This window comes from Oscillibacter valericigenes, assembly GCF_016902445.1.
Classification (GTDB): Bacteria; Bacillota; Clostridia; order Oscillospirales; family Oscillospiraceae; genus Oscillibacter; species Oscillibacter avistercoris.
The window spans coordinates 111,027-202,806 of the sequence record NZ_JACSNX010000003.1; the positions used below are offsets into that span (position 1 = coordinate 111,027).

The 91,780-nt window shown below is 59.7% G+C and carries 81 protein-coding genes and 1 tRNA gene (1 of these 82 running past the window's edge); 49 read left to right on the plus strand and 33 right to left on the minus strand.

Translation table 11 applies throughout. From position 1 onward, the window contains the following. From H9X91_RS04105 to H9X91_RS04140, 8 genes are all read right to left on the minus strand, one after another. Positions 1–488, minus strand: partial view of a type I restriction endonuclease subunit R gene (locus H9X91_RS04105; protein WP_204802801.1) — the 5' end (the start) only. The gene continues 2,428 nt to the left of window position 1, outside the view; 488 of the gene's 2,916 nt are visible here — the first part of the coding sequence; its start codon is at positions 486–488; the stop codon falls past the left edge of the window. Between the two features lie 3 nt (positions 489–491). After that, entirely contained in the window at positions 492–1,625 is a 1,134-nt protein-coding gene (locus H9X91_RS04110; protein ID WP_204802803.1) for a restriction endonuclease subunit S, read from the minus strand. Between the two features lies 1 nt (position 1,626). Further along, positions 1,627–3,108, minus strand: a complete 1,482-nt coding sequence (locus H9X91_RS04115) for a type I restriction-modification system subunit M (protein ID WP_204802805.1) — start codon at positions 3,106–3,108, stop codon at positions 1,627–1,629. Next, complete coding sequence (locus tag H9X91_RS04120; RefSeq protein ID WP_204802807.1) at positions 3,101–5,518, minus strand: N-6 DNA methylase; 2,418 nt, start codon at positions 5,516–5,518, stop codon at positions 3,101–3,103. Before H9X91_RS04120 ends, H9X91_RS04115 begins: the two co-directional genes overlap by 8 nt. Before the next feature lie 12 nt (positions 5,519–5,530). Further along, positions 5,531–7,144, minus strand: coding sequence for a restriction endonuclease subunit S (locus tag H9X91_RS04125; RefSeq protein WP_204802809.1), 1,614 nt, complete (start codon positions 7,142–7,144; stop codon positions 5,531–5,533). A gap of 540 nt (positions 7,145–7,684) precedes the next feature. Further along, on the minus strand, positions 7,685–7,858 hold the full coding sequence (locus H9X91_RS04130; protein WP_204802811.1) for a hypothetical protein: 174 nt from the start codon (positions 7,856–7,858) through the stop codon (positions 7,685–7,687). Between the two features lie 319 nt (positions 7,859–8,177). After that, positions 8,178–8,576 carry a replication initiator protein A gene (locus H9X91_RS04135; protein WP_204802813.1) on the minus strand — a complete coding sequence of 133 codons (399 nt, stop codon included), beginning with the start codon at positions 8,574–8,576 and terminating at the stop codon, positions 8,178–8,180. Positions 8,577–8,692: 116 nt separating this feature from the next. After that, complete coding sequence (locus H9X91_RS04140) at positions 8,693–9,124, minus strand: cysteine-rich VLP domain-containing protein (RefSeq protein WP_204802815.1); 432 nt, start codon at positions 9,122–9,124, stop codon at positions 8,693–8,695. A 173-nt stretch (positions 9,125–9,297) separates the two neighbouring features. Between H9X91_RS04140 and H9X91_RS04145 the strand changes: the two genes are divergently transcribed. The 4 genes from H9X91_RS04145 (at position 9,298) to H9X91_RS04160 (ending at position 16,514) form a co-directional block, all read left to right on the plus strand. Beyond that, entirely contained in the window at positions 9,298–9,999 is a 702-nt protein-coding gene (locus H9X91_RS04145; protein ID WP_204802817.1) for a helix-turn-helix domain-containing protein, read from the plus strand. 53 nt (positions 10,000–10,052) lie between these two features. Continuing rightward, positions 10,053–14,288 carry a P-loop NTPase gene (locus H9X91_RS04150; RefSeq protein WP_204802819.1) on the plus strand — a complete coding sequence of 1,412 codons (4,236 nt, stop codon included), beginning with the start codon at positions 10,053–10,055 and terminating at the stop codon, positions 14,286–14,288. Between the two features lie 367 nt (positions 14,289–14,655). Beyond that, complete coding sequence (locus tag H9X91_RS04155) at positions 14,656–15,003, plus strand: helix-turn-helix domain-containing protein (RefSeq protein ID WP_338111942.1); 348 nt, start codon at positions 14,656–14,658, stop codon at positions 15,001–15,003. Next, positions 15,000–16,514: a recombinase family protein gene (locus tag H9X91_RS04160; RefSeq protein ID WP_204802823.1), complete on the plus strand. Its 1,515-nt coding sequence runs from the start codon at positions 15,000–15,002 to the stop codon at positions 16,512–16,514. Before H9X91_RS04155 ends, H9X91_RS04160 begins: the two co-directional genes overlap by 4 nt. Positions 16,515–16,918: 404 nt before the next feature. On the opposite strand, the gene H9X91_RS04165 is transcribed toward H9X91_RS04160, so the two are convergent. Beyond that, positions 16,919–18,700: an ABC-F family ATP-binding cassette domain-containing protein gene (locus H9X91_RS04165; RefSeq protein WP_204802825.1), complete on the minus strand. Its 1,782-nt coding sequence runs from the start codon at positions 18,698–18,700 to the stop codon at positions 16,919–16,921. Positions 18,701–18,826: 126 nt separating this feature from the next. Here H9X91_RS04165 and H9X91_RS04170 point away from each other — a divergent pair, with 126 nt between their 5' ends. The 3 genes from H9X91_RS04170 to H9X91_RS04180 all read left to right on the plus strand — a co-directional run bounded on the left by H9X91_RS04170 (position 18,827) and on the right by H9X91_RS04180 (position 20,700). Then, entirely contained in the window at positions 18,827–19,258 is a 432-nt protein-coding gene (locus tag H9X91_RS04170; protein WP_204802827.1) for a hypothetical protein, read from the plus strand. A 210-nt stretch (positions 19,259–19,468) separates the two neighbouring features. After that, entirely contained in the window at positions 19,469–20,422 is a 954-nt protein-coding gene (locus tag H9X91_RS04175) for an RluA family pseudouridine synthase (protein ID WP_204802829.1), read from the plus strand. After that, on the plus strand, positions 20,416–20,700 hold the full coding sequence (locus H9X91_RS04180) for a putative quinol monooxygenase (protein WP_204802831.1): 285 nt from the start codon (positions 20,416–20,418) through the stop codon (positions 20,698–20,700). Before H9X91_RS04175 ends, H9X91_RS04180 begins: the two co-directional genes overlap by 7 nt. 42 nt (positions 20,701–20,742) lie before the next feature. Here the strand turns inward: H9X91_RS04180 and H9X91_RS04185 are convergent, their stop codons facing one another. Next, complete coding sequence (locus H9X91_RS04185; RefSeq protein WP_243414415.1) at positions 20,743–21,408, minus strand: CatA-like O-acetyltransferase; 666 nt, start codon at positions 21,406–21,408, stop codon at positions 20,743–20,745. 190 nt (positions 21,409–21,598) lie between these two features. Here H9X91_RS04185 and H9X91_RS04190 point away from each other — a divergent pair, with 190 nt between their 5' ends. From H9X91_RS04190 to cysK, 8 genes are all read left to right on the plus strand, one after another. After that, complete coding sequence (locus H9X91_RS04190; RefSeq protein WP_204802833.1) at positions 21,599–22,288, plus strand: 3'-5' exonuclease; 690 nt, start codon at positions 21,599–21,601, stop codon at positions 22,286–22,288. Positions 22,289–22,481: 193 nt separating this feature from the next. Then, on the plus strand, positions 22,482–23,135 hold the full coding sequence (locus H9X91_RS14560) for a TetR family transcriptional regulator (RefSeq protein WP_204802835.1): 654 nt from the start codon (positions 22,482–22,484) through the stop codon (positions 23,133–23,135). Next, positions 23,125–24,768: an RND family efflux transporter gene (locus H9X91_RS04200; RefSeq protein WP_204802837.1), complete on the plus strand. Its 1,644-nt coding sequence runs from the start codon at positions 23,125–23,127 to the stop codon at positions 24,766–24,768. Before H9X91_RS14560 ends, H9X91_RS04200 begins: the two co-directional genes overlap by 11 nt. Positions 24,769–24,772: 4 nt before the next feature. After that, positions 24,773–25,516, plus strand: a complete 744-nt coding sequence (locus tag H9X91_RS04205; RefSeq protein WP_204802839.1) for an ABC transporter ATP-binding protein — start codon at positions 24,773–24,775, stop codon at positions 25,514–25,516. Continuing rightward, positions 25,513–26,736, plus strand: coding sequence for an ABC transporter permease (locus H9X91_RS04210; RefSeq protein ID WP_204802841.1), 1,224 nt, complete (start codon positions 25,513–25,515; stop codon positions 26,734–26,736). Before H9X91_RS04205 ends, H9X91_RS04210 begins: the two co-directional genes overlap by 4 nt. A gap of 132 nt (positions 26,737–26,868) precedes the next feature. After that, entirely contained in the window at positions 26,869–27,360 is a 492-nt protein-coding gene (locus H9X91_RS04215; RefSeq protein ID WP_295692408.1) for an RNA polymerase sigma factor, read from the plus strand. Continuing rightward, complete coding sequence (locus H9X91_RS14565) at positions 27,357–28,193, plus strand: DUF3298 domain-containing protein (protein ID WP_204802843.1); 837 nt, start codon at positions 27,357–27,359, stop codon at positions 28,191–28,193. Before H9X91_RS04215 ends, H9X91_RS14565 begins: the two co-directional genes overlap by 4 nt. Before the next feature lie 174 nt (positions 28,194–28,367). Then, positions 28,368–29,300 (plus strand): cysteine synthase A, encoded by a 933-nt coding sequence (gene cysK, locus H9X91_RS04225; protein ID WP_275552509.1) that lies wholly within the window; start codon positions 28,368–28,370, stop codon positions 29,298–29,300. A gap of 58 nt (positions 29,301–29,358) precedes the next feature. Here the strand turns inward: cysK and H9X91_RS04230 are convergent, their stop codons facing one another. Both H9X91_RS04230 and H9X91_RS04235 read right to left on the minus strand, forming a co-directional pair. Beyond that, entirely contained in the window at positions 29,359–30,153 is a 795-nt protein-coding gene (locus H9X91_RS04230) for a TIGR04255 family protein (protein WP_204802848.1), read from the minus strand. Positions 30,154–30,213: 60 nt separating this feature from the next. After that, positions 30,214–31,008: a cell wall hydrolase gene (locus H9X91_RS04235; protein ID WP_243414416.1), complete on the minus strand. Its 795-nt coding sequence runs from the start codon at positions 31,006–31,008 to the stop codon at positions 30,214–30,216. Positions 31,009–31,187: 179 nt separating this feature from the next. Between H9X91_RS04235 and H9X91_RS04240 the strand changes: the two genes are divergently transcribed. From H9X91_RS04240 to H9X91_RS04255, 4 genes are all read left to right on the plus strand, one after another. Next, a complete protein-coding gene (locus H9X91_RS04240; protein ID WP_204802852.1) occupies positions 31,188–31,544 on the plus strand; it encodes a PadR family transcriptional regulator in 357 nt (118 codons plus the stop codon). Next, positions 31,541–32,665: a DUF2812 domain-containing protein gene (locus H9X91_RS04245; RefSeq protein WP_204802854.1), complete on the plus strand. Its 1,125-nt coding sequence runs from the start codon at positions 31,541–31,543 to the stop codon at positions 32,663–32,665. The genes H9X91_RS04240 and H9X91_RS04245 overlap by 4 nt, the downstream gene beginning before the upstream one ends. A 21-nt stretch (positions 32,666–32,686) precedes the next feature. Next, on the plus strand, positions 32,687–33,820 hold the full coding sequence (locus tag H9X91_RS04250) for a DUF2812 domain-containing protein (RefSeq protein WP_204802856.1): 1,134 nt from the start codon (positions 32,687–32,689) through the stop codon (positions 33,818–33,820). Positions 33,821–33,888: 68 nt separating this feature from the next. Then, the gene (locus H9X91_RS04255; RefSeq protein ID WP_204802858.1) at positions 33,889–34,071 is read left to right on the plus strand and encodes a DUF6774 domain-containing protein; all 183 of its coding nucleotides are present in this window, start codon (positions 33,889–33,891) and stop codon (positions 34,069–34,071) included. A gap of 64 nt (positions 34,072–34,135) precedes the next feature. Here H9X91_RS04255 and H9X91_RS04260 read toward each other — a convergent pair whose 3' ends face one another. The 5 genes from H9X91_RS04260 to H9X91_RS04280 all read right to left on the minus strand — a co-directional run bounded on the left by H9X91_RS04260 (position 34,136) and on the right by H9X91_RS04280 (position 39,631). Continuing rightward, positions 34,136–34,387 (minus strand): glutaredoxin, encoded by a 252-nt coding sequence (locus tag H9X91_RS04260; RefSeq protein WP_204802860.1) that lies wholly within the window; start codon positions 34,385–34,387, stop codon positions 34,136–34,138. Between the two features lie 13 nt (positions 34,388–34,400). Continuing rightward, the gene (locus H9X91_RS04265; RefSeq protein WP_204802861.1) at positions 34,401–34,769 is read right to left on the minus strand and encodes a RidA family protein; all 369 of its coding nucleotides are present in this window, start codon (positions 34,767–34,769) and stop codon (positions 34,401–34,403) included. 58 nt (positions 34,770–34,827) lie between these two features. Beyond that, positions 34,828–36,090 (minus strand): dicarboxylate/amino acid:cation symporter, encoded by a 1,263-nt coding sequence (locus H9X91_RS04270; protein ID WP_204802863.1) that lies wholly within the window; start codon positions 36,088–36,090, stop codon positions 34,828–34,830. A 75-nt stretch (positions 36,091–36,165) separates the two neighbouring features. Continuing rightward, positions 36,166–37,335 (minus strand): MalY/PatB family protein, encoded by a 1,170-nt coding sequence (locus H9X91_RS04275; RefSeq protein WP_204802866.1) that lies wholly within the window; start codon positions 37,333–37,335, stop codon positions 36,166–36,168. A gap of 232 nt (positions 37,336–37,567) precedes the next feature. Beyond that, on the minus strand, positions 37,568–39,631 hold the full coding sequence (locus H9X91_RS04280) for a sigma-54 interaction domain-containing protein (RefSeq protein WP_204802868.1): 2,064 nt from the start codon (positions 39,629–39,631) through the stop codon (positions 37,568–37,570). A 188-nt stretch (positions 39,632–39,819) separates the two neighbouring features. On the opposite strand from H9X91_RS04280, the gene H9X91_RS04285 reads away from it, so the two are divergent. The 11 genes from H9X91_RS04285 (at position 39,820) to H9X91_RS04335 (ending at position 49,887) form a co-directional block, all read left to right on the plus strand. Next, positions 39,820–41,103, plus strand: a complete 1,284-nt coding sequence (locus H9X91_RS04285; RefSeq protein WP_204802870.1) for an L-cysteine desulfidase family protein — start codon at positions 39,820–39,822, stop codon at positions 41,101–41,103. A 220-nt stretch (positions 41,104–41,323) separates the two neighbouring features. Then, complete coding sequence (locus H9X91_RS04290; RefSeq protein ID WP_204802872.1) at positions 41,324–42,022, plus strand: response regulator transcription factor; 699 nt, start codon at positions 41,324–41,326, stop codon at positions 42,020–42,022. After that, entirely contained in the window at positions 42,019–44,040 is a 2,022-nt protein-coding gene (locus H9X91_RS04295) for a sensor histidine kinase (RefSeq protein ID WP_204802874.1), read from the plus strand. Before H9X91_RS04290 ends, H9X91_RS04295 begins: the two co-directional genes overlap by 4 nt. A gap of 148 nt (positions 44,041–44,188) precedes the next feature. Continuing rightward, positions 44,189–45,628, plus strand: coding sequence for an aminoacyl-histidine dipeptidase (locus tag H9X91_RS04300; protein WP_204802875.1), 1,440 nt, complete (start codon positions 44,189–44,191; stop codon positions 45,626–45,628). Positions 45,629–45,717: 89 nt separating this feature from the next. Further along, positions 45,718–46,149 (plus strand): PPC domain-containing DNA-binding protein, encoded by a 432-nt coding sequence (locus H9X91_RS04305; RefSeq protein ID WP_204802877.1) that lies wholly within the window; start codon positions 45,718–45,720, stop codon positions 46,147–46,149. Next, on the plus strand, positions 46,146–46,694 hold the full coding sequence (gene yfcE / locus H9X91_RS04310) for a phosphodiesterase (RefSeq protein ID WP_204802879.1): 549 nt from the start codon (positions 46,146–46,148) through the stop codon (positions 46,692–46,694). Before H9X91_RS04305 ends, yfcE begins: the two co-directional genes overlap by 4 nt. Before the next feature lie 16 nt (positions 46,695–46,710). After that, positions 46,711–47,394, plus strand: a complete 684-nt coding sequence (locus H9X91_RS04315; protein WP_204802881.1) for a DNA alkylation repair protein — start codon at positions 46,711–46,713, stop codon at positions 47,392–47,394. Between the two features lie 17 nt (positions 47,395–47,411). After that, positions 47,412–48,176, plus strand: coding sequence for a class B sortase (srtB, locus tag H9X91_RS04320; RefSeq protein WP_204802883.1), 765 nt, complete (start codon positions 47,412–47,414; stop codon positions 48,174–48,176). A 116-nt stretch (positions 48,177–48,292) separates the two neighbouring features. Beyond that, positions 48,293–48,368: transfer RNA gene (locus H9X91_RS04325), tRNA-Ala, on the plus strand. Between the two features lie 216 nt (positions 48,369–48,584). Then, complete coding sequence (locus tag H9X91_RS04330) at positions 48,585–49,469, plus strand: isocitrate lyase/PEP mutase family protein (protein WP_204802885.1); 885 nt, start codon at positions 48,585–48,587, stop codon at positions 49,467–49,469. 82 nt (positions 49,470–49,551) lie between these two features. Then, positions 49,552–49,887, plus strand: a complete 336-nt coding sequence (locus H9X91_RS04335; protein ID WP_204802887.1) for a winged helix-turn-helix transcriptional regulator — start codon at positions 49,552–49,554, stop codon at positions 49,885–49,887. Between the two features lie 60 nt (positions 49,888–49,947). Here H9X91_RS04335 and H9X91_RS04340 read toward each other — a convergent pair whose 3' ends face one another. After that, the gene (locus tag H9X91_RS04340) at positions 49,948–51,708 is read right to left on the minus strand and encodes a S8 family peptidase (protein WP_243414417.1); all 1,761 of its coding nucleotides are present in this window, start codon (positions 51,706–51,708) and stop codon (positions 49,948–49,950) included. A 255-nt stretch (positions 51,709–51,963) separates the two neighbouring features. Here H9X91_RS04340 and yaaA point away from each other — a divergent pair, with 255 nt between their 5' ends. Next, positions 51,964–52,710, plus strand: a complete 747-nt coding sequence (gene yaaA, locus H9X91_RS04345) for a peroxide stress protein YaaA (RefSeq protein ID WP_204802889.1) — start codon at positions 51,964–51,966, stop codon at positions 52,708–52,710. A gap of 240 nt (positions 52,711–52,950) precedes the next feature. Then, positions 52,951–54,348, plus strand: coding sequence for a hypothetical protein (locus tag H9X91_RS04350; RefSeq protein WP_204802891.1), 1,398 nt, complete (start codon positions 52,951–52,953; stop codon positions 54,346–54,348). Between the two features lie 122 nt (positions 54,349–54,470). Here the strand turns inward: H9X91_RS04350 and H9X91_RS04355 are convergent, their stop codons facing one another. Next, on the minus strand, positions 54,471–55,274 hold the full coding sequence (locus H9X91_RS04355; RefSeq protein ID WP_204802893.1) for a DeoR/GlpR family DNA-binding transcription regulator: 804 nt from the start codon (positions 55,272–55,274) through the stop codon (positions 54,471–54,473). A 306-nt stretch (positions 55,275–55,580) separates the two neighbouring features. On the opposite strand from H9X91_RS04355, the gene H9X91_RS04360 reads away from it, so the two are divergent. From H9X91_RS04360 to megL, 8 genes are all read left to right on the plus strand, one after another. Next, on the plus strand, positions 55,581–56,915 hold the full coding sequence (locus tag H9X91_RS04360; RefSeq protein ID WP_207752455.1) for a Na+/H+ antiporter NhaC family protein: 1,335 nt from the start codon (positions 55,581–55,583) through the stop codon (positions 56,913–56,915). 129 nt (positions 56,916–57,044) lie between these two features. Next, positions 57,045–58,250 carry an S-methyl-5-thioribose kinase gene (gene mtnK, locus H9X91_RS04365; RefSeq protein ID WP_204802895.1) on the plus strand — a complete coding sequence of 402 codons (1,206 nt, stop codon included), beginning with the start codon at positions 57,045–57,047 and terminating at the stop codon, positions 58,248–58,250. A gap of 16 nt (positions 58,251–58,266) precedes the next feature. Then, positions 58,267–59,319 carry an S-methyl-5-thioribose-1-phosphate isomerase gene (locus H9X91_RS04370; protein WP_204802897.1) on the plus strand — a complete coding sequence of 351 codons (1,053 nt, stop codon included), beginning with the start codon at positions 58,267–58,269 and terminating at the stop codon, positions 59,317–59,319. A gap of 20 nt (positions 59,320–59,339) precedes the next feature. Beyond that, positions 59,340–60,329 carry a 2-hydroxyacid dehydrogenase gene (locus H9X91_RS04375; RefSeq protein ID WP_204802899.1) on the plus strand — a complete coding sequence of 330 codons (990 nt, stop codon included), beginning with the start codon at positions 59,340–59,342 and terminating at the stop codon, positions 60,327–60,329. A 4-nt stretch (positions 60,330–60,333) separates the two neighbouring features. Then, positions 60,334–61,773 (plus strand): FGGY-family carbohydrate kinase, encoded by a 1,440-nt coding sequence (locus H9X91_RS04380; RefSeq protein WP_204802901.1) that lies wholly within the window; start codon positions 60,334–60,336, stop codon positions 61,771–61,773. 57 nt (positions 61,774–61,830) lie between these two features. Further along, on the plus strand, positions 61,831–62,496 hold the full coding sequence (locus H9X91_RS04385) for an L-fuculose-phosphate aldolase (protein ID WP_204802903.1): 666 nt from the start codon (positions 61,831–61,833) through the stop codon (positions 62,494–62,496). Positions 62,497–62,509: 13 nt separating this feature from the next. Further along, positions 62,510–63,691: an iron-containing alcohol dehydrogenase gene (locus H9X91_RS04390; protein WP_204802906.1), complete on the plus strand. Its 1,182-nt coding sequence runs from the start codon at positions 62,510–62,512 to the stop codon at positions 63,689–63,691. 54 nt (positions 63,692–63,745) lie between these two features. Beyond that, positions 63,746–64,942 (plus strand): methionine gamma-lyase, encoded by a 1,197-nt coding sequence (gene megL, locus H9X91_RS04395; RefSeq protein ID WP_204802908.1) that lies wholly within the window; start codon positions 63,746–63,748, stop codon positions 64,940–64,942. Positions 64,943–65,029: 87 nt separating this feature from the next. Here the strand turns inward: megL and H9X91_RS04400 are convergent, their stop codons facing one another. Beyond that, positions 65,030–65,362, minus strand: a complete 333-nt coding sequence (locus tag H9X91_RS04400) for a winged helix-turn-helix transcriptional regulator (protein WP_204802910.1) — start codon at positions 65,360–65,362, stop codon at positions 65,030–65,032. Between the two features lie 294 nt (positions 65,363–65,656). Between H9X91_RS04400 and H9X91_RS04405 the strand changes: the two genes are divergently transcribed. The 5 genes from H9X91_RS04405 (at position 65,657) to H9X91_RS04425 (ending at position 69,416) form a co-directional block, all read left to right on the plus strand. Next, positions 65,657–66,319, plus strand: coding sequence for a LysM peptidoglycan-binding domain-containing protein (locus H9X91_RS04405; protein ID WP_204802912.1), 663 nt, complete (start codon positions 65,657–65,659; stop codon positions 66,317–66,319). A gap of 114 nt (positions 66,320–66,433) precedes the next feature. Then, the gene (locus tag H9X91_RS04410) at positions 66,434–67,045 is read left to right on the plus strand and encodes a 4Fe-4S binding protein (RefSeq protein ID WP_204802914.1); all 612 of its coding nucleotides are present in this window, start codon (positions 66,434–66,436) and stop codon (positions 67,043–67,045) included. 6 nt (positions 67,046–67,051) lie between these two features. Next, positions 67,052–67,693 carry an ABC transporter permease gene (locus H9X91_RS04415; RefSeq protein ID WP_204802916.1) on the plus strand — a complete coding sequence of 214 codons (642 nt, stop codon included), beginning with the start codon at positions 67,052–67,054 and terminating at the stop codon, positions 67,691–67,693. Between the two features lie 3 nt (positions 67,694–67,696). Further along, positions 67,697–68,635, plus strand: coding sequence for a glycine betaine ABC transporter substrate-binding protein (locus tag H9X91_RS04420; RefSeq protein ID WP_204802918.1), 939 nt, complete (start codon positions 67,697–67,699; stop codon positions 68,633–68,635). A 1-nt stretch (position 68,636) separates the two neighbouring features. Further along, entirely contained in the window at positions 68,637–69,416 is a 780-nt protein-coding gene (locus H9X91_RS04425) for an ABC transporter ATP-binding protein (RefSeq protein WP_204802920.1), read from the plus strand. Positions 69,417–69,576: 160 nt separating this feature from the next. Here H9X91_RS04425 and H9X91_RS04430 read toward each other — a convergent pair whose 3' ends face one another. The 8 genes from H9X91_RS04430 to H9X91_RS04465 form a co-directional block, all read right to left on the minus strand. Continuing rightward, positions 69,577–70,323, minus strand: coding sequence for a hypothetical protein (locus H9X91_RS04430; protein WP_204802922.1), 747 nt, complete (start codon positions 70,321–70,323; stop codon positions 69,577–69,579). After that, complete coding sequence (locus tag H9X91_RS04435) at positions 70,316–72,499, minus strand: M1 aminopeptidase family protein (protein WP_204802924.1); 2,184 nt, start codon at positions 72,497–72,499, stop codon at positions 70,316–70,318. Before H9X91_RS04435 ends, H9X91_RS04430 begins: the two co-directional genes overlap by 8 nt. Then, positions 72,496–73,356 (minus strand): ATP-binding cassette domain-containing protein, encoded by an 861-nt coding sequence (locus tag H9X91_RS04440; protein WP_204802926.1) that lies wholly within the window; start codon positions 73,354–73,356, stop codon positions 72,496–72,498. Before H9X91_RS04440 ends, H9X91_RS04435 begins: the two co-directional genes overlap by 4 nt. Before the next feature lie 196 nt (positions 73,357–73,552). Further along, positions 73,553–74,083, minus strand: coding sequence for a VanZ family protein (locus H9X91_RS04445; protein WP_204802928.1), 531 nt, complete (start codon positions 74,081–74,083; stop codon positions 73,553–73,555). Between the two features lie 238 nt (positions 74,084–74,321). Then, the gene (locus tag H9X91_RS04450; protein WP_204802930.1) at positions 74,322–74,951 is read right to left on the minus strand and encodes an alpha/beta fold hydrolase; all 630 of its coding nucleotides are present in this window, start codon (positions 74,949–74,951) and stop codon (positions 74,322–74,324) included. Between the two features lie 31 nt (positions 74,952–74,982). After that, the gene (locus tag H9X91_RS04455) at positions 74,983–75,348 is read right to left on the minus strand and encodes a hypothetical protein (protein WP_204802932.1); all 366 of its coding nucleotides are present in this window, start codon (positions 75,346–75,348) and stop codon (positions 74,983–74,985) included. A gap of 68 nt (positions 75,349–75,416) precedes the next feature. Further along, entirely contained in the window at positions 75,417–76,904 is a 1,488-nt protein-coding gene (locus H9X91_RS04460) for an ATP-binding protein (RefSeq protein WP_204802935.1), read from the minus strand. Further along, positions 76,882–77,553 (minus strand): response regulator transcription factor, encoded by a 672-nt coding sequence (locus H9X91_RS04465; RefSeq protein ID WP_338111941.1) that lies wholly within the window; start codon positions 77,551–77,553, stop codon positions 76,882–76,884. Before H9X91_RS04465 ends, H9X91_RS04460 begins: the two co-directional genes overlap by 23 nt. 466 nt (positions 77,554–78,019) lie before the next feature. Between H9X91_RS04465 and H9X91_RS04470 the strand changes: the two genes are divergently transcribed. The 4 genes from H9X91_RS04470 to H9X91_RS04485 all read left to right on the plus strand — a co-directional run bounded on the left by H9X91_RS04470 (position 78,020) and on the right by H9X91_RS04485 (position 85,815). Further along, on the plus strand, positions 78,020–81,208 hold the full coding sequence (locus H9X91_RS04470; RefSeq protein ID WP_204802939.1) for an S-layer homology domain-containing protein: 3,189 nt from the start codon (positions 78,020–78,022) through the stop codon (positions 81,206–81,208). A gap of 232 nt (positions 81,209–81,440) precedes the next feature. Next, entirely contained in the window at positions 81,441–82,130 is a 690-nt protein-coding gene (locus tag H9X91_RS04475) for a TetR/AcrR family transcriptional regulator (protein WP_204802941.1), read from the plus strand. A gap of 108 nt (positions 82,131–82,238) precedes the next feature. Beyond that, a complete protein-coding gene (locus H9X91_RS04480; protein WP_204802943.1) occupies positions 82,239–83,999 on the plus strand; it encodes an ABC transporter ATP-binding protein in 1,761 nt (586 codons plus the stop codon). Positions 84,000–84,012: 13 nt separating this feature from the next. Beyond that, a complete protein-coding gene (locus tag H9X91_RS04485; RefSeq protein WP_243414418.1) occupies positions 84,013–85,815 on the plus strand; it encodes an ABC transporter ATP-binding protein in 1,803 nt (600 codons plus the stop codon). Between the two features lie 139 nt (positions 85,816–85,954). Here H9X91_RS04485 and H9X91_RS04490 read toward each other — a convergent pair whose 3' ends face one another. The 5 genes from H9X91_RS04490 to H9X91_RS04510 form a co-directional block, all read right to left on the minus strand. Then, complete coding sequence (locus H9X91_RS04490) at positions 85,955–87,025, minus strand: hypothetical protein (protein ID WP_204802945.1); 1,071 nt, start codon at positions 87,023–87,025, stop codon at positions 85,955–85,957. Further along, positions 87,004–87,639: a 5-bromo-4-chloroindolyl phosphate hydrolysis family protein gene (locus H9X91_RS04495; RefSeq protein ID WP_204802948.1), complete on the minus strand. Its 636-nt coding sequence runs from the start codon at positions 87,637–87,639 to the stop codon at positions 87,004–87,006. Before H9X91_RS04495 ends, H9X91_RS04490 begins: the two co-directional genes overlap by 22 nt. Then, the gene (locus H9X91_RS04500) at positions 87,639–89,237 is read right to left on the minus strand and encodes a VWA domain-containing protein (protein ID WP_204802949.1); all 1,599 of its coding nucleotides are present in this window, start codon (positions 89,235–89,237) and stop codon (positions 87,639–87,641) included. The genes H9X91_RS04495 and H9X91_RS04500 overlap by 1 nt, the downstream gene beginning before the upstream one ends. Positions 89,238–89,493: 256 nt before the next feature. Continuing rightward, a complete protein-coding gene (gene sepF, locus H9X91_RS04505; protein WP_204802951.1) occupies positions 89,494–89,862 on the minus strand; it encodes a cell division protein SepF in 369 nt (122 codons plus the stop codon). A 137-nt stretch (positions 89,863–89,999) separates the two neighbouring features. Further along, the coding region (locus tag H9X91_RS04510) for a leucine-rich repeat domain-containing protein (RefSeq protein WP_204802953.1) at positions 90,000–91,780 on the minus strand (1,781 nt) is incomplete at its 5' end.

Consider the following 91,780-nt stretch of genomic DNA (forward strand, 5'->3'; position numbering starts at 1 on the left):
CGCACCGGCGTTTTTAACTCACCGATGGCAAAGGGGAAACCGTTGACCAGCAGCACCAGGTCCAGCCGCTTGCCGCCCTTCTTTTTCGGGTACACCCACTGATTGGTGACCACATACTGGTTCTGGTCCAGTTTGCCGTTGACCTCGGTGCCGAACAGGTCAATGGAGACCTGCCGCCCGTTTTCGCCAAAGGGATAGGAGTTCTTCTCAAAGACCAGTTCCTTAAAGGCTTCGTTCTGAGTGACCAGATTCTGGGCGTTGGCGGACAGGAACAGAGTCCGCAGCCGGTAGATGACTTCGTCGGCGCGGGATTCATCCTGGGCGATCTCCGGGTTCAAGCGGATCAGGGCAGAGCGGACCATGGACTCCACCATGACGTCGCTCTCATCCCGGTCCAGTTCTTCGGCGGGAATGTACTCCCAGCCGTTTCTCTGTAAGGTGGTCAGGAGCATCTGCTCAGTCGTATTGCTCTCGTTAAAGTCAAGCATGATTTACTCCTTTCTCCCGGTTCCTAGGGCGTTTTCCAAGATGCAGCGATTTGTGGTTTGCAGGGATGTAATAGTGTTTTGGAGAGTGGATTTTGATTTGTCAGCCTGTTCGACAAAAAATTCAAATTTATGTTGCAAATCAATGGGTGCAACTTTTATAGGAAGACTATATAACTCTCTACTTTCAATGTTGTCAACCGTCATAGCTCTCGTCATGCTGAGTAATTTATTTTCATTTGACCGAATAGCCCAAGCAAGGTATTGGGAGGTAAATTCAGGTTTGGGGATAAATGCTTTCAAATCTTGGTTTATTACTACAGGATTAGATGCAATAGCAACAGGTAAACTGTTTTTGAGAATGCCACTACGTACTACAACGATTACTGTACCTTCTGGAACATATTTGGCAGTTGTATTTTTTAAAGCTTTTTCTGTGAGCCATAATGCTCCTGAGGAAACATATTCATCCTTTACATCACCAGATTTGATGAAAGGAATATTACCACCATAGTATTCATCGTGCTTCATTGATGGAGTAGATCCACCCTGTATAGAAGCACAACATTTTTCCAACGGAATATAATCGCCATCACTGACATTATCAAACATCTCAACAAACTGCGCCTGCACCAGGGCATCTGTCTGGGTAAGCAGATTCTGATAGGCCTGCAACGTGTCATTGATGGACCACAGCACCTCGGCCAGTTTCTTTTGTTTCTCCATGGACGGGAGCTCAAAAGTGTAGTTCTTGAGGTTATCCCATTTTACGCGGGGGGACAGGGAACCGGCCGATTTGCCCACAGCAAAATCAAACAGATTGTCGTTCTGGATGATAAAGGGAAGAAGCTCCGGCAACATGCAATCCTCTTTGGCACGAATTACCGTAATGTCCCCGGAGCAGATGCCGTCAAAGGGTGCCTGAGCAGCTTTTTTCAGATAGGCCCGCCTGCGCCCAAAGAGCATATCGCCCTTGCGGAACCGCTTGGTAAAGGTGTTGTCGGTATCCGTATCCCAGTTGGAAAGGGTAACTTCTCCCGGAGTGATATGCTCCAGCCCCACAATGGGCATACCAGTCTTATCACCCTTATACGTTTCGCGGCTCTCCACCGCCACATCTCCCAATTTTACCTGTGACATATCACTCACCTCCCAACAGCGTGTTCAGAGTGTTGTAATTTTCCCATAGTTCTGCCGAAGCGGCACACCAATCTTCATAGTGCTCCTGGGTCGTGCCAATCGAAACAGGTGCCGCTGTGGCAGCCGGGTCTTTCACATACAGCGGAATGCTGAGGGCAAACCCATTTTTTTCAATCTCCCGGATCGACACTTTCTTGGCAATGGTATCATCGGTCTGAAATTCCCTGTAGGCCTTCTCGATGGTTTCGATGTGGGACTGTTCCAGGAAACTTTCAGCGTTCTTCCGGGTTACTTCGTTGATCGCGTTGATGAACAGCACATGCCCCTTGTGGCTGTCCGGCTTTTTGGTCCGGCAGATGACGATACAGGCTTCCATAGGGGAGTTGTAAAAGAGGTTCGGCCCCAGACCGATGACACACTCCAGCAAATCGGAGCGCACCAGCTTTTCCCGCATGTCCTTCTCTTCATTGCGGAACAGTACCCCGTGGGGGAAGAGAATGGCGCACCGGCCGGTGTCATTTTTCATGCTTTTCAGAATGTGCTGGAAGAACGCATAGTCGGCACGGCCCTGAGGCGGAACGCCAAGAATGTTTCTTCCATACTGGTCCGCTTCAAAGGCTTTGCGGTTCCACTGGCTGATGGAATAAGGCGGATTGGCCAGCACCACATCAAACTGTTTCAGCCGGCCGCCCTCCACAAATGCCGGTGCCGCAAGGGTGTCTCCGTTGACGATGTGGAAGTCCTCAATACCGTGGAGGAACAGGTTCATCCGCCCGATGGAGCAGGTCAGCGCGTTGAACTCCTGGCCGTAGAGGGAGACATTACGCCATTCCTTTTGCTGTTCTTTGAGGTAGGCGATGGAAGAAACCAGCATGCCGGCGCTGCCGCAGGTGGGATCGTAGATGGATTCTCCCGGCTGGGGCTCCAGCAATTCTGCCATCAGGTGCACGACTGTCCGGTTGGTGTAGAATTCCTGGGCGGTGTGGCCGCTGTCGTCAGCAAACTTTTTGATGAGATATTCATAGCCTCGGCCAAGTTCGTCCTCCGGGCAGTTTGCCAGCGAAAGTGTCTGGGAACTGAAATGCTCCAGCAGGTCTTTCAGCAGACGATTGGGAAGCCGGCGCTTGTTGGTCCAGGTACCATCGCCAAAAATGCCGTGGAGCTTATCCGGATTGGCTTTTTCGATGGCCCGGAAGGCATCCTGGATTGCCTTGCCTACGTCCTGTGTGACATTACGCACAGAGTTCCAGTGGGCGTCTTTAGGGAGAACAAAGCTATGAGTTTCCTCCCAGCTGTCTGCTTCGGGCCCGTTTTCCTCGATTGCCTTTGCAGTCTCCTCCTCATACACGTCGTTGAGGCGCTTGAAGAACAGGAGAGGGAAGATGTACTGTTTGTAGGAACCGGCGTCGATGTGGTTGCGGAGAAGGACGGCCGACCCCCACAGGTAAGATTCCAGCTCTTCCTGGGTAATCTGCTTACTCATGGACATAACCTCCTTCAATCAGCAATTTTCGCATTTTGGTCTCCGCGGCGCGGACGGCCTCCAACGCGGCAAAGTAGTTCTGACGGACCACGGCGGGAGGAATGGTTTCCTGCTTCTTCCGCTCAATATAACGCTTTACACTCAGGTCGAAACCGTCATCTTCCACATCTTTCAGCGTAACGATTTTACACCGCTCGATCACATCCGTGTAGTTGTTGTACAGGTCATACAGCGTCTGGATGTTGTTCAGTGAGAGCTCGTTTTGCGCCCGTTTTGGGGTGTAAATTTCGGAGCCATCTATCAGGCAGATGCGTCCCTTGTGGGTGTGGCTCTTCTTGTTGTTCAAGTAGAGGATACAGGCCGATACACCGGTGCTGTAAAACACACCGCTGGCCAGAGTGATGACAGCCTCCAACTTGTCCGAAAGCACCAGCTGCTTGCGCATTTCGCCCTCTTTGCCAGAATGGAAAAGTACGCCTTGAGGCAGAACCACAGCACAGCGACCGTTTTTCGGGTCCATGGATTTGACCATGTGCTGAAGCCAGGCAAAGTCTGCGTTGGAGTCTGTGGGACAGCCCCACAGATTTCGTCCGTATTGATCAGACTCGAACTGAGCAGAGCCCCACTTGGCCATGCCGAAGGGAGGATTAGCAAGCACACAGTCAAAAGTTTTGATTCTGCCGCGGTCCAGGAACAGCGGATTGCGGAGGGTGTCTCCCTGCTTGACTTGAACATCTTTCGCGCCGTGGAGATACAAATTCATGCGGGCGATGGCCGAAGTGGACAGGTTGTTCTCCTGGCCGTAGATTCTGCCATATGCAAGGCGGTCGTTGTGCATGTGACGAATCGCTTCGATCAACATACCTCCGGTGCCGCAGGCAGGGTCATATACCGTCTCTCCGGGCTGCGGGTCAAGCAGATTGACCATCAGCTTCACAATGGTACGGGGCGTGTAAAACTCGCCAGCATTCTTCTTGGAAAGGTCTGCAAACTTTTTGATGAGGAATTCGTAGCTATCGCCCATAATGTCGGCGGAATAATCTTTGTTGCCGACCCGGATGCTGGACATGTGCTCGATCAGATTTTTGAGGCGCTCATCGGACAGCTTGTTCTTATCTGTCCAGGTGGCATCATCAAAGCTACTGAATACACCGGACAGGGTATCAGGATTTGCTTTCTCAATCCCGGTCATGGCATTTACGATGGCCTTACCGACATCCTTGGTTACCTTGCGGACGTCTTCCCAATGACAGCCATTGGGAATGACAAAGGAGTGCATTTCCTCAGCCTCTGCATATTCCACGTCGCCGCCGGAAAACGCCAGTGCATCTGCGTATTCCTCGTCATAAACATCCGAAATTCTCTTGAAGAAGAGAATGGGAGTCACATAGCTTTTATATTCGTCCTGGTTGATGGGACCGCGTAAGATGTTGCAGGCCTCAAACAAATGGTTGAACAGCTTCTTGCTTGTGGTTTCTTCTGCGTCGGCTTCGGTGGATTGTACATCTTCCTCTGCAGCCTGCACGGCATTTTCGATTAGGGTGGCACGGTCCTCCCCGGACACCTTTCGAGTCTCATCTCGCTTGACCGGAACAGAGACGTTCCGCGTATGTCTCTCCATCACAGGAGGGTATTTGTTCTCGAACTCTATCAGGATTTGAAGCAGTCGCTCATCCAGAAAGGTCAAAGCGTGTTTGCGAATGTCCGCTGGAATGCCATAGTAGGCCTCCGCAACACCGCCGCAGATAGCTGCCAAGGTATCACTGTCTCCGCCGATGGAAATGGCGTTCCGGATGGCATCTTCGAAACTGGTAGATTCAAAGAAGGCCATCAATGCCTGAGGAACCGTGTCTTGGCAGGTTTCATTGAAACGGTAAGTTGGCCTGATGCCGTCGAGCGTAAAGCTCAGCGGGTAGTAGTGCTGCTCGATATAATCCCGAATTTCCAAAATGCTGCTTCCGGTTCGAGCCATGTAAATGGCGACTGCGGTGGCCTCGGCACCTTTTAATCCCTCTGGATGGTTATGGGTCACCTCGGTCATTTTTCGGGAAAGCAACTTTGCCTCTTCCAGGCTACCAGCCGCAAAGCCAGCAGCGCTGACCCGCATGGCAGCTCCGTTTCCGAAGCTGTTGTAGGGGTGTGGATCATCTGAAAATACCCACTCGGAGAATGCTATACCATATCCGCAGTCTGGATAATTCCTGCCTATGGACTGCATGTACTCCACAGATTTTTGCGATAAGTTGCTATAATCCGGGGCGCTCTCCAGGATCGCCTTTGCCAAAGCCAGTGCCATGATGCTGTCATCGGTGACAAAGCACTTATAGGTGAGAAAATCAAAATCTTTGGTTTTAATATTGTTCCATTCAAAACGGGAACCTACGAGATCCCCAATGATTGCTCCTAGCATGACGTTATCTCCTTAAAAGGTTTGTAGTCTGGCAAGGGCCTCAGTCCAGCGTTTCTCGGCCGCAGCTACAGTTTCTTTGTATTTTTTTAGTTCTTCAAGGTACTCCTTGACGACTGCCTTTTGTATGTCCAGCGGAGGGATGGGAACTTCCAAGACATTCAGATCCCGGTAGCTAATGTTCATCACTGTCGTGCCCTGCTGGGCGCTACTGATGAGCTTGTTGCCGATAGGACTATCCAGAAAGATCTTCAGGTAGGTGCTGTCGAGTATCTTGGCATCTGGCCGAATTATGATCAAATTGGACGAGGCAACACACGGATAACTCTGCTCGTGAAACACAGCGGTTCGGATTGCTGTCCCTCTGGCCGGCAGAAGTACATCCCCCTCTTGCAGAAGATAGGTAGATACTTTACGTTCCTCTTCCTGCAAGTGCTCTAACCTAGTGTAGTCGATTTCATAATCGTCTATATTGGAGATATTCACTACACTGATGTTGCCGGATGGATCTTTCTTGGTTATGGCTTTGCCACGAAATATCTCCGCAACATTTCCGATCATATCTTTCCGGATACCGGAACGCTGATAACGCAAATAGTCTTCGTCTTGCTGGGAGAAAATCTGGTCAATGTTCCAATCTCCTTGCTCTTCCAGTTCAGATAACATCACAAAAGTGTCATCTGTGACCTCTAGTGATGTGACGGATGCTCGACGAGTCTTTTTTTCAGCAGAGCCATATCTGCGAATTACAATATCGTTGTCATCCTGCGGTCGATTGTTCTCAATATCCAACAGATAAACCTTGATACCGGAATATTCGATTGTTCCTTCCGGAAGCTCTCCGATTTCCTTAATGGTGTAAGTTGTTTGGATAAACTGCCGCAAGTCGCTGACTCTTCCCGAGGCAAACGTAATCCTTCCAGGAAGCACAATAATCAATCGTCCACCGCTATTCAAATGGAGAGATAGATTCTCCAATGCCACCATATCAAACTCTCTGCACATGAAGTTCTGCTCATCTGATAACATCCGCCCACCAAAGTTTGGACATGCCAAAATGAGCTCAAAGCGTTGCTTTATGAACTCATAATGGTAGATATCGGTCACAAGAATTTCCACATTGTCGTATCCTGCAAAGGCCTTTTCCAAAACTTGTGCATAGATTGCGTTTTGCGTTGTGAGCACAAATGCCGAGTTCATGTTTTCGTCCACGATAGACCGCAAGTTGGGTACGAATTTTTCTGCCTCAGCAATGAGGACTGTTTCCGGCCTGGTGGAGAAGCGCTCTTTATATACATTTAGCAATGCTTTGGGTAGTACAGGCATTTTGGATGCTGATGCCATCTGGAGAATTACGTCTTCCCAATCTACATTTTTTACTTCCAAGCTTTTTTTGTAAATCAGCAGAAAATGGTCCTTGTCGTGAAAAGGATTTTTAATTCCAAGTTTATCAGCAGCTTCTAGCAAAGAAACATAGAGTTGATCGGCAGTTACTTCATTCCTCTCCTGCTGGAAGTGCATTTTGACATTTTCAATGAGCACAACTGCTGCAGCATAATGGTCAGGATCAACCGATCCTATAATGGCGTTCATATAAGCTGCTATCTTATTTTGTACATTCGTTCTCATCGTTTCCACCCTCTTCGACAGAGATCCAATTATCTCGTTTTATCTGCATTATACCGTGCTGCTTCTACTTTGTCAATGTAAACTCCATTTTGGTATTCAAATACCAAAATGGAGTTTGCGAAATAGATGGGCTTTCTGCTCTCAAAGGGTACGCAAAAACACTGACCTCTTTGCAGGGGTGTAGCGAATCGTTACCCATTGTGAGGTGGCAATATACCATCCCACCGGGCGATATGAGTTTTCTCAAAAGGGCTTTCCAAAGCGGGGTGCCCTTATTCGGAACGATAGCTATGGTATACTATCCTGCTCAAATTCCACACCTTTTTACCCCGTAAGGGTACTGTGAACAGGGACACCCCTGGCTCCGACTGGTACGTCGCAAAACGCGACGCACCGAACATAAGAGGGTAGGCAAAACGCCTATCCATCTCAGATGTGAGAAATGCCCCCATGGAACAAACTGTTCCTCCCCCATTACTGCGACAAAAAGGGACGCCCCGAAATAGAGCGTCCCTTTGCATATTATCTTGGAATTTTACTTCACTCCTCACTTTTATCAAAGTACTTCTTTTTCCATGCTTCCAGTTCTTTCCGACCTTCTTCGCTGGCGTATAATTTCTGGATTTCAGGTATGAGAAATCGGGCGAAGGAATCAATGATGGACTGTGGCAGTTCGATCTCGTATAGATTTTGACGTTTTTCCTGGCTGGCCATAGTGTATTGCCCCAACAGCAAAACCTTTCCGGCTCAACTCAGTTCATCTCACACTCCTTCCCGGAGACACACAGTTGCCAAAGATTATTCTCATGCACAGAAGGAGAACAGATCATTTTAAAACCTGAGAAATTTCTCATGGAGCTCCTTTCCCATTCCTTCCCATCCGGGGGTTTCACCGGAAAATCCCACATAAAATAGCTTGGATGGGAAGGGAATGAATCGAATTAAACTGGGTATATTTATCTTTTCCTTTTTATCTTCCGTCTGGTTTTCGTACTTCAAGAAAGCGGATTACCGTACTTGTCGAATTCATTATTCAGACTTCTGGCGTTCCGTAACCGGATTTCTTGAAGTCGGTGTTCGAAACCACTTCATAGTGTTTTGGGTAGATACGGTTTGGTTTTCCACAACCTTGCTTTTTGATGGATACAAGATCTGCATATTGAAGTTCACGCAGCGTGTTCACCGCTTTTTGACGGCCACAGTGCAGCAACTCGCACACCTCATTGATGGGGTAATACAGATAAATTTTGCCATAATCGTCGGCCCATCCGTTTTTGCGGGACAAATCAGTTCGACGCAGGATCATCGCATACAACAGTTTGGCTTCGCTTGACAAGGAGCAAAAACTTGGTGCCTCAAACAGAAAATTGGGCAGTCGTATAAAACTTTGGACCGGTGGCTTCTGATGAATGTAAAAGGATTTTGTAGCCATGACAGGTACCTCCATGCGGACAATTAGAACGTAATTTCTGAGCGATAAGGGGTATTGCTATTCACCTCCATGATTGCCAGGCTGGAAACCGAGCATATATCCGGCTTTTGGAAGCTCTATTTGTCCGTATTCGACCTCCGTTTTCTGTCACTTGCTGTTTTCTGACGGCGGTGCACCTTGCGGGCACAATTGGAACAATACTTGGCACGGTTGGATTTTGCCAGAAAAGGCGCACCACATTCTGCGCATCGCTTCAATCCTTTGGGACTGGTGATTTCAGCTTGTAAAGCCGGAGCACCCGGTAGAACCCAATCCCGGAACCAGGTGCAACACAGAGAAAAGGAGATGCTCTGTACACAGACACAAGGCTCGCCATCATCCAGCGCAATACAATTGCGGCCATCATAATTGCAGCAAGATTTTCGAATCAGCGCATTGGCTTTTCTCCTTTGCTTGGGTGTCATTTGAATTGACAAATTGTTTTTCCTCCCAGCTTTGTGGTTGCAGCTTATGCAGATATTTTTTCCATGCACTTTCCTCCATTTCATGTAGAGAATTGATTTTGCGAGATTTATGGTTTATAATAATCGTAAACCGTAAACTCTAATTGAATTGTACCGCAGAAAAAGCCTGAATGCGGTATATCAACCACAAATTATCTCGGTTTCAGAAAACACATATTTGTAAATTATAGTTTATAATCGGGCAGGGGGATAAACTCATGCTGTATGACGAAGCACGGATGGCGCTGACCAAAGAGCGGCTGGAAGATCTTCGCAAAGAAAAAAAGCTGTCCTTTGAACAGCTTTCTAAGCAGCTTGCAGAGCGTGGCGTCAATATCAGCCATACAAATCTCAAAAATTATGAAATCAACGATCCTGTCCATCCTCTGTATGGCCGTACCCGCAGCATGAGCATCGAGTATTTGGTTGCCTTTGCGGATTTTTATGATGTGTCGGTGGAGTATCTGCTGGGACTGTCTAACTCTCGCAAACAGGAATACCACAATATTTCTGAGCAGTTGGGTCTGTGCGACGGGGCGATTGAAGAATTGATCCAGTGTAAGGAGAACTCCAGTAATGAGCAAGAACCGCAGATGTATTTTACGAAAGATACCACTGTGTTGAACGACTTTCTCACTAGTATGCAGTTTGAAGTTGTGATGGAGAAAATCAAGCAGAGTATGTTCACCTATTATATGTATCGCATGTCTCAGGACAGTGTCTCGACACAGATACGGAAAGAGCACACAGAGCAAATGGCAGAGGCGCAGAAAGTACTGGATGCGTGTGGTTATTGTTCGGTTGAATATGACTTAATTTCTCAAGTCCACATGGAAGGAGCCATTGGTGCATTGAACGCCTATTTGCGCAAGTTGCCAGAGCGGTTTTACGAAGAGAATAGGGACAAGATTGCTTGGTAGTGATAACGGTATTGCTGTTTTATATATTTAAAATATTTATGGAGGAATATTCTATGCGAGCGTTTTGTCATGAATTGGAACAAGGTCGCCACCACAGCCAACTTTCAAAGTATCACCAAACTGTACAAGCAATTGCAACATGGTATAAAGAGAGCTATCAGCAATACGAAAAGATGCTTCAAACCGAGCTTGGTATTCAGCTCATGAGTGACAAGTTGCAGGAAAACTTGGATCTTGGCAGTTTTACAGACGATTTGAGCTATACCTTTGGCGCCAAACTTGCTTATTTCAGTGTTTCTGATACACTAGTAAAATTATTGCTTTCCTGCTTTTCCTATGGACGCTCACAGCAATTTCTTAGTGCTCACGGAATTAGTGGTTTGCCTACGACTTGTCCTTGGCTAAAAGACTCATCTAACGAGCTTTACTTAACAGAAATACTTGCAAAAGTTTTGAGAGACGAAGGAATAGATTATAGCTTTGATTTGGCTGCGTTGTTGACTGATCGACGGCAGAGAAATAGTATCACACATGCATCTGCACGTGAACGTTGCTTGTCTGCCATACGAGTATACAATTCCATACGCACTATGCTAATCTTTTTAGACGATGCATATAATAATGATTTGCCGACTTTTTCCTTTAGTACGGGGCAGGAACTTGAGTGTAGCACAACTATGAATTTCGATGCACTGCTTGCAGCGCCATGTAGTTTTAATTTTGAAGATTCCACAACAATTTTGATTGTAGGCTCTGTGCATGATGTCCGTGCCGATCTCCGTCAAGCCGTAGCGAACCTAGCATGGGATCTTGTTATTGATTATGATGGGTATTCTGATTGTGGTGGTCTATTAAGTTCAATAGAACATAATCAACTTCAGTCGGAAATCCTGACATATCCAATCGCATGTGGCAATCAAATTATATCTCGTGGTATGACTTTATGGTATCGCTGTGGCGAGTATCAAATTCCGTCCTTTTTTCCACCAAGCAGTTCTATTCAAATTGGTTCGTATACCTATTTTCACAAGTCGTCGCATTATCCCCCAAACAATAAGGGTCAACTGACAGAAAGAAATAAGCAACTAAATTTAGGGGCTATTTTAGAAAAATTGTTGGATAAGGCCAATAGACTAGATCGCCCAATCAATATAATTGCGGCCATTGACGATGAGCAAGTGGTTCGACAGATTCTAGAGGCATGTGAGCGAGTTAGGATTGATGACTATTTTTTGACAGCAATTGGCGTGTCTTCATTGGATACCCGCAGTATATGTATGGATAGATTTGCAGGTGACAAAGATGATATGGAGCAGCATTTCATGTACTGCCCTGTTCCAGTTGTTAGTTTCTATCAATCCGTAGCAGATCACAAGGCTGCTCTACGCTCTCGCATAAAACTGAGTACAGATTTTTCGGTTCCTGGTGGAGAGGGTAAAGTTGTCTTGTCTGAAAATGACCGAAATAACATTACTCCTTATTTTGATATTCTATTCGATGGTTGTGAGCAAGTCGACAAGCAAAGTGGAGACAAGCAAAAACAAGATTTTTATCGTGGCAACCAAGCTTCCTGGCATGTTATTGCAAACCACTACGCAGTGTCTTTGAAAAAAGACTCTGATTACAAGAAAATTCTTCAAAAAATTCGCACCACATTAGGGATCACCCAGCAAAAGCCACAGCAGCGGCTCCTGTTCCTTCGACATAAAGCAGGTTTAGGGGGGTCGACTATGGTACGTCAATTGGGCTGGGACTTACATAGAGACTATACTGTTCTTCATGCACGATATTATGAACCAAACCATGTCAAACAACTAATTGAAAACCTATATGATAACATTTTGCAAAAAGCTCCAATTGTGATTCTTGCCGATGATACATTACCTTCCTTGCGCGGGTTGTGCGATGACATCTGCCGTACTGACCGGCGCTGTATTCTGATAATTGCATGTCGTGAAAGTAACTATATTCTGCAGGAGTATCCTGATGCCCAGAGAGAGTATTTTTCGGTATTGCAAGATAGGGTTATCCCCGAACTCCAGACTCACTTCCGCAGCGAGAGTCCTTTACTGCAGTCGGAACTTCAAATAAGAGATAACGAGTTCAATCAAAGAGTAAGCTCTAGTTTACGGACTCCGTTCATCATCGGTCTATATTATATGGAAAAAGAATTCAATATTGATTCCTATGTTAAGAAAGCTCTAGATGGCTGCACTGAACATCGCTACGCCGAAATTGTTGCATGCATAGCTTTGTGCGACCAATATAACAGTAAAATGGTTCCTATATCTTTGGTCAAGAGCGCCCTTAGTTTGAAGGCAAAAGATAACTTTCTTTCTCTTGTGCCTGCTGCAGCTACAGTGATTAGCCAAAGTTCTATTGATGCAGAGGTGCCAACATATCATTTTACTCATAGTTTATTGAGTCGGCGTTATCTCGAAATGTACTGTGAAAAATTTTATCATTCAGATGATCAAAGAGATATGTTGTTTGATCTTGCAAAAAGAATGATTGATTTTACAGGACAGATGGTTAAAAACAGTACACTACAAGAATTACATCTGGATATTTTAATCACTATTCTGATTCAAAACAAAAAGACAATCACAGCAAACGACCTTAATATTTCTGCTCTTTTGCACGACATTGGTATGAAAGAGCGGCAGCGACAGCTTTTACTATACTTAGCAGAAACTTTCCAAGACCGTGCCGATGAAATTCAACAAGTTACTATCCAGAAGCATGACCCTTGTCTGAATCGGATTGATCGGCTAGTACTACGATTGACCGCACACGCATACGCACATTTAGGCCGCATGTATAGTCGATTAGAAAAAAATCCAACAGCAGCTGAAGAGAATTTTAAGCATGCCATTTACTATATGCCAGATGATGATCCAAACATCTATCACATGGCAGGAACCAGTCTCCTAGATAAATTAAAACAACAATGGGATAAGGATATTGATCTGCCCAAAGAGGAATTGGGCCAGAAATACTCTTTGTATGAATTAGATATCAAATTGGCCAGTGAACGGTTTGATTATAGCTGTCATTATGGCAGCCCTGATTACGGATTTCCTAGTAAATTGGATCTTTTGTTTTCCTATTTACAATTTGTCTATCGCACCAAAAATATTACCAGTATAACCAATCTTTCAAGGCTTTCCCCAGCGCAGCAACGATTGCGGTTGAGTTTTATGGAAACGCTGGAAGAAGCAAAAACTTTGGATGAACTGGATGAGCCTGCACGAGTTCGTATTCGGGATTATGAAAATCGCTTTTTCTCTGACATTGCCTTTGGCAATTACGGAAAGACAATTGAGTACTATCAGAATTTGGTGGATAGGCTTCGTAGTACATCAACTAATAATAGCATCGGAGATTGGGAGATTTCTCTGAAAGGTCTCATCTACGCACGAATTGGCATGGCTCGTTCCAAGGTAAAAAAAGATCAGGAAGGTACACATAATATTCGCTCAATTTTCAGCGAGGTTAGCAATCCGCAGGCATTGCAGGATAATATCTCTGAACTACTGGATCAACCACAAAATGAATTGCGCTACAACCAATACATGACTAGAAGCACCTTATATTATTATTGGATGCAACTAGCCAAGATTACCGATTGTCCTGTGGAAACAGCCTTAATACGTGCAAAGCAATGGATGGAAATGGAGGAATCATTCCAGCAAGGCGGAAATAAAAATCCGGATCCTTACTATTATTTGCGGTCACTATATTATTTGCAGGCCCGTGAAGGTTCTCAGCAAGCATTATTAGATGCTAAAGCTATGGATCGAAAAATCGACCAACTTGCCAGTGATTCTCGGTTTGACTTACGAAAAGGGAATATTCGCTTAATCCGAGATATTTTTGTAGAAGGCAAGGGCATGTCCCAATTGTTTGATGTTTCATTTTGTCGAACTGAGGAAGACATGTTTTACGCTATGGCACATGCAAAGGTCCGGCCAATTGAATTGCAAGGTCATATAGATACCTTTTTGAATCGTTCTAATGCGTCCGTTACAGTTTATTCTCCAGACTGTTGGAGTAGCATGGATGTTCGTGTAGAAATTGGTCGCGGAGTTCAAAATTCTTTAACCGAGAATCAACAAGGCCACAAGGTTATATTCTATGCTGGTTGTTCAACCACGCATGTATGCGCGTTGTCAAACACGCTAAAAGATCTTACATCAAAAGAAGTCTTTGATGCTGCAGAAAAACTAACCGCAATTTCTCATACACATTCATCCGGAAAAAAAGGCAAGTTACATTCTAGGTCATAAGTTCTTCCTTATAGGAAGCTACTTTGGACATCTGCTGTGGCAAGGTGCTTTAACAGAAAAAGCGTTCGAAGAACGCGCAGCCGCAGAATGAAATTCTGCGTTTAAAAGGGGCTTGGGGGCATTGCCCTCAACAAGCAGACGGCAGGGAATGTGAGTGTGTATTAACACTCGCATTGCTTGCCAGTCTTGTGTGTGGCTATCCACACGCATTGCTTGCGCCTATATGTTTGACTTCCGGGACGGTATCGCATAGACCTGCGTTTCTTTCTGGTTTGACCCTATGATATTATGTTGATATGGGGTTGAATATTATCCTCTTATCTGATAAAATCAAGTTATACAGACAGGGGGTGTACTCTTGAAAGAAGTGGCAGAAAGATTGCGGTCTCTGCGGGAAAGTGTTAAGCTGTCCCAGGTTAAAATGGCCGAGATCGTCGGTGTCAAGCAATCCAGCCTGAACCGCTATGAGCTCAATCAGGCTTCACCGACCTTTGAAACACTTACCCGATATGCGGATTACTTTGATGTATCTATGGACTATATCTTTGGACGTACGGACAATCCTCAGGGCAAGCTGTATGAGTACAAGCCTAAAATTCAGCAGAACGACCCCCAGATGCAGAAGTTTGTGGAAATGTGCTTTGACCCCACATCTCCTATGAATGCGCGGCTCAAGGAAGCGCTACTGCAAATGCTTGGGGAGGCGAAACAATGAATGTTGTTATCTACGCCCGCTACTCCAGTCATAGCCAGACCGAGCAATCCATTGAGGGACAGCTCCATACCTGTTATGAGTATGCTAAAAACAACGGCTATCTTGTTGTTGGAGAGTACATTGACCGTGCGCAAAGCGGAACCACCGATAGCCGCGCCGAGTTCCAGCGAATGATTGCCGACAGTGACAAGCACACCTTTGAGGGCGTTCTTGTATATCAGCTTGACCGTTTTGCTCGCAACCGATATGACAGTGCCATCAACAAGGCAAAACTGAAAAAGAACGGTGTACGGGTGATCTCCGCACGGGAAAACATCAGCGATGATGCCAGCGGCATTCTGGTGGAAGGTGTTCTGGAAAGTATGGCTGAATACTACTCAGCGGAGCTTTCCCAAAAGATTCGCCGGGGCATGGAGATCAATGCACAAAAGTGTTTGGCCAATGGTAGCAATCCTGGTTTGGGCTATAAGGTGGATTCCGAACGTCGGTACTATGTGGATGAGGAAGAAGCAAAAATCGTTCGGGAGATTTTTGAACGGTATGCCAGTGGAGAAACAGTTGCAGACATTATCCGTGATTTGAACCGCAGAAAGCTCACGACTTCTCTTGGCAAACCCTTTAATAAAAACAGCGTCCACCGCATTTTGAACAACCGGCGTTACATCGGGTATTACCTCTACAAAGGACAGGAAACGCCGGGCGGTATGCCTCGTATCATTGAAGATGAGCTGTTTGAGCGTGTCCACTATATCCTTGATCGCAACAAAAAAGCACCTGCCCGAGCTAGAGGGCGGGAAGAGTATCTGCTCACCACAAAGCTGTTCTGTGGCTACTGCCGGGAGATGATGACCGGTTACGGTGGTACAGGAAAATCCGGCAAGACCTATCACTACTATGCCTGCAATAATTTCAAACGGCGCAAATGTAAAAAGAAGGTTATCGGTAAAGAGAGAATTGAGGATCGTGTGGTGTTGGAGTGCCGCAAGTTGCTGACAGATAGCAACATTGAGCGGATCGCAGCTTCGGTATCCGAGGTCTGTGAATCCAACCGGGACACTGCATCCATCAAACGCATCAGAGCTGCCATCCAGGAAGCAGACACCGCCATTGAAAATCTCTGGAAGGCGTTGGAGCGGGGACAGGCGGCCGACATGATTACTGAGCGGATTGAAAAACGCCAGCACGAAAAAGAGGAGCTGCAAGCACAGCTGGCTGTCGAGATGGCGAAGCAGGTGACTTTGACAGCACCCCAGGTTAGAGCCTATCTCTACTCGCTCAGGCAAGGAGACAAGAACGACGAGAACATAAAGCGTGGGATCATCAATATCTTCCTCCGGGCGGTATATTTGTATGATGACCGGTTCACCTTGGTTTTGAACGGCAGCGACAAGACAATCACAATTGATGACATCCTGCTGGACGAGATTGAGGAGGGACTTGAGGGTGACCTGACCAGCTGCGAAGGGTGTTCATCGTTGGTTGCGGACGCTCCACCAAAAAGAAAGACATGACCTTTGGTCATGTCTTTCTTTTTGGGTTCCAGCCGCCAAAGGCGGCTTCCACCCTTCGGTATTTGAATGCTCGGGGTCGGCAAAGCCGCCCCTGCGCCAAGGTTTTCCCCTGCGGTGAAAACGCTTGTGCGGCGCACTCGCGCCGCGGCCCAGAAGGGCCGTTTGGCGGTTCTTCTGCAATAGTCTCGTCCATCCAAAATATCGATTTCACCCCTCGCTTCCAAAAGCAAAAGGACATCCGGAAGGATGTCCTTTTGCTTTTGGTTCCGCTGCCAAAAGGGCGGCTCCGTACTTCGGCATTTGAATGCTCAGAACGGAAGAGCCGGCCCTCCGCCGGTCCGGTGGGATGCGGCCTCTGGAGAACGTTTATGCGGGACAGAATACGGATCTCCCGGGAAAGATCCTCACCCATTCTGGGCATCGATCTGCTCCTTCAGCTCGTTGAGATACACCCACCGCTCCGTCTTCTCCTCCAGGGCGGCCTCCAGCTCCGCCTGCCGGGCCTGGAGCTCCTGGAGCTTCACGTAGTCGCTGCCGCAGGCCGCCTGCTCCGCCTGGCAGGCGGCCAGGTCCGCCTCCAGCTGGGCCAGGTCGTCGTCGATGGTCTCGAATTCCCGCTGCTCCTTGAAGGAGAATTTCAGTTTCCGCTCCCGGGGCCGCTCCTGTGCGGGCTTGGGCTTTTCCGCCTTGGGGGCGGGGGCCTCCGCCTCCCGGCGCTTGGCCTGCCAGTCGGACCAGTTGCCGGTGAAGCGGTCGATCTCCCCGTCTCCCCGGACCTCGAAGATGGACTCCGCCAGCTTGTCCAGGAAGAAGCGGTCGTGGGACACCGCCAGAATGGGGCCGGGGAAGCCCTGCAGATAGTCCTCCAGGATGGAGAGGGTGGTCACGTCCAGGTCGTTGGTGGGCTCGTCCAGCAGCAGCACGTTGGGGGCCTCCATCAGCACGGACAGCAGATACAGCCGCCGCCGCTCCCCGCCGGAGAGCCGCCCGATGGGCACGGACTGGAGATCCCCGGGGAAGAGGAACCGCTCCATCATCTGGTTGGCGGAGAAGGTGCCCTCGTCGGTCTTTACCTCGTCGGCGATGTCGTGGATGAAGTCGTAGACCCGCTGTTGGAGGTCCAGCTCCCGGCCCTCCTGGGAGAAGTGGCCGATCTTCACCGTGGCGCCCACCTCCACCGTGCCGCTGTCCGGCGCCAGCTCCCCGGCGATCAGGTGGAGCAGGGTGGACTTGCCGGCGCCGTTGCGGCCCACGATGCCGATGCGGTCGTTCCGCAGCAGGTTGTAGGAGAAGTGGCTGACGATGGGCCGCCCGTCAAAGGACTTGGACACGTCGTGGAGCTCGATGATCTTCTTCCCCAGGCGGCTGGAGGCCGCCGCCATCTGGACGGCTTCGTCCGTCTCCGGCGCGTCCTGGTCCAGCAGGGCCTCGTACCGCTGGATGCGCTCCTTGGACTTGGTGGTGCGGGCCTTGCAGCCCCGCATGATCCACTCCCGCTCCACCCGGAGGATGGACTGACGCTTGCGCTCACTGGCCTCCGCCATCTCCTGCCGCTGCTCCCGCAGCTCCAGGTACTTGGAATAGTTGGCCTCGTAGTGGTACAGCTTTCCCCGGGAGAGCTCCGTGATGTGGTTCACCACCCGCTCCAGGAAATACCGGTCGTGGGTCACCATGACGAGGCCGCCCTTGAACCGGCGGAGCCAGTCCTCCAGCCAGGATACCATCTCGCTGTCCAGGTGGTTGGTGGGCTCGTCCAAAATCAGCACGTCCGCCGGGTGGATGAGGGCCGCCGCCAGGGCCACCCGCTTCCGCTGTCCGCCGGAGAGGGTGCCCACCTTCTGGGAGAAATCCGTGATGCCCAGCCGGTTCAGCATGGCCTTGGCCTCGTATTCGTTCAGTGCCCGGAACTCGGCGGGGAAGTGGAGAAAGACCTGCTCCAGCACGGTGGCGTCCTCATCCATCACCGGGTTCTGGGAGAGGAGGCTGATCTGGACGTTGGGGTTCCGGGAGATGGTGCCGCCGTCCGGCTCCGTGACGCCGGAGAGCACCTTTAGAAAGGTGGACTTGCCGGTGCCGTTGATGCCGATGACGCCCACCTTGTCCCCCTCGTTGAGGTAGAAGTTCACATCGTCCAGCAGCTGGCGGCTGCCGAAGTTGATGGAGAGATGTTCCGCGGATAAGAGCATGGAGGTTCCTCCTGAAAAAAAGCTGCATCCATTGTACCACGAAGAATGGTATTTGACCAGAGCCAAAACCCTTGCAAACAGGCCGGCGGCGGGGTACAATATCTGCAAAGCGGGAAGGAGGCCGTTATGCGAGAGATCCGACCCTTTGAACCCTGGTTCTTCATCTTGTTCGGTCTGTTTCACCTCCACCGCGTCAGGGGCCTGTGGGACCGGGAGGGCTACGCCGTCTTCTGGCTGGGGGTCCTGATGGAGCGAGGTGCTTTTTACTGGGCCCTGATGGCAGTGCTGGGCGGGATGTGTCTCTGGGCACTGGCGATGTTCTTCCGGCGGTTCCGGGAGCGGTGCTGGTGGCGGTGGGCCTATCTGTTCGGTGGTGGATATGTGCTGTTTGACCTGTTCGCCATCGTGGCGGAGCTGTCCTTTTGGCAGCGCCTGCTGGCGGCCATGTTCGATACGGCGGCCTGGTACTGGAATTGGCTCTGGGGCGCGTTCGCGGCCCTGGGCGCCGCCTGCCTGCTGTTCGGGATTTCTCTGCTGCGCAGAAGGAGAAGTGCCTGATGGAAACGATTTCATATACCCTGCCTCCAGAGTCCCCCATCCCCGCACCGCTTCCCCCGGGCGGCAGATTGCCGCCCCTACGGCGGGGAACGGGGCCGATCCGTCATCGATAAACGGGCCGACACACAGGCCGGCCCCTACGCTGTATTTTGGAAAAATTCCTAATTCCTCATTCCTAACTCCTAATTCCCACAGGGGGGTGCTTCCCAGTTGCCCACGATCCGCGCCATCGTCACGCCGGAACAGGACGGCGCCACCGTCCGCCACATCTTAAAAGCCGTCCTCCACGTCTCGTCCCACGCCATCTCCCGGCTGACCCGGACGGAGAACGGCATCCGGGTGAACGGAAAACATGCCCGTACAGTGGATCTCCTTCACACCGGCGACGTGCTGGAGGTGGAGACCGGCGACCACCGGCCGCCCCGGGTGCGGCCCACGCCGGGCGACTGGCCCCTGCCCGTCGTCTGGGAGGACGGCCACCTGCTGGTGGTGAACAAGCCCGCCGGCATGACGGCCCACGCATCTAACTTCCTGCCGGACACCCCCACCGTGGCAGGGGCCCTGGCCTGGCAGCGGGGCACGGACTTTGTGTTCCACCCGGTGAACCGGCTGGACAAGGGCACCACCGGCCTGATGGTGATCGCCAAGAGTGGCTACATCCACGACCGGCTCCGGTACGCCCTCCACACGGAGAGCTTCTACCGGGAGTACCGGGCGGTGTGCGTGGGCTGCCCGGAGCCGGTGTCCGGCACCATCGACGCCCCCATCGGCCGGGACCCCAATTCCGTGGTGGGCCGGTGCGTCCGGCCCGACGGCGCCCGGGCCGTCACCCATTATGAGGTGCTGGGGACGGAGGATGGGTTGTCCCTCCTGCGGCTGCGGCCGGAGACGGGGCGGACCCACCAGCTCCGGGTCCATATGGCGTCCATCGGCTGCCCTCTGGCCGGGGACTGGCTGTACGGAAGGGAGGACCCGGACCTGATCCCCCGGCCTGCCCTTCACGCTTACGCCCTGGAACTGGACCACCCGGTGACTGGGAAGCATTTATCCTTGACAGCGCCTATCCCGTCGGATATGGCCCGGCTGGTGCCGGGACTTTTGGCCGAAACAGCGCGCGCCGGAGAAAAAACTGACCATAAAATAGGAGGAGGTAGTTTATGTTAACTTGGAATGTCACCTATCACTGCAAGCCCGGCCAGCGGGAGGCCTTCTATCAGGCCCTCTGCGACCTGGGCGTCCGGGCCAACTCCCTGCAGGAGGAGGGCAACCTGAAGTACGACTACTTCTTCGCCGCGGAGGCCCCGGACGACCTGCTGCTGGTGGAGAGCTGGACCACGCCGGAACTCCAGCAGACCCACTGCCAGACGGAGATCTTCGGAAAGCTCCAGGCGCTGAAGGCGGAGTTCTGCGACAGCGTCCACATCGACAAGTTCGATCACTGAGCAACGAAAAGCGGGAGGCATCCAACCTCCCGCTTCTTTATGTTATGAGTGCTCTGCCGTGGTATCCAGCAGCTCCTGGAGCTCCAGGAAGAAGCGGGACAGGTGGAACCCGTCCGCCACGGCGTGGTGGATATTCAGGGAGACCGACAGGACCGTCCGCGCACCCTCCCGCTCATACTTTCCCCAGGTGACCACCGGGGCCAGATAGGTGCCGCTGTCAAAGATGTGCATATCAAAGCTGCGGTACCGGACCCAGGGCAGGCAGGACACGTCGAAGGTGTTGGGCGGCACGTCCGTCAGGTCGAAGTGGTCCAGGGCGGCATACCGCCGGCGGTCCTCCAGAAAGCGGCGGTGGAAGGTCTCCAGGTCTGTGTCAAAGGGCGTCACCAGCTTCACGAAGGTCTCCCGGTCCGGGTGGAAGTGGGCGTAGTAGGGTTCGATCCGGTCCCAAAGGACCAGCCGCCCCCGCTTATCCCAGCCGTACCGGAACTCCGCATGGGCGTTGAGCACCTTGGATACCGCCCAGATCATGGCGGGATAGAAGGAAAAGCTGCCGGAGCGGAGCCGGCCCAGGAACCGGGACACCTCCATGTCCACGGTCAGGCTCATGACACAGCGCAGGTCGTCGATAAAGTGCCGGAACACGGGCCCCCGGTCCCAGGCGTCCAGGTCCACCACTGTGTGGGTGGGGATCAAATTGTCGTTCATAAAAGCCTCCTAAAATCGATTTGGTATTTTAGGAGGCGTCATCCAGTCCACGCTTCACAGGGCATCCTCCCCTCTGAAAGATACCACCATTTTATCCGGCATGGACCGGGAAGTCAACCAGAGGGACCTCTTGACAATTCCGCCCCGGCGCCCTATCCTGAAAAGGCAATATTCGACAGGAGGGACTGCCATGGAGACAGGCCTTTGGAGACAGTTTGACCGGATCGTGGTATTCGACACGGAGACCACCGGCATTGAATTTGGACAGGACGAGATCATCGAGCTGGGGGCCGCGGCCTTTTCCCCGGCGGGGGAGACCGGCAGCATGGACCTGCTGATCCGCCTGACCCCGGGGCGGACGCTGCCGCCTTTCATCACCCAGCTCACCGGCATCACGCCGGAGCAGCTGGAGCGGGAGGGCGTGGAGAAGACCGACGCCTGCACCGCCTTCTGCGATCTGCTGGGGGAGGGAGAGCGGACGCTGCTGGCGGCCTACAACGCCCAGTTCGATTTGAACTTCCTCTATCACTTCCTGCGGCCCTTCGGGCAGGTGGGGATCCTGCGGGCGCCCCGGTTCCTGGATGTCCTCACGGTGTACCGGGACCGGCGGGACTACCCCCACAAGCTCAGCGACGCCATCGCCGCATACGGCCTGGAGGACCAGGCGGTGAACAGCCACCGGGCGGTGGACGACGCCCGGGCGGCGGCGTTTCTGCTGGACGCCATGGCGGCGGAGCGGGACGACTTGGATCGATACATAGACCTGTTCGGCTACTCCCCCAAGTACGGCGTCTCCGGCCGCAGGATCGGCTCTGTGACCTACCGGCCCCAGTCCTACCAGCGGCTGCATCCCCTGTATGAAGTGACAGAAACTGTGTGAAATATTTGTGAATTTTTGCGGGGGCCCCTTGCAATATGACAACTTGTCAGCTATGATAGGCGACAGGTTGTCATATTTCTTTTTTGCATTCGCCGGAAACCCCTTGACCTTCCCCCGGCGGGAAGGTGTAGGATGGGACGGCGGCGCTGAAGAAAACGGACCTTCCATTTCGTATGAGAAAGGATGAGGCGACGTGCCGAGCAGCACCTTTTTAAATCTGCCGGCGGAAAAGCAGGAGAAGCTGTTGAAGGCGGCCACCCGGGAGTTCTCCCACCGGCCGTTCAATGAGGCGTCCATCAATCAGATCATCAAGGAAGCAGGCATCCCCAGAGGCAGCTTCTACATGTATTTTCAGGATAAGGAGGACCTGTTCCGCTATCTGCTGAGAGGCTATGTGGATCAGCTCTTCATGCTGCTGGAGGAGTTTCTGCTGCAAAACGGCGGAGACATTTTCCAGGCGCTGCTGGCGCTGTATGACTATGTCCAGACAAGGACCGACCAGATGGACCTGGGCGAGATCGGCGCCATGATCGGGATCATCCGGTGCAACAGCGGGATGCAGAAAAACGGCCTGCTGGAAATGCTGGATCCGGAGGTGATCCTGCGGCGTCTGGGCAGTGCGGTGAACCAGGACCTGCTGGACCTGCGGAGGGACCGGGACTTGGGCGATATCCTGGGGGCGCTGCTGGTGGTGGCGGCTCCCATGATCTACACCGGCCTGCAGGCCGGTGGCGATCCCGCTCTGCGGGATCGCCTGGAGAATATCCTGAACATCTTCAGACGCGGCATGGGAAAGCAGCCCACCGCAGAAATCGAGAACAAGGAGACTACATACCATGGAAACTGAATGGATGAATGAGACCTCTGCGGAGCCGCAGAGCGCACCTGCGCCGGAAAAGCAGGAGAAAAAGAAGTTCTCTCTGAAAGGCCTTGGCGGAAAGAAAAAGAAACGCTGGCTGAAGATCCTCATCGTCCTGGTGGTCGTGGCGGCCGTCGTGGTGGGCTGCGTGTCGAATATGACGAAAAACGTCAATAACCAGCTCAGCAGCAGTTATCTGGTGGCCACTGCTGCCCGGCAGGATCTGACGGTCAGCGTCTCCGGCACCGCCACACTGCAGCCAGCGGACTCCTACAACGTCACCACGCTGCTGTCCGGCGACATCGTCAGCGCCCCCTTTGAGGAGGGCGACCTGGTGGCGAAGGATACCCTGCTGTACACCATGGACAGCAGCGATGCCCAGGACTCCATGGACCGGGCCCAGATCTCTGTGCAGCAGGCCCAGCTGGCCTATCAGCAGGCACAGGAGGCCCTGCATCCCACTGCCACCATCTCCGGTACGGTGAGCGAGATCTACGTCCATAACGGTGAGAGCGTCAACGCGGGGGCCCAGCTGGCAAAGATCGTTGCCAACACAGAGCTGTCCATCGATTTTCTGTTCCCCTTCGCCGCTCCCAGCGATTTCTATGTGGGGCAGTCTGCCACGGTGTTCGTGGACGGATACGCCGGCTCTCAGATGGGCACGGTGACCTATGTGTCCAATTCCTCCACCATCACCAGCAACGGCAAGCAGGCCGTGTCGGTCCGGGTGCGGCTGAACAACCCCGGCGCGGTCTCTGACGCGGTCACTGCCTCCGCCGTCATCGGAAATTACAGCAGCTACGGGCAGTCCCCGGTATCCATGCCGGCATCCACCATCGTGTATGCGGCCGGCTCCGGCACGGTGAACGACTTTACCAAGCTGGCCGGCAGCACGGTGACGAAGGGCGAGGTGCTGTGCACCGTGGAGTCTGAGACCATCCGGGATCAGATCGAAAACGCCCGGCTGAGCCTGCAGTCCGCACAGCTCAGCGCCAGCACCGCTGCGGATTCCGTGGATGACTACAATATCAAGTCTCCCATTTCCGGCACGGTGATCGAAAAGAACTTCAAGGCCGGCGACAAGGTGGACGGCGCTTCCTCCGGCACCCTGGCCGTCATCTATGACCTGAGCTATCTGAAGCTGGAGATGGCCGTGGCTGAGCTGGACATCGGCAAAGTTGAGGTGGGCCAGAGAGTGGAGATCACGGCCGACGCTCTGGAGGGGCAGACCTTTGAGGGCGTGGTGGATAAGGTCAGCATCAACGGCACCACCACCAACGGCTTCACCAACTACCCGGTGACGATCATCATCGAAGACTACGGCGACCTGAAGCCGGGCATGAACGTCTCCGCGGAGATCATCGGCGAGGAGATCCCCAACGCCCTCTGCATCCCTGTGGATGCGGTGGACCGGGGCAACACCGTGACGGTGCCCGGCCCCGGCGCCCTGAATGAGGACGGCACTGCCGTGGTGGACATCACCAAGCTGGAGACCAAGGAGGTCACCCTGGGCCGCAGCGACGACGAGTACATCGAGGTCACCGGCGGCCTGGAGGCTGGCGATGTGGTCCTGATCAGGAACCAGGCCTCCACGTTGATGGATATGATGATGGGAGGCTGATCCCATGGGCCATCTCATCGAGCTGAAAAATGTCTATAAGATCTACCAGATGGGAGAGGAGACCGTCCATGCCCTGGACGGCATCGACCTGACGGTGAATCAGGGAGAATTCGTGGCCATCGTGGGCTCCTCCGGCTCCGGCAAGTCCACAGCCATGAACATCATCGGCTGCCTGGATGTGCCGACTTCCGGAAGCTATCATCTGGGAGGGATCGATGTCTCCACCATGGAGGATGACCAGCAGGCCGAGATCCGCAACAAGATGCTGGGCTTCATTTTCCAGCAGTACAACCTGATCCCCAAGCTGACGGTGCAGGAGAATGTGGAGCTGCCGCTGCTGTATGCCGGCGTCTCCTCTGAGGAGCGCCATGAGCGGGCCATCCAGTCCCTGGAGCGGGTGGGTCTGGCCGACAAGCGGAAGAACCTGCCCAGCCAGCTCTCCGGCGGCCAGCAGCAGCGGGTGTCCATCGCCCGGGCCCTGGCGGGCAAGCCGTCGGTGATCCTGGCCGACGAGCCCACCGGCGCCCTGGACTCCCGGACGGGCCGGGAGGTGCTGCGATTCCTCCAGAAGCTGAATCAGGAGGGGGACACTGTGGTCCTCATCACCCACGACAACTCCATCGCCGTCAGGGCCAAGCGCATCGTGCGCCTTCAGGACGGCCGGATCATCTACGACGGGGACGCCAGCGATCCCCAGGCAGTGGTCCAGCCCCAGGAGGACGACGCCGGAGAGGAGGTCCTGGCATGAATTTCACCCAGTCCTTCAAGCTGGCCATCAAGTCCCTGATGCTCAGCAAGATGCGGGCCCTCTTGACCATGCTGGGCATCATCATCGGCGTGGCGGCCGTCATCATCATCACCAGCCTCGGCAACGGCATGCAGAACTACATGAACGCCCAGTTCGAGCAGCTGGGCTCCAACCTGATCCAGGTGATGGTCTATGGCCGGGGCGAGGAGAGCACCCGGGACGTGAGCCCGGATGACATGTACGCGCTGGTGGAGAAGTACCCCCAGTATCTGTCCGGCGTCTCTCCCTATGTCACTGCCTCCGCCAATGTCCGGCAGGGGACGGAAGATTTTGAGCGCACCTCTGTCTACGGCGTCAGCGAGGCCTTTTACCGGGACGACACCCAGAAGACCATGCAGGGATCCACGTTGGAAGAGGGACGATTCCTCCGCTACATCGACGTGGAGCGGCAGCAGAACGTATGCGTCATCGGCTCCTACATCGCGGAGAATGCCTTCCAGGGGGATCCGCTGGATCAGGAGATCTCTATCGGCGGCGTGCCCTACAAAGTTGTGGGCGTCCTGGCGGAGAGCGGCGACAGCAGCGAGGGCAGCGGAGATGATGTGATCTACATCCCCTATGCCAGAGCCCAGCGGATGGGCGGCGGATTCGGCGATATGTACCTGATGACCAGCACCGACCGGGATACGGCGGCCACGGCCAAGGGCATCATCGAAAACCGGCTGCTGGATATCTACGAGTCCTCGGACGCCTATATGGTCATGACCTCTGCGGAGATGATGGATGCCATGGACTCCATGCTGAACACCCTGATGATGATCCTGATCCTCATCGCGGCCATCAGCCTGCTGGTGGGAGGCATCGGCATCATGAACATCATGCTGGTATCCGTCACGGAGCGGACCCGGGAGATCGGCATCCGGAAGTCCCTGGGCGCCAAGTGCCGGGATATCCGCAGCCAGTTCATCATCGAGGCCGGGACCACTTCCGCCATCGGCGGAGCCATCGGCATCGCGGTTGGCATCATCATGGCCAATGTGCTGACCAACGTCATCGCCCTGGTGCTGGGCACCGGGAACGACGGCTTTGTGGCTGTCCCGACGGCAGGCGGCATCGGCGTGGCCTTCGGCGTCTCTGTGGCGGTGGGCATCCTGTTCGGATACCTCCCCGCCAACAAGGCGGCAAAGCTGAATCCCATCGACGCGCTGCGCTACGACTGAATCCAGAAAGAGAGACCGGGAGACCGGTCTCTTTTTCGCGGTGCGGCAGCTGAAAAAAATTTTTGCTCCCTCCAAACTTTTCCCGCTCCAAAAGCGTCTATAAGACAGAACGAACAGAAAGGACCATAAAACGTGTCGCGTATCTTGGAAAAACAGCTGACCGACTATTTGGTGACGGATCAGGCGCGGTTCTACCGGCTGGCTTACAGCTATCTGAAGGACAGGGAAGAGGCCCTGGACGCGGTGCAGACCGCCGTCTGCAGGGCACTGGAAAAGCAACATGAGCTGAAAGACTCGGAAGCACTCCGTGCGTGGTTCTATCACATCCTGGTCAACGTGTGCATGGACGTCCTTCGCAGACGCAAACGGGTGATGCTGGTCCCGCCGGAGGCTCTGGACACCGGCAGCTATGAGGATCCGATGCCCTCGGACGGGACACTGGCCCAACGGGTGGATGCCCTGCCCCCGGAGGTGGGGACCATCATCAAGCTGCGGTTCTATGAGGACCTGTCCCTCAAAGAGATCAGCACGGTGACCGGCTGCAACCTGAACACTGTGAAGACGAGACTGTATGCGGGACTGAAAAAACTTCGCGTATCAATGGAAGGAGCAGAAGAACGATGAACGAATTCAAGCATGCAAGAGACGAGTACGAGTCCACCCCCATTCCGGAGGAGCTGGACAGCCGGGTCCGCGCCGGCATCCGGCAGGGCGAGATGGGCAGCCGCACCAAGCGGCACGGCTTCCGCTGGGGCATCGGCGTGGCAGCTGCCTGCATGGTGATGGTCGGCGGCCTGAACGTGTCCCCCACCTTTGCGGCGGCGGCATCGGATGTTCCGGTGCTGGGCGGGCTGTTCCAGATCCTGACCGTGCGCAACTATGACGCGGAGGACGGCCAGGTGAACCAGCACGTCTCTGTGCCCGAAGTGGACGCCGAGGGCGACCTTGCCCAGCAGGTGAACGCGGAGATCCAGGAGCGGGTGGATGCCCACCTGGCCCAGGCTCAGCAGGTCTGGGAGGACTATCATGACGCCTTCATCGCCACCGGCGGCACGGAGGACGAGTGGAGCCAGCGTGAGATGAACGTGGATGTCAATTATGAGATCAAGAGTCAGACGGACACCACCGTCTCCTTCGTGGTCACCATGACCCAGGACATGTTCGACGCCTACAATGAGCAGACCTACTACAACCTGGACATCGCCGCCGACAAGGACATCACCCTGGCGGACGTGCTGGGCGAGGACTGGGTGAACATCTGCAATGCCGCTGTCCAGACCTATATCGACCAGGATACCACCGGCCTGTTCTTCAGCGCAGACGAGGGCGGCTTCACGACCGTGGATGAGGCCACTTCCTTCTACCTGAATGAGGACGGCTCTGTGACGCTGGTGTTCCCCGAGTACACCATCGCCGCCGGCGCTGCCGGGATCGTGGAGATCCCCGTGGCGGGCTGAGCAGGATCAGAAACAGGCGGACCGCAGCGCTGCGGTCCGCTTGTTTTCTGCCGTCGGGACGATGTCGGCCTGAAAAAGACGCCCGGGCCGGAGACGGCGCCTGCGGAGATTCTTCCGTTGCAAACCCCGCCGGAAGGGTGTATGATGGTGGCATCAATCAGAACGGAGGGACTCCTGATGCCTATTTATCGCAGTGTCACAGAGCTGATCGGCCGCACGCCCCTGCTGGAGCTGTGCAATTATGAGCGGAACCATGGCCTGCATGCCACCCTGCTGGCCAAGCTGGAGTGCATGAACCCTGCCGGCAGCGCCAAGGACCGGGTGGCCGCCAACATGATCGCCCGGGCGGAGGAGTCGGGGCAGCTGGCCCCCGGCGGCACCATCATCGAGCCTACCTCCGGCAACACCGGCATCGGCCTGGCCGCCGCGGCCGCCGCCAAAGGGTATCACGTGATCCTCACCATGCCGGATACCATGAGCGTGGAACGCCGGGCCCTGATCGCCGCCTACGGCGCCGAGATCGTCCTGACGCCGGGGGCGGACGGCATGTCCGGCGCTGTGGCCAGGGCGGAGGAGCTCCACCGGTCCATTCCCGGCAGCATCATCGCCGGGCAGTTTGAAAACCCCGCCAACCCGGAGGCCCATGAGAAGACCACCGGCCCGGAGATCTGGGCGGACACGGCGGGAACGGTGGACATCTTCGTGGCCGGCGCCGGCACCGGCGGCACCGTCAGCGGCGTGGGCCGCTACTTGAAGGCCCAGGATCCGAATATCAAGGTCGTGGCCTTTGAGCCCGCCTCCTCGCCCCTGTTGACGGAGGGCCGCGCGGGCCCCCACGGCCTCCAGGGCATCGGCGCCAACTTCGTGCCGGAGAACCTGGACCGGACCGTCCTGGACGAGATCCTCACTGTCACCGACGCGGACGCCTACGCCGCCGGCCGGGAGCTGGCCCGGACAGAGGGCATCCTGGTGGGGATCACCTCCGGCGCTGCCGTGTGGGCGGCGGCCCAGCTGGCAATGCGGCCGGAGAACGCCGGCAAGACCATTGTGGCCCTGCTGCCGGACAGCGGCGAGCGGTATCTCTCCACCCCCATGTTCCGGGATTGAATCCAAAAAAAGAAGCCCGGGAGACGTCCTGTGATGTCTCCCGGGTTTCTTTTTGCGTTTACTCAGCATCCATGGCGTCCCGGAGCCGGTCAGTGATGGCTCCCTCAAAGAGGCGGGTGGAGTGCCCGTGAAGCGTCTCCAGCGCGCCGGCGGCCAGGGTGCAGGGGGTGTTGCCGTTCATGGACAGGTCCATGTCGAAGAGGAACTTTACCTCCGGGTCCTGAGGCGCCCCGGGGGCGTTCCGCTTCACCACGCCGGGGCCGGCGTGGATCTTGGCCCGGCAGCTGGAGTCCAGCTTCAGCGTCAGGTCACAGCCGCAGTTGAGGAAGCGGTCCTCCGCAATGGACGTGTCCTGCATGGGGGCGGTGTAGGCGGGGGCGAACAGCTCCGACCACCGGACGCCCTCCAGCCCCAGCCGGGACCGGGAGAAGACGTTCACATACCGCAGCCCCACCCGCAGGAAATAGGCGGGCTTGTACAGGCGGATGAAAGCCGCCAGGGGCTTGTCCAGATGAAGGGCGAATTCCTCCCACCCGGGATAGCGCAGGGTGGACAGGGCGATAAAGTCCTTGGTGAGATTCAGCTTCCACTGGTTGTCCTCAGAGACAAAGTTGTAGTTGGTCACCGGGGGCTGCTGCTCCACTTTGGGGTTTGGGCCGCCCAGCCCGGTGATCCGGGGCGGCGCAGCGTCCTGCCGCCGGGCGTACTGGGGAAATTCTGCGCGGATGGCCTCCTGAAAGTCGGCGGGCTCCACGGTGTTGATGGTGAGGATGGACGGAAACCGCAGCTGGCAGATGACCTCGTGGGCCGGGGCATTGCGGTAGTGGGTCCGGGGATGATCGGAAAACAGCATGTGGCTTGCTCCTTTATCACTTGATGGTCCCATTTTAGTCCCCCGGCGGAGAAATGTCAATTACAGGTAGAACCGGTGGCAGCCGATGGTCATAAGATATGTCCGGTTGGCGTTGATCCACACGCCCTGGGACAGGGCGGGGGCGTAGAAGTACATGGCGCCTCCGGCGGTGCTCTCTCCGCTCAGGGCCCGTTTGGCCGCCTCCACGGACTGGGCCGTGGGAGGCAGATAGACCGTGCCGTTGGAGACGGGGGTAAACTGCACATCATGCTTGCGGTCAAAGATGACGGCGGGGATGGAGTTGGGGAACTCGGCGCTCTTCACCCGGTTCAGCACCACGTTGCCCACGGCGATCTGGCCGGTCAGGCTCTCGCCCTGGCTCTCGGCGCTGATGATGCGGCTGAGCCAGTAGAGGTCCATGGCGTCGTGCTCCGCGCCGGGGGAGGTGACCGCCGCGCCACCCAGGTAGGGGTCCCAGGCCACGCCGCCGCCCAGGGCGGTGACCAGGATCCGCAGGGGGATGTAGGTGCGGCCCCGCTCCACAAAGACCTTGCCGCTGTATGTACGGCCATTGACCGTCACGGTGTTCCCGGCAGGGTCGGCGGTGACGGACTGGCTGCCGGAGGATGCCGCCGCCACCTTGCGGCTGCTGTCCCACCAGACGCTCCAGCCGCCGAAGGCGTTCAGCAGGCCCCGGAGGGGCACATAGGTCACGCCGCTCTCCAGGTAGTTGACGCCCTGACTCAGTACGGTGCCGTCCACCTGGACGGGGACCACCCGGCAGGGGGCCGCCTTGGCGGAGACACAGGTCAGGACAAGCGCGGCCAGCAGGCCGCAGAGAAGTTTTCGTTTCATGGGGATGATCGTCCTTTCAGGTTTATCGCTGCTATGCAAAAGCATACAGGAGGGCGGGGCGGGCCGCAACCCTCAAAACCTTCCAGAGCTGGAAAACAGCCGCAGGTATTGACAATATCGTGAAACGATATTATAGTGGGATCAAGGAATATCGTGTTTCGATATCGGGGAGGGAGACCATGGCCAGGGAACCGCTGAAAGTCCTGACAGAGAGCATGTTCTACGTGCTGCTGAGCCTGCTGCGGCAGGAGCGGTGCGGCACGGAGATCGTCCAATATGTGGACGACGCCACCGCCGGCCGGGTGCCCCTGGGGCCGGGGACCCTGTACACCATCCTGGCCAAATTCCAGGAGGAAGGCTTGATTCGGGAGACGGCGGTGGAGGGCCGGAAGCGGACTTATGCCATCACGGACCGGGGGCGGGCGCTGTTCCGGCAGGAGCTGAGCCGCCTGCGGCTGTGTGTGGGCGACGGCGAGCGGGAGGAGCGGGCGGCGGAGAACCTGCTGCCCGGTGGGAGAGAGGAGGATCCGTCATGAAAGACCGCAGGCGGTTTCTGGCGCCCCGGGACCTGTGGGACGCGGGCACCATCGAGGCGTGGCTGGAGGAAAAGGCCGCCCAGGGCTGGATCCTGGAGAAGTGGGGCATCTCAGCGCGGTTCGAACGGATCGACCCCTGCCGGTGCCGGGTGCGGCTGGACCCGAAGGACCGGCGGAACAGACAGCAGCAGGCGGAGGCAGAGACCCTGTATCGGGACATGGGCTGGCGGTGGAACGGCACCCTGTGGTTCTATGACGTCTACTACTGCTTTGACCCCACGGCCTCGGACTTGTACACAGACCCGGAGACCCAGGCCTGGGCCTGGGGAAAGCTCCTGAAGCGGGCGCTGTGGCGGAGCGGGCTGTCCGGTCTGCTGCTGCTTCTTTGGGCTGCGCTGCAGTTTGACGGCCTTTGGAGCGGCCATGCGGTGCAGTTGTTTCTGATGGGCATGTGGGCCATCTGGCTCTTTGTGATTTTGTATGTGGTCCGGGAGGTGTGGGAGGCTGTCCGCACGGTGTGGGGCATCCGAAGGCTGAAGCGCCGCCTGGCGGCTGGAGTGCCTATGGAGCGGGGCGACCCGGCCAGGGCGGTGCGGCGGCAGCGGATTCGGCAGATCGCGGATTGGACGGCGATCGCCCTGCTTGCGGGGTGGATCCTGGTCATCGCCTGCGGAAGAGAGGAGATGCCCCTCTCCGACGCGCCGTCGCCTCTGCCCTGTGTGGCCCTGGAGGCGCTGGACCCGGAGGCCGCCGGACCGGAGCTGGATATTGCCCGGTATGAGACCTTCGACGGCCTGCTGATCCAGAGTCGGCGGGTCACCCAGTTCCGCTGGCAGCCCTCCGCCTCCGTACAGGCCGAGCTGGACCGAGTGGCGCTGGTCTCTTTTGCAGAGGCTCTGTACCGGGAGCGGGTCGGCGCGTTCCTGGATGCCTGGCCAAACGCGGAGGTCCGGGAGTTGACAGACGGCCGCTTTGACCAGGCCGTGGTGATCGGCGCAGGAAAGAACCAGCTCTTCGCCGCCCGGCTGGGGCGGATGGTTCTGACAGAGCGGGCGGAGACCGATACAGACCTGATGGACCACCTGGACGGCTTCGCCGCCGTGCTGGTGGAATTTCAGTAGAAAGAGAGAGGAGGACGCACCATGATCAAGCTGATGCCGGGATATGTGGAGGATGTGGCCGCCTGGCAGGCCCGATTGGAGGATTTGGCAGCCAAGGGCTGGTTTTACGTCCCCAGCTGGATCCTGTTCCGGTTTGCCTCCTTTGAGCGGGGGAGGCCCAAGACCGTCCGCTACCGGCTGGAGCCTGCGGCCAAAAAGGAGGGGTGCCCGGACTGGGAGCGCCGGGAAACCTACCGGGCCCTGGGCTGGGAGTATGTGGACACCATCGGAAAGACCATGCACCTGTGGCGGTGCGACGACCCGGAGGCTCCGGAGCTCCACACGGATCCGGAGACGGAGGCACGGGCCTATGACCGCTTCTCCCGGCAGGAGCGGATCAGCAGGTATCTCAGCTGGGGGATTCTGGCGCTCTTCGCGGGGCTCCTTGCCTTCGCCCTGTATGTTTCCGGGGGGACGTACTTCGCGTATCTGGTGGGGAGCTGGCAGCCCCTGTGGTATCTGGCGGCGGGCGTCAGCTTCTTTGGAACGTCGTTTTTTATGGCCAGGTGGCAGACCCGCGTCCTGCGGCGGACCCTGCGGACCATGCGGGCCGGCGTGGAGGCCCCCCGCCGGCGGCCCTACCGGCTGGCCTGCGGGCTGGCGCTGGTGATGGACCTGCTGTGGGTGTTCTACGTCATCGCCCTGGGGTACAACGGCGTACACAGCAGCCGCCGGACATTTCGTCCGATCTCCTATTATCTCACCTATTATGATGAGTCGGTACCCTATGTGGAAGTGTCCCAGGACGGGGAGGTGGTGGCCAGCCCCCAGGAGAACTGGCTCACCAGCGAACAGTGGTGGACCATAGAGGACTATACAGAGGGGCGGCGGTACTACCGGTACAGTGAGGCCCTGTACTACCGCCTCCGCTTCCCGTCCCTGGCGGACGACCTGGCGGACAGTCTCCTGGCGCAGTACGGGGACGACTATGCTGTCACAGAAACCGAATACCCCGGCCTGGACGGGGTCTGGACCGGGGCGGCGGTGGACGGCGATCAGTATATGCTGCTCCGGCTGGGGGACCAGGTGTGGAGCGTGGAGGCGGACACGGACGCGCCGCTGGCAGACCTGCTGCCCCAATACGCCGCTGCCATGGCGGAGGCTCGGCAGGGGTGACGGCCTTCAGGCCCGGCAAGAAATCCTCCTCCGTCTCATACACTGTTCATCAGGGAGGGGGACAGGGGATGGACGCCTATGACTGGAGCACGGGGATTTACGCTGCGGCGGTGGCCATGGCCAAGTGCATGACCACGGAGGAACTGTCCCGCGCGGCCATCCTGCTGACCCAGCTGGGCACCACCCTCGGCACGCTGGCCGCCCTGCGGCAGCTGGAGGAGGGCGGCGCGGAGACCATCACGGAGTTTTGAGCAGCAAAAGAGCCGCCCCGGCGGGAACCGTTCAGGTTTCCCGCCGGGGCGCTTTTGCGTCTGCTTATTTCAGAACATCCGCCAGATCCAGAGTGACGGCGCCGTCCTCCAGGACAAAGGCCGGGATGCCGATGCCGCCGTTTTTCTTGACGGCGTCATACAGGGGGCTGCTGTCCCGCAGGGCCAGGTAGGCCTTCAGGTCCGGCAGGCTGGCGGAGAGATTCTTGAACTCGATCTCCGCCTTGGCCTCGCTGAGCTTGTTGAGGGCATACAGCGTGTCGGGGCACAGGTGGCTGCCGATGACGGTGACTTTCATGCTGTCCGCCTCCTTACTTCAGCGCGATGGCTTCGATCTCGCAGAGGACGCCCTTGGGCAGCTCCCGCACGGCCACGCAGCTGCGGGCGGGCTTGGAGGTGAAGTACTTGGCGTACACCTCGTTGAAGGCGGCGAAGTCGCCCATGTCCGCCAGGAAGCAGGTGGTCTTGACGACCTTGTCAAAGCCGGAGCCGGCGGCCTCCAGGATGGCGCCCACGTTCTTGCAGCTCTGCTCCGCCTGGGCGGCGATGCCCTCGGGAACGGTGCCGGCAGCGGGATCCACGGGGATCTGGCCGGAGGTGATGATCAGGTCGCCGAAGGCGTAGCCCTGAGAATAGGGGCCGATGGCGCCGGGAGCGTTCTTGGTTTCAATAACAGTCATGGTTGGATACTCCTTTTCAGAAATCTGTTGATTGGGATAGCGGTCAGAGAGACGGCAGTCAGGCCTGTTCCGTTTTCTTGGCGGCCATGGCCTTCATCAGCCAGTCCTTGCCCTCCACGATCCGGGTGACCATCATGGAGGCGATGGTGTCGCCGGAGGAGTTCAGGCAGGTGGCGGCGGGGTCGAAGATGAAGCCCAGGGTGGCGATGATGGGGAAGGCCTCGGCGGGGAAGTTGAACATGGAGACGATCAGCATCTCGCCCACCAGGCCGCCGCCGGGAGCGCCGGACAGCACGAAGGCGGACAGGATCGCCACGATGATGGCCATGGCATAGGTCTCCACACCGGTGAACTGCATATCGAAGATGCCGTACAGGAAGGCGATCTTCACGATGGAGCTGAGAACGGAGCCATCCATGTGCATGGTGCAGCCCATGGGCAGCACCAGGTCGCTGACGTCCTCGGGCACGCCGATGGAGTCGCAGGCCTCCTTGTTCACCGGGATGGTGGCGGCGGAGGACTGGGTGGCGAAGGCGGTGATGGCGGGCCGGAAGATGTGCTTGAACATGACCTTCACGCCCTGCTTGCCGCCGGCCAGGAAGGCGTACAGGGGGAAGAAGATGATGAAGTACAGGGCGCACAGGGGGTAGTACACCAGCATGGACCGGCCGTAGTCGCCCACGATCTCGGGGCCGTAGGTGGCCACCAGGTTGGCGAAGTAGGCGCCCAGGCCCAGGGGAGCCACCAGCATGATGACGCCCACGAACTTCATGATGATGTCGTTCAGGTTGTTCAGCAGCTTGCCCATGGGGCTCTCGTCGCCGCCGCAGGCGGACACGCAGAAGCCGAAGATGATGGCGAAGATGATGAGGGGCAGCATGTTGGACTTGTCCCACAGGTCTGAGAAGTCAGACACCGTCAGAGAGCTCACCAGCAGCTCGGCGGCGGTCTTTGCCTCGCCGGCCTCGGTGACGGTCATGTCGATGTTGGTGCCGGCGGAGGGGCTGAACAGGTTGACCCAGATCAGCACGCAGGCCGCGGCGATGAGGCCGGTGAAGATGAAGGTGCCGATGGTGGAGCCCAGGATCTTGCCCAGGCGCTTCATGTTGGCCATGCTGCCCACGGCGGAGGCGATGGACACAAACACCAGGGGCACCACGATGGTGAACAGCAGGTTCAAAAAGATGTCGCCGATGGGCTTGATGGTGGTGCCCACCGAGGGGGCGAAGGCGCCGATCAGTGCGCCGACGATGATGCCGCCCAGGATGAGGATCAGGCTTCCGTACTGCTGCCAGAAGCTCTTCTTTTCGATAGTAGCCATATCATTTCTCCTTTTTCCCTTATTCTCTCTACATTGCGTTTGGCTGGTATGGCATGGTGTGTCTGTCTGCTGGAGTTACAGGCTGTTGACAGCGGCCTCCAGCTGTGCCATCGCCTTTTCCAGGGTGGCCCGGGGGCAGGCGGCGTTGAGCCGCATATAGCCGTTGAGGCTCCGGCCGAAGGAACAGCCGTCGTTCAGGCCCAGCTTGGCCTTCTGGATCATGAAGTCGTGGAGCTCCTCGTTGGTCATCCCCAGCTCCCGGCAGTCCAGCCACATGAGATAGGTGGCGTCGGGGGCGTAGGTCTTGATCTTCGGGATGTGCTTTTCGCAGTAGTCCACCACATAGTCGAAGTTGGCGGAGAGATAGGGCAGCAGCTGCTCCAGCCACTCCTCGCCATGGTTGAAGGCCGCCTCCATGGCGGTGAGGGAGAAGGCGTTGTTCCGGTGGATGTCCATGCACTGCCAGAAGTGGTCAAAGACCTCCTTCTTGTGGTGGTCGGGGAATACCACGGTGCTGGCCTGCAGACCCGCCAGGTTGAAGGTCTTGGTGCCGGAGATGCCGGTGATGACGTTGGCGGCGATCTCAGGGGACAGGGAGGCGGTGGGGATGTGCTTCTTGCCGTGGAAGATCAGGTCGGAGTGGATCTCGTCGGAGACCACCGGCACATGATACTGCAGGCACAGCTCCATCATCCGGCGCAGCTCCTCCTCCGTCCAGACGATGCCCAGGGGGTTGTGGGGAGAGCAGAGGATGAAGAGGTCCACCTCTTTCAGCTTCTCCTCAAAGTCGGCCCAGTCCACGGTCCACTTGCCGTCCTTTTCCACAAACTGGTTCTCCACCACCTTGCGGTTCCAGGCCTCAGTCATGTCGTAGAACTCGGAGTACACCGGCGTCTGGATCAGGACGCTGCCGCCCTCCGGGGTGAACAGCCGCACACAGGCGGAGATGGTCTGCACCACGCCCAGGCTGAAGCTCATGAGGCTCTGGTCGATGTCCCAGCCGTTGCGGCGCTTCTGCCAGCCGCGGATGGCCTCGAAATAGCTGCCCGGCCGGGCGGTGTAGCCCCAGATACCCTCCTCGGCCCGGGCCTTCAGGGCGTCGATGACGGGCTGCGCGGTCTTGAAATCCATGTCTGCGATCCACAGCGGGATCACATCCTCCGTGCCGAATTTCTTCTTCCGTTCGTCGTACTTGGCGGAGCGGTTCTGAGAACGATCCACAACGGTGTCGAACTGATAAGTCATAATCCTCCATCCTTTCTGCGGCAGTTTATGCGCTGATGCCTGTGTTATAAAGCAAAAATTGTGCCAAAAACAGGAAAGCCTGTGATGAAGCCCGGAAAAGGATTAAAAAGCGGGACGACAATCGGAGTTCTCTACAAAAAAGAACCGGACAGTTTTAGCAAAACGCCGAGACTGTCCGGAACAAATTTTTTCGGGGAAAATGGATGTCCAAATTGTTAATTGGTTTTATTGGTCATTTGATAGAATGAATATGACCATTTTCATACAGGCGGCGGCCATCGGCCGTCAGCTGGCTGCCGCCGCGGCCCCGGCTGATCCGGACCAGCCCCTGCTCCGCCATCTGGGCCAGGACGCTTCGGATCTCCTGCTGGGAGGTGGGGAGAAAGGCTTCGCGGGCCAGCTGCAGCAGCCGCTCCCGGCCGATGGGCTGCCGGTCTTCTGATGCCCGGTACAGCTGCTCCAGCACGAAACGGAACACCTCGGAGGGCTCCGGCGGCACAGCCGGCGCCCCGGTCTGTTCGGAGATGGGTTTGCCCGCCCGATGGAACACCGTGGGCGGCAGATCCTCCATGGTGATGGGGTCATGGCCGGTGTAGAGGAAGTACTCCACCACGTTCCGCAGCTCCCGGATATTGCCCGGCCAGGCATAGGATCTCAGGAACTCCCGGACCTGGGGGGACAGGCGGAAGCAGGTCCCCAGCTCCTGCTGAAAATGCGCCAGGATCAGGAACAGGTCATTTCCCCGGGCGGACAGGGGCGGGATCTCAACAGGAAGGGTGCTGAGACGGTAATAGAGATCCCGGCGGAAGGTGCCCTCCGCCACCTTCTGCTCCAGAGACTCGTTGGTGGCGGCCACGATCCGTACGTCGATGGGGATGATGGTGGTGCCGCCCACCCGCATGATCTCCCGTTCCTGCAGGACCCGCAGCAGCTTGATCTGCAATGCCGGACTCATGCCCTCCACCTCGTCTAGGAACAGCGTTCCCTGGTGGGAGATCTCCAGCAGGCCCAGCCGTCCGCCCTTTTTGGCGCCGGTGAAGGCACCCTCCTCATAGCCGAAGAGTTCGCTCTCCAGCAGGTTTTCCGGAAAGGCCGCCACGTTGATGGCCACAAAGGGCCCATCCTTCCGGCGGGAGGCCCGGTGGACCGCGTGGGCGAACAGCTCCTTGCCGGTGCCGGTCTGGCCGATCAGCAGGATGGGGCTCTCGCTGACGGCCATCCGCCGCAGCACATCCTTGGTCCGCTGGATGGCCTCCGACTCCCCGATGACATCCTCAAAGCCGTATTTGGCCCGATAGCCCTTGTGGAGCAGCTGGTTGCGCAGCTGGCTCTGGCGGGCCTCCACATCATTGAACCGCTGCAGGAGGGCGAAGGCACCGATGCAGGCGCTCTGCCGCATCACCGGCACCACCTCGACGCTGACGTTGACGCCGTTGAGCCGGGTGATCTTGGCTGGAAGCTGCTCCCGCTCCTGCAGGCATTTGGAAAAGGGAATGTAGGGGAACACCTGGGAGGCCGCCTTGCCCACCACCAGGTCGGCGCTGGTGCGGGTGATCTCCTCCGCGTGGCGGTTGCAGGCGAAGACCTCGCCCTTTTCGTTGACGCCTACCACGCCGTCCTCCAGCGTCTCCATTAAAATATGAAACTGGCTCTCCAGCCGGATGGACCGGGCGAACATCTGGTCAAAGCTGTAGTTGCTGGTGGCGATGGACTGGAAATAGGTCTGGAACTTCTCCGTCTCCAGCAGGTGCTCCAGCCCCAGCCGCAGGGCGATCTCGATCATCATGCCGGAGGTGCAGGCCCGCTGGCCCACATCGATCTTGGTCTCGATCTCCTCCGGCACGTACCGCATCTCATCCGGCGTGACGGCGATGTGGACGTCCGGCGGCAGCTCCGCCCCGGGATAGAAGGGGATCCAGTGGACCTGGGTGATGCCGAACTGCTCCAGCTGGGCGATGGCCTCCCGGGCCATGGTCTCCGTCATGTTGACGAACAGCACCCGGCTGCCGGCAGGCAGCTCCTTCAGCCGCCGCAGCTCCTGCCAGCGGAAGGAGGCCTCCACCGCCATGGTCTGGCTGTCGATGGGCACGTGGCGGGCCAGCTCCTCCGGGGAGCCGAAGGCGTCCGTGGAGGCGGCGAACAGGTCGGCATGGGGCAGCACGCCCATGGCGGTGCCGTCCATGACGGAGAAGACGGAGACGTCCGCCACATCGCCGAACAGGCTCTCCACATCCCGGCCGTAGGACTGCCCGGCCCTGGGGTCCAGAGCGATGATGGAGATCTTCTTTTTTTCCATAAAGCTGCCTCCAATTAACCATTTACTTTGACCATTTTCCCACATTTCCATGGGGATTGCAAGAGGGGAAGCGGGATTTTGCAGGGTATCCCGGGGAAAAAGAGTTGGCACGCGGATTGCTTATCTGTTAAAATGAACATGTTGCGGGCGATTGGAGATTTGTCTGGATACAGAAAGGAGCTTTCCATATGATCACGAAAGAAGAACTGCTGACCCTGCTGCGGCAGGAGGTCGTCCCCGCCCTGGGCTGCACGGAGCCGGTGTGCGTGGCTCTGGCCACGGCCGACGCCAGCCACGCCATCGGCGGTGAGATCGTCTCCATCAAGGTGGAGGTCAACCCCGGCATCTACAAGAACGGCATGAGCGTGGGCATCCCCGGCTTCCCCCGGGTGGGACTGAAGTACGCCGCCGCCCTGGGCGCCTGCCTGTCCAACCCGGAGAAGAGCCTCCAGCTGCTGGAGGACATCGACGAAGCCGTCACCGAGAAGGCCATCGGCCTGGTGGAGGACCGCCACGTGGTGGTGATGATCAAGCACGATGAGACGGCGCTGTACGCCCGGGCGGAGGTCATCACCACTGCCGGTATCGGCATCAGCGAGATCCGGGGCACCCACTCCAACATCATCCTCACCATGCGGAACAACGACGTGCTGGTGAAGAAGGCGTACGCGGCCGGCGGCCAGGACGAGCTCCACGAGCGGCTGGCCCCCATGACCGTGGCGGAGATCCGCCACCTGGTGGACCAGTGCAGCGAGGAGGAGCTGGCCTTCATGCTGGACGGCATGGACATGAATGAGAAGCTGGCGGACTTCGGCCTGGAGCATACCCTGGGCGTGGGCATCGCCACCGCCCTGAAGACCGCGGACCTGCTGGGAGACGGCTTTGCCGCCCAGACTATGCTGCGGGTGGCCAGCAGCGCTGAGGGCCGCATGAGCGGCTGCCCCTACGCCGTCATGAGCAGCGCCGGCAGCGGCAACCACGGCATCACCGCCATCATCCCCGTGGTGGAGCTGGCCAAGCACCTGGGCTCCTCCAAGGAGCAGCTGGAAAAGGCCCTGGCCTTCTCCCACACCCTGAACGTGTACATCAAGATCTTCACCGGCAAGCTGTCCGCCACCTGCGGGTGCGGCGTCTCCGCCGCCACCGCCTCCGCCGCCGCCATGGTGTGGCTGATGGGCGGCAGCGACGAGCAGATCGGCAAGGCCATCATCAACATGAGCGGCAACCTCACCGGCATGATCTGCGACGGCGGCAAGATCGGCTGCGCCCTGAAGCTGGCCACCGCCACCAACGCCGCCATCATGTGCGCCCAGCTGGCCATGAGCGACGTGGTCCTCCAGGCCACCGACGGCATCTGCGGCGCCACGCCGGAGCAGGCCATCCGCAACATGGGCCTGGTCAGCACCCCCGGCATGGTGCAGACCGACAAGACCATCCTGGACATCATGATGAAGAAGGACGCCCAGGCGTAAGCACGGAGAAAATCGAACAGACCTGCAAGCCGCCCGGCGGGAATTCCCGCCGGGCGGCTTTTTGCGCTCCGCCGCCGTTTCCACAACATTACCGGTTGCCCCTGCGACGCCTTTGGGGTATCATGGAGAAACGGCTGACGGCCTTCATAAAATCTTAAGGATTTTCCCGGTTTTTTGTTAAACCGCCATCCCCTATGATAGAAGCCAAGGAGGGAGCCCCATGTACAACATTCTGATCTGCGACGACGAGCGGGACATCGTCAACGCCCTGAAGATCTATCTGGCAAACCCGGACTATCGTCTTCTGGAGGCCCACACCGGCCAGGAGGCCCTGGACATCCTGGACCGGGAGGACATCCACCTGGTGCTGCTGGACATCATGATGCCGGAGATGGACGGCATCACCGCCCTTTCGAAGCTCCGGCAGGTGAGCAATGTGCCGGTGATCCTGCTGACCGCCAAGAGCGAGGACACGGACAAGATCCTGGGGCTGAACGTGGGGGCGGACGACTACGTCACCAAGCCCTTCAACCCGGTGGAGGTGGCGGCCCGGGTCCGCAGCCAGCTGCGGCGGTATTTCCAGCTGGGGGGCGGCGCCATCCGGCCGGAGGTGCTGACCCTGGGGGGCATCCAGATGGACGACCGGGAGAAGACCGTCACTCTGGACGGGGACCCGGTGTCCCTGACCCCCACGGAGTACGACATTTTGAAGCTGCTGCTGGAGCACCCGGGACAGGTGTTCTCCCCCAGGGAGATCTACCGCAAGGTGTGGAAGGACGCCCCCTTCGGCAGCGAGAACACGGTGGCGGTCCACATCCGCCACCTGCGGGAGAAGCTGGAGATCGACCCCGCGGAGCCCCGGTACTTAAAGGTGGTCTGGGGACAGGGGTACAAACTGGAAAAGGGGATGGGAACATGAAAGCGGTTTTCGTCAATGGAAATATGGAACAGGACATCAAGCAGGAGATCGCCCAGGCGGTGATGGGGGAGGACGCTCGGCCGGGCCCGGAGCCTCCCAGGCGGAAGACGAAGCTGACGGAGCGCACCGCCGCCAAGATCACGGCCTTTCTGCTGCTGATGGTGGTGGCCGCCGTCACCGCCGGCGGTGCGCTGGGGGCGGCGTTCCTGTACCACACCGACATCTATACCAGCAGTGAGACGGCGTTCAAGCAGGGATTGTTTGAGAGCATCGCCTGGGAAGACGCCTGGAACATTTTGGACGATGTGTCCTGGGACGGTGAGAACCGCGCCGCGCGGCTGGAGGGGGCGGAGCGGTACTGCGCGGAGCGGAACATCGCCTTTGCCGCGGTATATGACAAGTCCGACACGGAGATCTGGCGCTCCGGCACCAACACCGCCGCCGACAGTCCGTGGAAAATCTCCGTCACTTATGACTTGGATGTTTCGGAAGAGAATGTCTATACCGTAGAGCTGGTTCTGGACGACGCATTCCCGATAGATGACGACTACGCTTTTGCGAATTGGGTGGCGGACCTGGCCTACGCCCTCCGCTACTGGATCTACGCCATCATTGCCGCGGCGGCGCTGCTGACAGTGATCTGCTTCGCGTTCCTGCTGTGCGCCGCCGGGCACCATCCCGGCGTGGACGGCATCCGCCCCGGCTGGGGGACGAAGATCCCCCTGGACCTGCTGACGGCGGCCGTGGGGCTGGGGCTGTTCCTCGGCATCCAGCTGGTGGTGGAGGCCGGATTCTGGTCCGGCATTGCGGTGATCCTGGGGATCGTGCTGGGGAGCGCCGCCGGGGCGGGCGTCTTCACCGGCTGGTGCATGTCCCTGGCCCTGCGGATCAAGCTGGGGGGATGGTGGCGGAACACCGTCATCTATGTGGCCCTCCGCTGGGCCTGGAAGGTGCTGAAAAAGCTGGGCGGCGGACTGCGGGCCGCTGGCCGCGGGCTGGCGGGCCTGCTGGGCGGCATTCCCCTGGTGGGCAAGACAGTGCTGATCTTCCTGGGCCTCTGCGTCCTGGAAGGACTTGGGATTCTAGTCAGCTTGGGCTTCTTTTGGAGCTGGGGCGTCTTGGCGTTCCTGTGGGTCCTGGAGAAGATCCTGCTGTTCCTGGCGGTGCTGGCCGTGGCCCTCATGTGCCGGAAGCTGCTGCTGGGCGGCCGGGCCCTGGCCGCCGGGGACCTTGCCTATCAGGTGGACACCAGCCGCATGGTCCTGGACTTCAAATCCCACGGCGAGGACCTGAACCACATCGCCCAGGGCATGGCGGCGGCGGTGGACCAGCGGATGCGCAGCGAGCGGATGAAGACGGAGCTCATCACCAACGTGTCCCACGACATCAAGACGCCCCTGACCTCCATCATCAACTACGCGGACCTCATCGGCAAGGAACCCCGGGACAGTGAGAAGATCCCGGAGTACGCCGCCGTCCTCACCCGCCAGTCGGAGCGGCTGAAGCGGCTGATCGAGGACCTGGTGGAGGCGTCCAAGGCCTCCACCGGCAACCTGGAGGTGGATCTGGCCCCCTGCCAGCCCGGCGTGCTGCTGACCCAGGCAGCGGGGGAGTACGAGCAGCGGCTGAAGGACGCAGGCCTGGACCTGGTGACCCGGCAGCCGGAGACGGCGGTGACCATCCTGGCGGACGGCCGGCGGCTGTGGCGGGTGTTCGACAACCTGATGAACAACATCTGCAAGTACGCCCAGCGGGGCACCCGGGTCTACCTGACCCTGGAGGAGCGGGACGGCCAGGCGGTGATCTCCTTCAAGAACACCTCCCGGGCGCCCCTGGACATCCCGGCGGAGGAGCTGCTGGAGCGGTTCGTCCGGGGAGATGCCGCCCGGGGCGGTGAGGGCAACGGCCTGGGGCTCTCCATCGCCAGGAGCCTGACGGAGCTCCAGAAGGGCACGCTGGATCTGACGGTGGACGGGGACCTGTTCAAGGTGGTCCTGCGGTTCGGGACCATCTCCTAAAGAGGTGCGCGGGAGGCACCGGCCAAACCGGCCGGTGCCTCCCGCATTTTCCGTCGGACGCCTTGCGGACTGCTCCGCAATGGGATATACTACAAGGCGGAAACAGACGGCGGCGCCGGAGATGCGGCCCGCCGGGAAAGGAGCAAGTATGCGCGTGTTGGAACAGCTGGAACCCCAGGGGGTGTTCCGTTTTTTTGAGGAGCTGTGCGCCATTCCCCACGGCTCGAGGAACTGCCAGGCTGTCAGCGACTGGTGTGTGGCCTTCGCCAGGGAGCGGGGGCTGGAGCACTACCAGGACCAGGCGGGGAACGTCATCCTCATCCAGGAGGCAACTCCCGGCTATGAGGCGGCGGACCCCATCCTCATCCAGGGCCACCTGGACATGGTCTGTGAGAAAGAGCCCGGCTGCACCAAGGATATGGAGAAGGAGGGCCTGGACCTCTATGTGGAGGACGGCTGCGTCCGGGCCCGGGGCACCACCCTGGGCGGCGACGACGGCATCGCCGTGGCCATGGCCCTGGCCATCCTGGACGACCCGTCGATCCCCCACCCCCGGCTGGAGGTGGTCTTCACCACAGAGGAGGAGATCGGCATGATGGGTGCCGTGGCGCTGGACGCGTCTCCCCTCCGGGGGCGGAAGCTGCTGAATCTGGACTCGGAGGCGGAGGGCGTCTTTACCGTCAGCTGCGCCGGCGGCAGCATGGCCCGGTGCGCCCTGCCGGTGACCCGGACGGCCTTTGCCGGCACGGCGCTGGCAGTGCGGGTCAGCGGCCTTGTGGGCGGCCACTCCGGCACGGAGATCCACAAGGGCCGGGCCAACGCCTGCATGGTGCTGGGCCGGGTGCTCCAGGCCATGGGAGCGGAGACGGAGCTGCGGCTGGTGACGGCGCGGGGCGGCGGCAAGGACAACGCCATCCCCATGGAATCATCCGCCCAGGTGGTGGCGTCTGACGAGGCCGCCGCCCGGCAGGCGGCGGAGCAAATGGCCGCGGCCCTGACCCGGGAATACGCCGTGGCGGATCCGGGCCTCCGGGTGGAGGTGACGGCCTGTGAAGTTTCGGAGACGCCCATGGACAGGGCGTCCACGGAGAAGGCCCTCTGTATGCTGACCTGCCTGCCCAACGGCATCCAGGCCATGAGCATGGACATCCCCGGGCTGGTGCAGACCTCCCTGAACCTGGGCATCCTCGCCACAGAGGCGGACAGCCTGACGGCCACCTTCTGCGTCCGCAGCTCGCTTGGCAGCCAGAAGGAGATGCTCCACCGCCGCCTCCGTGCCCTGATGGCGCAGCTGGGAGGCACGGTATCCATCTCCGGGGACTACCCCGCCTGGGAGTACCGGCAGGACTCTCCCCTCCGGGACCTGATGACGGAGATCTTCTGGGAGCAGTACGGCAGTGCGCCGCAGATCGAGGCCATCCACGCCGGTGTGGAGTGCGGCATCCTGGCGGGCAAGCTGCCGGGGCTGGACTGCGTCTCCGTGGGGCCGGACCTGCTGGACATCCACACCCCCAGAGAGCGGATGGACATCGCCTCCGTCCAGCGGGTGTGGCGATTCGTGCTGGAGGTCCTGAAGCGGTCCAAGTAAGGACAGGGGCGCGGCAGAGGCCGCGCCCCATTGTTTTAAACGGGGACCCATGGTATAATATCCGCAAATCAGAAAGGGGAGGGAACGAAATGTACCACTGTTTCCGCCTCCACCGGGGGCAGGATCTGTATGAGGCCGTCGAGACCTATGTGAACGACCATCACATCGCCGCCGGGGCCGTGGTCTCCGGCGTGGGGTGTGTCTTCCGCTGGCGGCTGCGGGACGCCACCGGCGTCCGGGTGCGCAGTGGGGAGGAGGACGTGGAGATCGTCTCCCTGATGGGCACCGTGTCGGAGCACGGCTGCCACCTCCACGCCAGCTTCAGCCGGGAGGACCTCACCACCTTCGGCGGCCACCTGCTGCCGGGGTGCATCGTGAACACCACGGCGGAAATCGTGCTGGCGGAGGTCCCGGACCGCGTCTTCACCCGCGCCCCGGACAGCGAGACCGGCTATGACGAGCTGGTGATCGCCCCTGCACACGCAAAAGAGACCATGAAGGACAGGAGAGAACGACGATGAACGTATGGATCGCATCAGACATCCACGGCAGCGCCCTGTACTGCCGGAAGCTGCTGGACCTGGTGGAGCGGCAGGGAGGAGGCCGCTTGGTGCTGCTGGGCGACCTGCTGTACCACGGCCCCCGGAACGATCTGCCGGCGGGCTATGACCCGAAGGCCGTCTTCGCCATGCTGAATGAGCGGAAGGACCGGATCCTCTGCGTCCACGGCAACTGCGACGCGGAGGTGGATCAAATGGTGCTGGATTTTCCCATCGAGGCGGACTTCCGGGTGGAGGACCTGTGCGGCAGGCGGCTGTTCCTGACCCACGGCCACCACTGGAACGCGGACCAGCGGCCTGCTCCCGAAGCACTGGACGGGGCGGGCTATGTGGTCTACGGCCACTTCCACGTGCCCGTGAAGCGGCAGGAGGACGGGGTGTGGTATCTGAACCCCGGCTCCGTCTCCATCCCAAAGGAGGGCAGCTGGCACGGCTGCATCCGGATGACGGAGGAGGCCATTCAGTGGCTGGATCTGGACGGCAGGGTAAGGGACGAACTGCGCTGAAACGGGGGAACAGACGATGACGGACATCCAGAAACTGCTGTTTGACCGGCAGGACCCGGCCTATCAGGCATTCCAGAGCAAGCTGATGCCCACCGTGGACCCGGAGACGGTCATCGGCGTCCGGACGCCGGCGCTGCGGAAGCTGGCGAAGGAGCTGGCCGGGACCCCGGCGGCGGAGGAGTTCCTCCGCCGGCTGCCCCACCGCTACTATGAGGAGAACAACCTCCACGGCCTGCTGATCTCGGCGTACCGGGACTATGGCGCCACTGTGGCGGCGCTGGAGACGTTCCTGCCCTATGTGGACAACTGGGCCACCTGCGACCTGCTGAGCCCCAGGGCCTTCCGCGCGCATCCGCCGGAGCTGCCGGACCAGATCCGCCGCTGGGCGGAGGACCGGCACCCCTACACGGTCCGCTTCGGCCTGGGGATGCTGCTGAGCTTCTATCTGGACGAGGCGTTCCGGCCGGAGTATCTGGAGCTGGCCGCCGGCGTCCGGCGGGAGGAATACTACGTGAGGATGATGGTGGCCTGGTATTTTGCCACCGCTCTGGCCAAGCAGTATGACGCATCCCTGCCCTATCTGGAGCAGCGCCGCCTGGACCGCTGGATCCACAACAAGACCATCCAGAAGGCCGTGGAGAGCTACCGGATCACACCGGAGCAGAAGGGTTATCTCCGCAGCCTGCGGTGGAAGGACTGAGCGGAAGGGGGAAGTACATGAGACGGCGGACGTTCTGGCTCCTGCTCTGCCTGTTTCTGGGCGTCGCCTGCTTCAGCGGATATCAGGTGCTCCGGACCCTGGGGGAGTACCGGGCGGGGGAGACCGCCTATTCCGAGCTGGAGCAGTTCGTGACGCTGCCGTCCGCCCCGGATGAAACTGCGCCGGCGGAGATCGAGGAGACGCCGGCGGAGCCGGCCTGGCCGGAGGTGGACTTCGCGGAGCTGGCGGCGGTGAATCCGGACGTCGCGGCCTGGCTCTACGGCCCGGACACCGGCATCTCCTATCCGGTGGTCCAGGGAGAGGACAATGACTATTATCTGGATCATCTCTTTGACGGCACCGCCAACGGCGCCGGCTGCCTCTTTGTGGATGCGGCATGCCAGCCGGATCTCTCCGGCCGCAATACGGTGATCTACGGCCACCGGATGAAAAACGGCACCATGTTCGCAGCGCTTGGCAACTACCGGGAGCAGGCGTATTACGACGCGCACCCGTCGTTCCTGCTGCTGACACCGGAGCGGCGGTATGTGGTGGAGTGGTTCTCCGGCTATGTGGCGGATACGGAGGAGAGCGCCTGGACGCTGGACTTTTCCGGCGAAGAGAGCTACCTGGCCTGGCTGGAGGAGGTGCGGGGGAAATCCGACTTTTCCTGCGGGGTGTCTCCCACAGAGGAGGACCGGGTGGTGACCCTCTCCACCTGCAGCTATGAATTTGAAAATGCCCGCTTTGTGCTCCACGGGATCTTGCGGGAAATCCGGTGAAATTCCTGCCTCAAAAAATTTTTTGAAAAAAGTAAAATTTAGTGTTGACATTTCCACTTCGGCTTGCTATACTAATCACTGTTCCGAGCGCCGAACGCGCCTGAGACAAACGGTTCGGGGGTATAGCTCAGCTGGGAGAGCGCATGACTGGCAGTCATGAGGTCAGCGGTTCGATCCCGCTTATCTCCACCAAAGATCCGCTTTGCAGAAATGCAGAGCGGATTTTTTTCGTTTTCGGCGGACAGAAATGTTGCCAGCGCGGCATACCCGTGTGGAGGATGGGGCTTCGCCGCCCACTGCATGTAGAGACCGGGAGGCTCTTGACAAACCGGCCGCCTGTGTAGGATATTAAAATTAAAACCAAAGGGGCAGCGGCCAATGGCGCTGCGCATGAAGGAGGTCATTGGGATGGTACTGAGAAAGAGACTTCGGAAGCTGGTGGAGGCGGAGGAGATCCTGATCCTGCCCGGCGCCTATGACGCGCTCAGTGCGAAGCTGGTCCAGGCGGCAGGGTTCCAGGCGGTCTATCTCACCGGCTATGGCCAGTCTGCCAGCAAGCTGGGGGAGCCGGATGTGGGCTTGATGTGTATGAGCGAGATGGCCGAGCGGACCCGGGACATCGCCATGGCGGTGGACATTCCGGTGGCCTGCGATGCGGACACCGGCTTCGGCGGTCCCGTGAATGTGATCCGGACCGTCCGGGAGTATGAACGGGCCGGCGCCGCAGCAATCCAGCTGGAGGATCAGACCATGCCGAAAAAATGCGGCCACATGCTGGGCCGGCAGGTGGTGCCTGCAGAGGAGATGGCGGAGAAGATCCGCGCGGCAGCGGCAGCCAGAGGGGACCCGGACTTCCTGATCATCGCCCGGACGGACGCCCGCACGGAGCACGGGATCGACGAGGCCATCCGCCGGGGGAGGCTCTACGAGGAAGCGGGGGCGGATATCATCTTCATCGAATCCCTGGAAACGGTGGATGAGATGAAGCGTGTCAACCGGGAGATCCGAAAACCCACCATCGCCAACATGGTGGAAGGGGGCCGCACGCCGTTCCTCCCCGCCCGGGAGCTGCAGGAGATCGGCTACAGCGCGGTGATCTTCCCCATCACGACGCTGTACGCCGCCGCGAAGGCGGTCTATGATGTGCTGGCGGATCTGAGAGAAAACGGCACCAGCGCCGGCTCTTCTGACCGGATGCTGTGCTTCCGGGAATTCAACGAGCTGATCGGCCTTCCCGCTGTGCGGAAGATCGAAAGCGGCGACCTCAGCGCCGTCCGGCGGGATCTGCTCTGAGCGGAGCGGACACCCGGGAGGCTGTCCCCAAACGTACGGCGCCCGCAAGAGGGCGCGGTACCGATCAAAAGGAGCGTATCTGATGAGCCTTTCCTGTATTCAGGACGCCGATCTGGAGCAGACCGGCTTCCACTACACCATGTCCCTGATCCAGGGGAAGTACAAGATGTTCATTCTCTACACGCTGATGGACTTCGGCGTGGTCCGGTTCAATGAGATGAAGCGGTACATCCGGGGCATCTCCTTCAAGACCCTCAGCGCCACCCTGAAGGAGCTGGAGGCCGACGGCCTGGTCCATCGGGAGGAATACCCCCAGATCCCGCCGAAGGTGGAGTACAGCCTGACGGAGCGGGGCCGGTCCCTGATCCCCATCCTGGACCAGATGTGCACATGGGGCGAGGAACACCGCCGGCCCTGACGCCAGCGGAACGGTAAAGAACGCGGGCACCTTCTTCAGAGAGTGCCCGCGTTTTCCGCATCAGAAGAAGCTGCGAAAGACATAGACGGTCTGCACCGTCTCATTCCCAGCCTGGTCTGCCGCATAGAAGGTGTAGAGCCCGCTGCGGGCCACCCGGAACGCGGCGGTCCCTTCACTGTCCAAGGAGAATCGGGTGCCGGCTCCGCTTCGGAACTGCTCTGCGGACACCAGGCCGGAGGCATAGGCCGTGGCATCCAGATCGCCGTCGTCTGTGACCTGTACGACCAGATACGTCTCGCCGCTCTGGCTGGCGGATGTGATCTGGATCACCGGTGTGCTGGCGGGAGGCGCTGCGGTGCTGTTGTCCCAGCCCTGGCCGGAGAGCGTGCTGAGATCATAGGTCATGGCGGCGCCCAGGTCCAGCATCCCTCCGGTGGCGGTCAGACCCCGGAGCGTGTCCAGCGGCTGGACGGAGGACAGCAGGATCTCCTTCACATCGGCCAGGGTGATGTCCGGATAGTAGGAGTAGACCATGGCGGCCGCCGCCGTCACCATAGGCGCGGCCATGGAGGTGCCGGTCATGTAGCTGTACCCGTCCTCCGGCGTGGTGCTGAGGATATAGGAGCCGGGAGCCGCCAGGTCCACGGAAGCTGCACCGTAATTGGAGCTGTAGTGCAGGGTGCCGTCATAGTTCAGGTTGGCCACGGAGATGATGTTGTCCAGGCCGTATGCGGCAGGATAGGAGGGGGAGGCATCGGAATCCGCTCCGTCATTGCCGGCCGCCACCACAAACAGCATGGAGGAATCCGCCATGGTCTGGTACAGAGCCCGGTCGCTGACAGAGCTCCCCAGGCTCAGATTGCAGATGGAGGCGCCGTTGGCCTCGGCGTACTGGATGGCCTGGACGATGGAGGCGGTGGAGCCGCTGCCGTCAGTGCCGCCCAGCACCTTCAGCACCATGATCTTCACGTGCCCGCTCTGGACGATGCCGGCGATGCCCACCCCGTTGTCCGCCTGGGCGGCGATGGTGCCGGCGCTGTGGGTGCCGTGGCTGTCATCGTCGCTGTCCACATAGATCTGGTTGTTCCCGTCGTAGAAGTTCCAGCCGTTCACGTCGTCCACATAGCCGTTGTTGTCATCGTCGATGCCGTTGCCGGGGATCTCGTCCTCGTTGACCCAGAAAGCGCCGGCGAGATCCTCGTGGGAGGTGTCCACACCGGTGTCAATCAGGGCGACCACCACGTCCCGGCTGCCGCCGTCATAGACGGACCAGGCGTCTTCCGCATTGATGTCGATCCCGGCCTTTGCAGTCACCTGGGCGTCAGAGGCCGCTGAAGCGGCGGACCACCCCCAGAAGAGCCCTGGCAGCCCGCCGGGGATCCCCCAGTACTGCGGCGGCGTCCACTGGCCGGGACCTGCCGGATCTGCAAAGGGATCCTCATAGACAGGGTATTCATTCTGCTGTTCCTCCATCTGGAACGTGCCGTCGTTGGACAGCGCCCACTGCTCGCCGCTCAGCGCGTCGTCAGTGGAGAGCACCGTGCTGCGGTAGGTGTAATTGGGCTGGACCAGGACCACTCCCTCGTCTGAGGACAGAGCCTTCAGACCGTCAGACAGGTCGGCACCGCTCTCATAGGAGAGAATGTCGAAGGTCCCGTCGTCGTACTGGACCAGAACCTCCCCCTGGAGATATGCGGAGAGCCCGCTGTCTGACGCCGGAAGATCCGCCCCCATGGCCTGTGCGCCCTCTGCCGCTCCGGCGGAGCCGCAGAGGGACAGCCCCATCGTACAGGCCAGCAGCAGTGCTGAAAATCGTCTCATGGCAGATCCTCCCATACAATTGCTTCGGCCTCCGCCGCAGGAGCGTGCGGCGGAGCGCCCCGATGCTGCGATTCTACAGCGGAAAGCCTAAAAGAACCTGAAAAGAGGGACGGGGACCCGGCAGGCCCCGCCGCTTCAGGGGCAAGCGTCCGCCCGCCGATCCGGGGGCTTGCAATGGGGGCCGGGGATCCCGTATAATCGGATCATCAGGATCACCAGCCGCCCGCGGGGCGGAAGAGAGGGGGAGCGGGAGACTTGTACATCATCATATCTCCGGCGAAAAGAATGCGGGAGGATCAGGACAGCCTGCCCTGGCGGGATCTGCCCCGGTTCCTGCCCAGAACGGAGCAGCTCCTGGCGGCCCTGCGTGGGATGTCTCCGGCGGAGCTGAAGGCGCTCTGGAAGTGCAATGACCGGATCGCCGCCTTAAATGTGCAACGCCTGCGGGAGATGGACCTGCGGCAGCGGCTGACGCCGGCTGTCCTGGCCTACGAAGGGCTGCAGTATCGGTATATGGCGCCGCAGGTATTCACGGACCGGGAGTTTGCCTATATCCAGGAACATCTGCGGATCCTCTCCGGCTTTTACGGGATCCTGCGGCCCTTTGACGGGGTGACGCCCTACCGGCTGGAGATGCAGGCCAGACTGGCGGCCGGTCCCTTCCGGGACCTCTATGAATTCTGGGGCGGAGACCTTGCGGAGGATCTGTCCCAGGGAACCGACTGCATTCTGGATCTTGCCTCCAAAGAGTACAGCATGTGTATCTCCCGCCATCTGCGGCCGGGGATCCGGCTCCTCACCTGCGTGTTTGGGGAGGAACAGGGGAACCGGGTCGTGGAAAAGGGGACACTCTGCAAAATGGCCCGGGGAGAGATGGTCCGCTTTCTGGCGGAGAATGGGATCCGGGATCCGAAGGAGATCCGGGATTTTGACAGGCTGGGCTACCGCTTTTCGCCGGAGCGGTCTGACGATGGGACCTGCGTGTTCCTTCGGCGGGGATGACGCGGAGGGGGGCAACGGGGAAGCCAGGCTTCTGCACGCATCCGGGACCTGTCGGATCTTGACAGAAACGGAAGGATCTGCTAGGATCAAAGTACCCGCTGGACAGCGGGCGGAGTACAAGAAGCACCTGGACAGGTTCTGGAAATACGGTTTTATCCCTCGCTTTGTATTTTCACGGATCGACCTGGGTCGGTCCGTGTTTTGTTTCCGGAACGCTCCACACAGAAAAGGAGACTGCACATGGAACAGAAACACGAAAGCGTCATCATCAAGTTCGACTTCCCCGGAGAGCAGACGGTGGGGGAGATCACCAAGGTCGTGGGTCTGGTGGCGGCCAAATACATGGTGCCCATCATCGACGCCCTGGATCTGGAGGCAAATCCCCGGTCTTCCAAGACCGGATCGGTGACCTCGGATATCCAGGAATCCATTGAGACGGACCCCATGATCTTTCCCTTCAAGACGAAAGGGATCCTGCTTGCCGCCTCTCAATATGAGCGCCTGGAGCGGAACCGCTATAAGATCACCCCGGAGAACCGCTCCATCGAGGGGATCCTGGACGGCGGCCACAACACCCTGGCGATCGGCCTGTACATTCTGCAACGAGCGATGGAGGCCCGGGGGCTGGCGTTTCCCCGGGGGCAGAAGACCTGGGATGAGTTCAAGACCCTGTGGCGGCAGAACACAGACAGCGTCCACGCCTATCTTGAGGCGCTGAAAAAGGAGGCGAATGACCGCACGCTGGATTTTTACATCCCGGCAGAGCTTCTCGTGCCCAGGGACCCGGAGGATCTTGCCTGCGTGGAGGCGTTTCGGAGAGAACTGCTGGAGATCTGCGCCGCCAGAAACAACAACGTCCAGCTGCCGGTCTCCGACAAGGCCAACCAGATGGGCTACTTTGAGGATCTGAAGGAGCTTTTGGACGCCAGGAACCCGGCTGTGAGCGACCGGGTCGCCTGGAAGACCAATGACGGCGGCGACATCAAGGCCCAGGACATTGTGGCTCTGGCCTGGATCCCGCTGAATCTGATCACCCCCGTGCGGGACGGCAACGGCAGGACTCTGGAGCCGGTGCTGGCACAGAACATCTATCGCAACAAGGGCGGCTGCCTGAAGCAGTTTGAAAAGCTGATGAGCTCTCCGGAGGTCACATCCGAGAGCGGTGAGGGCTACAAGCACCAGCTGAAAAACAGCGAGGTGAAATCCGCCTTCCAGATCGCCGCTGAGCTTCCGGAGCTGTACGACTACATCTATGAGATGTTTCCGGCCCTCTACAACGCCGCCGGGGGCCTGTATGGCCGGATCACCGCGGTGAAGACGCTGAACGAAAAGCGGAGGGACCTCCGCACCCCCTTCGGCGGCAAGGTGATCGAGACCGTGAGCCCGGATGGGTATATCATGCCGCTGGTGTATGGGCTCCAGGCCCTGATGGAAAACCGGATCGTCCGGGGGCGGCATGAGATCTGCTGGAACCGCCCGCCGATGGAGTTCCTGCACAGAAACCTGGGGAAGATCGTCCAATCCTATGCAGGCATCTTCAGCATGTGCGATTACGACCCGCAGAAGATCGGGAAAAACCCACAGAGCTATGTACAGGCCCTCTCCGGCTTTAAGATGGCCATGGCGGGGATCCTCTGAGCCCCGCCCGGCGCGGGGTGCCCGGACAAAAACGCCCCTCGGAAGCGTTCCGAGGGGCGTTCGTGCGTATATTTGCGGCCAAACGGCCGGAGTATATCGGCTGCCAACGGGCGCCGGCGGCCTTACAGGGGCCTTCTGCCGGATCTGCCGCCATCCTCCCGGCAGATCTCGATCCGCAGGTGGGATTTTGCCTTGACCGCCTCCCACTGGGCAGAGACCGGCTCGTCGGTGATGATCAGATCCACCAGGTCCAGGCTGCCGAACAGCACGTTGGCGCTGGGGCCGAATTTCGTGTGGTCCATCAGCAGGATCCGCTCCTGGGCGTGGGTCAGCATCGCCTCCCGGATCTTGGACTCCTCCAGCTGGTTGTCGGACAGGCCCTGCTCCGGCGTGATCTTGGGGCAGCTGATGAAGGCCTTGTCCGCATGATAGCCGGACAGGATATCCGTGGTGTGATAACCGGTGAAGGAGGAGGTCCGGCGGCGGAAGGTGCCGCCCAGGCAAACCAGGTTCACACTGGAGAGCTGTTCGCTGCACAGATCACAGATCAGCAGGGAGTTTGAGATCACCGTCACATTGTACTTGGATTCCACCAGCAGCCGGGCCAGCTCCAGGCAGGTGGTGCTGGAGTCCAGCATCAGCACATCGTTGTCCCGGATATACTGCATGGCCTGCTTTGCCATACGGACCTTGATGTCCTGATAGTAGACCTTGCGGAGTTTCGTGGGGTAGCTTTTGTCGTATTTTTCCATCAGATAGGCGCCGCCGTGGGTCCGGGTCAGCCGGCCGCTGGCCTCCAGCTCCCGCAGGTCCCGCCGGATGGTCTCTTCGCTGCAGTGCAGCATCTCGCTGAGGGCGGGGATCAGGACGCTCCCGTTTTTTGCCAGCTCCTGCTGGATGATGGTCTGCCGGTCGATCTTCAGCATGGATGTGCCTCGCCTCCGTCCGTTTTTGGTACTGCCCTCAGTATAGATTACTTTTTTGGGCTGCGCAACAGATTTTTGAGTTGCTGCCACAAATAACAACAGTTTTCTGTGAATTATGTGAAAATAACAAGTATAAATCTAAGTAAACCTTTATAAATTATATAATTTGACTAATATAATGTTGAGATTTGTTTTAATTTGTGATAATATTTGGTTAAGTTCTGATGGAGAAGGAGGCCGCACACGTGACAGAGGGGTCTGCCGGCGGAACGGTCCGGCGGATCGAGAATAAGAAGGGAGTTTATTATGGGAAATAAAAAAGGCAGCTTTGTCGGATTATTGCCACTGATCATCTTCGTCATCCTGTACATCATTTCCACCATCCTGACCGGTAATGCCAGCACGATGCCGCTGAATACCGGTATCCTGATCGCCATCATCTGCGCGTTCGTCTTCTGCGCCATGCGGAAGAAGGATGAGAACACCATGAGCTTTGATGACCTGGTCACCAGCTTCTGCAAGGGCGGCGGAGATGACACGCTGATCCTGATGTTCTTCATCTTCCTGGAAGCCGGCATCTTCTCCGGCGTGGCCAATGCCATGGGCGCGGTGTCCTCCGCTTCCAATCTGGGCCTGAAGCTGCTGCCTGCCAGCATGGTCCTGCCCGGCATCTTCATCATCGGCTGCGTCCTGTCCTTTGCCATGGGTACCTCCATGGGCACGGTCTCCGCCCTGATGCCCATCGGCATCCAGATCGCCAACGTCACCGGCATGTCCATGCCCATGGTCTGCGGCGCCGTTGTGGGCGGTGCCATGTTCGGCGACAACCTGTCCTTCATCTCCGACACCACCATCGCCGCCACCCGCACCCAGGGCGTGGCCATGAAGGACAAGTTCAAGGCCAACTTCCTGATGGTCCTTCCAGCTGTGATCATCAATATCGTCCTGCTGTTCTTCAACTCCTCCTCCACGGCGCTGGATGAGAGCGCGCTGACCTGGGACTTCATCCAGCTGATCCCCTACATCCTGGTCATCGTGCTGTCCCTGATCGGCATCAACGTGATCCTGGCCATGGGTGCCGGCATCGCGGCCGGCCTGATCATCGGCATCGCCCAGGGCAGCTTCTCCCTGGCGGAGTCTCTGACCGTGGTGGGCAACGGCATCATCAGCATGGAGGATACCGCAGTCATCGCCGTCATGGTGGGCGGCCTGGTGGCCCTGATGCACTACCTGGGCGGCATCCAGTGGCTGCTGAACTCTCTGTCCAGAAGCGTGAAGAGCCGCAGCGGCGCCGAGCTGTCCATCGCAGCTCTGGTCACTCTGCTGGATCTGGCTACTACCAACAACACCATCTCCATCATCACCGCCGGCCCCATTGCCAAGGACATCTCCCAGAAGTACGGCGTGTCCCCGGTCCGTGCGGCCAGCATCCTGGACCTGTTCTCCTCCGCGGGCAACGGCGTGTGCCCCTGGGCCGGCCAGATCCTGGCGGCCTCCGGTCTGGCTGGTGTGTCCACCCTGTCCATCGTGCCGTTCTGCTGGTACAGCATCATGATGTTCATCTTCGGCGTGATCTTCATTCTGATCGGCTGGCCCAAGGGCATTGTGAAAAACACCGAGCAGGCTCCGGCTGCAAAATGATTGACACCGGCTTCGCCGTGACTACAATTTGAAATTGAGCGGGGGAGATCCCCCGCATGGGGTCAAAAAGGATAGGAGACTCGGCTCCTGTCCTTTTTGGCCTGAAATGAGAAGGGAGTCCATTGATCCATGTCTGCATTCAGCGAATTTTTTCTTATGAAGCCGGACGACGTCAAGCGCTACGCTGTGGAGGTCCTGCACCGGTTTGACCCGGATGAGGAGACCGACTGCACAGAGATCGGCGACGGCAACATCAACTACGTCTTTCAGGTCCGCTCCCGGCGGGACGGCCGCTCCGTCATCGTCAAGCAGGCGGACAAGCTGCTGCGTTCCTCCGGGCGGCCGCTGGACATCTACCGGAACAAGATCGAGGCCCAGACCCTGCAGCTGGAGTCCCGGCTGGCGCCGGACTACATCCCGGAGGTCTACCACTACGACGAGACCATGGCGGCCCTGTCCATGGAGGACATCTCCGCCTACAAGAACCTCCGCAAGGAGCTGCTGGCGGGCCGGGTCTACGGCCACCTGGCGGAGAACATCTCCACCTTCCTGGCCCAGTCCCTGCTGCCCACCACGGACCTGGTGCTGGACCGCCAGGAGAAGAAGCGCCGGGTGCAGTTCTTCACCAATCCGGAGCTGTGCGACATCACGGAGGACCTGGTGCTGACAGAGCCCTACTGGAACTACAAGGACCGCAACATCATCACCGCCGGCAACGAGGACTTCGTCAGGACCTTCCTCTATGAGGACGAGGCCCTCCACGCCGAGGTGGGCAAGCTCCGCAACGCCTTTATGAACGACGCCCAGGCGCTGCTCCACGGCGATCTCCACTCCGGCTCCATCTTTGCCAACGAGCAGGGCGTGAAGATCATCGACCCGGAGTTTGCATTCTACGGCCCCATGGGATATGATATTGGCAACGTCATCGGGAACCTGTTCTTCTCCTGGGCCAACCGCCGCTTCGCCGCCCCGGAGGAGGCGGCCACCGCCCAGGCGCTGGAGGATACCATCCGCAGCCTGTGCGACCTGACGGCCCGGAAGCTTGCCGCCAAGTACGACGAGCTGGTCACCTTCCCCCTGTACCGGACGGAGGGGTTCCGCCGCAGCTATCTGGACGGCGTCATGGCCGACTCCTACGGCTACGCCGGCACGGAGATCATCCGCCGGGTGGTGGGCGACTCCAAGGTCATGGAGGTCACCTCTGTCACAGATCCGGCCGTCCGGATCCCCATGGAGCGGGCCCTCATCAAGATGGGCATCTTCCTGATCAAGGAGCGGGAGAGCGGCCTGGACGGCGACACCGTCACCAGGGCCTTCCGCATGATTCTGGCATAAAGGAGGCAGCGACATTATGGAACGTATGGACCAAGACATGCCGTTCCTGCTGCAGTACGAGCATGTGGCGTGGTTTGAAGACGGCAGAGTCCGCATCCTGGACCGCCGGGTCTATCCCACAGAAGTCCGGTTCGTGGAGTGCACGGACTACCATGAGGTGGTCCAGGCCATCGCGGACATGGTGACCCAGAGCGCGGGACCCTATACCGCCGTGGGCATGGGCATGGCCCTGGCCGCCTGGCAGGCCCGGGACAAGGGCGCCCAGGAGCAGGAGGCGTTTTTGCAGCAGGCGGCCTATGACCTGGCCCACGCACGGCCCACCACCGCCAACCGGTACGGCCAGATCACCTACCGCTGCGCCGACGTGGCGAAGGAGGCCCTGGCCGCCGGCCGGGACCCGGTGGAGGCCATCGTGGCGTCCACGGTGGAGTCCCTGAACCGCCGGTACAGCACCATGCAGGTGGTGGGGGACTACCTGGCGGATCTGATCCCCAACGGCGGCTCCATCCTGACACAGTGCTTCGGCGAGACCATCATCGGCACGGTGATCCGGGCCGCCAAGCGGCAGAACAAGACCTTCCGGGCCTACTGCGCGGAGACGCGGCCCTATCTGCAGGGCGCCCGGCTCACGTCCAGCTGCTTTGCCCAGATGGGCATCGAGACCACGGTCCTGACGGACAACATGATCGCCTACGCCATGGAGCGGGAGGGCATCGACCTCTTCACCTCGGCGGCGGACTCCATCGCCTGGGACGGCCATATCGCCAATAAGATCGGCACCTTCCAGATCGCCATCCTGGCCAAGTATTTCGGCGTGCCCTACTACGTCACCGGCATCCCGGACCGGGAGAAGCGGACGAAGGACGACATCGTCATCGAGATGCGGGATCCCGCCCAGGTGCTCTCTTACCGGGGCATCCCCAATACGGTGCCGGAGGTGAAGGCCATCTACCCGTCCTTCGACGTGGTGCCGCCCCACCTGATCTCCGGTGTGGTGACCGACAAGGGCGTGTACGTGCCCTACCTGCTGGGGAAGTATTTTGATTCCGAAGTCAAACAGTTCTATTGAGTGCAAGGAGTGACTGCGATATGAAAGCCTATGTGCGTGCGCCCTATTCCGAGGACTGCCTGCAGGAGCTGCGGCAGATGTTCGACGAGGTGGTCTACGAGCCCTGGACCGCCACCGGCGAGCGGTACTACGAGGACGAGATGCTGGAAAACCTGCGGCGGGTGCAGCCGGACGTGCTGATCACCGAGCTGGACCGGGTGACGGAGAAGGTCCTCAGCGGCTATGACGGACTGCGGGTCATCGGCGACTGCCGGGGGACCCCGGCGAATCTGGATGTGGAGGCCTGCACCCGCCACGGCGTGCCCATCCTCTGCACCCCCGGCCGCAACACCCAGGCGGTGGCCGAGATGGTGGTGGGGCTGATCCTCACCGTCATGCGGAAGACCATTCCCGCCACCCAGTGGGTGAAGGACGGCAAGTGGGTCACCGGAACCACGCCCTACTATCTGTGGATGGGCAACGAGCTCCAGGGCAAGAAGGTGGGCTTTGTGGGCTTCGGCGCCATCAGCCACGCCGTGGCCAAGATCCTGGACGGCTTTGACTGCCAGATCTCCTTCTACGATCCCTTCCTCCCCGGCGACCAGGGCCACTACCATAAGGCCTCTCTGGAGGACGTGTTCTCCCAGAGCGACATCGTGACGCTGCACCTGCCGGTGACGGACTCCACCCGGGGCATGATCACGGAGCCGCTGCTGCGGTCCATGAAGCCCACGGCGCTGTTCGTCAACGCCGCCCGGTCCGCCATCGTGGACTACGACGCCCTGGAGCGGGTGCTGCGGGATGAGGCCATCGCCGGCGCCATCATCGACGTGCTGGACACGGAGCCCCCGGAGGAAAAGGACCTGGCCCTGCTGAAGTGCCCCAACGTGCTGCTGACGCCCCACATCTGCGGCGCCACCTATGAGGTGACGGACCACCAGTCCCGGATCCTGAACGACCGGCTGCACAAGTGGCTGGCGGGGGAGGACCTGGAGCACACGGTCTACAACCGGGACGTTCTGAAAGCGTGAGCCCATGCGCCATGTACTCTTGGTAGACCTGGGCACGGGCAACACCCGGGTGGCCCTGGCGGACTCCGCCGGCACCATTTCGGACATGCGCACCTATACAAATTCGTATTACCGGGACGATGCCTATGAGGACGCCCAGTACTTCCTGCCGGCGGAGTGGGAGGAGCGGATCCTCCGGGGATGCCGGGAGTTGTGTGAGGCCCATCCGGAGATCCGGGTGAGTGCCGTCTCGTCCGCCGGCGCCCGGCAGAGCTTCGTGCTGCTGGACCGGGAGGGCAAGGCCTTTTACGGCCTGCCCAACATCGATAACCGGGGCCGGTCCTTCATGGACCAGGTCCCGGACCCGGAGGAGGTCTACCGCCTCTCCGGCAAGTGGTGCACAGAGGACTTCGGCGCCGCCAAGCTGCTGGGCCTGCGCCAGCGCCGCCCGGAGCTGTATGAGAAGATCAGCCAGGTCACCAGCATCAGCGAGTGGATCGGTCAGATCTTCACGGGCCGGACGGTGATGGAGCCCTCCCAGGCCTGTGAGTCCCAGCTCTACGACATCCGGGAGCGGCGCTGGTCCGACAAACTCTGCCGGGCCTACGGCGTGGATCCTGCCATCCTGCCGCCCCTGGAGAACGCCGGGGCCGTGCTGGGACCGGTGCTCCCCAAATGGAGAGAGGCCCTGCACATGGCGGAGGACGCCGTCTTCATCGTGGGCGGGGCAGACACCCAGATCGCTCTGCGGCAGACGGAAATCCGGCCGGGGGACATCGCGGTGGTCTCCGGCACCACCTCGCCGGTGGTGACCCTGATGAAAGAGGCCTTCTATGATCCCCGGCAGCGGGTCTGGACGGATGCCAACCTCCGGGGCGAAGGGTACCAGGTGGAGATGAACCCCGGCGTCACCGGCCTGAACTACCAGCGGGTCCGGGAGAACCTTTACGGCGACTGGACCTACGAGGAGCTGGAGGCCGCCTATGAACAGAAGACGGATTTTGCCTGCACGGCGTCGTTTTCCTCGCTGCTGTTCTACCAGCGGCGCTCCCTGCGGAAGGGCGGATTTTTCCTGCCGTCCCCGCTGGGGGCTGGCGTGGACCGGGTGGATCTGATCTGGGCCGTGCTGGCGGACATCGCCTGCTCCATTTACGAGCAGTTTCAGAATCTCTCCGACTTGACGGAAAATCGCGCCCCTGCTATTCTGGGATGTGGGGGAGGCTTTCAGTCCAGGGCGCTCTGTCAGATGCTGGCGGACCTCTCCGGAAGGGAGCTGGTGCTGCGGCCGGGCTTTGAGCAGGCCACGGTCCAGGGGCTGATCCAGCTGTGCGATGAGACGATGGGGGAGCCCTCTCTTCACGCGGATGGGACTGCCATCCGCTATACCCCCAGAAAAGAACAGCTGATCCACCGGTATTACCCGGTGTGGCTGGAAAACCGGAACCATGCCAACGGCGTCTGCTGACGGCATTCTTCATAAGTGAACAGGAACTGAAAAAACAGAAACAGGAGGCATTTCACCATGCTGATGCAAGAGGAAAGAGAACTGGTCGTCGAGTACGGCAAGAAAATGAGCGCCGATCGCCTGAGCACCGGTACCAGCGGCAATATCAGTATCTACAATGCCGAGAAGGGCCTGATGGCCATCAGCCCCTCCGGTATGGACTACTTCTCCACCAAGCCGGAGGACGTGGTCATCACGGACCTGGATGCCAACATCGTGGACGGCAGCCGCAAGCCCTCCAGCGAGTGGGCCCTGCACACCACCTTTTACAAGCATAAGCCCCACGCCAGAGCCGTGGTCCACACCCACTCCATGTACTGCACCACGTTCGCCGTACTGGGCCAGCCCATCCGGGCCGTCCACTATGTGATCGGCGACGCCGGCGTGGACACGATCCCCTGCGCGCCCTACCGGCTGTTCGGCACGGTGGAGCTGGCGGAGGCCGCCATGGAGGTCTGCGGAGAGAGCGACGCCGTCCTGCTGGGCAACCACGGCCTGGTGGTCTGCGGCAAGGACATCAAGAGCGCCTACAGCCTGGCCTGCAACATGGAGTATATCGCGGAGCTGCAGTATCGGGCTATGTGCATCGGCACGCCCAATGTCCTGACGGACGAGCAGATGGCGCAGGTCATGGAGAAGTTCAAGTCCTACGGCCAGCCCAACAGCGGCAAGAAGGGCTATTGAGAGGAAAGCGGCCATGAACGATTTTGACTTTTACAGCCCCACATACTTTGTATTCGGCCGGGGCAGGGAAGCGGAGGCCGGGACGTATGTGAAGAAGTTCGGCGGCTCCCGGGTGCTGGTGCTCTACGGCGGCCAGTCCGCCAAGAAGTCCGGCCTGCTGGACCGGGTGCTTGCCTCGCTCACCGGCGCCGGGCTCCACACGGTGGAGCTGGGCGGCGTCAAGCCCAACCCCCGCAGCGGCCTGGTGTATGAGGGCATCGACCTGTGCCGGAAGGAGGGGATCGACTTCCTGCTGGCCGTGGGCGGCGGCAGCGTCATCGACACCGCCAAGGCCATCGCCATCGGTGTGCCCTACGAGGGCGACTTCTGGGACTTCTTCTCCGGCAAGGTGCCGGAAAAGGCCCTGCCGGTGGGCACGGTGCTGACCATTGCCGCCTCCGGCAGCGAGGGGTCTCCCGACTCCATCATCACCAATGAGAAGACCCTGGACAAGAACAGCGCCGAGGCGGACTGCCTGCGGCCCTGCTTCTCCATCCTGGATCCGGCCCTGACGGAGAGCCTGCCGCCCTATCAGACGGCATGCGGCGTCACGGACATCATGGCCCACGCCTTCGAGCGGTACTTCACCAACACGGAGGACGTGGAGGTGACGGACCGCCTGCTGGAGGGCGTGCTGCTCACCATGCTCCACGAGGGCCCCCGGGTGATGTCGGATCCCCACGACTACGGAGCCCGGGCCAACATCATGTGGGCGGGCATGGTCTGCCACAACGACATGATGGGCGTGGGCCGCAAGCAGGACTGGAACAGCCACCATCTGGAGCATGTGCTCTCCGCCCTGTACGACTGCGCCCACGGCGCGGGCCTGGCGGTGATCATGCCCGCCTGGATGCGCTACTGCGCGGACCATCACGACGGCCTCCGCATGGCACAGATGGCGGTGCGGGTGTTCGGCTGCCAGATGGACTTCGCCGATCCCCGGCGGACGGCGCTGGAGGGCATTGCGGCCTTCCGGGCGTTCCTGAAGTCCATGGGGATGCCCCTGACGTTTGCCGAAATCGGCGCCGATCCGGCGGACATCCCCAAGCTGGTGGAGATGAACCACGTGGGCAACGGCGTCACCGGCGGCTATGTGGGCCTGACCAGCGACGCCATCCGGGAGATCTACGAGATCGCCGCCGGACTGAGAGACTGAGACAACAGAAGCAACGAGCGTATTGGAAACATTGGAAAGGCAGGAATCACTACCATGAGCGAACAAAAGAAGCTGGGCTTTGCCACCCGTCAGATCCACGCCGGCAGGATCGAGAACGCCGCCGGCGCCCTGTGCGCGCCCATTTATCAGACGTCCACCTTCGCCTTCTCCTCCGTGGAGCAGGGCGGCGCCCGCTTTGCCGGGCAGGAGGATGGATATATCTACACCCGTCTGAGCAACCCCTCTCTGGCCGCGGTGGAGCTGAAGCTGGCTTCTCTGGAAAACGGTGAGGCGGCCCTGGTCACCGCCTCCGGCATGGGCGCCATTGCCGCCGCCATCTGGACCTCCGTGGCGGCCGGCGACGAGGTGGTGGCCAGCGACACGCTGTACGGCTGCACCTTCTCTCTGCTGAGCCACGGCGTGGCCAAGTTCGGCGTGAAGGCGAACTTTGTGGACATGACCGACATCGCCAACCTGAAGGCCGCCCTGACGGAGAAGACCAAGGTGGTCTATCTGGAGACCCCCTGCAACCCCACCATGAAGATCGTGGACATCGCCGCAGCGGCCAAGGCCGCCCACGACTATAACCCCGACATCCGGGTCATCGTGGACAACACCTTCTGCACGCCGTATCTGCAGCGCCCGCTGGAGCTGGGGGCAGACGTGGTGGTCCACAGCGCCACCAAGTATCTCAACGGCCACGGCGACGTGATCGCCGGCGTCATCGTGGGCGAAAAGGCGTTTATCGACGCGTGCCGGGGCTTCGGCCTGAAGGACATGACCGGTGCCGTCATGAGCCCCTTTGACGCCTTCCTGCTGGCCCGGGGCCTGAAGACCCTGGATATCCGGATGGAGCGCCACTGCGCCAACGCACAGAAGGTGGCGGCGTTCTTCCACGGCCATCCCGCGGTGGCAAAGGTCTACTATCCCGGCCTGGACGACTTTGAGGGCCATGAGATCGCGGCCAGGCAGATGAAGCTGCCCGGCGGCATGATGGCCATCGAGCTCAAGTCCGGCCGCGAGGCCACTGCCGCAGCCCTGAACAAGCTGCAGCTGTGCACCATCGCCGTCTCCCTGGGCGATGCGGAGACCCTGGTAGAGCATCCCGCCACCATGACCCACTCCACCTACACCGCTGAAGAGCTGAAGGTGGCCGGCATCTCCGAGGGCCTGGTGCGCATCAGCATCGGCCTGGAGGACCCGGAGGACATCATCGCGGACTTCAAGTCCGTGCTGGATCCGCTGGTGTGAGCTGTCCGCCCAGGAAAAAGGAAAAGAGCCCCGCGCCGCAGGCGCGGGGCTTTTTTTTGCGGGTCTGAGGGGCTACGGCGGGCGCAGTCAGCCGGCGGAACCGGCCTTGTACGCCTCGCCCCAGCTCTGCATGGCATCCAGAATGGGCTTGAGGCTGCGGCCCAGGTCCGTCAGGGTGTACTCCACCCGGGGCGGCACCTCCGGATAGACTGTGCGGATCAGCAGACCGCTCTGCTCCATCTCCCGGAGCTGAGAAGTCAGCACCTTCTGGGACACGTTCCCCACGGACTTTTTCAGCTCGCCGAAGCGTTTCGTCCCCGGCATCAGGTCCCGGAGGATCAGCACCTTCCACTTGTCGCTGATCAGCGTCAGCGTGGTCTCCACCGGGCAGGCCGGAAGCGTCTTTGCCGCTGCTGCCATCAAACATCCCTCCTGACGGTTTCTTTTTGGTAGTATATCCTGATTTTACTGTACCGCCCTGTGGGGCGTCAAGTGCAAAGCGCAGCGATTTGAAAAAAATTCCGGGCAGGGGAAGGGGCCTCCAAAGCCTTGAAACGGCCCGATCGTTTCTTGCTGGTAACTGCCAAAAAGTTACCGGTCGGTACCTATCCTACAAAATTGTGCGTACTTTTCAAGAGGATTTATTTGGGCTATGATGCAGTCACAAGGACGGGGAACGCCCCGCCGAACAACATCTCAAAGGAGAAATGCATCATGAAGCACACCAAGAAGATCTGCGCCCTGTCCGTAACGGCTGCCCTGTCCCTGGCCCTGGCTGCTCCCGCCGCAGCGGCGGACTACACCGTCCAGCGGGGCGACTCATTGTGGAAGATCGCCCGGGAACAGCTGGGAGACGGCACCCGCTGGGGCGAGCTCTATGCTGCCAACCGGGATACCGTCCGCGATCCCAGCCTGATCTACGCCGGCCAGGTGCTGAAGATCCCCGGCAGCGGGGAGGGGACCACCCCGTCCGCGCCTGCGGAGGAGACCATGCCCGCCGTGGAGTCCATGACCCGGACGGAAAAGGCTCTGGCCCTCATCCGTACCTTCGCCACCGGCGACACCGAGACCGCCGCCCGCCTGCTGGACGAGAACTACATCCAGCACAACACCGCCATCGCCGACGGCGTATCCGGCCTGAACGCCGCCTTGTCCGCCCTGGCCCAGCAGGGCATCCAGATGGTCTACGACGAGACCCACCTGGTGCTGGCCCAGGGAAACTACGTCCTGGCGGTGAGCGAGGGCACCTACGGCGGCGCACCTACCAGCTACTACGACCTGTGGCGGGTGGAGAACGGCAAGATCGCCGAGCACTGGGACGTGATGGAGACCATCGCCGACCCGTCCACCTGGCAGAACGACAACGGCAAGTTCTGACAGACCCACCGTTACCGGCAGGTAACTATACCACAGTATTGTGCGTACTTTACGGCAGACGCCGCCAGCGTTACCATAGAGCCAGCAAAACGGAGTCACGAAAGGGTGTTTATCATGAATGAAAAGGCAAAGAAGTACGTGGACCTGTTCCGCCAGGTGAAGATCGCCACCGCCGCCACGGTGGACGCAGAAGGCCATCCTCAGGCCCGGATCATCAACGTGATGCTGGCGGAGGACGACGGCATGTACATCGTCACCGCCAAGGGCAAGCCCTTCTACAAGCAGCTGGTGGAGACCGGCGAGATCGCCCTGGCCGCCATGTGCCCGGACTGCCAGTCCCTGAAATTCACCGGCAGGCTGCGGGTAGCGGACAAGGCCTGGGTGGACAAGGTCTTTGAGCAGAACCCCGGCATGAATGAGGTCTATCCCGGCGAGAGCCGCTATATCCTGGACGCCTTTCACATCTACCAGGGCCACGGGGAGTGGTTCGATCTGCTCCACTATCCCATCTCCCGGGAGACCTTCGCCTATGGCGGAGACGAGGAGGAGCACAACGGCTTCGAGATCACGGACAGCTGCATCGGCTGCGGCGCCTGCGCCCAGGCCTGCCCCCAGCAGTGCATCGTTCCGGGCTCGCCCTACCAGATCCACTGGGAGCACTGCCTCCAGTGCGGCCGGTGCGTGGAGCACTGCCCGGCGGACGCCATCCGCCGTCTGCATCCGTAACCCATAATGGAACTTCTGCGGGAAATTTTCACCCTGTACGGGGAGCGGGCGGACTGGTTTGGAGAGCTGCTGCTGGCCCACATGGGCCTGGCCCTGGCCGCCATCGCCATGTCCGGCACCATCGGCCTGCTGGCGGGGATCTGGATCGCCCAGCATCCCCGCTTCGCCCCGCCGGTGATGGGGGTGTGCAATGTGCTCTACACCATCCCCGCCATCTCCCTGCTGGGGATCCTGATCCCCTTCACCGGGATCGGCAACCGGACCGCCGTCATCGCCCTGACCCTCTACGGCATCATGCCCATGGTCCGCAACACCTATGTGGGCCTCACCTCCCTGGACCCGGACATCCTGGAGGCCGCGGAGGGCATGGGCAGCACCCGGATGCAAGCCCTGTTCCGGGTGAAGCTGCCCATGGCCGCCGGGGTGATCCTGGCGGGCGTGCGGAACATGGTGGTCATGACCATCTCCGTGGCGGGCATCGCCTCCTTCGTGGGGGCGGGCGGCCTGGGGGTGGCCATCTACCGGGGCATCACCATCTACAACCCGGCCATGACGGCGGCAGGCAGCATCCTGATCGCCCTGCTGGCCATCGTCTGCGACCTGGCGCTGGGGGCGCTGGAACGCTATTTCAAAAAGAGAGGATCCTGAACCATGAAATGTTTCAAACGGCTGCTCTCCGCCGGGCTGGCCCTGGCCATGACGCTGACCCTGGCCGCCTGCGGCACCACTTCTGGTGAGAACGCCGGCCAGGACACCGCCTCCAGCGAGCCGGTGCGCATCGCCACAAAACCCATGACCGAGCAGTACATCCTGGGGGAGATGCTGGGCCTTCTCATTGAGCAGGCCGGCTACGACGTGGAGATCACCAAGGGTGTGGGCGGCGGCACCAGCAACATCCAGCCCGCCATGGAGGCAGGGGAGTTTGACCTGTACCCGGAGTACACCTCCAGCGGCTGGGTGCTGGTGCTGGACCACCAGGCCGAGGGCGTGGACGATGAAGCGATGTTCACCCAGCTGCAAGAGGAGTATGAGGAGAACTTCGGCATGACCTGGGTGGGCATGTACGGCTTCAACAACACCTTCACCGTGGCGGTCCGGGGCGACATCGCGGAGCAGTATGGCCTGGAGGACACCAGCGACCTGGCGGCGGTAGCCGGGGAGCTGACCTTCGGCGGCAACCCGGACTACATCGAGCGGGAGGACGGCTTCGGCGCCCTGTGTCAGACCTACGGCCTGGAGTTCGGCGACGTGGTGGACATCGACATCGGCCTGAAGTATCAGGCCCTGGCCGGCGGCGACATCGACGTGACCAACGCCTTCACCACCGATGCCCAGCTGGCAAACCCCGACACAGACCTGGTGACCCTGGCGGACGACAAGCACCTGCAGGTGAACTACTTCTGCTCCACCGTGGTGCGGCAGGACGCCCTGGAGAAATTCCCCAGCCTGGAGGACGTGCTGCTGCAGATGGACGGCATTCTCACCGATCAGGAGATGGCCTCCCTGAACTACCAGGTGGAGGTGGAGGGCCTGGACGAGCAGGACGTGGCCCGGGACTTCCTGACCCAGAAGGGCCTGCTGGAGGCGTGACATGGCGGAGCCCATCATCCGGTTTGAAGGAGTCTCCAAGTCCTATGGAGGACAGCCGGCCTTAAAGAACTTCTCCCTAGACGTGCTGCCCGGCGAGCTCCTGACCATCATCGGCCGGTCCGGCTGCGGCAAGACCACGGCGCTGAAGCTGGTCAACAGCCTCATCACGCCGGATGCGGGCCGGGTCCTGGTCCAGGGGGAGGACGTGGCCAAGACGGACCCGGTGGCACTGCGCCGCCGCATCGGCTACGCCATCCAGAGCGTGGGCCTGTTTCCCCATATGACGGTGGAGAAGAACATCGCCTATGTGCCCGCCATTTCCCATCTGGAGGGGTGGAAGGGCCCGGCGCGGCGGGAGCGGGTGAGCGCCCTGCTGCGGCAGGTGGGGCTGGACCCGGCCCTGGCAGACCGGTACCCCCGGGCCCTCTCCGGCGGCCAGCGCCAGCGGGTGGGCATTGCCCGGGCCCTGGCGGCGGGGCCGGAGATCCTGCTAATGGACGAGCCCTTCGGCGCGGTGGACGAGATCACCCGGGGCCAGCTGCAGGAGGAGATCCTTCGGATCCACCGGGAGAGCGGCATCACCATCCTGTTCGTGACCCACGACATCGCCGAGGCCCTGAAGCTGGGCACCCACACCCTGGTCATCGACAAAGGAACCGTACAGCAGTGTGCCCAGCCGGAGGAGATCCTGCGCCATCCCGCCACGGACTTTGTGCGGGAGCTGGTGGAGCCCCAGCGGCGGAGAGACTCGATTCTACAGCGGCGACGTCTTCCGCTGTGAGCTGCGGCTGCCGTCCGCTCCGGCTGGGGCAGGCGGCGCGGCGTGAGAAACGATGCGGAGCGCAGATCCGCACATGCAGCGGCAGCCGTCAGCATGGAAAAAGCGTGGACATCCGGGGAGATGTCCACGCTTTTCCGCTGCCGGGGGTCCGGTATCTGCCTTATCGCCGGACAGCGCGGCGTGTGATGCTTCCACCGGGCGGCACCGCCGCTCTGAATGCGATCTGCAGCAGCAAAATGCCCGCGATCAGCAGCAGGAGCTGTGCGGCCAGGACTGCTGCCGGAAGGACGAAATCCGGGTCCAGAACGCCCAGGGTCAGGGGATGGGCCGTGAAGAAGCTGCCGTTCCACAGTCCAAAGGCCTCAGGCAGAGACAGGGCTGCCAGCAGGAAGGGCACCGCCATCCACACATACACCAGCCAGGGCCGCAGCCGCCCCAGCAGCCATCCGCTCCCCAGGGCAAATACCAGGGCCGGCAGAAGGGTCACCAGGGCCGGGAGCAGCAGGCTCCCCCAGCTGTACCAGCGGAACATGCGGCCGTAGAACACCGCTGCCTCTGCCATGCACAGCAGGCTCAGCAGTACACCTCCCGTCAGGGCCGCGGCGCACCGGACTAAAACGTACTGCTTGGGCGGCATGGGCGCGGCGTCCGTGAGGATCGCCGTCCGCCGGGCCTGGGGAGAGGTGTAGAAGGTCAAAAAGAACAGCATCCCGATCCACAGCAGGGGCATCATCCGGGAGAGGTAGTCCCCAAAGCTCCAGGGGGAGAAGGGTGCGGTGTGAGCCACACCCAGAATGGTCACGGCATGCAGCACAAACGCCCCATATAAAAGCAGCACAACAGCCAATCCAATAAAAAACTTGTTCCACAGCAGCCTGCGGCACTCGTATCGAAAAATCTTACCCAAGGTTCAAATCCTCCTCCGTCAGATGGCAGGCATCCAAAAATTCCTGGTAGGTCAGATAGGGATACATGGGATCCAGCTCCCGGTTGAACAGGTCGTGGAGGATCTGGTCCATGGCCTCCTCGCCGCCCACCAGCTGCTCTGCTTTCAAAATCTTCAGCGGCATCTCGTTGTACTGCCGCACCTGGGACAAGCTGTTGGAGATGGCCAACTGCTCATTCTCCGGCAGCATCTCCAGATACTCCGGATGACGGACATAGTAGTTCAGGTAGTAGTCATCCACCGCTTGCTGCCACTGGTCCACATAGTGCTCCCGGGCATAGTCCTCGCCGTACAGTTCCTTGACGATGCGGTAGGTGGTGTAGACCGTCAGGCCCTCGGCGGACCAGGGGCTGGTAGAATCAACCGTATCGAACATATTGCCCAGGCCCCACCACTGATGGACCAGCTCGTGGATCATTACCTCGCCAGCGCCGCCGCCCTTTTGAACGTCGCCCAGATTGGCGGCAGTAAAGTCCGCCTCGTCCAGCAGGCTGGCACCGTCCACGGCGTAGCCGCCGCCGGCCACCCGGCTCTGAATCAGTTTCAGAGTATCCCCGGTGCCGTAGGACAACTTCCCATAGTGCTCCGTGCAGTAGTCCACCACGGCCTTCACCGCGTCTACCGCCCCGGCCTCCGCCATGACGGCCTGGTGCTTGCGGCCGTAGTAGAATTCGATGGTCATGCCCCCGGCCTCGATCTGCTCGCAAATATAGTCACCGGCATACAGAATGCCGCCGGCGCTGTTGGCCTCATAGCGCCAGGTCCTGGTGCCGTCGGCGTTCTCTGAGATTACCTCCGCCTCGCTGGAACTGAAGGGAATGGCAATCATGGAGGCGGGCAGGGTGATCTCAATCGTCGTGGGATAGCCCGCCTCTCCGGGCATGACATTCATCACCCGGGGCGAGAGGGCGGAGTTTTCCAGGCAGAGGTATTCACTGCTCAGCTCCTTGCCGCCCTGCATGGTGGGCATACTCTCCTGAGGGAACCCGCTGTACTCCATAGTTAACTCTACTTCCTCCTCAGCGGGAATGGTGACTTCCAGCAGGGCCTCATTGTACTCCTGGTAGTCGCTCACTGTGAAGGGCACGTCTGTACCGTTGGCCTGGACGTTGGAGATGGTGTAGCCCGGGTTGATGCCGAAGGAGATGCTCTGCTCCTGGCCGGAGGTGTTCTGGAACTGGTAGGAGGCCCGGCCTGTCACCGTACCGGCATCAGTGTCCGGGAACACCTGGGCGCTTCGGCTAAGGAAAGTAACGCCCTCGGCGTAGGGGATCTCATAGAAGGACATGACCGTCAGGTCCGGGTTGCTGTTGTCGATGAAGGGCTGGGCGGCATACGCGGTACCGGAGCAGGCCAGCAGGGCCAGGGCAACGGCCGGGCGGTAGATCCGCCGCACGCTCCGGGCCAGGGAGCCGAAAATACCCTTTCCGTACTGCCGGATGCAGAGATAGGAGACTGTCCACACCCCGGCCAGGGCCGCCAGCCAGGTGAGGCGCATCCAGGCCACCGACCGGAACACCCGGAAGTTGGAGAAGTCGTCGGACAGGGCCCAGACACAGGGGTTGAGCCAGCACAGCTGCCATTCTGCCGACCACACCGTCAGGCTCAGGGCGCAGAAGGCGATAAACAGCACGATGGACAGGTCCGCCCGACGGGTGAACTGGTACGCGGCGGCCGCCGCCAGGATGCCCAGTGGTAGCGCCAGTCCCATGAGCAGCAGATAGGCCAGCAGAAAGTTTACGCCGGTGAACACGGAGCCGATCAGCCCTGCGCTGATGGGGAGCCAGACCAGCATGGTGAGGCCTGCGGTCAGCACCGCCGCGGTAAGCAGGGCCAGCAGGCGCGTCAGGGCCGTGGTCAGGGGAGACACTACCGCGTCGGTGAGGATGTCCACCCGGCTGCGGCGGGCCCGGTCCAGCTCAAAGATGGCCAGCAGGCCGAAGAGGATGGCCCCGGCCGCACCCCCTGCGATGGCAGGGTTGGCCAGATACATGGAGAGCATGGTGGTGGATGTGGCGGGCTTGTAAAGCACCAGCCCCAACACCGGGGAGAGGACCGTCAGCGCCATGATCAGCCAGGTCAGGCGGCTCTGGAGCAGCCGCCGCAGTTCCAAAGGGAAAAGCCGCATCGTCTTCATTGTGCCGCCTCCCGGGAGATCAGATAGAGGTAGGCGTCCTCCAGCGTGGGCTCCTCTGCCTGGACATAGGGCGGCAGCTGGTCCGCCACGGCCCGGCAGCGGACGCCCTGACTGGTATTCACCCGAGCGGTGATATGGAGACCCTGCTCCTGTGTCTCGTCCTTCTCCCAAAAGACGCCCACATGGCCGGCGGCAGACGCGATCAGCTGCTCCGGCGTGCCGGTGAAGCGGATCTGCCCGTGGTGGATGACCACGATCTGGTCGCACACCGACTGCACATCCTCGATGATGTGGGTGCTGAGGAGCACCAGCCGGTCCTGGGCGGTGCGGGAGAACAGGTTGCGGAAGTGGATGCGCTCCTCCGGGTCCAGACCCACCGTGGGCTCGTCAAAGATCAGAAAAGGCGGGTCCCCCAGCAGGGCCTGGGCGATGCCCACCCGCTGGCGCTGTCCGCCGGACAGGGTGCGGATGGGGACCCTGGCCTTTACCTCCAGGTTGACGGCCTGAATCACCGCTCGAATGGCGGCCTTCGGCTGCTTCAGCCCCTTCAGGGCGGCCATGTAGTCCAGAAACTGCGTCACGGTGAGCTCGTCGAACAACCCGAAGTCCTGGGGCAGATACCCCAGCCGGGCTTTCAGCTGCCGCTCCGCCTTCTCCAGCGGCTGCCCATCCACCAGGATGGTCCCGGCGGTGGGGGTCAGAGCCGCCACCAGCAGCTTCATCAGGGTGGACTTGCCCGCCCCGTTTGGCCCCAGCAGGCCGATGAGGCTGGGGGATCTCAGGTCCAGGCCCAGACCCTTCAGCGCCTGTTTTCCGTTGGGATAAGTCATACTGACGTTTTGAATGTTGAGTTCCATGCTGCCTTGTTCCTTTCTGCTTGGGATGGAGAAAGGATACCAGGGCTGTGTGGAGAAGTCTTGGGAACTGTATGGAGTTTTCGTGGAGAAATTTCTGGAAAAAGGAGCCAGTTCTGTTTGAACTGACTCCTTTCCACGATTTAACGGCAGACTGATAGGACACCGCATATTTTATTTCACGTTTTGGCCTGATAAATCAAGCACAAAACCTTGTATTCTCCCAGTGGAACAGGACCTTTATGATAAATGGCTTGCACACAACATATGCGGTATAGCCGATTATTCCGCCAATGGTATTTGTGATTACATCCGTTATATCAGATGATCTTGCTCCATTGATCAATGGCTGTAAAATCTCTATGCAGATACTCAACAGGAGCGCATACAAAAGGGCTTTGAATGCCGTGATGGATCCTCTCTTTACGCATGGTAGCAAAAATCCAAAAGGAATCGTCATGACCACATTGAGAACAACCTGCTTTGTAAAGTCGCCCCTTCTCTCCAATATGTCAATAAATGGAATAAGATTCATTGGCATATAAGGGTGATTAAAAATAAAAGGCAGAGAGGTTATAATTGGCATCAGCGTAAAGTACAACACAAATGACAAATATATATACATCGCAGTATTTACAAGCAATGCAATTTTTCCAGTTGCTTTCCATCTTTTGTAAAAACAAAATATATACAGTAAAATTAGAGCAACAAAATCTATCACGATTCCCATGTAATAATTCCTTAATCATCAACAAGTATTGCCAATAGCATCTCAAAATTTGGCATACGCAGTGTACTATATTTATACGAGCTAGTCAAGGCAGAACCGCGCCGCTACCCGGACCCCGGTTGCCGGATTCTCGATAGTACACGCTGCCCGTGCCGGTCCAGGATCATCTGCACCAGATACAGCCCAAGGCCCATGCCGCCGGTGGCCCGACTCCGGGACCCCTCGGCCCGGAAGGCCGTCAGGGGTGCGCGGCATAAAAGGCGTTCAGCCGCTCCGCCAGCGCCTTCGGAGCTTCTTCATTCATCACATGGCCGGTATTTGTCAGGATCTGCAACTCCGCGCCCTGGATATTTTGGGCCAGGAAGCGGGCGGATTTGATGTTCGTACTGTCCTTTTCTCCGCAGAGGATCAGGGTCGGACACCGAATTTCATGCACGCTTCCGCTGAAGTCCAGATTTTTCATAGAATTTCCCAAGGCAAAGGTATCCCTTTTATCAAAGGCCATGGACGCAAACATGGACTTGGGAAGAAGGCGAAACACTATATTCTGAAGCGCAAAGGCTGCCCGGGGAACCTTGTGGGGGGTACCGATCAGCACCAATGTTTTGACGGTTTCCGGGTGCTCCAGCGTGTAGTCCAGGGCCAGGATGCCGCCCAGAGAGAGCCCGCATAGGTTGACCGGACCGTCGGCTTGGGCACAGTATGCCGCAAAGGCGGTACGGAGGCTGGAGTAACTGGCCTCCCGCCCGTCCAGAATAGCGGACAGCTCCGGACACAGGATGTCCTCTCGGTGGTGCAGATAAGAGATGGTCTCTTTCCAACTGGCTGCCTTGTGGCCGGAGCCGTGAACTAAAATCGTCTTTTCCATGGGTGTCTCCCTCAGATTGATTTATTCTCAGTCAGCTTTTTATAAAACTTACGCTCCCTTTGGCCCCGTGTCCTGTAACAGTAAATGTGTAAGTATCGTCTTGGGAAATCGGAATTTCAAACTCAGAAGTAGGGACATCTGTTTCTGAATAGATAGAATCACCCGCACTGTTTTCTACCTGAATGTCCACACTTCCAGCGTCGCTCACGATGGTTGTATCAATGACATCTCCCGTCTTCAAAGACATCTCTCTATGATCGGAAGTATTTAAGATACTATATTCCATGATAAACTGGGTGTCATTCCCGGTGCTGCTGCCATTAAACGTGGCGTTGCCGCAAGCGTTCAACAGCACCAGAGAAAAGCATAAGATACAAGCGAAACCTAATTTTTTCATCATTTTTCCTCATTCGCAATGTAATCATTACAGTTTAACATATCATGTCCATAAAATCCACCGTACCCTCAACCAGAAAACCGCACTGTGGCCCGCACCCCCTCCTCTGTATTCTCAATGGCACACACCGCCCCGTGCCGGTCCAGGATCATCTTCACCAGATAGAGTCCCAGGCCGCTGCCTCCGGTGCTCCGGCTTCGGGACCCCTCGGCCCGGTAAAAGGCATCAAAGAGATGGGGCAGGGCTACCTCCGGGATCCGGGTCCCGGAGTTCTCCACCGTCAGGGCGGGACGGCCGTCCCGGAGACCGCACCACACCCGGATCTCCGCATTCTCCGGCGAGTAGAGGGAGGCGTTGGACAGCAGGTTCCCCACCGCCCTGCCCAGCAGGGCGGGATCCCCGGTGACCATGGTCCCTGTGTCCAGCTGAGGCAGCAGCACCTGCCCCCGCTGGCGGAACAGCTCTGCGTCCTGCGCCAGCCGCTCCGCTGTCAGGGCAGCCAGGTCCACCGGCTCCCGCTTCACCGGGACAGTGCCGGCCTCCATCCGGGAGATGGCCAGCATCTCCCGGATCAGATTTTCCATCCGCCCGGTGGTCTGGAGGGACCGCAGCAGGTACTTGTCCCGGTCCCGGTACACCCCCACCCCCTCCAGCATGCCGGAGAGCTGCCCCTTCAAAATGGTGACTGGGGTCTTCAGCTCATGGGAGGCGGCATTGAAAAAGGCCATCCGCTGCCGGTCCAGCTCCCGCTCCCGCTCGACCTCTCCCAGCAGGGCCTGGTTGGCGCTCTCCAGCTCCGTCAGAGCTGCGGAGAGCTTTCCCGCCATCTCGTCCAGGCTCCGGCCCAGCTGGCCGATCTCATCCGGCCGGGTCTCTCCGCACTTCCACTGGAAATCCAGCTCCGCCATCTTTCCGGCGATGGCGCTGATACGGACGATGGGCTTTGCCAGACAGCGGGAATACCCCACTGCGCACAGCAGCGAGAAGGCCAGCAGGGCCAGGGCCAGCCAGGGCGCCACCCGTCCCAGGGCTTCTACCGCCTGATTGGCCAGGCGGAGCTGGGGAGAGACCAGCAGCTGATAGATCCCCTCCTGGTCGGCGAAGGTGACCTGGGCAGTGAGGAGTCCCGTCTGTGTGGCGGTCACCACACGGTCGGCCCGGTCGATCTGCACCTGGTAGGTGTCGGCGTCATAGGTCTGGACCGAGTCATCCGCCCCGGACACGGTGACGGACACCTGCCAGTCCTCCGCCGGCAGGACCAGCAGGGAGCCGGTGTCCGCCTCCGCCCCGCCGGGGGCCGCCAATGCCGCCTCCGCTCCGCTCTCCCGGACAAAGGCGTCCAGAAGGGGGCCCGCGTCGGCCAGGTTGGTCTGCGCCAGCCGCTGGGTAAGGTCGTCCACCTGTGCCTGGAGCCGGTCACTGATCACGGCAGTGTAGGTGATGGGGGTGGCCCAGGCGATCAGGGCAAAGGTGAGTCCCCCCGCTCCCAGCAGCAGCAGGAAGGTGAGCAGGAAGATACGGACCGCCAGACGCTCACGGATTTTCTTTCGCAGCACGGTAGCCCACCCCTCTCACGGTTTCAATGTAGTCTCCACCCAGCTTGTGGCGGAGATTTTTGATGTGGCTGTCCACCACCCGCGTGTCGCCGAAGAAGTCATAGCCCCACAGCTTGGCCAGCAGCATCTCCCGGGTGAATACCCGGCCCGGCGCAGAGAGAAAGGTATGGAGCAGCTCGAATTCCCGGGCGGTCAGGTCCAGCGGACGGCCCTCCGCAGTGACTTCCCGGGTGTCCAGATCCATTTCAAGCCCCCGATAGCGCAGGCGGCTGCTGCTCCCGGCCCCGCCGCTGCGGCGCAGGATCACCCGGATCTTCTCCAGCAGGACAGGCATGGAAAAGGGCTTTGTGATGTAATCGTCCACATCCAGGCCGAACCCCCGGAGCTGCTGGTCCTCGCCGTCCAGAGCCGTCACCATGAGGATGGGCACCTGGGACTGGCGGCGGATCAGCTCGCAGACGCCAAACCCATCGATCTTGGGCAGCATGACATCCAGCAGCACCAGATCGAAATGCCGGGAGCGGAACAGCTCCACTGCCAGCACGCCGTCGCCGGCAGCGGCGGTCTCATAGCCCGCGTCCCGGAGATAGGTGCACAGCAGTTCCTGGATATCCGGCTCATCTTCCACGATCAGAATCGTTTTCATCATCGATCACCTGCCAGGAGTATACCATGGAAATGTGAATTTATCATGGAGATTCTGCACATTTTGCCGCCTGCAGGAGAACTTTTTCGAAAATACCTGTTCAGTGAAAACCCATTACAGGCATTGCTGCACATGAAAAAAGTGATCTGAGAGAAAAGTTCACAGTCGGCGCGTCCGGTATCCTGCGAGGGGAGGGAGGTCCTGCGACCGCAGATGCGGAGCAACGGCAGTGAGAACGGTCAACTATGGTAAGCGTTTACGAAATGCTGGGATCAAAAATTCAAAGTCGCTTTTAAAAATCCAACAAAAAACAGGAAAGATATTCGATATATCTCACAAGAATGTCTGAAATGAACAAAAATGTGGTTGATAATCCAAATCTGGAGGTATATATTGAAATCAACAGTTACGCAAGCGTTTTCGAAAAACGGCGGAAACTGAAATCAAAAAATGGGAAAGGGGTATTCTTATGAGTAGACGATCCTTCCAGAGGACCCGAAAACGGCTGTTGAGCCTGCTTCTGTGCTTTGCGATGGCCTCTTCGCTGCTGGTGACCACAGCGGCAGCCAAGGGGCCGGAGGATGCCGTGGCGCCTGTGTACAACGCGGCGGAGGATGTCTATGAGATCAGCACCCCCGCCCAGCTGATATATCTCTCCGGCACCTGGAAGGAGGGTGCCCCCCGGGACGGGAACTACGTGCTGACAGCGGACATCGACATGGCCGGGTGGGAGGGCTTCCGGCCCATCGCCTCCGAGAAGGAGGAGGGCTATCTGGGCACCTTCGACGGCCGGTACCATGTGATCCGCAACCTGACCATCGATTACCCCAAGAAATACGTGGGCCTGTTCGGCTACGTGGGCAATGAGAATGACCAGGCCTACGTGAAGAACGTGGCCATGCTCGACTGTGAGATCCGGGGCCAGCAGAACGTGGGCGGCATCGCCGGCGTCACCTACGGCACCATCACCGGCTGCGTGGTCACCGGCCACGTGTGGGTGGACGACCTGTCCAACTCCCACACCAGCGGCGGCATCGCCGGAAAGGTGAAAGAGGGCGAGGGACCGATCATCGGCCACGTGGAGAACTGCTATGTCAATGCCAACGTGGAGGCCCCCTATGACGTGGGCGGCATCGCCGGTATCCAGGACGGCGGCGGCTTCGTAGGCAACAGCTTTGCAGCCGGTACGGTCAATGCCTATGGCGAGAACGGCTCCGCCGGCGGCATCGCCGGGTCCTTCAACGCCGGCGACCGGATCATCGGCTGCGTCTCCGCACAGACCTCCATCTCCGGCACCCGGAACGTGGATAAGATCGTGGGCCAGCTGGACGACGAGGCGGCCACCAACATCTCCGGCAACATCGCCTGGGAGGGGACCCTGCTGGCCGGCAACGAGCCCGCTTTCCAGCCCATTCAGTGGGAGGATGTCTCCGCGGACGCTCTGCATCAGAAACAGACCTATGTGGACCTGGGATGGGATTTCAACAACGCCTGGACCTGGAGCGACAGTCTGCGCCAGCCCATCCTGAAGGGCTATGACCCCGCCATCTTTGCGGCGGTGGACTTCACCGCGGACGGCCCCCGGATCATCTCCCGGGCCGTGAACGACGTGGACCAGAATGCCAAGACGGCCGTGACCACCCGTGTGGCGGGCGCCTCCAACGTGACGAGCGCGGTGCTGCACTACGGCTACACTGCGGACGATCTGTCCAAGGAGCTGCCCATGACGGTTTCCGGCACCACCTGCACGGTGGATCTGCCCTCTGACAAGGCGGGTGACCTGTTCTACTACCTGGAGATCCAGGCGGATGGCCAGACCCTCACCAAGCCCTACGACAAGACGGCACCCATCCAGGTTTTTGTGGATGACGGCAGCATCCTGGGCGAGCCCAGCCAGATCACCATGACCCCGGACACCACCCAGGGGAACCTGCGGTTCAGCTGGATCACAGTGCCGGAGGTCACCGCCTCTGTCATCCAGTACAAGAAACAGGGGGAGAGCAGCTGGAAGACCGTCCGGGGCACCAGCTATGTGGACGCCGTGACCCCGGGCTGGAAGGAGCTGGCCACCCATCAGGCGGTGCTGAAGGACCTGGAGCCCGATGCCATGTACGTCTACCGGGTGGGCGACGGCGGCCAGTTCATGAGCGAGGAGCACACCTTCAAGGCCCCCACCTCGCCGGACGCTGATGAATTCTCCTTCATCTTCGTCTCCGATCCCCAGTCTGTCTCCACGGACGACTACATGTCCTTCAAGAAGAGCCTGGACTATGCCACCACCTTGGTGACGCCGGAGTTCATCATGAGCGGCGGCGACACCACCCAGGACGGCTACAAGGCCACCGAGTGGGAGGCCTGCTTCGAGGTCATGGGCGACTACTACGCCGCCATCCCCACCATCACCGTCCCCGGCAACCACGAGATGAAGGGCGACTGGGGCTTCGTGTCCTTTGCCCAGCGGTTCAACATGCCCGGCGGCGACAGCGGCACGGAGTTTGACAACACCATCGGCTGCATCGAGTACGGCGACGCCTGCATCGTGGTCATCAACACGGAGGTGACGCCGCCGGAGGAGAAGGCGGACATCATCGCCAAGCAGCTCCAGTGGGCCAAGAAGTGCTATGAGAGCTCCGACAAAAAGTGGCGCGTCATGCTGACCCACGCCGGCCCCTATACCTCCAACCATCCGGCCTCCGAGGTCATTGACTACTTCATCAATGACTCCGAGTGGTCCATCGATGCCCTGGGCGTGGACCTGTTCTTGAACGGCCACGACCACATTTACATCCGGGCCACCGCCGCCAACGACATCAAGGCCAACACCGGCGACGGCACCACCTTCATCACCGGCGGCACCGTGGGCAACAAGTACTATGAGTACCTGCCGGACCGCAGCGACTACGCCACCGACTGCTATGTGGATGACGAGGACCAGCAGGTGTTCTCCATCATCACCATCTCCGAGGATGCCATCACCGGCACCGCCTACCAGTGCGCCGACAGCGACACCGACGAGAAGGAGGAGATGGACGCCTGGAACAACTGGAACGTGGTGGACACCTATGAGATCCGCAACACCGTCCGGGACGGCAAGAAGATCACCGACTACTCCGATGTGGACAGCGCAGACTGGTTCTACGACGGCGCGGCCTATGTGACGGAGCACAAGCTGGTCTCCGGCGAGAAGCCCTACGTGTTCGGCGGCGGGGAGGTCATCACCCGGGCCGAGGCCGCCCAGGCCATTTACAACCTGGCCGGTCAGCCGGACTGCGAAATGACCACGGCGTTCACCGACGTGGATGAGCGCAGCCAGCAGCGGGACGCCATCTCCTGGGTCTCCCAGCAGGGCATCATGCAGGGTACCGGTGCCGGTGTGTTCTCGCCTGACCGGCCGTTGACCCGGGGCATGTTCGCCACCATCCTGGCCCGCTATGCCAAGCTCAAGGGGATGGACATGACCTCTGCCGTGGAACTGAGCACCTTCAGCGACGCGGCCAGCATCCCCGGCGCCTATGCCGACGGCATCTGCTGGTGTGCGTCCAACCATATTGTGGAGGGGCGCTCTGACGGGACCTTTGCCTCCCAGGCCAGCCTGACCCGGGCGCATATGTCGGTCATGCTGATGCGGTTTGCCCAGATGGGGGAGACCGCAGACTGAGCGCCTGACAAAAATATAACGGCATCACAAAGGGCCGCGGGATCATCCGATCCCGCGGCCCTTCCGCATTGCAGGACCCCGGTCCGGCGGCGCAGTCGTTTTCAGAAAGTTCACGATTTTTTCATGAAATCCATACAGACGAAATCGTCTGAAAATACGATACTTTCAAAATATAGACGATATCGTCTATAAAATAGACGCGGACGAGACCGGCGGAAGGGAGCAGTGCGGAATGACACAGAAAGAGCGGCAGGAGCGCAGCAGGGAAGAGATCTACCAGGCGGCACTGGAAGAGTTCGGGACCTCTGGCTACGACAACGTGAATATGGAGCGGATCTGCGGCAACCATGGGATCTCCAAGGGCATGATGTACCACTATTACTCCAGCAAGGATGCCCTGTTCCTGCTGTGCGTGGAGCGGACCTTTGCGGAGCTGAAGGACTATGTGGAGCAGCATGCGGAACTGCTGGACGGGCAGGACACGCTGAATGACATCCGGGAGTACTTCCTGATCCGGGAACACTTTTTCCAGCAGAACCCCAGAGAGAAAATGATTTTTGAAACAGCCATGCTCCGGCCGCCCAAGCTTCTGGCGGAGCAGATCCACCAGCTGCGGGCCCCCATCCGCAGAATGAACCGGGAGTTCCTGCGGCGGCTGGTGGGAAAGATGCCGCTCCGTCCCGGATTGGACCAGGAGAAGGCGACCCGGTATCTGGAGAGCGTCGGATATTTCTTTCAGAATGTCGCGAGCTGCTATTACCAGAGCGGAAAGACCGGCACAGATCTGCATGCCGTGCTGGAACAGGCAGGGGAGATGCTGGACCTGTTCCTGTTCGGCGTGCTCAGGCAGCCGGGCTGTCCGGCGGATCCGCTGCAGCCGGGGGACGGACCGGACCCCGCAGGATCCGGCGGGGCGGCCTGAAAGATGCCACAGCTGGCGCCGCCCCGCTGCCTTCTGCCGGGGCGGGGATATCTCACCGGTCCCGGGGACCGCGTTTTCCAGCCAAATCACTGATCGGGGAGGATCGATATGCTGAAATTGCTTCACAATCTGCGGCGGCGGGAATGGACCATGGCCGCCGCCTGCGCCGTGCTCATCCTGGGACAGATCTACTTCGACCTGTCGCTGCCGGATTACATGAGCGACCTGACCGTTCTGATCAAAACACCGGACAGCACCCTGGCGGACATCCTGCACACCGGCCTGGAGATGCTGGGCTGCACCCTGGCCAGCGCCGTGCTGTGCGTCATCTGCGGCTATCTGACGGCCAAAGTGGCCGCCGGGTTCAGCTTCTCCGTCCGGGAGGCGGTGTTCCGCAAGATCGCGGATTTCGGCCAGCAGGAGATGATGGCCTTCTCCGTCCCAAGCCTCATCAACCGCACCACCAACGATATCACCCAGGTGCAGATGCTGACGGCCATGGGCCTGCAGATCCTGATCAAATCTCCCATCATGGCGGTGTGGGCCATCATCAAGATCGTGGGCAAGAGCTGGACCCTCTCCGCCATTACGGCGGGCTTCGTTGCAGCCCTGCTGGTGATGATGGTGGTCATCATCGGGGTCGTTGTGCCCCGGTTCCGCCGGGTGCAGAAGCTCACGGACCGCATCAATCTGGTGGCCCGGGAGAACCTGAACGGCATCAATGTGGTCCACGCCTACAACGCCGAGGACTACCAGAATGCCAAGTTCCAGAGGGGCAATGAAGAATTGATGCACACGCAGCTGTTCAACCAGAGGGCCTTCGCCTTCCTGATGCCCGGCGTCACCCTGGCCATGAACGCCCTGTCCCTGGTGATCTACTGGGTGGGCGCCTCCATTGTGAACGGCGTCTCCGCAGCGGACACCGCCGCAAGGCTTGCCACCTTCAGCAACATCGTGGTGTTCGGCACCTACGCCACCTACGTCATCATGTCCATCATGATGATGGTGATGATCATCATGCTGATCCCGGCGGCCCAGGTGTCCGCCCAGCGGATCAACGAGGTGCTGGAGACCCGGAACAGCCTGACCCAGGGCACCCGCACCGACGCCCCGGAGGCCGGCACCGTGGAGTTCCGGGACGTCTCCTTCCACTACCCATCCTCTGACAAAAATGTGCTGGAGCACATCAGCTTCACCGCCAGGCGGGGAGAGACAGTGGCCTTCATCGGCGCCACCGGCAGCGGCAAGACCACTCTGGTGAGCCTGGCCGCCCGGTTCTACGACGCCACGGAGGGCCAGGTGCTGGTGGACGGAGTGGACGTGCGGGACTACACCTTCGACGCCCTGTATGACCGTATCGGCTATATGACCCAGAAGGCCGTCCTGTTCTCCGGCGACATCCGAAGCAACGTGCTGTTCGGTGCCAGCCGGGGCGGGAACTCCGACGAGGACGTCCAAAAGGCCCTGGACCTGGCCCAGGCCAGCGAATTTGTGGACAGGATGCCCGGCGGCATCCGCGCCCCCATCGCAGAGGGGGGCACCAACGTCTCCGGCGGACAGAAGCAGCGGCTCTCCATCGCCCGGGCTTTGGCGAGACGGCCGGAGATCCTGGTGTTCGACGACTCCTTTTCCGCCCTGGACTATCGGACGGATGCAAAACTCCGTGCCGGCCTGGACCGGGAGCTGAAGGACACCACCCGTCTGATCGTGGCCCAGCGCATCGGCACCATCCGGAACGCGGACAAGATCATCGTCCTGGACGAGGGGAAGATGGTGGGGATGGGCACCCACAGGGAACTGATGCAGACCTGCCCCGTCTATCAGGAGATCGCCCGGTCCCAGCTCTCCCGGGAAGAGCTGGTGGCATAAGGAGGGATACAAGATGCCAAATATGATGCAGAACAGGATGCGGGCGCCGGCCAAGAGCAAGCGGGGCATCGGCGGCGTGCTGAAGGAGCTGTTCACCTATTCCAGCAAACTGAAAGTGCCCTCCGCCGTGGCGTTTCTCTTCGCCGTGGCCGGCGCGGTGCTGACCATCATCGGCCCCAACCTGCTCAGCCAGATCACGGACCTGATCTCCGACGCTCTGGGCGGGGAGATCGATATGGCCGCCATCGGCCATATCGGCGTGATCCTGCTGGTGATCTACGGTCTCAGCGCCCTATTCACCTATGTGGAACACTATATCATGGCCACCGTCACCCTGGAGCTGTCCCGGGACATGCGGCAGGACCTGTCCCGGAAGATCAACCGGGTGCCTATGAGCTATTTCAGCAAGGTGTCCTACGGCGACATCCTCAGCCGGGTCACCAACGACGTCAGCACCCTGCAGCAGGCCCTGGCCAACAGCCTGCCCTCCATGATCAGCGCGGCGGCGCAGTTCATCGGCTGCCTGGTGATGATGTTCGTCACCGAGTGGCGCATGGCCCTGGCGGCCATCGCCGTCACCCTGGTGGGCTTCCTGATCATGGCCGCGGTGATGCTCCGGTCCCAGAAGTACTTTTCCGCCCGGCAGGAGAATCTGAGCGTCCTGAACGGCTACATCGAGGAGATGTACTCCGGCCACGACGTGGTGCGCCTCTCCCGGGCCAATGAACAGGTGAAGGAGACCTTCGGCGGCATGAACGCCGCCCTGTACGACGCAGAGTGGCGCAGTCAGTTCCTCTCCGGCATCATGCAGCCTCTGATGACCATCATCGGCAACCTGGGGTATGTGGTGGTGTGCGTTCTGGGCTCCGCCCTGGCCATGAGCGGGGAGATCTCCTTCGGCGTCATCGTGGCCTTCATCCTCTATGTGCGGCTGTTCACCTCGCCTCTGAGCACCCTGGCCCAGGGCATGACCCAGATGCAGACGGCGGCCGCCGCCGGCGACCACATCTTCGACTTCCTCCACGAGGAAGAGCTGTCCGACGAGACCGGCAAGCGCACCGCCCTCGCCGATGTCCGCGGCGAGGTGGAGTTTGACCACGTCCGGTTCAGCTACCCCAACGACCCGGACAAGATCATCATCAAGGACTTCTCCGCCCACATCCGGCCGGGCCAGAAGGTGGCCATCGTGGGCCCCACCGGGGCGGGCAAGACCACCCTGGTGAACCTGCTGATGCGGTTCTTTGAGATCAACAGCGGAAGGATCAAGATCGACGGCGTCCCCACCTCGGAGATGACCCGGGAGAGCGTCCATGACCTGTTCAGCATGGTCCTGCAGGATACCTGGCTGTTTGAGGGCACCGTCCGGGAGAACCTGGTCTACAACAAGACCGGCGTGACGGACCAGCAGCTGGAGGAGGCCTGCCGGGCCTGCGGCATCTACCACTTCATCGAGACGCTGCCCCAGGGATTCGACACCGTGCTGGACGACAGCATCGCCATCTCCGCCGGGCAGAAGCAGCTGCTGACCATCGCCCGGGCCATGATCCAGGGCAATCCCATGCTGATCCTGGACGAGGCCACCTCCTCGGTGGATACCCGGACGGAGCTCATCACTCAGCAGGCTATGGACCGGCTGACGGAACACCGCACCAGCTTCGTCATCGCCCACCGTCTGTCCACCATCAAGAACGCCGACCTGATCCTGGTGCTGAAGGACGGCGACATCATCGAGCAGGGCACCCACGACCAGCTTCTGGCACGGGGCGGCTTCTACGCAGACCTCTACAACAGCCAGTTTGAAAAGGCTGCCTCCTGAGGGGGCCCTGCAGCGGGAGCGGAGCGGCCGGTCTCCGGCAGGGGGAGCTGAGCCCTGCAAAAAAGCCAGCGTTCCAACGGAACGCTGGCTTTTTCAGTGACTGAGGCGGGAGTGGGGAACATCTTCCGGCAGATCCGGATCACGTAAGCGCGGCGATGATCTTTTCCATGGTGGCGTAATTGGGCATGGACACGACCTGGGTGATCTCTCCGGCCAGGTGCGGGACCTGGAAGTGGTCCGAACCGCTCTCCGTGCCGGAGACCTCTGTGCGGAAGCCGTGCTTTTCCCAGGCCAGCTGCTGGACCTGGTCATCCAGCAGGGCGTCGATGCCGGCGGTGCCGGCCTCATCCGTTGCGATATAGATGTGGGAGGACCAGACAGTGGGCGTCGGATAGACCAGCACGATGTCGTCCTGCAGCTGTGCCCAGTCATCCGGATTCTCCGCGGCAAACTCCAGCAGCTGGTTTTCATAGGCGGCGATGATGGGCTTTGCGCCCATGCCGGTCTTCAGAAACTGATCGAAGAGGTCGGAAGAGGAGGCCTCCATGTATCCCAGCTTCTCAAAGATCGTCTGGAGACGGGGAAGGACCGCTTCCACAGACGTCTCGTCCGCCACCCCTCCGCACAGCACATTGGCCAGCAGACCGGCGAACATGTTGCCGGAGTTGGAGCGCACCGGGTCCGTGGTGCTGACGGCCACCGGCCCGTACAGCTCCGGCAGGCCCAGCTCCGCCCAGGAAGTACCGGCCTCCATCAGCGCCGCCAATCCGGCCATATCCATGTAATAGCAGCCGTCCCGCTCTGCTGCGAGACCGCGCGCCAGGAAGGCCTCCAGGACCGGCATGTGGGTATAGAGGACCAGCGGCGTGTTGAAGATGATCTCGCTTTTCACAGGAGCCCCGTGGATCTGCTGATAATATTCCAGCGCGTTTTGACTGGAGGGAAACAGAAAGTCCCGCCCCGTCTGATCGGCAGCCACCATGTCCAGGGAGCCGGCCTTTGCATAATCCAGCGTCAGGCGATAGTCGTCCGCCAGGATCGCCTGGACCTCCGGGTCCTCCAGCAGGCCGATCTTCTCTCCGCCCACATAGCCCCGGAGAGCGGCCGCGGCCGCCGGGGCCGCACCGCCTCCCAGAAGAAGATAGGCGGCTCCGATCCCGATGACTGCCAGCAGGATCAGCAGGCCGATCACTCTTGACTTGTTTCCCATGTCGGAAATCCCTCCGTTTGCAGCAGTGTCTCCATGACCTTCATGTCTGCCTCGGTGTCAAAACGCTCGTCAGCCATGAGCTGTGTCAGCTGCTGATCGAATCCCTCTTTCAGCTTGGGAAGGGCGGCGCGCACCTTCCGCTGAAAATCCAGCACCTCGGGTGTCCGTAGGCCGGCCTCCTGGTAGGCGACATACTGGACCAGGATCCTGCCCATTGTGTCCAGACAGTAGGTGAGGAAGCGGTGGACTGACGGGATCTTCTCCGGATGCTTCCGGAGATAGTCATAAATGCGGGAGCTGGTGTCCGCCAAATGCTCGGCAGTCTCCCGGGTCTTGATGTCCGTGATCCTTCCCGCGGAGAGGCGCACTTGTTTCAGATCCCGGGCAGCCTGCTCCATGACCGCGGACAGCTCTGCGCCATCCGCACGTGAGGCAAAGAACCTGGCGCTGCGGTCCCGCCTGGGCGAAAGGAGCAGGGACAGCCCCACATAGACTCCCACGGCCAGGACCGCGCTGAGCAGCAGATCCCATCGGAGCCCCAGGGCCAGGGTGAAAAACACCAGGCAGGCGGCCGCCAGGGCGGCCGCTGTCTGAAGCAGCGTTCCTTTTTTCATCAGTTATACCCCTTTACGCTTCGGAATGCGCCGATCAGGTCCTCACGGCCGTCAAAGACCCGGGCGTGTGTCAGCTCTGCCAGCGACTCCAACTGGGTGGGGTCTGCGCTGCCGAACATAATGGAGAACACCGGAACGTCTGCATCCAGGTCTTCATAGACCTGCCGAAAATCGTCCGGACTGCCGTCGGACACGCCGTCCGTCATCAGGATGACGGCAGGTGTATAGCGGGTGAGATCGTATGCGGCCAGCTGACGCAGGCCCTCTGCCGCGGCTGCGTAAATATCCGTGCCGCCGGAGACCTCTTCGGCCTCCACCCGGTCATAGAGCCCCTCCAGCTCGGCTCCGTTGCCGCTGGCGGTGAACACGTCCCGGGGGATGCCGGAGAAGGGGATCAGGACATTGACTTCGTTTTCAGAGGCCTGAAGCAAATTTTGGGCTGCCTGCTCCTGGATCAGGATCTGCCGCATGGCCTCCACCATCTGATCCCGCCCTGCGCCCAGCATGCTGCCGGAGTAATCCAGGCAGTAGACGGTGAGAGACGGCTTGCGGAACTCGGTCTGATACAGGTCCAGGCACTCCATCAGCACATCCGCGGAGGGCATGCGGATGGGGGAGAGGACGCGCTGAGGCTGCACGCCCCAGTCTGTGCGGAAGACGTCCTCATTTTCAGGGGAGACGCCGTCATATCCGGTCCGCCGGCCGGTGCGCTGGATTGCATTCTGCACCTCATCGGACAGCAGATATGCCTGGAGGGCCAGAAAGGCCGCCTCCTTGCGGCTGTCCCCGCTGTCGAGATACCCGAGCGGAGAATCCGCCAGAGACAGGCCGTCGTATGGATAGACCACGTACAGCGGCTCCTCGCCCCGCGCCTCCAGCTCCTGGTTGGCGCTGATGATGAGGCACTCATAGTTGACCATGGCGTCATAGCCGCCGGTGAGAAACAGGTCCTTCAGCCAGTCTGAACTGCCGGAGGACCGGTCCACGCCGGAGAGCAGTGATGTGATCTGCGCGGCCAGGCTGGGATCCTGCAGGACCTCCGATGTGATGACGTCGGGGCTGCCCAGCAGGGCGTAGAGAAAGCCGATGTAGGCGCTGCATCCGGAGTTGGACTGTGTGGCGGAGGTCATGCAGAATTTCAGCCGGCCGGAACGGATCGCCGTGAGCAGGTCGGAGACGGAGACCTCCCGCCCCACGAATCCCAGATCCTCCGCCAGGCTCTGTCGGATGCCGAACACCACGGGGGTGACAGAGATGGACTCTGCATGCTTCACCCGGTATTGCGTGTCTCCTGTGGTGAGCCACAGGCTGCTGGCCGGCCAGACTGCGTCATAGTCCGCGGCCCCGCTCTGCAGGATGCGCATGATGTCCAGAGAGCCCTGGTACGTCATCTCGATCCGAATGCCGCTCTCCTGTGAAAAGGCATCCAGGATCTCTTCCAGCTCCTGGTTTTCCGAGCCGGACAGGATCCGCAGCGTCACCCCGCTGAGATCTGCGGGCGGCTCCTCCTGATCCGCATGCGGGATCGCCTCCGGACCAGCGGCTCCGCAGGCTGTCAAAAAGACAAGCAGCAGCGCCGCACACACCAATCGTCTCATAGAAAACCCCTCTTCTTCCCGGAAAGGCGCCGGCGCATGGAAGACCATGCCCACAGCACCTGCGCGGCATAAAATGACCCAAACGAACTTATAGCACGGGAAGAAAAAGAGCTGGTCAAACTGCTGTAAAATCTGCGTAAAATCTGCAGAGAGCCGGTCTGCGCTTTCGGCAGGGGCAGAAAAAGGACCCGGCACAGCGGATCGTTCCGCTGTATCGGGTCCCTGTCAAGGCTCAGCAGAGCCGCAGAGATGCGGATCAGGAGAAAGGGTCCTGGATCGTCAGGATTTCTGCGTCAAAGGGGACGATCAGGAAGGTGTTGGGGGCAACTCTGCGGATCTGGTTTTCGTTGTGATAGGCCACGCCGGCCACTAAGTCCAGCAGGCGCCGCGCGACATCGTAGCTGTCTCTTTCCAGATTGAGCACCACGGAGCTGCCGCTTTGAAGGATATCCACCACATCTTCCGTCTGATCCAGCCCTCTGGGCGCCTGGACCACGATCCTGGAGCGGGGAGAACGGTGTGCCGGCGGCAGATCTGCTTCCAGATCCGGTGCAGACGGAGCATTTCCGTGAAGGACTGCGGACCAGGATGCGATCCGGTCCCGGACGACAGACAGAAAGGACATAAGGCCACCTCCAGTTTTCCGTGCGGGCCCCGGCACACATGAGGCGGGGTCCAGTCTGGGATGATGGTTCTATTATCCGCCCTGCGGGACAATATGTCAACCACCTGTCCGGCCCGGCGCACAGATCTGCCGACCATTCAATGGAGCTCTGCGTGCGGAACGCGGCTGATGGGGGACGGATCGGCAATGATCCGGCTGGGAGAGAGCATCACGGATTGCAGCTCTGTCAGGTTTGACAAGGCGCTGATGTCCACGGTGGGATTGCCGTCGTCGAAATACAGCTCCAGAGACCGCAGCTGTGTCAGATTCCGCAGCGGTTCCAGATCCCGGATGCTGGAGCCCTTATTGCAGGATATCGCCAATTCATCCAATTCCGTCAGATTTTCCAGGCCTGTATAGCTCTCCAGCCCGGAGACATTAATGTGCAGTGACCGCAGCTTTGTCAGGCCGGAGAAGTCCGACATGTCGGAAGTCAGGCAGAGGCTGGAGTTTCCCATATAGAGGACCAGCGACTCCAGCTGCGTCAGATCCCGAAAGACAGCGGTGCTGTCCGCATACAGGTCTCCGTTCATTCGGATCTCTTTCAAGCTGGTGAGCCCCGCAATGGGGGACAGGTCACAGCTTCTGACGGAAATGCGGAGCCGTTCCAGGTCCTTCAGATTTGTGAGAAAATCCAGGCTGTCGATGCTGTTGGTCCCATCGGACTGGGAGCCCATCATGATCAGCTCTTTCAGGTGGACCATTCCGGCCAGCGGCGAAAAATCGGTGTAATTTGACTTGGCGGGGATGTAGAGCCCTTCAAGATCCGTCAATCCGGCCAGCGGAGACAGATCTGTGATCGCACTGGAGACCATGTTGCCATCATCCAGATAAAGGATTTTCAGACCGGTCAGTCCGGCAAGCGGGGAGAGGTCGGCCAGATCCGGATTGGCCAGATCCAGTTCTTCCAGGCCGGTCAGCCCGGAGATCGGCGTCAGATCAGTGGCGCCGGTGCCCATGAGGTTCAGCGCAGTGAGCTCTGTCAAACCGGCCAGCGGAGACAGGTCCGTAATGCCGGGGTTATCCTCCAGAGAGAGGACCTGCAGATTTTTCAGCTGCCCCAGGTCCTGGATATCCGCATCCGTCAGTCCCTGGTCCGCCAGCTTCAGCTCTGTCAGTGCGGTGCTGTACGCCTGCCCTCCAATCGTCACCTTGGGCGCCAGCGCCTCCGTGATGGAGCTTCCGCCGTCACCGCCCGAGCTGCCGCCCCCGCCGATGGCGATGCCGATGCCTATTGCAACGACTACAACCGCCGCCAAGCCCGCAATCAGCCCGGGCCTGACCTTTTTCTTCTCCGGAGCGGAGGAGGCGGTATTTCCTCCGGAAACAGGCACCTCCACCACCTGCTGGGACTCGATGGCGTCCAGGAACTCCTGGGCGTTCTGGAACCGGTCCTCCGGCTGGACGGCAAGACCCTTCAGAATGGCTTTGTCCAGATACTCCGGGATGTCAATGCCGCACTGGGAGACCGGCACCAGGTCATCGTGTTCCAGCCGCTCCAGCGCCTCCGGCGGCAAAAAGCCGGTGATGGCAGCATAGAAGCAGGCGGCGCAGGAGTAGACGTCGGTGAACGGGCCCTGACGGCTCCGGCGGATGTACTGTTCTTTCGGCGCGTAGCCGACTTTCAGGATGACGTCCAAACTCTTGGACTTGTCACCGATAGAGTACCGGGCAGAGCCGAAGTCCAGCAGCTTTACCATGCCGTCCTTCGTGATGTAGATGTTGTCCGGCGTCACGTCACGATGGATGAAGCCCTCCGCATGGACAGCGGTCAGCGCCCGCAGGACGGGGATCATCACATTCAGGGCCTCTTCTACGCTGACCTTTCCGCCGTGATTGGCGATGTAGGTCTTGAAGGAGATGCCCTCGATGTAGTCCA

Bases quoted from the DNA above. Each gene is read 5' to 3' on its own strand.
- H9X91_RS04110 (WP_204802803.1), bottom strand. From the start codon at position 1,625: ATGTCACAGGTAAAATTGGGAGATGTGGCGGTGGAGAGCCGCGAAACG.
- H9X91_RS04115 (WP_204802805.1), bottom strand. From the start codon at position 3,108: ATGAGTAAGCAGATTACCCAGGAAGAGCTGGAATCTTACCTGTGGGGG.
- H9X91_RS04120 (WP_204802807.1), bottom strand. From the start codon at position 5,518: ATGCTAGGAGCAATCATTGGGGATCTCGTAGGTTCCCGTTTTGAATGG.
- H9X91_RS04125 (WP_204802809.1), bottom strand. From the start codon at position 7,144: ATGAGAACGAATGTACAAAATAAGATAGCAGCTTATATGAACGCCATT.
- H9X91_RS04130 (WP_204802811.1), bottom strand. From the start codon at position 7,858: ATGGCCAGCCAGGAAAAACGTCAAAATCTATACGAGATCGAACTGCCA.
- H9X91_RS04135 (WP_204802813.1), bottom strand. From the start codon at position 8,576: ATGGCTACAAAATCCTTTTACATTCATCAGAAGCCACCGGTCCAAAGT.
- H9X91_RS04140 (WP_204802815.1), bottom strand. From the start codon at position 9,124: ATGAAATGGAGGAAAGTGCATGGAAAAAATATCTGCATAAGCTGCAAC.
- H9X91_RS04145 (WP_204802817.1), top strand. From the start codon at position 9,298: ATGCTGTATGACGAAGCACGGATGGCGCTGACCAAAGAGCGGCTGGAA.
- H9X91_RS04150 (WP_204802819.1), top strand. From the start codon at position 10,053: ATGCGAGCGTTTTGTCATGAATTGGAACAAGGTCGCCACCACAGCCAA.
- H9X91_RS04160 (WP_204802823.1), top strand. From the start codon at position 15,000: ATGAATGTTGTTATCTACGCCCGCTACTCCAGTCATAGCCAGACCGAG.
- H9X91_RS04165 (WP_204802825.1), bottom strand. From the start codon at position 18,700: ATGCTCTTATCCGCGGAACATCTCTCCATCAACTTCGGCAGCCGCCAG.
- H9X91_RS04170 (WP_204802827.1), top strand. From the start codon at position 18,827: ATGCGAGAGATCCGACCCTTTGAACCCTGGTTCTTCATCTTGTTCGGT.
- H9X91_RS04180 (WP_204802831.1), top strand. From the start codon at position 20,416: ATGTTAACTTGGAATGTCACCTATCACTGCAAGCCCGGCCAGCGGGAG.
- H9X91_RS04185 (WP_243414415.1), bottom strand. From the start codon at position 21,408: ATGAACGACAATTTGATCCCCACCCACACAGTGGTGGACCTGGACGCC.
- H9X91_RS04190 (WP_204802833.1), top strand. From the start codon at position 21,599: ATGGAGACAGGCCTTTGGAGACAGTTTGACCGGATCGTGGTATTCGAC.
- H9X91_RS04200 (WP_204802837.1), top strand. From the start codon at position 23,125: ATGGAAACTGAATGGATGAATGAGACCTCTGCGGAGCCGCAGAGCGCA.
- H9X91_RS04205 (WP_204802839.1), top strand. From the start codon at position 24,773: ATGGGCCATCTCATCGAGCTGAAAAATGTCTATAAGATCTACCAGATG.
- H9X91_RS04210 (WP_204802841.1), top strand. From the start codon at position 25,513: ATGAATTTCACCCAGTCCTTCAAGCTGGCCATCAAGTCCCTGATGCTC.
- H9X91_RS14565 (WP_204802843.1), top strand. From the start codon at position 27,357: ATGAACGAATTCAAGCATGCAAGAGACGAGTACGAGTCCACCCCCATT.
- H9X91_RS04230 (WP_204802848.1), bottom strand. From the start codon at position 30,153: ATGCTGTTTTCCGATCATCCCCGGACCCACTACCGCAATGCCCCGGCC.
- H9X91_RS04235 (WP_243414416.1), bottom strand. From the start codon at position 31,008: ATGAAACGAAAACTTCTCTGCGGCCTGCTGGCCGCGCTTGTCCTGACC.
- H9X91_RS04240 (WP_204802852.1), top strand. From the start codon at position 31,188: ATGGCCAGGGAACCGCTGAAAGTCCTGACAGAGAGCATGTTCTACGTG.
- H9X91_RS04245 (WP_204802854.1), top strand. From the start codon at position 31,541: ATGAAAGACCGCAGGCGGTTTCTGGCGCCCCGGGACCTGTGGGACGCG.
- H9X91_RS04250 (WP_204802856.1), top strand. From the start codon at position 32,687: ATGATCAAGCTGATGCCGGGATATGTGGAGGATGTGGCCGCCTGGCAG.
- H9X91_RS04255 (WP_204802858.1), top strand. From the start codon at position 33,889: ATGGACGCCTATGACTGGAGCACGGGGATTTACGCTGCGGCGGTGGCC.
- H9X91_RS04260 (WP_204802860.1), bottom strand. From the start codon at position 34,387: ATGAAAGTCACCGTCATCGGCAGCCACCTGTGCCCCGACACGCTGTAT.
- H9X91_RS04265 (WP_204802861.1), bottom strand. From the start codon at position 34,769: ATGACTGTTATTGAAACCAAGAACGCTCCCGGCGCCATCGGCCCCTAT.
- H9X91_RS04270 (WP_204802863.1), bottom strand. From the start codon at position 36,090: ATGGCTACTATCGAAAAGAAGAGCTTCTGGCAGCAGTACGGAAGCCTG.
- H9X91_RS04275 (WP_204802866.1), bottom strand. From the start codon at position 37,335: ATGACTTATCAGTTCGACACCGTTGTGGATCGTTCTCAGAACCGCTCC.
- H9X91_RS04280 (WP_204802868.1), bottom strand. From the start codon at position 39,631: ATGGAAAAAAAGAAGATCTCCATCATCGCTCTGGACCCCAGGGCCGGG.
- H9X91_RS04285 (WP_204802870.1), top strand. From the start codon at position 39,820: ATGATCACGAAAGAAGAACTGCTGACCCTGCTGCGGCAGGAGGTCGTC.
- H9X91_RS04290 (WP_204802872.1), top strand. From the start codon at position 41,324: ATGTACAACATTCTGATCTGCGACGACGAGCGGGACATCGTCAACGCC.
- H9X91_RS04295 (WP_204802874.1), top strand. From the start codon at position 42,019: ATGAAAGCGGTTTTCGTCAATGGAAATATGGAACAGGACATCAAGCAG.
- H9X91_RS04300 (WP_204802875.1), top strand. From the start codon at position 44,189: ATGCGCGTGTTGGAACAGCTGGAACCCCAGGGGGTGTTCCGTTTTTTT.
- H9X91_RS04305 (WP_204802877.1), top strand. From the start codon at position 45,718: ATGTACCACTGTTTCCGCCTCCACCGGGGGCAGGATCTGTATGAGGCC.
- yfcE (WP_204802879.1), top strand. From the start codon at position 46,146: ATGAACGTATGGATCGCATCAGACATCCACGGCAGCGCCCTGTACTGC.
- H9X91_RS04315 (WP_204802881.1), top strand. From the start codon at position 46,711: ATGACGGACATCCAGAAACTGCTGTTTGACCGGCAGGACCCGGCCTAT.
- srtB (WP_204802883.1), top strand. From the start codon at position 47,412: ATGAGACGGCGGACGTTCTGGCTCCTGCTCTGCCTGTTTCTGGGCGTC.
- H9X91_RS04330 (WP_204802885.1), top strand. From the start codon at position 48,585: ATGGTACTGAGAAAGAGACTTCGGAAGCTGGTGGAGGCGGAGGAGATC.
- H9X91_RS04335 (WP_204802887.1), top strand. From the start codon at position 49,552: ATGAGCCTTTCCTGTATTCAGGACGCCGATCTGGAGCAGACCGGCTTC.
- H9X91_RS04340 (WP_243414417.1), bottom strand. From the start codon at position 51,708: ATGAGACGATTTTCAGCACTGCTGCTGGCCTGTACGATGGGGCTGTCC.
- H9X91_RS04350 (WP_204802891.1), top strand. From the start codon at position 52,951: ATGGAACAGAAACACGAAAGCGTCATCATCAAGTTCGACTTCCCCGGA.
- H9X91_RS04355 (WP_204802893.1), bottom strand. From the start codon at position 55,274: ATGCTGAAGATCGACCGGCAGACCATCATCCAGCAGGAGCTGGCAAAA.
- H9X91_RS04360 (WP_207752455.1), top strand. From the start codon at position 55,581: ATGGGAAATAAAAAAGGCAGCTTTGTCGGATTATTGCCACTGATCATC.
- mtnK (WP_204802895.1), top strand. From the start codon at position 57,045: ATGTCTGCATTCAGCGAATTTTTTCTTATGAAGCCGGACGACGTCAAG.
- H9X91_RS04370 (WP_204802897.1), top strand. From the start codon at position 58,267: ATGGAACGTATGGACCAAGACATGCCGTTCCTGCTGCAGTACGAGCAT.
- H9X91_RS04375 (WP_204802899.1), top strand. From the start codon at position 59,340: ATGAAAGCCTATGTGCGTGCGCCCTATTCCGAGGACTGCCTGCAGGAG.
- H9X91_RS04380 (WP_204802901.1), top strand. From the start codon at position 60,334: ATGCGCCATGTACTCTTGGTAGACCTGGGCACGGGCAACACCCGGGTG.
- H9X91_RS04385 (WP_204802903.1), top strand. From the start codon at position 61,831: ATGCTGATGCAAGAGGAAAGAGAACTGGTCGTCGAGTACGGCAAGAAA.
- H9X91_RS04390 (WP_204802906.1), top strand. From the start codon at position 62,510: ATGAACGATTTTGACTTTTACAGCCCCACATACTTTGTATTCGGCCGG.
- megL (WP_204802908.1), top strand. From the start codon at position 63,746: ATGAGCGAACAAAAGAAGCTGGGCTTTGCCACCCGTCAGATCCACGCC.
- H9X91_RS04400 (WP_204802910.1), bottom strand. From the start codon at position 65,362: ATGGCAGCAGCGGCAAAGACGCTTCCGGCCTGCCCGGTGGAGACCACG.
- H9X91_RS04405 (WP_204802912.1), top strand. From the start codon at position 65,657: ATGAAGCACACCAAGAAGATCTGCGCCCTGTCCGTAACGGCTGCCCTG.
- H9X91_RS04410 (WP_204802914.1), top strand. From the start codon at position 66,434: ATGAATGAAAAGGCAAAGAAGTACGTGGACCTGTTCCGCCAGGTGAAG.
- H9X91_RS04415 (WP_204802916.1), top strand. From the start codon at position 67,052: ATGGAACTTCTGCGGGAAATTTTCACCCTGTACGGGGAGCGGGCGGAC.
- H9X91_RS04420 (WP_204802918.1), top strand. From the start codon at position 67,697: ATGAAATGTTTCAAACGGCTGCTCTCCGCCGGGCTGGCCCTGGCCATG.
- H9X91_RS04425 (WP_204802920.1), top strand. From the start codon at position 68,637: ATGGCGGAGCCCATCATCCGGTTTGAAGGAGTCTCCAAGTCCTATGGA.
- H9X91_RS04435 (WP_204802924.1), bottom strand. From the start codon at position 72,499: ATGAAGACGATGCGGCTTTTCCCTTTGGAACTGCGGCGGCTGCTCCAG.
- H9X91_RS04440 (WP_204802926.1), bottom strand. From the start codon at position 73,356: ATGGAACTCAACATTCAAAACGTCAGTATGACTTATCCCAACGGAAAA.
- H9X91_RS04445 (WP_204802928.1), bottom strand. From the start codon at position 74,083: ATGGGAATCGTGATAGATTTTGTTGCTCTAATTTTACTGTATATATTT.
- H9X91_RS04450 (WP_204802930.1), bottom strand. From the start codon at position 74,951: ATGGAAAAGACGATTTTAGTTCACGGCTCCGGCCACAAGGCAGCCAGT.
- H9X91_RS04455 (WP_204802932.1), bottom strand. From the start codon at position 75,348: ATGAAAAAATTAGGTTTCGCTTGTATCTTATGCTTTTCTCTGGTGCTG.
- H9X91_RS04465 (WP_338111941.1), bottom strand. From the start codon at position 77,553: ATGATGAAAACGATTCTGATCGTGGAAGATGAGCCGGATATCCAGGAA.
- H9X91_RS04470 (WP_204802939.1), top strand. From the start codon at position 78,020: ATGAGTAGACGATCCTTCCAGAGGACCCGAAAACGGCTGTTGAGCCTG.
- H9X91_RS04475 (WP_204802941.1), top strand. From the start codon at position 81,441: ATGACACAGAAAGAGCGGCAGGAGCGCAGCAGGGAAGAGATCTACCAG.
- H9X91_RS04480 (WP_204802943.1), top strand. From the start codon at position 82,239: ATGCTGAAATTGCTTCACAATCTGCGGCGGCGGGAATGGACCATGGCC.
- H9X91_RS04485 (WP_243414418.1), top strand. From the start codon at position 84,013: ATGCCAAATATGATGCAGAACAGGATGCGGGCGCCGGCCAAGAGCAAG.
- H9X91_RS04490 (WP_204802945.1), bottom strand. From the start codon at position 87,025: ATGGGAAACAAGTCAAGAGTGATCGGCCTGCTGATCCTGCTGGCAGTC.
- H9X91_RS04495 (WP_204802948.1), bottom strand. From the start codon at position 87,639: ATGAAAAAAGGAACGCTGCTTCAGACAGCGGCCGCCCTGGCGGCCGCC.
- H9X91_RS04500 (WP_204802949.1), bottom strand. From the start codon at position 89,237: ATGAGACGATTGGTGTGTGCGGCGCTGCTGCTTGTCTTTTTGACAGCC.
- sepF (WP_204802951.1), bottom strand. From the start codon at position 89,862: ATGTCCTTTCTGTCTGTCGTCCGGGACCGGATCGCATCCTGGTCCGCA.